This window comes from Massilia sp. Masssp94, assembly GCF_059491305.1.
In genome coordinates, this window is record NZ_CP168501.1 from 6,723,383 (window position 1) to 6,838,725 (window position 115,343).

Annotated in this window: 88 protein-coding genes, 1 tRNA gene and 3 pseudogenes (2 of these 92 running past the window's edge); 45 read left to right on the plus strand and 47 right to left on the minus strand. The window is 67.1% G+C overall.

Going from position 1 to position 115,343, the window contains the following annotated elements:
* Together sdhD and sdhC are read right to left on the minus strand one after the other, a co-directional pair.
* Nucleotides 1–181 carry the start of a succinate dehydrogenase, hydrophobic membrane anchor protein gene (gene sdhD, locus ACEN9G_RS29550; protein ID WP_036240800.1) on the minus strand. Its footprint begins 188 nt before the window's first position, so the window shows 181 of its 369 coding nt (coding positions 1–181); it begins with the start codon at nucleotides 179–181; its stop codon lies beyond the left edge, outside the window.
* 2 nt (nucleotides 182–183) lie between these two features.
* Nucleotides 184–606, minus strand: a complete 423-nt coding sequence (gene sdhC, locus ACEN9G_RS29555) for a succinate dehydrogenase, cytochrome b556 subunit (protein ID WP_413388514.1) — start codon at nucleotides 604–606, stop codon at nucleotides 184–186.
* A 162-nt stretch (nucleotides 607–768) separates the two neighbouring features.
* Between sdhC and ACEN9G_RS29560 the strand changes: the two genes are divergently transcribed.
* A complete protein-coding gene (locus ACEN9G_RS29560; protein WP_413342385.1) occupies nucleotides 769–1,665 on the plus strand; it encodes a LysR family transcriptional regulator in 897 nt (298 codons plus the stop codon).
* A 1-nt stretch (nucleotide 1,666) separates the two neighbouring features.
* Here the strand turns inward: ACEN9G_RS29560 and cphA are convergent, their stop codons facing one another.
* The 4 genes from cphA to ACEN9G_RS29580 form a co-directional block, all read right to left on the minus strand.
* A complete protein-coding gene (gene cphA, locus ACEN9G_RS29565; RefSeq protein ID WP_413342387.1) occupies nucleotides 1,667–4,312 on the minus strand; it encodes a cyanophycin synthetase in 2,646 nt (881 codons plus the stop codon).
* A 57-nt stretch (nucleotides 4,313–4,369) separates the two neighbouring features.
* Nucleotides 4,370–5,827 carry an iron-containing redox enzyme family protein gene (locus ACEN9G_RS29570; RefSeq protein WP_413342389.1) on the minus strand — a complete coding sequence of 486 codons (1,458 nt, stop codon included), beginning with the start codon at nucleotides 5,825–5,827 and terminating at the stop codon, nucleotides 4,370–4,372.
* A 163-nt stretch (nucleotides 5,828–5,990) separates the two neighbouring features.
* A complete protein-coding gene (bcaP, locus tag ACEN9G_RS29575) occupies nucleotides 5,991–7,394 on the minus strand; it encodes a branched-chain amino acid transporter BcaP (RefSeq protein WP_413342390.1) in 1,404 nt (467 codons plus the stop codon).
* 255 nt (nucleotides 7,395–7,649) lie between these two features.
* Nucleotides 7,650–8,495, minus strand: coding sequence for a metallophosphoesterase (locus ACEN9G_RS29580; RefSeq protein WP_483127414.1), 846 nt, complete (start codon nucleotides 8,493–8,495; stop codon nucleotides 7,650–7,652).
* A 66-nt stretch (nucleotides 8,496–8,561) separates the two neighbouring features.
* Here ACEN9G_RS29580 and ACEN9G_RS29585 point away from each other — a divergent pair, with 66 nt between their 5' ends.
* The 7 genes from ACEN9G_RS29585 (at nucleotide 8,562) to ACEN9G_RS29615 (ending at nucleotide 16,475) form a co-directional block, all read left to right on the plus strand.
* Complete coding sequence (locus ACEN9G_RS29585) at nucleotides 8,562–9,188, plus strand: LysE family translocator (protein ID WP_413346034.1); 627 nt, start codon at nucleotides 8,562–8,564, stop codon at nucleotides 9,186–9,188.
* 127 nt (nucleotides 9,189–9,315) lie between these two features.
* Entirely contained in the window at nucleotides 9,316–10,296 is a 981-nt protein-coding gene (locus ACEN9G_RS29590; RefSeq protein WP_483127415.1) for an acyl-CoA dehydrogenase family protein, read from the plus strand.
* A gap of 10 nt (nucleotides 10,297–10,306) precedes the next feature.
* Nucleotides 10,307–11,080, plus strand: a complete 774-nt coding sequence (locus ACEN9G_RS29595) for a methionine ABC transporter ATP-binding protein (protein ID WP_483127416.1) — start codon at nucleotides 10,307–10,309, stop codon at nucleotides 11,078–11,080.
* Nucleotides 11,073–11,759 (plus strand): methionine ABC transporter permease, encoded by a 687-nt coding sequence (locus ACEN9G_RS29600; RefSeq protein WP_413345484.1) that lies wholly within the window; start codon nucleotides 11,073–11,075, stop codon nucleotides 11,757–11,759. Before ACEN9G_RS29595 ends, ACEN9G_RS29600 begins: the two co-directional genes overlap by 8 nt.
* Nucleotides 11,760–11,878: 119 nt before the next feature.
* Complete coding sequence (locus ACEN9G_RS29605; protein ID WP_483127417.1) at nucleotides 11,879–13,747, plus strand: AI-2E family transporter; 1,869 nt, start codon at nucleotides 11,879–11,881, stop codon at nucleotides 13,745–13,747.
* A gap of 98 nt (nucleotides 13,748–13,845) precedes the next feature.
* Nucleotides 13,846–16,047 carry a protein kinase domain-containing protein gene (locus tag ACEN9G_RS29610; RefSeq protein ID WP_413344543.1) on the plus strand — a complete coding sequence of 734 codons (2,202 nt, stop codon included), beginning with the start codon at nucleotides 13,846–13,848 and terminating at the stop codon, nucleotides 16,045–16,047.
* 44 nt (nucleotides 16,048–16,091) lie between these two features.
* Nucleotides 16,092–16,475 carry a hypothetical protein gene (locus ACEN9G_RS29615; RefSeq protein WP_413344542.1) on the plus strand — a complete coding sequence of 128 codons (384 nt, stop codon included), beginning with the start codon at nucleotides 16,092–16,094 and terminating at the stop codon, nucleotides 16,473–16,475.
* Here the strand turns inward: ACEN9G_RS29615 and ACEN9G_RS29620 are convergent, their stop codons facing one another.
* A complete protein-coding gene (locus ACEN9G_RS29620; RefSeq protein ID WP_495605497.1) occupies nucleotides 16,476–17,999 on the minus strand; it encodes a sigma 54-interacting transcriptional regulator in 1,524 nt (507 codons plus the stop codon). It lies immediately after the preceding gene.
* 168 nt (nucleotides 18,000–18,167) lie between these two features.
* Here ACEN9G_RS29620 and ACEN9G_RS29625 point away from each other — a divergent pair, with 168 nt between their 5' ends.
* Nucleotides 18,168–19,178 carry an ATP-binding protein gene (locus ACEN9G_RS29625; RefSeq protein WP_483127419.1) on the plus strand — a complete coding sequence of 337 codons (1,011 nt, stop codon included), beginning with the start codon at nucleotides 18,168–18,170 and terminating at the stop codon, nucleotides 19,176–19,178.
* On the opposite strand, the gene ACEN9G_RS29630 is transcribed toward ACEN9G_RS29625, so the two are convergent.
* From ACEN9G_RS29630 to ACEN9G_RS29640, 3 genes and pseudogenes are all read right to left on the minus strand, one after another.
* Nucleotides 19,175–19,933, minus strand: coding sequence for a M15 family metallopeptidase (locus tag ACEN9G_RS29630; RefSeq protein WP_413345983.1), 759 nt, complete (start codon nucleotides 19,931–19,933; stop codon nucleotides 19,175–19,177). The genes ACEN9G_RS29625 and ACEN9G_RS29630 overlap by 4 nt on opposite strands.
* 10 nt (nucleotides 19,934–19,943) lie before the next feature.
* Nucleotides 19,944–20,072, minus strand: a pseudogene (locus tag ACEN9G_RS29635) (DUF427 domain-containing protein); the annotation flags it as partial.
* 97 nt (nucleotides 20,073–20,169) lie between these two features.
* Nucleotides 20,170–20,541, minus strand: a complete 372-nt coding sequence (locus ACEN9G_RS29640; protein WP_413345985.1) for a DUF2784 domain-containing protein — start codon at nucleotides 20,539–20,541, stop codon at nucleotides 20,170–20,172.
* Nucleotides 20,542–20,652: 111 nt separating this feature from the next.
* On the opposite strand from ACEN9G_RS29640, the gene ACEN9G_RS29645 reads away from it, so the two are divergent.
* The gene (locus ACEN9G_RS29645) at nucleotides 20,653–21,486 is read left to right on the plus strand and encodes a lipid-binding SYLF domain-containing protein (RefSeq protein WP_483127420.1); all 834 of its coding nucleotides are present in this window, start codon (nucleotides 20,653–20,655) and stop codon (nucleotides 21,484–21,486) included.
* A 74-nt stretch (nucleotides 21,487–21,560) separates the two neighbouring features.
* On the opposite strand, the gene ACEN9G_RS29650 is transcribed toward ACEN9G_RS29645, so the two are convergent.
* Both ACEN9G_RS29650 and ACEN9G_RS29655 read right to left on the minus strand, forming a co-directional pair.
* Nucleotides 21,561–22,151 (minus strand): NF038129 family PEP-CTERM protein, encoded by a 591-nt coding sequence (locus ACEN9G_RS29650; protein WP_483127421.1) that lies wholly within the window; start codon nucleotides 22,149–22,151, stop codon nucleotides 21,561–21,563.
* Nucleotides 22,152–22,161: 10 nt separating this feature from the next.
* Nucleotides 22,162–25,179, minus strand: coding sequence for a putative Ig domain-containing protein (locus tag ACEN9G_RS29655; RefSeq protein WP_483127422.1), 3,018 nt, complete (start codon nucleotides 25,177–25,179; stop codon nucleotides 22,162–22,164).
* Nucleotides 25,180–25,680: 501 nt separating this feature from the next.
* On the opposite strand from ACEN9G_RS29655, the gene kduI reads away from it, so the two are divergent.
* Genes kduI through ACEN9G_RS29695 form a run of 8 tightly spaced genes read left to right on the plus strand, consistent with a single transcriptional unit; the run spans nucleotide 25,681 to nucleotide 33,958 of the window.
* Nucleotides 25,681–26,529, plus strand: coding sequence for a 5-dehydro-4-deoxy-D-glucuronate isomerase (kduI, locus tag ACEN9G_RS29660; protein WP_483127423.1), 849 nt, complete (start codon nucleotides 25,681–25,683; stop codon nucleotides 26,527–26,529).
* 9 nt (nucleotides 26,530–26,538) lie between these two features.
* On the plus strand, nucleotides 26,539–27,294 hold the full coding sequence (gene kduD / locus ACEN9G_RS29665) for a 2-dehydro-3-deoxy-D-gluconate 5-dehydrogenase KduD (protein WP_483127424.1): 756 nt from the start codon (nucleotides 26,539–26,541) through the stop codon (nucleotides 27,292–27,294).
* Nucleotides 27,291–28,247: a sugar kinase gene (locus ACEN9G_RS29670; protein ID WP_483127425.1), complete on the plus strand. Its 957-nt coding sequence runs from the start codon at nucleotides 27,291–27,293 to the stop codon at nucleotides 28,245–28,247. Before kduD ends, ACEN9G_RS29670 begins: the two co-directional genes overlap by 4 nt.
* Entirely contained in the window at nucleotides 28,244–29,269 is a 1,026-nt protein-coding gene (locus ACEN9G_RS29675; RefSeq protein ID WP_483127426.1) for an aldose epimerase family protein, read from the plus strand. Before ACEN9G_RS29670 ends, ACEN9G_RS29675 begins: the two co-directional genes overlap by 4 nt.
* Before the next feature lie 11 nt (nucleotides 29,270–29,280).
* On the plus strand, nucleotides 29,281–30,495 hold the full coding sequence (locus ACEN9G_RS29680) for an AGE family epimerase/isomerase (RefSeq protein ID WP_413345303.1): 1,215 nt from the start codon (nucleotides 29,281–29,283) through the stop codon (nucleotides 30,493–30,495).
* A complete protein-coding gene (locus ACEN9G_RS29685; protein ID WP_483127427.1) occupies nucleotides 30,492–31,478 on the plus strand; it encodes a carbohydrate kinase family protein in 987 nt (328 codons plus the stop codon). Before ACEN9G_RS29680 ends, ACEN9G_RS29685 begins: the two co-directional genes overlap by 4 nt.
* A gap of 18 nt (nucleotides 31,479–31,496) precedes the next feature.
* The gene (locus ACEN9G_RS29690; protein WP_413344237.1) at nucleotides 31,497–32,738 is read left to right on the plus strand and encodes an oligosaccharide MFS transporter; all 1,242 of its coding nucleotides are present in this window, start codon (nucleotides 31,497–31,499) and stop codon (nucleotides 32,736–32,738) included.
* A gap of 17 nt (nucleotides 32,739–32,755) precedes the next feature.
* Nucleotides 32,756–33,958, plus strand: coding sequence for a glycoside hydrolase family 88 protein (locus ACEN9G_RS29695; protein ID WP_483127428.1), 1,203 nt, complete (start codon nucleotides 32,756–32,758; stop codon nucleotides 33,956–33,958).
* Here ACEN9G_RS29695 and ACEN9G_RS29700 read toward each other — a convergent pair whose 3' ends face one another.
* The gene (locus tag ACEN9G_RS29700; RefSeq protein ID WP_440963077.1) at nucleotides 33,959–35,008 is read right to left on the minus strand and encodes a LacI family DNA-binding transcriptional regulator; all 1,050 of its coding nucleotides are present in this window, start codon (nucleotides 35,006–35,008) and stop codon (nucleotides 33,959–33,961) included.
* A 232-nt stretch (nucleotides 35,009–35,240) separates the two neighbouring features.
* Between ACEN9G_RS29700 and ACEN9G_RS29705 the strand changes: the two genes are divergently transcribed.
* Nucleotides 35,241–36,914 (plus strand): glycoside hydrolase family 43 protein, encoded by a 1,674-nt coding sequence (locus tag ACEN9G_RS29705; protein ID WP_483127429.1) that lies wholly within the window; start codon nucleotides 35,241–35,243, stop codon nucleotides 36,912–36,914.
* Here ACEN9G_RS29705 and ACEN9G_RS29710 read toward each other — a convergent pair.
* The 4 genes from ACEN9G_RS29710 to ACEN9G_RS29725 form a co-directional block, all read right to left on the minus strand.
* Nucleotides 36,875–38,857 carry a beta-L-arabinofuranosidase domain-containing protein gene (locus ACEN9G_RS29710; protein WP_413342256.1) on the minus strand — a complete coding sequence of 661 codons (1,983 nt, stop codon included), beginning with the start codon at nucleotides 38,855–38,857 and terminating at the stop codon, nucleotides 36,875–36,877. The genes ACEN9G_RS29705 and ACEN9G_RS29710 overlap by 40 nt on opposite strands.
* 85 nt (nucleotides 38,858–38,942) lie before the next feature.
* Nucleotides 38,943–41,915: a TonB-dependent receptor gene (locus tag ACEN9G_RS29715; RefSeq protein WP_413342254.1), complete on the minus strand. Its 2,973-nt coding sequence runs from the start codon at nucleotides 41,913–41,915 to the stop codon at nucleotides 38,943–38,945.
* A 218-nt stretch (nucleotides 41,916–42,133) separates the two neighbouring features.
* On the minus strand, nucleotides 42,134–45,259 hold the full coding sequence (locus ACEN9G_RS29720) for a glycoside hydrolase family 2 TIM barrel-domain containing protein (RefSeq protein ID WP_483127430.1): 3,126 nt from the start codon (nucleotides 45,257–45,259) through the stop codon (nucleotides 42,134–42,136).
* A 35-nt stretch (nucleotides 45,260–45,294) separates the two neighbouring features.
* Nucleotides 45,295–46,770, minus strand: coding sequence for a glycoside hydrolase family protein (locus tag ACEN9G_RS29725; RefSeq protein WP_413344346.1), 1,476 nt, complete (start codon nucleotides 46,768–46,770; stop codon nucleotides 45,295–45,297).
* Between the two features lie 446 nt (nucleotides 46,771–47,216).
* Here ACEN9G_RS29725 and ACEN9G_RS29730 point away from each other — a divergent pair.
* Nucleotides 47,217–49,343 (plus strand): annotated as a pseudogene (locus ACEN9G_RS29730) (LamG-like jellyroll fold domain-containing protein).
* A 12-nt stretch (nucleotides 49,344–49,355) separates the two neighbouring features.
* Here ACEN9G_RS29730 and ACEN9G_RS29735 read toward each other — a convergent pair.
* From ACEN9G_RS29735 to ACEN9G_RS29795, 13 genes and pseudogenes are all read right to left on the minus strand, one after another.
* Nucleotides 49,356–49,958, minus strand: coding sequence for an NF038129 family PEP-CTERM protein (locus ACEN9G_RS29735; protein ID WP_413341130.1), 603 nt, complete (start codon nucleotides 49,956–49,958; stop codon nucleotides 49,356–49,358).
* Between the two features lie 8 nt (nucleotides 49,959–49,966).
* Nucleotides 49,967–54,697 carry a discoidin domain-containing protein gene (locus ACEN9G_RS29740; protein WP_413341128.1) on the minus strand — a complete coding sequence of 1,577 codons (4,731 nt, stop codon included), beginning with the start codon at nucleotides 54,695–54,697 and terminating at the stop codon, nucleotides 49,967–49,969.
* A gap of 140 nt (nucleotides 54,698–54,837) precedes the next feature.
* Nucleotides 54,838–55,230 carry a RidA family protein gene (locus tag ACEN9G_RS29745; protein ID WP_413341133.1) on the minus strand — a complete coding sequence of 131 codons (393 nt, stop codon included), beginning with the start codon at nucleotides 55,228–55,230 and terminating at the stop codon, nucleotides 54,838–54,840.
* Entirely contained in the window at nucleotides 55,230–56,387 is a 1,158-nt protein-coding gene (locus ACEN9G_RS29750; protein WP_413341126.1) for an acyl-CoA dehydrogenase family protein, read from the minus strand. Before ACEN9G_RS29750 ends, ACEN9G_RS29745 begins: the two co-directional genes overlap by 1 nt.
* A 1-nt stretch (nucleotide 56,388) precedes the next feature.
* Nucleotides 56,389–57,207: an enoyl-CoA hydratase family protein gene (locus ACEN9G_RS29755; protein ID WP_413341124.1), complete on the minus strand. Its 819-nt coding sequence runs from the start codon at nucleotides 57,205–57,207 to the stop codon at nucleotides 56,389–56,391.
* Between the two features lie 8 nt (nucleotides 57,208–57,215).
* Nucleotides 57,216–57,680, minus strand: a complete 465-nt coding sequence (locus tag ACEN9G_RS29760; RefSeq protein WP_413341131.1) for a MarR family winged helix-turn-helix transcriptional regulator — start codon at nucleotides 57,678–57,680, stop codon at nucleotides 57,216–57,218.
* Nucleotides 57,677–58,432 (minus strand): SDR family NAD(P)-dependent oxidoreductase, encoded by a 756-nt coding sequence (locus ACEN9G_RS29765; RefSeq protein WP_483127431.1) that lies wholly within the window; start codon nucleotides 58,430–58,432, stop codon nucleotides 57,677–57,679. The genes ACEN9G_RS29760 and ACEN9G_RS29765 overlap by 4 nt, the downstream gene beginning before the upstream one ends.
* Nucleotides 58,432–60,756, minus strand: a pseudogene (locus ACEN9G_RS29770) (bifunctional salicylyl-CoA 5-hydroxylase/oxidoreductase). Before ACEN9G_RS29770 ends, ACEN9G_RS29765 begins: the two are co-directional and overlap by 1 nt.
* Nucleotides 60,753–62,369 carry an AMP-binding protein gene (locus tag ACEN9G_RS29775; RefSeq protein ID WP_413341036.1) on the minus strand — a complete coding sequence of 539 codons (1,617 nt, stop codon included), beginning with the start codon at nucleotides 62,367–62,369 and terminating at the stop codon, nucleotides 60,753–60,755. Before ACEN9G_RS29775 ends, ACEN9G_RS29770 begins: the two are co-directional and overlap by 4 nt.
* Before the next feature lie 48 nt (nucleotides 62,370–62,417).
* Nucleotides 62,418–65,579 (minus strand): efflux RND transporter permease subunit, encoded by a 3,162-nt coding sequence (locus ACEN9G_RS29780; protein ID WP_413341038.1) that lies wholly within the window; start codon nucleotides 65,577–65,579, stop codon nucleotides 62,418–62,420.
* On the minus strand, nucleotides 65,576–67,066 hold the full coding sequence (locus ACEN9G_RS29785) for an efflux RND transporter periplasmic adaptor subunit (RefSeq protein WP_413341039.1): 1,491 nt from the start codon (nucleotides 67,064–67,066) through the stop codon (nucleotides 65,576–65,578). Before ACEN9G_RS29785 ends, ACEN9G_RS29780 begins: the two co-directional genes overlap by 4 nt.
* Complete coding sequence (locus ACEN9G_RS29790; protein WP_413341041.1) at nucleotides 67,063–68,358, minus strand: TolC family protein; 1,296 nt, start codon at nucleotides 68,356–68,358, stop codon at nucleotides 67,063–67,065. Before ACEN9G_RS29790 ends, ACEN9G_RS29785 begins: the two co-directional genes overlap by 4 nt.
* A gap of 75 nt (nucleotides 68,359–68,433) precedes the next feature.
* On the minus strand, nucleotides 68,434–68,826 hold the full coding sequence (locus tag ACEN9G_RS29795) for a hypothetical protein (protein ID WP_413341042.1): 393 nt from the start codon (nucleotides 68,824–68,826) through the stop codon (nucleotides 68,434–68,436).
* A 346-nt stretch (nucleotides 68,827–69,172) separates the two neighbouring features.
* Between ACEN9G_RS29795 and ACEN9G_RS29800 the strand changes: the two genes are divergently transcribed.
* Together ACEN9G_RS29800 and ACEN9G_RS29805 are read left to right on the plus strand one after the other, a co-directional pair.
* A complete protein-coding gene (locus ACEN9G_RS29800; protein ID WP_413346384.1) occupies nucleotides 69,173–69,640 on the plus strand; it encodes a helix-turn-helix domain-containing protein in 468 nt (155 codons plus the stop codon).
* Nucleotides 69,637–70,173 carry an IS630 family transposase gene (locus ACEN9G_RS29805; protein WP_483127432.1) on the plus strand — a complete coding sequence of 179 codons (537 nt, stop codon included), beginning with the start codon at nucleotides 69,637–69,639 and terminating at the stop codon, nucleotides 70,171–70,173. Before ACEN9G_RS29800 ends, ACEN9G_RS29805 begins: the two co-directional genes overlap by 4 nt.
* Nucleotides 70,174–70,835: 662 nt before the next feature.
* Here the strand turns inward: ACEN9G_RS29805 and ACEN9G_RS29810 are convergent.
* The 5 genes from ACEN9G_RS29810 to ACEN9G_RS29830 all read right to left on the minus strand — a co-directional run bounded on the left by ACEN9G_RS29810 (nucleotide 70,836) and on the right by ACEN9G_RS29830 (nucleotide 77,036).
* A complete protein-coding gene (locus ACEN9G_RS29810) occupies nucleotides 70,836–74,015 on the minus strand; it encodes a DUF4214 domain-containing protein (RefSeq protein ID WP_413340675.1) in 3,180 nt (1,059 codons plus the stop codon).
* Nucleotides 74,016–74,874: 859 nt separating this feature from the next.
* Nucleotides 74,875–74,949, minus strand: a tRNA-Val gene (locus ACEN9G_RS29815).
* A gap of 70 nt (nucleotides 74,950–75,019) precedes the next feature.
* The gene (gene dnaQ / locus ACEN9G_RS29820; protein ID WP_413340679.1) at nucleotides 75,020–75,727 is read right to left on the minus strand and encodes a DNA polymerase III subunit epsilon; all 708 of its coding nucleotides are present in this window, start codon (nucleotides 75,725–75,727) and stop codon (nucleotides 75,020–75,022) included.
* A gap of 61 nt (nucleotides 75,728–75,788) precedes the next feature.
* Entirely contained in the window at nucleotides 75,789–76,229 is a 441-nt protein-coding gene (gene rnhA, locus ACEN9G_RS29825; RefSeq protein ID WP_413340681.1) for a ribonuclease HI, read from the minus strand.
* 21 nt (nucleotides 76,230–76,250) lie between these two features.
* Nucleotides 76,251–77,036: a class I SAM-dependent methyltransferase gene (locus ACEN9G_RS29830; protein WP_413340684.1), complete on the minus strand. Its 786-nt coding sequence runs from the start codon at nucleotides 77,034–77,036 to the stop codon at nucleotides 76,251–76,253.
* Between the two features lie 23 nt (nucleotides 77,037–77,059).
* Here ACEN9G_RS29830 and gloB point away from each other — a divergent pair, with 23 nt between their 5' ends.
* Together gloB and ACEN9G_RS29840 are read left to right on the plus strand one after the other, a co-directional pair.
* Nucleotides 77,060–77,857, plus strand: a complete 798-nt coding sequence (gloB, locus tag ACEN9G_RS29835; RefSeq protein ID WP_413340686.1) for a hydroxyacylglutathione hydrolase — start codon at nucleotides 77,060–77,062, stop codon at nucleotides 77,855–77,857.
* Entirely contained in the window at nucleotides 77,839–78,501 is a 663-nt protein-coding gene (locus ACEN9G_RS29840) for a 2-hydroxychromene-2-carboxylate isomerase (protein WP_483127433.1), read from the plus strand. Before gloB ends, ACEN9G_RS29840 begins: the two co-directional genes overlap by 19 nt.
* Before the next feature lie 4 nt (nucleotides 78,502–78,505).
* Here the strand turns inward: ACEN9G_RS29840 and aceB are convergent, their stop codons facing one another.
* Nucleotides 78,506–80,095 carry a malate synthase A gene (gene aceB, locus ACEN9G_RS29845; RefSeq protein ID WP_483127434.1) on the minus strand — a complete coding sequence of 530 codons (1,590 nt, stop codon included), beginning with the start codon at nucleotides 80,093–80,095 and terminating at the stop codon, nucleotides 78,506–78,508.
* Nucleotides 80,096–80,268: 173 nt separating this feature from the next.
* Here aceB and ACEN9G_RS29850 point away from each other — a divergent pair, with 173 nt between their 5' ends.
* Nucleotides 80,269–81,177, plus strand: a complete 909-nt coding sequence (locus tag ACEN9G_RS29850) for a LysR family transcriptional regulator (RefSeq protein WP_413340690.1) — start codon at nucleotides 80,269–80,271, stop codon at nucleotides 81,175–81,177.
* A gap of 71 nt (nucleotides 81,178–81,248) precedes the next feature.
* Here the strand turns inward: ACEN9G_RS29850 and ACEN9G_RS29855 are convergent, their stop codons facing one another.
* The 4 genes from ACEN9G_RS29855 to ACEN9G_RS29870 all read right to left on the minus strand — a co-directional run bounded on the left by ACEN9G_RS29855 (nucleotide 81,249) and on the right by ACEN9G_RS29870 (nucleotide 84,574).
* Nucleotides 81,249–81,452, minus strand: a complete 204-nt coding sequence (locus ACEN9G_RS29855; RefSeq protein WP_036166698.1) for a cold-shock protein — start codon at nucleotides 81,450–81,452, stop codon at nucleotides 81,249–81,251.
* A 296-nt stretch (nucleotides 81,453–81,748) separates the two neighbouring features.
* The gene (locus tag ACEN9G_RS29860) at nucleotides 81,749–82,123 is read right to left on the minus strand and encodes an Hpt domain-containing protein (RefSeq protein WP_483127435.1); all 375 of its coding nucleotides are present in this window, start codon (nucleotides 82,121–82,123) and stop codon (nucleotides 81,749–81,751) included.
* Between the two features lie 10 nt (nucleotides 82,124–82,133).
* On the minus strand, nucleotides 82,134–82,784 hold the full coding sequence (gene upp / locus ACEN9G_RS29865) for a uracil phosphoribosyltransferase (protein WP_036231756.1): 651 nt from the start codon (nucleotides 82,782–82,784) through the stop codon (nucleotides 82,134–82,136).
* Between the two features lie 98 nt (nucleotides 82,785–82,882).
* Nucleotides 82,883–84,574: an isovaleryl-CoA dehydrogenase gene (locus ACEN9G_RS29870; RefSeq protein ID WP_483127436.1), complete on the minus strand. Its 1,692-nt coding sequence runs from the start codon at nucleotides 84,572–84,574 to the stop codon at nucleotides 82,883–82,885.
* 332 nt (nucleotides 84,575–84,906) lie between these two features.
* On the opposite strand from ACEN9G_RS29870, the gene ACEN9G_RS29875 reads away from it, so the two are divergent.
* Both ACEN9G_RS29875 and ACEN9G_RS29880 read left to right on the plus strand, forming a co-directional pair.
* Nucleotides 84,907–86,640 (plus strand): putative bifunctional diguanylate cyclase/phosphodiesterase, encoded by a 1,734-nt coding sequence (locus ACEN9G_RS29875; RefSeq protein ID WP_413342913.1) that lies wholly within the window; start codon nucleotides 84,907–84,909, stop codon nucleotides 86,638–86,640.
* On the plus strand, nucleotides 86,637–88,130 hold the full coding sequence (locus tag ACEN9G_RS29880) for an HDOD domain-containing protein (protein ID WP_413342911.1): 1,494 nt from the start codon (nucleotides 86,637–86,639) through the stop codon (nucleotides 88,128–88,130). Before ACEN9G_RS29875 ends, ACEN9G_RS29880 begins: the two co-directional genes overlap by 4 nt.
* Before the next feature lie 104 nt (nucleotides 88,131–88,234).
* Here ACEN9G_RS29880 and aroC read toward each other — a convergent pair whose 3' ends face one another.
* Nucleotides 88,235–89,329, minus strand: coding sequence for a chorismate synthase (aroC, locus tag ACEN9G_RS29885; protein WP_413342909.1), 1,095 nt, complete (start codon nucleotides 89,327–89,329; stop codon nucleotides 88,235–88,237).
* A gap of 176 nt (nucleotides 89,330–89,505) precedes the next feature.
* Between aroC and ACEN9G_RS29890 the strand changes: the two genes are divergently transcribed.
* A complete protein-coding gene (locus tag ACEN9G_RS29890; RefSeq protein ID WP_483127437.1) occupies nucleotides 89,506–91,749 on the plus strand; it encodes a GGDEF/EAL domain-containing response regulator in 2,244 nt (747 codons plus the stop codon).
* Nucleotides 91,750–91,763: 14 nt separating this feature from the next.
* Here ACEN9G_RS29890 and ACEN9G_RS29895 read toward each other — a convergent pair whose 3' ends face one another.
* Nucleotides 91,764–92,219 (minus strand): CBS domain-containing protein, encoded by a 456-nt coding sequence (locus ACEN9G_RS29895; protein ID WP_036231747.1) that lies wholly within the window; start codon nucleotides 92,217–92,219, stop codon nucleotides 91,764–91,766.
* 188 nt (nucleotides 92,220–92,407) lie between these two features.
* Between ACEN9G_RS29895 and ACEN9G_RS29900 the strand changes: the two genes are divergently transcribed.
* Genes ACEN9G_RS29900 through ACEN9G_RS29910 form a run of 3 tightly spaced genes read left to right on the plus strand, consistent with a single transcriptional unit; the run spans nucleotide 92,408 to nucleotide 94,675 of the window.
* On the plus strand, nucleotides 92,408–93,523 hold the full coding sequence (locus tag ACEN9G_RS29900; protein WP_483127438.1) for a PLP-dependent transferase: 1,116 nt from the start codon (nucleotides 92,408–92,410) through the stop codon (nucleotides 93,521–93,523).
* Nucleotide 93,524: 1 nt separating this feature from the next.
* Complete coding sequence (locus tag ACEN9G_RS29905; protein ID WP_483127439.1) at nucleotides 93,525–94,328, plus strand: alpha/beta fold hydrolase; 804 nt, start codon at nucleotides 93,525–93,527, stop codon at nucleotides 94,326–94,328.
* Nucleotides 94,329–94,366: 38 nt separating this feature from the next.
* The gene (locus ACEN9G_RS29910; RefSeq protein ID WP_413344785.1) at nucleotides 94,367–94,675 is read left to right on the plus strand and encodes an Mpo1-like protein; all 309 of its coding nucleotides are present in this window, start codon (nucleotides 94,367–94,369) and stop codon (nucleotides 94,673–94,675) included.
* On the opposite strand, the gene ACEN9G_RS29915 is transcribed toward ACEN9G_RS29910, so the two are convergent.
* Complete coding sequence (locus tag ACEN9G_RS29915) at nucleotides 94,665–96,041, minus strand: YihY family inner membrane protein (protein ID WP_413344783.1); 1,377 nt, start codon at nucleotides 96,039–96,041, stop codon at nucleotides 94,665–94,667. The two genes, ACEN9G_RS29910 and ACEN9G_RS29915, sit on opposite strands and share 11 nt — an antisense overlap.
* A gap of 56 nt (nucleotides 96,042–96,097) precedes the next feature.
* Here ACEN9G_RS29915 and wrbA point away from each other — a divergent pair, with 56 nt between their 5' ends.
* From wrbA to ACEN9G_RS29970, 11 genes are all read left to right on the plus strand, one after another.
* Entirely contained in the window at nucleotides 96,098–96,709 is a 612-nt protein-coding gene (gene wrbA / locus ACEN9G_RS29920) for an NAD(P)H:quinone oxidoreductase (protein WP_413344782.1), read from the plus strand.
* A gap of 3 nt (nucleotides 96,710–96,712) precedes the next feature.
* A complete protein-coding gene (locus ACEN9G_RS29925) occupies nucleotides 96,713–97,111 on the plus strand; it encodes a DUF2069 domain-containing protein (protein WP_413344780.1) in 399 nt (132 codons plus the stop codon).
* A complete protein-coding gene (locus tag ACEN9G_RS29930; protein ID WP_483127440.1) occupies nucleotides 97,111–98,526 on the plus strand; it encodes an FAD-binding oxidoreductase in 1,416 nt (471 codons plus the stop codon). Before ACEN9G_RS29925 ends, ACEN9G_RS29930 begins: the two co-directional genes overlap by 1 nt.
* Nucleotides 98,527–98,539: 13 nt before the next feature.
* Complete coding sequence (locus tag ACEN9G_RS29935) at nucleotides 98,540–98,974, plus strand: DUF4124 domain-containing protein (protein WP_413345575.1); 435 nt, start codon at nucleotides 98,540–98,542, stop codon at nucleotides 98,972–98,974.
* Entirely contained in the window at nucleotides 98,962–101,523 is a 2,562-nt protein-coding gene (locus ACEN9G_RS29940; RefSeq protein WP_483127441.1) for an FtsX-like permease family protein, read from the plus strand. The genes ACEN9G_RS29935 and ACEN9G_RS29940 overlap by 13 nt, the downstream gene beginning before the upstream one ends.
* A 2-nt stretch (nucleotides 101,524–101,525) precedes the next feature.
* A complete protein-coding gene (locus ACEN9G_RS29945) occupies nucleotides 101,526–102,614 on the plus strand; it encodes a lipocalin-like domain-containing protein (RefSeq protein WP_413340145.1) in 1,089 nt (362 codons plus the stop codon).
* A 57-nt stretch (nucleotides 102,615–102,671) separates the two neighbouring features.
* A complete protein-coding gene (locus ACEN9G_RS29950; protein WP_413340143.1) occupies nucleotides 102,672–104,495 on the plus strand; it encodes an ABC transporter transmembrane domain-containing protein in 1,824 nt (607 codons plus the stop codon).
* A 155-nt stretch (nucleotides 104,496–104,650) separates the two neighbouring features.
* The gene (locus ACEN9G_RS29955) at nucleotides 104,651–106,663 is read left to right on the plus strand and encodes a methyl-accepting chemotaxis protein (protein ID WP_413340141.1); all 2,013 of its coding nucleotides are present in this window, start codon (nucleotides 104,651–104,653) and stop codon (nucleotides 106,661–106,663) included.
* Nucleotides 106,664–106,859: 196 nt separating this feature from the next.
* Entirely contained in the window at nucleotides 106,860–107,954 is a 1,095-nt protein-coding gene (locus ACEN9G_RS29960) for a threonine aldolase family protein (RefSeq protein WP_413340140.1), read from the plus strand.
* 36 nt (nucleotides 107,955–107,990) lie between these two features.
* Nucleotides 107,991–108,785, plus strand: coding sequence for a thymidylate synthase (gene thyA, locus ACEN9G_RS29965; RefSeq protein WP_413340138.1), 795 nt, complete (start codon nucleotides 107,991–107,993; stop codon nucleotides 108,783–108,785).
* A 14-nt stretch (nucleotides 108,786–108,799) separates the two neighbouring features.
* Nucleotides 108,800–109,288 (plus strand): dihydrofolate reductase, encoded by a 489-nt coding sequence (locus tag ACEN9G_RS29970; protein ID WP_413340136.1) that lies wholly within the window; start codon nucleotides 108,800–108,802, stop codon nucleotides 109,286–109,288.
* A gap of 41 nt (nucleotides 109,289–109,329) precedes the next feature.
* On the opposite strand, the gene ACEN9G_RS29975 is transcribed toward ACEN9G_RS29970, so the two are convergent.
* The gene (locus ACEN9G_RS29975; protein ID WP_413340134.1) at nucleotides 109,330–109,827 is read right to left on the minus strand and encodes an Rv1443c family protein; all 498 of its coding nucleotides are present in this window, start codon (nucleotides 109,825–109,827) and stop codon (nucleotides 109,330–109,332) included.
* A gap of 263 nt (nucleotides 109,828–110,090) precedes the next feature.
* On the opposite strand from ACEN9G_RS29975, the gene ACEN9G_RS29980 reads away from it, so the two are divergent.
* Nucleotides 110,091–112,346 (plus strand): Orn/Lys/Arg family decarboxylase, encoded by a 2,256-nt coding sequence (locus ACEN9G_RS29980; protein ID WP_413340132.1) that lies wholly within the window; start codon nucleotides 110,091–110,093, stop codon nucleotides 112,344–112,346.
* 101 nt (nucleotides 112,347–112,447) lie between these two features.
* Here the strand turns inward: ACEN9G_RS29980 and dcd are convergent, their stop codons facing one another.
* From dcd to ACEN9G_RS29995, 3 genes are all read right to left on the minus strand, one after another.
* A complete protein-coding gene (dcd, locus tag ACEN9G_RS29985; RefSeq protein ID WP_056131857.1) occupies nucleotides 112,448–113,014 on the minus strand; it encodes a dCTP deaminase in 567 nt (188 codons plus the stop codon).
* A 44-nt stretch (nucleotides 113,015–113,058) separates the two neighbouring features.
* Nucleotides 113,059–113,895, minus strand: coding sequence for an alpha/beta fold hydrolase (locus ACEN9G_RS29990; RefSeq protein WP_483127442.1), 837 nt, complete (start codon nucleotides 113,893–113,895; stop codon nucleotides 113,059–113,061).
* Nucleotides 113,896–113,978: 83 nt separating this feature from the next.
* Nucleotides 113,979–114,458 (minus strand): Spy/CpxP family protein refolding chaperone, encoded by a 480-nt coding sequence (locus ACEN9G_RS29995; protein WP_483127443.1) that lies wholly within the window; start codon nucleotides 114,456–114,458, stop codon nucleotides 113,979–113,981.
* Nucleotides 114,459–114,593: 135 nt separating this feature from the next.
* Between ACEN9G_RS29995 and ACEN9G_RS30000 the strand changes: the two genes are divergently transcribed.
* On the plus strand, nucleotides 114,594–115,280 hold the full coding sequence (locus ACEN9G_RS30000) for a response regulator (RefSeq protein ID WP_413346126.1): 687 nt from the start codon (nucleotides 114,594–114,596) through the stop codon (nucleotides 115,278–115,280).
* Between the two features lie 2 nt (nucleotides 115,281–115,282).
* Nucleotides 115,283–115,343: the start of a sensor histidine kinase gene (locus ACEN9G_RS30005; protein WP_483127444.1), read on the plus strand. 1,406 nt of this gene lie beyond the right edge of the window; only the first 61 of its 1,467 coding nucleotides appear in the window; its start codon is at nucleotides 115,283–115,285; its stop codon lies beyond the right edge, outside the window.

Genomic DNA, 115,343 nt, shown 5'->3' on the forward strand with positions numbered 1-115,343 from the left:
GGGCGAACAGGCCGGCCCAGCCTTCGTACGTAAAATTCTGGCCGGTCAGGAACGAGACCAGCAGGATGACGGTGAAGATGACCATCACGATGGCGGTGACGCGCTGGGCGAGCCAGTCGCGCATGCCGTAGTGCGCGCCGACGACGAGGCGGCGCTGTCCGATATTCTTGGGGGTAGCCATGATTAAAACACTCCGAACAGTTTGAGGGCGACCAGCAGGGTCAGCGCCAGGGCGACGACGAGCACGTAACGCGCGGTGCGCTGCGCCGCGTCCTTGTCCAGGGCCATGTGGTTGTCCATGAACAGGTGGCGGATGCCGGCGCAGAAGTGGTGCAGGTAGCCCCAGGACAGGCCCAGGATGACGATCTTCGTGAACGGATGGCTGACGATCCCGGCGAAGTGCGCGAACGAGATCTCGGAACGGATGCTCTGCTCGAACAGGTAGAGCAGGAACGGCAGGAAGAGGAACAGCACGAAGCCGCTGATACGGTGCAGGATCGACACGATGGCCGACGGCGGCTGCTTGTAGTTCATCGTGATATCCGTAATGTTCACATTACGGATCGGCTGCCTTCGCTCCTGCACTTTTTTTATCGCTTCTGACATTCCAGCACTCTTCCAAAATTTAAAGTTATGGGCCCGCCGGAACGCGTCCATGCGGCTCTCGCCGCAAAAAACTTGTCCGTGGGATACCTGTATTATCGCGAAATCTCACTATGCTGTCCAATATATGGATAATCTAGGATCCATACTTTTCACAGATACCGCATGGAACTCAGACATTTACGCTATTTCGTTGCCGTCGCCGAGGAAGGCAATATCACCCGCGCGGCGGAACGGCTCGGCATCGGCCAACCGCCGCTGAGCCAGCAGATCCACGCGCTGGAACGGGAGCTCGACGTGAAGCTGTTCCACCGCACCGGCCACGGCGTGGTGCCGACCGACGCCGGCAAGGCGCTGCTCGTCGACGCCAAGCGCCTGCTGGGCGACGTGGAGCACGCCACCCTGAACGCGCAGCGGGCCGGACGCGGCGAGACAGGCCATTTGCACCTCGGCTTCACCGCCTCCGCCGCGTTCCACCCGATCGTGCGCGCGTTGGTGCGCGAATTCCGCAATGCGTATCCCGGCGTCGGCCTCACGCTCACCGAAGGCACGACGGCGCACCTGCTGGCGCAACTCGAGGAAGGCCGGATCGACCTGGCCTTCCTGCGCCCGGGCGTGCACTCGTTCGCCGGCGTCGTCCTGCAGGACATCGCGAGCGAGTCGATGAAGGCCGTGCTGCCGGTCACGCATCCGCTCGCGCAGCGCGCGCGGATCCCGCTGTCCGCGCTGGCGCAGGAACCGTTCGTGCTGATTCCCCGCGCGGCCAGCCCGATGCTGCACGACGAGATCGTGTCGGCCTGCCGCCACGCGGGCTTCGAGCCGATGCCGGGCCAGCAGGCGCCGCAGCTGTCCACCGTCGTCAGCCTCGTCGCGGCGGAATTCGGCGTGTCGATCGTGCCGGCGTCCGTCAGCCAGTTCCACGCCGAAGGGGTGACGTACGTGGACATCGCGGATGCAAAAGTCCGCTCGAAGCTGGCGCTCGCGTCGCTCGAAGGGAATTCGTCGACCAAGGTCGGCAACTTCCTGGATATCGCCCGCCAGGCGGCGGGCACGCGCAGGTAGGTCAGCCCACCTGCGCCGCGATCCGCGCCGCGCTTTCCGGGTCCGTCTGCCGGATCGCCTCGACGAACACGTCCAGCGACGACCCGCACGCGAACACGAGCACGTCCCCGCGGCGGCACAGCGACAGGCCCAGGCGGATCGCCTCGCCCACGTCCAGTTCGCGGTGCAGGGTATCCGTCTTGCCGACGACTTCCTCGGCGCCCTGCAGGATCAGGTCGACAGCGCCGCCGTACGGGCGCCCGCGGCTCGACGATTCGTACACGACCAGTTCGTCGAAGCGCCCGGCGCACACGCGGCCCACTTCCAGCAGGTCGGCGTCGCGCCGGTCGCCCGGTGCCGTCACGATGCCCACCAGCTGGCCGGGCAGCAGCGAGCGCGCCATCTCGGCCAGCGCGGCATACGCGGCCGGATTGTGCGCGTAATCGACGATGACCGTCACGCCGCGCACGTCGAACACGTTCGTGCGCAGCGGGTTCGTCTTGCCGTCGCTGACGAACGTCGACAGCCCCGTCGCGATCTGCAGGTTGCTGAAGCCGGCCGCCATCAGGCCCGCCGCCGCCGCGAGACCGTTGGCGATGTTGTAGCGCGCGCGGCCGCCCAGGGCGATCGGCATCGCTTCCACGCGCACTAGCTCCTGGTGGTAAGTGGCATCCGCCACGACGATCGAATTGTCCTGGAAGTAGACCGCGCGGCCGCCCTCTTCCAGGTGGCGCAGCAGCACGGGACTGTCCGCCTCCATCGCAAAGTACACGATCTCCACGTCCGGATGGACGCGGCGCGCCATCGCCACGCACAACGGGTCCTCGGCGTTCAGCACGACGGCGCGGCTGGCCGCCAGCGGCACCACGGCCTTCACCTGCGCGAGGTCTTCGATCGTGTCGACGCCGTCCAGGCCCAGGTGGTCGGGCGATACGTTCAGCACCATGCCGATGTCGCAGCGGTCGAAGGCGAGGCCGCGTTTCAGGATGCCGCCGCGCGCGGTCTCCAGCACGGCGAACTCCACGTCCGGAGACGCGAGCACCGTGCGCGCCGACCAGTAGCCCGTGCAATCGCCCTTCGTGACTTCCTTGCCGGCGATGTAGACGCCGTGCGTCGTCGTCACGCCCGTGACCTTGCCCGCGAGGCGCACCGTGTGCGCCATCAGCAAGGTGGTCGTCGTCTTGCCGTTCGTGCCCGTGCACGCGATGATCGGGATGCGCCCGTCCGACTCGCCCATCAGGCCCTGGACGATGGCGTCGCCCGCATCGCGCGGCGTGCCGCCGCTGGGATGCTGGTGCATGCGGATGCCGGGTGCCGCGTTGACTTCGATGACGGCGCCGCCCTGGTCCGCCAGCGGCTGGGCGATGTCGCGGCAGACGATGTCGATACCGGCCACGTCCAGGCCGATCTTCGCGGCCGCGCGTACGCACAGGCGGCGCGTGGATTCCGGCAGCAGGTCCGTCACGTCTTCGGCCGTGCCGCCCGTGGACAGGTTCGCGTTCCCGCGCAAATACACCGTCGTGCCGGCGGCAGGCACGGTGTCCGGGACGAGGTCCTGGCGCCGCAGCAGGTCTTCCGCATGGGCGTCCAGCGCAATCTGCGTGAGGATGTTCGTGTGGCCCGCGCCGCGCGCCGGATTGCGGTTCTCGAGATCGACGAGTTCGCGCACCGTGTGCGTGCCGTCGCCCACGACGTGCGCGGGCCGCCGCAGCGACGCCGCCGCCACCTTGCCGCCCGCGACGAGCACGCGGTAGTCCGCGCCTTCGATGAAGCGTTCGACGATGATGTGGCGGCCGAACTTGCGCGCGTACGCGTAGGCCTGCTCGACTTCTTCATCCGTGCGGCACGCGACCGTGACGCCCTTGCCCTGGTTCGCGTCCAGCGGTTTTACGGTCACCGGCGCGTTCAGCTTATTTGCCATGTGATGGGCGACGCGCAGCGCGTCTTCGACAGTCGTCACCGTCTCGCCCTGCGGCACCGGAACGCCCGCCTCGTGCAACAGCTGCTTGGTGAGCTGCTTGTCGCTGGCGATGCGCACGGCGATGGTGCCCGTGTCGCCCGTGATCGTCGCCTGGACGCGCTTCTGCTTCACGCCCCAGCCCAGCTGGAACAGGTTCGCGTCTTCCGTGATGCGCGTGACGGGAATGCCCCGCTCCTGCGCGGCGGCCAGCACGGCGGCCGTGCTCGTACCGATCGCGTAGTGCTCCGCGATCTCGCGCAACTCTTCCAGGCGCGGCGCCAGGTCGAATGCGTGGCCGTGCGCGAGCGTGTCGACGATGTCCACCGCCAGCGCGAACGCCGGCTGCGCGACCTTTTCGAGCTGGTAGGCGCAGACGATGCGGTACTGGCCCGGCTCGCCCGTCACGGGACGCGTGCGCCCGAACGCGACGGGCGCGCCCGCGAGGCATTGCAGGCCCAGGGTCACATGCTCGATCACGCGCGCGAGATACGTGCCCTCGCGCAGGCGCTGGGCGAAGCCGCCCGGCTGGCCCGTCGGAACGAGGTAGTCCGCGAGCGATGGCAACAGGGCCAGCAGCGCCTCGTTGAATTGCGGGAGGTCGCGGGTCGAGACGCCGTACAGATCGTCCAGGTCGAGCACGGACAGCAGGCAGGGGGTGGCGGCGTGGATGTTCGGTCCGCGCAAGAAGCGTTGTTCGAGTATGTGCACAGGAATCCCTTGTTTGTCGGTCGTCGCGGCGCGCACGGGCGCGCCGCTGCGTTCATTTCAAGCGTCCAGCAGCTGCGAATACATCCGCGTGGCCATCAGGCCGATCGCCGTGTGGTGCACGGACGGCGACATCAGCTGCGCCAGCATCGCCATCGCCTCAGGCTTGCCGGCGGCCGCCGCCACGCGCTGCTCCAGCTGGTGCAGTTCGGAGTCGCCGCCGCTGCCCGCGGGGCGGCGGCGGATCAGGCCCCGCTCCGGATAACCGCTGCGCTGCGCATGCTGCGTGAGGCTGTCGAGCGTGCGCTGGCGGGCGCGGTGGCTCAGCACGCGGGTCGTGCGCGCGGCGGCGCTGGCGTCGCGCGGCGTCGTGATCCAGTCGCGCAGCACCTGCTGCTCGTAGCTCGAGAACACACCGAACATCTCCGCCCGCTCGCCCTGGATCAGGCGCCAGAAGCGGCTCTGCTCCACCTCTTCGCCGCGTTGGATCCAGCCGGATTCCTCCAGCTTCGTGAGGAAGTCGGGGATCTGCTGCGGATCGCCGAGCCAGTCGTTGACGGAGCGGCCGGCCACGCGGCAGTAATCCGAGTGCATGTTCTTGCCGATGGCTGCCTTGGCGCCGAAGATCTCGACCAGTTCGGCTTCGAGGTCGAAGGCGCCGATGACGGAGGTCGTGCACGCGCCCAGGTCGTTCAGGCGGTAGCCGTCCAGCACGCGCTGGAAGAACGCGGCCGGGTCGCCCGACTGCGCCATCAGGTGGCGCAGCGCCTGCACGGCCTTGTGCGCGTGGCCGCTGCCGGCATTGTCCACGGTGACGTGCAGCGTGAAGTAATACGGGTCGATCCCGAGTTCGTTCAATTCGTAGGACGTGATCAGCAAATGCAGCGGCAGTTGTTCGTAGCCGAGGTTGTAGCCCACCACTTCCGGCACGAAGGCGTCGGCGTTGTACGCGAGCGCGAGCTGGATGGCGCCCTGCACGAAGTGGTCCGCCGGCAGCGTCTCCCAGTGTTCGCAGCCGTGCGCCGCGAGCAGGCGGCGGTACAGCGTGACGTGGTTCTTGTCCGGCACGCCGTCGCCCAGCTCCTCGAGATAGGTCTTGATCAGGGGATGGAAGTCCGGATTCTCCCAGCGCGACAGGGTGCCGTACAGCCAGGCGCCGTCGACGAGCTTCGTGGGCGCGACGCCCTTCAGGAAGTACAGCGCATGCGACTTGTTCGTGAAATAGCGGCGCGGCGCGCCATTCTTGCGCGCGGCGAGGTATTCGCGGTACGCGATGCCGACCGATTCGGCACGGCCCTGGATCCAGCCCTGCAGCTGCCACACCGCATCCGGCAGTTCGCACGGTTCGGCGCGCGCGACTTCGATCTGTGCCGCGAGGAACGCGCGGGACGCCTCGAGGGCCGCGGCCGGGTTGTCCATCAGCGCGAAGTACAAGTCCCTGGCGGACGATACCTGGACCGGGCGGGTGTCCCGGCCTGCCGCGCGGGCCGGGCTGTCGACGACAAAAGTGGAGGTCATAACAAATCTTTTGGTAAATGTTCTACCAAGATTATGCGGACCCGGCCAACTTGGCGTAATCGGTACGCTTCCCTCCAGGATGTCGGACAGGGATTACAAAAAATATATCGTTGCAGAATTAAAAAGCGGCGCCGCAGCGCCGCTTTATCGAAGTGCAGTCCGGTTACGGCTGCGTCACGCCACTCAGCAGGGAGCGCGAACGGGCATAACCGAAATACACCAGCAGGCCCAGCACCAGCCAGATGAGGAACGCCACCCACGTGATCGCGGACAGGAACGACATCAGCGCCAGGCAGAACACGACGGCGATGCCCGGCACGATGGGCACGCCCGGGCAGCGGAACGCCCGCTTCAGGTCCGGCCGCTTCTTGCGCAGGACGATGACGGCGACGGAGACGAGGCAGAACGCGGCCAGCGTGCCGATGTTGACGAGCTCTGCCAGCACGTTCAGCGGCACGAACGCGGCGATCAGGCCGAACAGGATGCCGACCACCCACGTCGCGAAGAACGGGGTGCCGAATTTCGGGTGCACGGTGGACAGCTTCGCCGGCAGCAGGCCGTCGCGCGACATCGCGTAGATGATGCGGGTCTGGCCATAGGCCATCACCAGGATCACGGTGGTCATGCCGAGGATCGCGCCCAGGTCGATCCAGCCGGCGAACCAGTTTTCGCCCGCGTGCTGCAGGGCCAGCGAGACCGGGTGGTCGATGCCCTTGAACATCTGGAACGGGACGATGCCGGTCATGATGGCGGCGACGATCACGTACAGGATCGTGCAGATGGCCAGCGAGCCGATGATGCCGATCGGGAGGTCGCGTTCCGGACGCTTGACTTCCTCGGCGGCCGACGTGACGGCGTCGAAGCCGATGAACGCGAAGAACACGACTGCTGCGGCGCTCATGATGCCCGTGCCGCCGAACGGCGCGAACGGATGCCAGTTGGCCGGCGTGACGTGCTTGAAGCCGACGGCGATGAACAGCAGCACGACGATCATCTTGATGACGACCATGACGTTGTTGACGCGGGCCGATTCGCGCACGCCGTACGACAGCATCGCGGTCAGCACGAGCATGATGACCAGCGCCGGCAGGTTCATCACGCTGTGCACGCCCGGCACCGCGCCCGGGGCGGCGGACAGGATCTCGGGAATGGTGATGCCGAAGCCGCCCATCAGCGACTGGAAATAGCCGGACCAGCCGACGGCCACCGCCGACGTCGCCAGCCCGTATTCGAGCAGGAGGTCCCAGCCGATCATCCAGGCGACGAGTTCGCCGAGGACGACATAGCTGTAGGTATAGATCGAACCGGCGATCGGCACGGTCGACGCGAACTCCGCGTAGCACATGGCCGCGAAGCCGCACGCGATGGCGGCGACGATGAACGACACCGTCAACGCCGGACCGGCCGTCAACGCGCCGGTACCGGTCAGCACGAAGATACCGGTGCCGACGATCGCCCCGATGCCCATGAGGATGAGGTCGGTTGGCCCCAGCACTTTCTTCAGCCCGCCCGGGGTACGGGAGGCTGCGACCATGTTGTCGAGATTCTTGGTTCTGAAAAGACTCACTGCTTTCTCCAATCGATAGTAGATAGATCCCGGTCCCTGATTGTTATGTGCGGCGGGCAGGCGATAACCTGCACATACATCCGCCGAAGGGGGTCTCCTCCTGGGCTCGGGCCGCCGGGACTGGCATGCAAGAACAATGCCGGTCGCCAGCCTGGCGGCGTCACATTATCGCCATTCTGTTATCCAGAATCAAAGGAAATACTCAATATTTCAAGGTGTAGAAGCTGGGAAACCGCAAAAAACGGCCAGGAACGCTTAGCGCAGCGTGCAAATGAGGAGTTCCGGATCGGCATTCAGCCGCAGCGGAATGCCGGAACAGCCGACGCCGCGGCTGACGATCAGCGGGCCGTTGCCGGGCACGTCGTAGCGGCCGTAGCAGAAATCGCGCGAACACGGTCCGCTGGGATGGAACAGCGGCGCACCATCCGGGAGCGCGATCTGGCCGCCGTGGGTGTGGCCGGCGAAGGCGACGTCGAAGCGCTGGCGCTCCAGGCGGTACAACCCGTCGGGGGAATGCGTGAGGTAGATCCGGACGGCGCCCGCGCCGGCGAACGTGGCGCCGGCCGACGGCGCCCCGGTCCACGGATCGTCGATGCCGCACACGCTGACGCCGCCGAATGGCGCCGGCAGCGCGACGTTGCGGTTCACGAGCACCTCGGCGCCGCCCGCGCGCAGCGCGTCCTCGATGATGCCGCGGCCGTTCCAGGTGTCGTGGTTGCCGATGACGGCATAGGTGCCCAGCGAGGCCCGCGCGCCCGCAATGAAGTCCGCCAGGACGGCCACGTTCTCCGCATCGAAACACACGTAGTCGCCGCCCAGCAGCATCACGTCCGGCGCTTCCGTGCGGATCGCGGCCAGCAGGTCGTCGAACACGGCGGGATGCGTCGTGGGGCCGGCGTGGAAATCGGACGCGAAACCGATACGCAGCGGCTGCGCCAGCCGGCGTTCCGGGCCCAGTTCCACCTCCTGGCGCGTCACCCGTACCTTGCCCAGGCCGCCGAGCCGGTAGCTCATCCCGGCCACGAAGCCCCTCAGCAGGGCGGCATTCAGGACGCGTTCGAACGCATTGCGCAGGGGTTGCTGGTGCTTGTGACTGGACATAGGACCCGCACTTTACACCAACCGCGCCCCCGGTGAGGTAACATTGCCTTTTTGCCCAGGGCTACCATGCTGACACCCGACCAGTTCTTCGCCTTCCTCGCCGCCGCCATCCTGCTGACCCTGTCGCCGGGGCCGGACAACATGATGGTATTGAGCGTGGGCGTCGCCAAGGGCCGGGTGCGGGGCATCGCGTTCGGGCTCGGGTGCGCGTTCGGGTGCCTGTCGCACACGCTGCTGGCCGTCGTGGGCGTGTCCGCCCTCATCGCCGCGTCGCCGCTCGCGTTCACGACGCTCAAGGTGTGCGGCGGCCTGTATCTCGCGTGGATGGGCTGGCACGCGATCCGCAGCCGCGGCGGCGCCCGCGTCGACACGGCGCATGCCGCCGCCGATCCGGCCCGCGCGCTGTTCTTCAAGGGCCTCGTCGCGAACGCCATCAATCCGAAGGTCGCCCTGTTCTTCCTGTCGTTCCTGCCCCAGTTCGTCGTCGCGCAGCGCGGCGATGCCAACCTGCAGACGGCGCTGCTGGGCCTCACGTTCACCTTGCAGGCCGTCGTCCTGTTCGGCCTGCTCGGCTTCTTTTCCGGCGCCATCGGCCAGTGGCTCGCGCGCCGTCCCAAGGCCGGGCAATGGCTCGACCGTCTCGCCGGCACGATCTTCATCGCCCTCGGCCTGCGGCTGATCGTGTCGCGCTGACGGCATCCCCCGGATACATAGTCGCTTTTCGTTTTAACGTTCGTCACATATCGAACGGCGAATATCTTCGTTCACGTGGAGTCCCCCGTTTGCCATACTGGGCCGACTCTGCTGAAGGATATCGACCATGCATCTGGCACTACACCCGGTTCCCGCATCGTCGGACGGCTACGCCCACCCGGCCCCGGCCCTCGACCCGTATGACCCCATTGCCGCCGCCCACGACCTGGCGGCGCGCGGGCGGCAGTGGATCCGCGCTTCCGGCCTGCTCGCCCTCCCGGTGCCGCGCGAATACGGCGGCCTCGGGGCGAGCTGGAAGACGATCGGCGACGTCGTGCGCATCGTCGCACGTACCGACGGCGCCCTCGCCCACCGGCTCGGCCTCCACCACCTCCAGATCGCCGGCATCCGCCTGACGGGCAACGCGCGGCAGCAGCGCCGCCTGCTGTTCGAGACCATCGAGCACGACGTGTTCTGGGGCGAGACCATGAACCCGCTGGACCAACGGCTCGTCGCCCGGCCGACCGCGGGCGGCTACGTGCTGGACGGCGCCAAGGCTTGTGCATCAAGTTCGGTCGGGTCGGACCGGCTCACCGTGTGCGCCTGGGACCCGCTCGCGCACGGCACGCTGGTCGCCGTGCTGCCCACGCAGCGGGATGGCGTCGCCGTCCACGCCGACTGGAACGCGTTCGGCCTGCGCCAGGCCGCCAGCGCAACCGTGACGTTCACCGGCGTGCAGCTGACGGAAGACGACGTGCTGCAGCCGGCCGCCCGCGCAGCCACGCCGCGGGCGACCTTGCGCGCGCAGGTGGCGCAGATGATCGTCGCGAACGTGTACGTCGGCCTCGCCGAGGGCGCGCTGGAGGCGGCGCGCGGCGAGGCGCAGCCGTGGTTCCAGGTGCTCATGCGGCCCGCGCAGGTGCTGGCCGAAGGCGCCGCCGCGGCGCTGGACGACGCGTTCGCGCGCGGCCACCATCTGACGGGACGCGAACGGCGCGAGGTCGCGCTGGCGGCCGCGGAAGCGAAGGTCGTCGCGCACAAGGCCGCGATCGGGATCGGCCGCCACACCCTCGGCGGCACGCTGCGCGCACCGGCCGCATACGCGTAACGGGGCCGCCATGAGCATCATCCGTCTCGACCGCGTGCGCAAATCCTTCGGTGCCGACCCCGTGCTGCGCGACGTATCGCTGCACGTGGCGCGCGGCGACATCTTCGGCATCGCCGGCCAGAGCGGCGCCGGCAAGTCGACCCTCCTCCGCACGATCAACCTGCTGGAGAGGCCGGACGGCGGCGCCGTCGTCGTCGCGGGCCGCGACCTGACGCGGCTGTCGAAACGCGACCTGCGCGCCGCGCGCCAGAACATCGGCATGATCTTCCAGCACGACAACCTGCTGCAGAACCTGACCGTGTTCGACAACGTCGCGTTCCCGCTGCGCCTGCACGGCATGCTGAATCCTCCGCGCCTGCGCCGGCGCGTGCAGGCGTGCCTGGAGCTCGTCGGCCTGGCGGCGCGGGCGGACGAGTATCCGGCACGCCTGTCCGGCAGCCAGAAACAGCGCGTGGCCATCGCCCGGGCGATCGCATGCCAGCCCGAGGTCCTGCTGTGCGACGAGCCGACGTCCGCCCTCGATGCGGAAGCGACGCGGGCCCTGCTCGCCACCCTGCGCACCGTGAGTGCGGATCTCGGCGTCACGATCGTCATCGTCAGCCACGAACTGCCCGCCCTGGCGGCGCTGTGCAACCGCGTGGCGGTGATCGAACACGGCGTCGTCGCGGAAACGTTCGCCCCCACCGACACGACGGCTCCGCGCATCACGGCCCTCGGCCGCGAACTCGCGTTCCACGCCACCGAAGCCGGTGCGCTGTTCCATCCAGGAGTCCTCCATGTTTGAGAGTCTCATCGACCTGTTGCCCGACCTGGCCGTCGCGCTGGGCCAGACCCTGGCCATGCTCGGTATCGGCGTGTGCGCCGCCGTGCTGTTCGGCGGCCCGCTCGGCGTCGTCCTGTTCGTCGTCGGCGAAGGCCAGTCGCTGCACAACCGTCCCCTCGCGCTGCTGCTCGGGTGGACCGTGAACACGATCCGCTCGTTCCCGTTCATCATCCTGCTCGTCGCGCTCGTGCCGCTCACCCGGCTGATCGCCGGCAGCTCGATCGGGCCGCTCGCGGCCTCCGTGCCGCTGTCGATCGCCGCCGTCCCGTATTTCGCGCGCCTCGTCGAACAGACCCTGCGCGACGTGCCGCGCGGCGTGATCGAGGCGGCGCAGGCAATGGGCGCGTCCGAGCTGCAGATCGTCACCCGCGTGCTGCTCGTCGAAGCCCGCTCCGGCCTCGTGCTGGCGCTGACTGCCCTCGCGATCGGTTTTCTCTCGTACGCCGCGGCGGCCGGCGTCGTGGGCGGCGGCGGCATCGGCGACCTCGCCATCCGCTACGGCTACTACCGCTTCGAGACGGACATCATGGTGTTCACCGTCGTCGTGCTGGTCGCGCTCGTGCAGGTCATCCAACTCACGGGCGACCGCTTCGCGCGGCGGCTGGACAAGCGCCAGCCGGGCTACGCGAGGACAGATTGACCCCACCTCTCACGATAAATGGAAATTTCTGCATAGAAATTTGATTGCCGGCCACGTTTTTTGCTACATTGGCGGTTTTATCTCTACGGGATGGCCGCCATCCCCGCTTGCGGCCGCGAATGCGCGAATCCACTCTGTTCAAGCACCTGACTTCCAGCTCGATCGTCACCGCCTGCTGCGTGCTCGGTCTGCTGTATTTCGGGCGCGACGTCCTCGAACCGCTCGCGCTGGCGGTCATCCTCAGTCTCGTGATCGCCCCGCTGATCCGCACGCTGCGGCGCATCGGCCTGGGCCAGGTACCGGCGACGATGCTGTCCGTGCTGATGGTGGGCACGTGCGTGGTCGGCCTGGGCATCGTCCTCGCGTTCCAGCTCGTCGCCGTGACGGGCGACCTGCCGAAATACCGTGCAGCGATCCGCACCAAGGTCGCGGCCGTGCGCGAGATGACGGAGCGGCCGTTCGCCCGCATCGAGGCCGAGATCAGCGCCGTGCAGCCGCAGGCACAGCAGAGCGGCACCGTCAGCAGCCGGCGCGGCATGAGCACCGTGACCGTCAGCCCGACGCAGCCGCTGCCCGTCGAGATCCGCCAGCCGCGCCTGACGACGCGCGATTCGCTCGCGCGCCTGTTCGCGATGGCGTGGGGACCGCTGGGCGAAGCGGGCCTCGTGCTCGTCCTGCTCGTCTTCATCTCGCTCGAACACGAATCGCTGCGCGACCGCCTGATCCGGCTCGCCGGCCAGACCGAAATCAACCGCACGATCCGTACCCTGGGCGACGCGGCCCAGGGCGTGTCGCGCTTCTTCCTGTCGCAATTCACCGTCAACCTGACATTCGGCACCCTCATCGGCGTGCTGCTGTGGCTGGCCGGCGTACCGCACGCGGGCCTGTGGGGCGCGCTGTCCGGCATGCTGCGCTTCGTGCCCTACCTGGGCGTGATGGCGGCGGGCGCCGTCATCGCCGTGTTCGTCGCCGCCATCGACCCCGGCTGGCAGCTCGCCCTGTCCTGCATCGCCCTGTTCGTCGCGCTGGAACTGTTCGTCGCGAACGTCGTCGAACCGAAGGTCTACGGCCACAGCTCGGGCCTGTCGCCGCTCGCCGTGATCGTCTCGGCCGTGTTCTGGGGCGCGATGTGGGGGCCGGTGGGCCTGCTGCTGTCGACGCCGCTGACCTTGTGCTTCGTCGTGGCCGGCCGCCACGTGCGCGGGCTGGAACCGGTGACGATCCTGCTGGGCGACGCCCCCAACGTCTCGGGCGCCCAGCGTTTGTACCAGCGCCTGCTGACGGCCGACAGCGACACGATCGTGCGCGACGCCCACGCCTACCTGCGCCGCGCCAGCTTCGCGCGTTATTGCGACAAGGTGCTGCTGCCGGGCCTCGCCCTGGCCGGCGCCGACATGCGCGCGGGCCGCATCGACGCGGGCCAGATGGAAACCATGCGCGCCGCGATGGGCCGCGTGGCGGCGACCCTGAACCCGGAAGGCCGCACGCCCGCGCGCACGCGCCGCCGCCGCGACGTCTCGCTGCTCGACGCCAACCTGGGCGCCTACCTGCGCCAGATGCGCGAAACCCGCCAGGGCCGCTGGCAGGGCTCGCTGGACGTGCCCGCGCACTCCGTCGTGCTGTGCGCCGCCCTCGCGGCGGAACGGGACGAACTGCTCGCCGAACTGCTCGTGTCGGCGCTGCGGGACGCGAACATCGATGCGCGCAGCAGCCTGCTCGGCACGGCCGACCGGCCCGGTCCGGAAAAGGCGGAGCTGGTCTCCACCGTGATCCTGCCCTACCCGGTGGAAGACCGGCTCGGGGACTGGCTGAACGCCGTCACGGAGTTGCGCGCCCATCTGCCGGATGCGCTGCTCGCCACCGTCAAGCTGCCGTTCGACCAGTCGCCCGTGCCGCAGCCGACGGTCGAGGAGCATGTCGACATCGTGTTGCGCTCGTTCGAGGAAGCGCTGGCGTTCGTGGCGCCGGAACGGGCGCCGCGGGGCTGAGTTGCATTCGCGTCACGTCTTATCTGGCTGGTCACGATTTCCCAGCCGTGTAGTTGCTTTATCGATATAATGTTGCCGTACATCACATATTTACGGTCATGGCGGCAACCACTCTTCCTGAAGCGAACAGGACATCCGACCAGGCGCCGCGGCGCGGTCAGTCCGGGCATTACGAACTGCGCGCCCGCCTCGGAGAAGGCGGCTTCGGCGAGGTCCACGAAGCCTGGGACACGCGCCTGCACCGCAGCGTCGCTATCAAGGCCATCCGCCATGGCGGCACGGCGGGCACGGACCTCGTGCGCGAAGCGCGCCTGGCCGCTTCGCTGCGTCATCCCGCGTTCGTCAAGGTTCATGCGGTCGAAGAGGATGCCGCAGGCCAGTTCATCGTCATGGAACTGGTGCATGGCCGCACGCTGAAAGAGATCCTGCAGTCGGAAACAGTCGCGCTGCCGCTCGCACTCGACTGGGTCGGCCAGGTGGCGGAAGCCATGCGCGATGCCCACGCATCCGGTCTCGTGCATGGCGACATCAAGCCGTCGAACCTGATGGTCGACGAGAACGGACGCGTGCGCATCCTCGACTTCGGCCTCGCGTTGCGCCAGGACGCGCTGGCCACCGAGACCGTCTCGCTGGGCGAGGTCGCAGCGACAGGCCAGACCGATCCGCAGGGTACGATCGCCTACATGGCGCCCGAGCGCCTGCAGGGCGCGACGCCGGACCCGGGCGCGGACGTGTACGCGCTCGGCGTGATCCTGTACGAACTCACGTGCGGCAAGCGACCGTTCTCCACATTGCACGGCCTCGCGCTGGCCGCCGCCCTCGTACAGACGTCGTCAGACGGGTGGGATTATCCGGACAGTCTCGACACGCGGGTCATCGCCCTCATACGAGCGATGACGGCGCGGCAGCCCGAACAGCGCATCGAGAGTATGGACGAAGTCGCGCGCCGCTTTGCCGAGCTGAGCGGTGACCAGCCGACTGGATCGACAAACACGGCCTCGCATGAGTGGCGTGCCATGTCGCGAAGGACGAAGTTGGTGTGCGCCGCATCGTTGACGGCCGCCGTACTTGGCACGGCATGGTGGCAAGGTGTGCCCTACCTGCGCACGCTTCGGCCATCGGTCCAGGAGGTCCTGGTTCCTTATTCCGAAGCCGCCAGCATGGAAAAAGGGTTGGCCGCGCTCAAATTGTTCGACAGGCCCGGTAGTCTCGAAGATGCGCAGCTGGATTTCGAGCGAATCCTCGCACGCACGCCCGAGAACGCGGCTGCCGTAGCCGGTATCTCGCTCGTCTATAACATGCGCTACGGAAACGACAGCCAGGACGAGACCTGGCTTCAAAAAGCGGTGGCCAGCGCGCAACAGGCGCTCAAACTCAACGACCAGTTAGCACTCAGCCATGTCGCAAACGGAGCAGCACAGGAAAGCCGGGGACGCTTCGACGATGCGCTGGCCGCTTTCGAGCGCGCGCTTCATCTCGACCCGACCAATTACTACGCCTGGTACTTCAAGGTCGAAACGTTGCGGCGTGCTCGGCGTTACCCGGAGGCGCGCGCGCTACTCGCCGAGGCAACCCGGCGCTTCCCAAGCGAGCGCGTATTCTTCGACGAGCTGGGCAGTGTGGAGTACGAACAAGCGAACTACTCGGCGGCCGAACAAGCTTTTCGTCACAGCATTGCACTTGAACCGGACGCAGTGCAGGCATACGCCAACTTGACCGCGACTTTGATGCGCCAGGACCGTGCGGACGAAGCGGCAAGGATCCTGCAGCGTGGCCTCCAGGTACGGCCAAGTGCAAAGCTGTACGGCAATCTCGGCAATATATTGTTCCTGCGAGGCGACTACGTTGGTGCCGTCGACGCGTTTGAAAACGCAGTCTCCCCTACACGCGGCGCGCCGGGTTCCTACATCAATTGGGCGAATCTGGGCGATACGTTGCTATGGATTCCGGGTCGTGAAGAAGAAGCGCGTCAGGCGTACGACAGGGCACGCCGCCTGCTTGCACCCAAGCTCGAACGGGCACCGAACGACGTCGTGGTTGTCTCGCGCATGGGCCTGTATTCAGCACGCGCAGGCGACAAGACTCAAGCGTTGGCATTGATGTCGCGCGCGGTCACGCTCGCTCCCGACAGCGCAGACGTCCAGTTCCGCGCGGGATTAGCCTACGAACTCCTGGGCCTGCGCGCCCTTGCCCTCGGCGCAATCGCCAATGCCGTACGGCTCGGCTATCCACTCAAGTACATCGAAGCGGAACCCGACTTGGTCTCACTTCGCCGCGACCCGGGGTATCACCCCGAATGATCCGCCCCGTTTAATCCCTCCGCCCGCAAACCGAAAGGAGCATCATGCCGCAAACTTATCAACTCACCATCAGCTACGTTCAAGATCAGCCCCTCGCCACCTGGAGCCTGAACGGCGTACAGCGTGAAGACGGGGACGTGTTCGAGGCGCAGCCGGGCGACAAAGTCGCGTTCCAGTTCGACGGTCCCGGCGACGTCGCGGAATGCGTCCTGATCAGCGGCCAGATGCAAAACGGCTGCCGCGGCTCCTCGCCGTTCTCAGAAGGCAATCGCATCAACCTCAAAGCGCATTCCACGCTGACAGTCGGTGCCAACATGGGCCTGTGGGGATTTTCGGTATCGTTCTCCGCGCACAACGGCAACGGCACGACCTCGTTCTATTACCTGCCGGATCCGGAGATGCAAGTCGGCTCGCGCGACTGCGAGTAATCAGGCACTCTCCCGCAACCGCCGCACTTCCCGTCGCAACGACTCCGTCGGCGTCCTGAGCAATTCCGCGCAGCGCCCGACGTCGCCCGCGCACGCGGCCAGTGCGCGTTCGATCTCATCGGCGGGAATCCGCTCCGCCCAGCGGATCTCGCGGTGGGCATCGAGCAGCTTGTACATCGTCGGCCGCGAGATGCCCAGGTCGCGCGCCGCGGCCTGGATGTTCCACTCGTTCGCCGCCATCGCCCGCAACACTTCGGCCTCCGTGATGTCCGACGGCTTGCGGCGCGGCGTCCCGGGCGCGGCGGCGGGCGCCGGTGGGGCTTCCGGCGCGGGCGCCGGGCGCGCCGCGCTGCCGGCCGGGGCCGGCGTCAGGCGCACCAGTTGTTCGAGCTGCGGCGTGCCGCCGTGCTGGACCAGCAGCGCGGCGCGGCGCAACGTGTGGCCCAGCTGGCGGATGTTGCCGGGCCAGTCGTAGCACGCGATCTCCACCACCAGCTCCAGCGGCAGCACCGGCTGCGCGCCATGCGCCTGCAGCAGGTGCACGATCAGCACGCCGATGTCCTCGCGCCGCGCGCGCAGCGGCGGCAGTTGCAGCGCGAATCCCTCCAGCCGGCGCAGCAGGGCCTGGTTGAACGCGGCCGCATCGAGGTCCTGGTCCGTCGCCGCGATCAGGCGCGCCGTCGTCTTGCGGTCCTGGCTCGCACCCAGCGGACGGTAATCGCCCCCTTCCAGCACGCGCAGCAACATCGGCTGGACGCTGGCCGGCGCATTGCCGATCTCGTCGAGGAACAGGGTGCCGCCGTCCGCTTCCGCGAACAGGCCACGGCGCTCCTGCGCGCCCGTGTACGCGCCGCGCGCCGCGCCGAACAGCTCGGCGGCCGCCAGCGATTCGTTCAGCGCCGCCATGTTGACGGCCACGAGCCGCGCCTGCGCGCGCTGGCCCAGCGCGTGGATCGCGCGCGCCGCGATTTCCTTGCCGGTGCCCGTCTCGCCCAGCAGCAGCACGGGGATGTCGGTCGGCGCCACCATGCGGATCTGGTCGCGCAGCGCGATCGCCGCGGCGCCCACGCCCACGAGCCCCGGCACCGGGTTGTGCTTGGGCAGGCAGTCCATCCAATGCAGGCACAGGACGACGGCGCGGCCAAGCGTCAGGACCTGGCCGCGCGCGACGTCGGCCGCGTCGAACCGGACCGGCCCCGTCGCAGCCCGCCCGTTCAGCTCGACCGGCATGCGGGTCGCCGGGAAATGCACGACGACGCCATCGCCATCGCCATCGCCGCCGCGCACGATCCGCACGGGGTCGCGCGAGATCGTGCCGTGGCCCAGCGGCAGTCCGGCCTGGCCCGGGCGATAGAACAGCGGCGCGTAGCGGTTCACTTCCAGCGTGCCGGGATCGCCGACGAACTGTTCGCCGATGCGCGCCGGGTCGGGATGCCAGACGATCGTCAGCGCCAGCAGCGGCCGTCCGGGCATGCCCTGCGCGGACAGCTGCAACGTCTGGGTATATTCGGTGGAGTCAAGCATGCGCGGAACGTCGACGTTATCGCTTTACATGTAAAAAACATGGCAATTTTACACGCAGAAACATCCGATGGGCCGAAATCGGGCCCGTCTCCCCGGATTTCGCCATGGCACGGCGTTTGCAATATGAGTAGCGCCGCCATCGGGGCGGCGCCTTTACCCGGACGTGCCATGACATTCAACCTCGCTTCCTCGCCCATCCAGCCCTTTGACGCCCGCGTCATGCTCGACGTGCACAGCCTGAAAGCCCTGCGCCAGCGCCGCAGCGGACGCGAGGCGTTGTCCGAACAATTCCAGGAACGGCGGCAATGTCTCACCCGCGCCGCCATCAAGCGCGCCGAATCCGGCAGGCCCGTACCCTACCGCACCGTGCGCCACCTGGCCGCGTTCTACGGCATCGGCGTCGAGACCCTGATCGACGCGGAGCCGACCCGCCAGGCGCCGCCCGCGCGCCCCGTGCCGGACGTGGCGGACATCTGGGACGTCGAGCGCCTGCAATGCCGTGCCGTCATCGACGCGGTCCATGTCGGCGGCCGCGGGCGGATCATCGACGTGCAGGGTGTCGCCGGCGCCGGCAAATCGCCGCTGCTGTCGTTCGGCGCCCGCGACGCCCGGGCGCGCGGCTACACCTGCGTCGTACTCGACGGCGGTCGCACCCGCATCCCCGCCGTCCACACGGCCGCCGACCTGATGCTCGGCCTGCTCGGCCTCCAGGCCGGCGCCGGCACGGACGGCGTCCCGCTGGCCGACCTCGTGCGTAGCCGCTGCGCCGCGCTGGGCGTGTCGCCGGTGCACGTCGATGCCTGCATCGGCCTCGTCGACGCCCCGCCGGAGTGGCCCGTGCCGGCCACCCAGCTGCTGCAGACCGCCGCGCTGTGCGCGCTGGTCCAGCATCGCGCGGCGAACCAGCCGTTGCTTATCTCCATCGACGACCTGCAGTGCGCCGACTGGCAACTCGCGATGATCCTGAACGTGGTCGTGCCGACGACCCTCGATTACCCCGTCCTGTGGATGTTCGCTACCCGCCTCGAACCCGGTCCGATGCGGCGTCCGCTCGGCGTGCGCATGGACGCGCTGGCCCGCACCACCCTGCACCTGACGCCGCCCGCCGTGCGCGCGGACCGCGCCGACGCGGGCGGCGTGCACCGCCTTGCCCGCACGGCCGGCCAGGACGCCGGCTAACCGCCGCCGATCCCCGGGTCCGGGCCGTCCACGTCCAGCACGTGGTCGCGGAAGATGTCCGGCAACATGTCCAGCACGAGCTCGCGGCCCAGCAGATCCGCACCGCGGACCGCGCGCGCGACCATGTCGATATCGATGGCCGCCAGCGCCGCCTGTGCCGACGGGGCATGGCTCAGGTGCCATGGTTCCGGGCACATCCCGCGGCGGCGGGTGCGGTACGGACGAAAGAAGCCGAAGCGCGCCGCGTGCATGTCGAGCCAGGCATGCAGGCGAGCGTACACGCCGTCCGGTCCCGCCTCGTCCGGCAGCAGCTTCGTCCGGTAGCCGGGCGGATGCGCGGCGCGGTCGAACACGTCGATGTCCGTGCCCCAGTGGCGCCGCGTCGCGCCCGGCAACCCTGTCCAGTCGAGGATCGCACGGACGATGTCCGGCGGCGCCAGCGCCCCGTGGTCACGCGCCCCGCCCTCGCAATCGTACAACGTCGCCTGCCCGGAAAACTTGCGGTTCCAGTTGCGGGCCTGGGCCTCGAACGGCCGCCACGACGCGATCGGCAGCATGTCGATACCGTCCTCCCCGGCCGCCGCGCGCATCGCGAGAAACGCCGCCGCGACCTCGGGCCGCGCCGCAAAACGGGGCTGTCCCGGCGTCTGCCCGTACTGCTGGACATGCGTGCGTGCGCGCCCCGTCAGCGTGAACTCGTCGAACGGCACGCCGCCGGCCCCCTCACCGCCGGGCTCAACGGGTCTCGATCGCATCGACGCGGTCCGGATAATCCGCTTCGCGCAGCGCGAGCGCGCGGTCGCTGCTGGCGAGCACGGTACCGCCGGCGCGCACCGTCACGCGGCCCGGCGCCGGCGTGATCGTGATCGGATGGTCGGGACCCGGTGTCTTCATGGCTGTCGGCATGTTTTCTCCTGTCGTGGCCCCCTACGATCTCATGCCGCCCGGTCCCGTGCAAGTGCGTCCCGTCCGCGCCAGCCGCGGATCCGGATCAATCGCGGTCGTCCCGCCCCCCACGCACGATGCGGATGTACAGCACGGCGTTCAGCGCCAGCACGGCCGCGGCCAGTCCCCATTGCATGCCGCTCGTGAGACCGGACGGATAGATGAGTCCGACAAGATAATGGTCGACGAAGCCGCCCGCATAGCCCGCCGTCCCGGCCAGCATGCGCAGGTGATTCTCCAGCCCGGTCAGGGGACACGCCGCGCCGGTGGCCTCGATCAGGATGCCCCAGGCGACGGCGGCCAGGTGCAGCGGCAGCAGCCGGCGCCAGCGCGCGACGAGTACCGCACCCGCGACGACGAACAGGATGAAGCCCAGGTGCAATAACAGCACCATGGCGGCGAACAATTGATAGACCATGGCCCATGATACCGACCGGCGCACGACTGATACATGTCAAGCCCGCACCCGGGGGTGCTCCTATTCTCCACCTTCATCGCCGATCCGTTCGGCCGAACCGAGGAGAACATCATGATGCACGTGATGCCACGCACGACGCCGCCGCCACGCGCGGGCCGGCGCCGGTCCGTCCTGCGACATGCCCTGCTGGGCGCCGCCGCCCTGCTCATGCTCGCCTTCGCATTGCCCGCCGCCACCGCGCAGGATGCCCACGCGTCCCGGTCCGCGACGGCGGCGGGCCAGGCGGCGCACGGCACCGACAACGACTCCGCCACGCGGCGCCAGCAGGCCGCCGTCAAGCACGTCAGCGACGCCGTGGGCGTCGTCCATACGATGAGCAACGAGACGGGCATGGCGGCCCTGCTGGGCCGCGCGCGCGGCGTCTTCATCGTGCCCACCTATGGCCGCGCCGCGCTCGGCGTCGGCGGTGCCGGCGGCGCGGGCGTGCTGATGGTCCGGCGCGCGGATGGCGCCTGGGGCAACCCGGTGTTCTTCGACACCGGCGGCCTCAGCATCGGACTCCAGGCCGGCGTTGAGGGCGGGCCGATCGCCCTAGTGCTGCTGAACCAGAAAGCCGTCGACAGTTTCCGCAACCGTAACAACTTCTCGCTCAATGCCGACGCCGGCCTCACGGTCGTCAACTTCGCGCGCATGGCCCAGGGTTCCACGGCGGGCGACGTCGTCGCGTGGTCGGGCAGCAAGGGCCTGTTCGGCAACGCTGCCACGGTGGGCATCAACGACGTCCGCTACAACCAGCGCCTGACCGAGGCCTACTACGGCAAGCCGATGACGGCGCTGCAGGCCATCGACAGCAAGGAGGCCAACGCCCAGGCCGACGCCCTGCGCAAGGTACTCGGCAGTCCGCCGACGCCGGCCGGAAGCAGCGGCAAGGCGGGCGGACGGTAGCGGCGCGTCGGGCCCGCGCGGGTTTCCAGGCCCGAACGCGGTGGCTGCGCCCAACGGCGCGCCACCGCGAACGGTCAGGCCGGCCGGCGCCGCACTGCCGCCAGCATGCAGCCGGTCAGCGCTACCAGCAGCAGCGTGGACGGCTCCGGAACGGCGCGCACGGCTGTGAACGCATTGTCCGGCGTGATGGTCAGGCGCCCGTCCGGCCCCGCGTCCGGATGGAGGGCGATGCTGCCCAAGTCGCCGTCGACGCCGAGGTAGTGCGTGTCGTCGAACAGCGACCAGCTGAACGTGCTGCCGTCGGTGCCGTCGCCGAACAGGAAGCTGACGTCGAAGCCGACGTGGCCGCCGAGCTGGATCGCCTGGAACCAGTCGCCGCCGCCCGCCTCGCTCGTGAACGTCAGCGCGCCCGGCGGTCCGCCTGCCACGGACCCGGTGCCGACGGGCACGTCCAGCAGGTCGGCCGCGAGATTGGTGACCGACGCGCTGGCCGGCGTCGCGCCGCCCACGCTGAGAAACGACATGCCCAGGTAGGCGGTACCCGTGCCCAGCGCCGACGTATCGATGTCGACGTGGTGGACCGGCACCGCCAGCGCCACGCCGGCGCACAGGTACATCCAGGTTGCGGCCAGCATCCGGGCCGCGCGGTGAGTGATGGACTGCATGGTGTGTCTCCTAGTATTGTGCCTTGAACAGTTGTGGGGCGTAGGCGATGGCGGCCTTCGCCGGGTTCGAGAACGTCGTGGTCACGGTCGCCGTCTGGCCCGGCGCAAGTTCCGCTTCGTTCAGGGTGACGTAGGGCACGCCGTCCTTCACGCCCGTCGCGTTGTCGAGCGTGACGCCGCTCGTCAGGCCGGCGAGGCGGAACTGCAGCGGTCCCTTGAGCGCCGTACCGCCCGTGTTCGTGAACGTCACCGTGCCGGCGTACTTCTGCGTGAAGCGGTTCATCGTCAGGCCGGACCGCGCGATCCGGACGTTGCCCGTCAGGTCCACGGGCGCCAGCAGGTCATAGCGGGTGCCGTAGAAGTGGAACTCGCCATACGATGAAATACCGGGATACGCCGGATCCGTCGGCGGGCCCGGGTGGTCGACGCGTGCCATGAAGTAGCGGTACTGTTGCGTCTCCAGGCCGGGCAGCACGGGGATGACTTCCATCTCGAAGTTACGGCCGCTCGTGTCCGTCGTCTCGCGGCTCGTGAGCAGGGTCCAGTTCACGTTGTCGTTCGACCCGTACACGTTGGCGCCCTGCGAACGGTTGCCGAACATGTAGCGGGCCTGGATGCCGAAGGCGCCGACCGCCACGCGGTAGTTCTCGCCGAAGTCGATGGTGATCGGCGCGCGTAGGTCGCCGGAATAACTGTTGTAGTTATTATCGACGAGCAGCGCCGGGCGGTCCGCGCCGAAGCCGATCGTCGTCACCATGTTCTTGCTCCAGTCGAGGCTGCCGTCGGAGGCGACCGTCGGATTGACCAGCTCCAGCTTGCGCACGGCCGCCTGCACGGCCTTCAGCAGGGCCGGGAAATCGGCATCGGACACGGTCGCCATCTGCTGCTGCAGCGGCGCCAGCTCCGTCTTGAACGTGGCCAGCGACGGCGTCGTGTAGGCGGCAGCGGGATCGTAGCCGTCGAGCGCGGCCTGGAATGCGGACGCGCGGTCCGGCTGCACGTCCAGGCGCGCCGTCATCGTGCTGACGGCGACGCCGTCGGTCGCGGCGACGACGATGTCGTGCATGCCCACCTGGTTTGGCGCCGGCGTCCAGTCGAACGCGCCGCTGGACGCGTTCACCGTCGCCCCGGCCGGCAGCCGGACGGACTCGTACGCGACGCTGTCCGCCGTGTCGGCGTCCGCCGCGGCATAGGTCGCGCGGTACGGCATGCCCTGCACGACGATTTCCGTGACGGGGAACACGGGCATGGCAAAGCGCGGCGGCGTCAGTTGCGTGGGCGCGGCCATGTTCACGTAGTCGACGTCCACCGTCGCGCCCTCGGGGCCGGAGAACTTGAAGAACATGATGTTGTCGCCGAGCGCGCGGCTGCCGATGGCGGCGGCCGACGTATCCGGCACGATGTAGCGCCATTCGCCGTGCGTGTCGGGGACCGTCATGACGGACCACGGACTGGCGTCGCGGCTGGCGCTCGCGGACAGCGTGACCGGCGCGTTGGTGCGCACCATGATGCCGACCGGCGCGTACTTCGAGCGGTCCGCGTATTGCACGTCGTGGAACACGATGGTGGCGCCGGCCGGCGTCACGCCCGCATGGCCGAAGGTGCGGTCGCCCTCGGTCCGCATCGCCCAGCCGCCGTCGAGGAAGATGGATTTGCGCTCCGTCTCCAGGATGCCCGCCGCTCCGGCCGGCAGCGGCACGCCGGTGAGCGCCTGCGGCAACGTGAAGATGGCGGTCGGACCCATGTCCTTGTTGTTGGGCGTCGCCGGCCCCCACGGGATGGCGGGGCCGTTCGCATGCGCCGCCGCCGTCGCCAGGTAAGGCGCTTCGGCGTCGACGTCCAGCCCTTCCACGTATTTGTACGTGTTGTAGATCTCCGCGATCGCGTCGACCTCGTACAGGCGGCCGCGGTAGGCGGGCGAGATGCCGGACGTGCCGCCCGTCGTGTCGGCCCACGGCGTGTCGTAGCCGAGCATGTACTCGGCGTAGGCGTTCGCGCCACGCAGCAGGCGGTCGTCGCCGAACCGGTAGACGCTCACGGCGTCGCCGCCGGACGAGGGCTTGCCGGTGAACGGATCGACCCTGGTGCCCTGCGCGGTCACGAGCCGCAGCAGGCCGCCGAGGATGTCGACGTTGTCGCCCGCGTGCGCGCCGTCGCGCGACATCTCCTGCACTTCGTAGAACGTCTTGCCCGTCTTGTTGAGCGGGTCGTCCGCGTCGATGCGGGCGATCGCCGACATGATCGCGCCGTTGATGTCCTGGCGCGTCGAGGTGGCGTTCACGGTGAGCCATTCGACCGACTCGTCGTAGCGCGCACGGTTGTCGGTGAAGATCGCGCCGGCGATCCGGCCGACGAGCGAATACTGTTGCTGGTTCCTGAACCGCTCGTTACTGGAGAAGAAGGTGCGCTCCATCGGATCGACCAGGTTGTCCTTGAGCTTCTGCGTGTCGGTGTCGGTCCACGCGAGCGGGTAATCCGTATAAGTCGGATCGGCCGGCGTATAGCGCATGATCTCCGCAGCCATCAGCATGCGTGACAGCGGCACCCCGTTGTGGATGTGCGCGTCCGGGAAATAGGCGTACCCGTTCGGGTTCATGTTGCTCCACGTGCGCAGGACGCGCATCGCGTTGCGCCGGTATTCGTTGCGGCCCGTGACGTAGTACAGGATCGCCTGCGTCAACGCGCCCTGCGAATCGTTGATCATGCGCGTCTGTGCCGTCGTACTGTTGTAGTTCGGCGTGTTCGGCGTATCGACCTTCGTGGCGTCGCGGTTCGTGGGCTGCAAGTTGATGTTCGCATAGTTGCAGCACACGGTCGCGAGGGTGTTGTAATACGATTTATAGGGCTCGACGTCGGCGCGGATCTGCTGGCGTACGTACTCCAGCTGCTCCGGCGTGAAGCCGAGTCCCGGATGGCGGAAGCCGGTACCGCTCACGACCGGCTGGACCATCGGCGTGGCGACGAAGGTCACGGCCCTGGCGCCGCTCCCCACGAGCACCAGCGCGGACGCCAGTGCCAATGCCAACATCTTTCCTTTTGCGTTGCCGCGCAACGCATTCCACCTCTGACGCGAATGGTTATACATGATTGTCCTTATATGTTTGCTAACCAGTTCAATGGATGCCACCGACGACGCTGCCTCCTCCTTCGACTGTTGTGTTATCGATAGCGCTGGCGATCGTAACACGAGCACAACGAAACGGATGAAAATTTGTTATCGTTACCTCCACGTGTTGCGTCCGCGACTAATGCCCCACCGCCGGGACGGAAATCGGGACGCAACAAAATCTGTTGATCTCGACGACAAGTTTTGTTATCGTTAACTTGCGCTGTACGCTCGGGCATAGCCGGTTCATGCCGGTATGGCGATCTCCTTGCGGGTACGTTCCAGTCCCGTATTCGGCCCGCCTCGACTTCGTCGGGGCGGGTCATTTTTTTTGCGCCGGCGCGCCTGCCGCGGGGTTTTACTTTTCGAAATACCCTGATATGATTGTTATCGATAACCGATATTCATCGCGAGGAGACCTCCGTGTTCGACAAGACGTATTACGCCACCCACCCCGACATGATGGCGGGCGCCAGCAACGAGCAGCTGCGCCAGCGCTACCTCATCGACCGGATGTTCGCGCCGGACGCCGTCACGCTGAACTATTGCCACGACGAGCGCTTCGTCATCGGCGGCGCGGCGCCCGTCGCCGGCCCGCTGGCCCTGCCCACCCACACGGAGCCGCCTTCCGCGGCCGGCCAGCCCTTCCTGGCGCGGCGCGAGCTGGGCATCATCAACGTGGCGGGCGGCGCGGGCCGTGTCACCGTCGACGGCCAGGCGTTCGAGCTGGCCCCGCGCGACGGCCTGTACGTCCCGATGGGCAGCGGTGAAGTCGTCTTCGAATCGCTGGACGCGGCCAACCCCGCCCGCTTCTACCTCGCGTCGACGCCCGCGCACGTCCGCTGCGAACTCGTCAAGATCACGCACGCCCAGGCGATCCCGCTGGAGCGCGGCAGCGCAGCGACGTCGAACGAACGCACGATCTACCAGTACGTCATCCCGGGCGTCTGCAAGTCCGCCCAGCTGCTGCTGGGCCTCACGATCCTCAAGACGGGCAGCGTGTGGAACACCATGCCGCCCCACGTGCACGAGCGCCGGTCCGAGGTGTATTTCTATTTCGACCTGCAGGACGACCAGCGCGTGTTCCACTTCATGGGCGAACCCGATTCGGCGCGCCACATCGTCGTGGCCAACGAGCAGGCCGTCGTGTCGCCGCCGTGGTCGATCCACATGGGCTCCGGCACGGCCAACTATGCGTTCATCTGGGCGATGGGCGGCGAGAACCTGGACTACACGGACATGCAGGTCCTCGACATCTGCCAGCTGAAATAAGGGGACCCCATGCTCGACCTGTTCAACCTCGCCGGCCGCACGGCGCTCGTCACGGGCGCCAACACGGGCCTCGGCCAGGGCATCGCCCTCGCGCTGGCCAAGGCCGGCGCCGACATCGTCGCGGCCGGTCGCAGTCCCGCCGACGACACGGCCACGCAAGTCCGCGCGCTGGGCCGCCGCTTCCTCGACGTGCACGCCGACCTGTCGTCCACGGCACCCGTGCGCGATGTCGTCGATGCCGCGGTCGCCCTTAACGGCCGGCTCGACATCGTCGTCAACAATGCCGGCATCATCCGCCGCGCCGACAGCCTCGACGTCGAGGAGGCAGACTGGGACGCCGTCATCGACACCAACCTGAAATCCGTCTTCTTCGTGTCTCAGGCCGCGGCGCGCCACATGGCGAAAAACGGCGGCGGCAAGATCGTCAACATCGCGTCGCTGCTGTCGTTCCAGGGCGGCATCCGCGTGCCGGCCTACACGGCGAGCAAGAGCGCCGTCGCGGGCCTCACGCGCGCGCTGGCCAACGAATGGGCCGCGCAAGGCATCAACGTCAACGCCATCGCGCCCGGCTACTTCGACACGAACAACACGGCGGCCCTGCGCGCGGACCCGGTGCGCGAGCCGGCCATCCTCGCGCGCATCCCGGCCGGCCGCTGGGGCCAGCCGGGCGACCTGGCCGGCGCCGCCGTGTTCCTGGCCAGCCCCGCCAGCGACTACGTCCACGGCATCGTCCTGCCGGTGGACGGCGGCTGGCTCGCCCGATGAGCGCCCGTCCCGACATGGCGGGCCGCATCGTCTGCTTCGGCGAGATCCTGCTGCGCCTCGCCGCCCCGCCGGGCCGCATGCTGCTGCAGACGCCGGCGCTGGACGCGTGCGCGGGCGGCGCCGAGGCGAACGTCGCCGTCGCGCTCGCCCTGCTCGGCCACCGCACCGCCATGGTCAGCGTCCTGCCCGACAACTCCCTCGGCCGCGCCGCGCTCGACAGCCTCCACGCGCACGGCGTGGACACGGCCGGCATCCGCCTGCGCCCCGGCCGCATGGGCCTGTACTTCATCACGCCGGACGCCGCCGCGCGCGCGTCCGAAATCATCTACGACCGCGCCGGCTCCGCATACGCGCTGGCCGATCCCGGCCTGTACGACTGGCCCGCGCTGCTGGACGGCGCCGGGTGGCTGCACGTGTCGGGCATCCCGCCGGCCGCCGGCGACGGCCCCGCCCAGGCCGTGCTCGCGGCGATGCGGGCGGCGCGCGCCGCGGGCGTGCGCGTCGCGTTCGACGGCACGGCGCAGCCGCCGCTGCCGGAGGCGATGCGCATGGCCGACGTGCTGTTCGCCGCTCCGCGCGACATCGCCCACGTGCTCGACCGCCCCGAACTGGCGGATCCCGCGCGCGAGCGGGATGCGGTGCAATGCGCGTTCGCCGCATTTCCCGACCTGGCCATGCTGGCCTGGACCCGGCGCGTGCCGCACCGGACGGACGAGCACGAGCTGTCGGCCGTGCTGCACACGCGCACGAAGTCCGTGACCGGCGGCAGCTACCGGCTGTCCGGCACCGTCGACCGTATCGGCACGGGCGACGCCTTCGCGGCCGGCGTCCTGCACGGACTCCAGTCCGGCATGGCGACGGCGGACGTGGCCGGGTTCGCGCTGGCCGCCGCTGCCATGAAACACGCGATCACAGGCGACTTCAACGCCGCACACACGGGAACGTCCGCATGACCGGCAGCTGGCGTCTTACCTGGGACCACGGCAGCGCGGACGTGCAGTCGCTGGGCGCGATGCTCGGCCCCCTGAGCCTGCGCATCGGCGACGAACGGGAACTGGAGATCATGCACGTGGCACCCTGGGCCGGCATGACGCGCGCCGGCACCCTGCCCGGCATCATGCGGCGCCTGCGCGGCGAGTGGCCCTGCCTGCCGTTCGGCTGCACGGAAGCGCCGCCCGGCCTGCCCGCCGGCTGGGGCACGCGCGCGCCCGAGGATGCGTGGGACCACGGCTTTGCGGCCAACCACCATTGGCGCTGCGTGTCGGCGAGCGACACCCGCATCCGCCTGGCCATCGACTATCCCGCCGGCTCGCCGATCGAACACATCGAACGCGAGATCGCGGCCGACCCGCACGCGCCGGCCGTCGATATCACGTTGCGCGTATGGGCCCGCCGCGCGGCGCGCGTGCCCGCCGGCCTGCATCCGACGTTCCGCCTGCCGCCGGCACCGGGGCGCGTGCGCATCGTGCTCGGGCCGCACGACGGCATCCACAGTTATCCCGCCCAGCCGGCCGGCGCGGTGTCGCGCCTGCTGACCGACACGCGCTCCGCATCGCTGGACAGCCTGGCCGGCGTCGACGGTCCCATCGACCTCGCGCACCTGCCGTTCGCCGCGCCGGCCGAGGAACTGCTGCAGGTGCGCGCAATCGGCGGCCAGGACGGCGCCGCGCCGATCGCGCTGCACTACCTCGATTACGACGCCTGCGTCGGCCTGTGGTGGGACACGGCGCAGCTGCCCGACCTGCTGCTCTGGGTGAGCAACGGCGGCCGCATCCACTTCCCCTGGATGAGCAGCCACCTGGCGCTGGGCGCCGAACCCGTGAACAGCCTGTTCGACCTGGGCCGCGTCGCGACGGCGCCCGCGAACCATCCGCTCGCGGACCGCCTCGGGATCGCCATCGGCCCCGACGCGCCGTGGGAAACCCGGTACCGCATCGCCGCCTGGCCCCAACCGTCCCTCCCAACCCAACGATAGAGTACCGCGCCATGGCACCCGACTTCCGTTCTCCCGGCTTCCTGCTCGACCACATCGCCCATACGATGCGGTTTTATCACCCGCGCTGCATCGACCCGAGCGGCGGTTTTTATCACTTCTTCCGCGACGACGGCACGGTGTACGACCGCACGACACGCCACCTCGTCAGCAGCACGCGCTTCGTCTTCAACTACGCGATGGCGTACCGCCGCTTCGGCGACCCGGAACACCTCGCGGCCGTGCGCCAAGGCGTGGCGTTCCTGCGCGACGTCCACCGCGACCCGCGCACGGGCGGCTACGCCTGGCAGCTCGCGTGGGACGCGGGCCGCAAGGAAGTCCTCGACGGCGACAACCACTGCTACGGCCTGGCCTTCGTCATGCTGGCGTATGCGCATGCGCTGCGGGCCGGTGTCGCGGAGGCGCGCGGCTACCTCGCCGAGACGTTCGACCTGATGGAGGCGCGCTTCTGGGAACCCGGGCACGGGCTGTACGCGGACCAGGCGAGCGCCGACTGGTCCGTGCTGGACGCGTACCGCGGCCAGAACGCCAACATGCATTCGTGCGAAGCGATGCTCGCGGCGTACGAGGCGACGGGCGAAGTGCGCTACCTGCACCGCGCCGAGACGCTGGCCCGCAACATCACGCTGCGCCAGGCCGCCCTCGCGGAGGGTTACGTGTGGGAGCACTATCGCGCCGACTGGTCGGTGGACTGGGACTACAACCGCGACGACAAGACGAACATCTTCCGGCCCTGGGGCTACCAGCCCGGCCACCTGACGGAATGGGCGAAGCTGCTGCTGCTGCTCGAACGCCACCGCGCCCACCTGGCGGGCGACGCCGAATGGCTCGCGCCGCGCGCCATCCAGCTGTTCGACGCCGCGCTGCTGCGCGCCTGGGACGCGGAGCACGGCGGCATCTGCTACGGCTATGCGCCGGACGGCAGCATCTGCGACGGCGACAAGTATTTCTGGGTGCAGGCCGAAAGCTTCGCGGCCGCCGCGCTGCTGGCCGTGCGCACCGGGAACCCGGCCTACTGGAACTGGTACGACCGTATCTGGGCGTACAGCTGGGCGCACTTCGTCGACCACGACCACGGCGCCTGGTACCGCATCCTCGGCCAGGACAACCGCAAGCTGACCAATGAGAAGAGCCCGGCCGGCAAGACGGACTATCACACGATGGGCGCCTGCTACGACGTGCTGCACGCGCTGGAGGCGAACCCATGACCGCGCTGCCCCGCTTCGTCGCGGCCGGCGAAGCGCTGACGGACCTGCTCGCGACAGGCCCCGGCACGTGGACGAGCCAGACCGGCGGCTCGACGTGGAACGTGGCGCGCGTCGTCGCCCGCCTCGGCATCCCGAGCGCGTTCGCGGGCGCCGTCAGCCGCGACGTGTTCGGCCTCGAACTCGCCGCCGCCAACGCGGCAGCGGGTCTCGACCAGCGCTTCCTGCAGCAGGTCGACCGCCCGCCATTGCTGGCCGTCGTGCACGAACGCCACCCGCCCCGCTACTTCTTCATCGGCACGGACAGCGCCGACCTGCACTTCGATCCGGACCATCTGCCGGCCGGGTGGCAGGACGGCGCCGCATGGGTCCACTTCGGCGGCATCAGCCTTGCGCGCGCGCCGCTCGCCGGCACACTCGTCGCGCTGGCCCGCGACCTGAAACTGCGCGGCACGAAGATCAGCTACGACCCCAACTTCCGCGCGCTGATGGACGCGCGCTATGACGAGACGTTGCGCACGATGGTGGGCCTGGCGGACGTGGTCAAGGTGTCCGACGAAGACGTGCGCGGCCTGTTCCGCATCGACGATGCCGACGCGGCGTTCGCAACGCTGCGCGCCATGAATCCGGCCGCGACGTACCTGTTCACGCGCGGCGCCGACGGCGCCCTCCTCGTGCGGCCCGACGGCACCTGGCGCGCCGCCGCGCCTGTCGTGGACGTCGTCGACACGGTGGGCGCGGGCGACGCCAGCATCGGCGGCCTGCTGTACAGCCTCATGACGTGGCCGGAGCGGGCCGGCGGCAGCCATTTGCGCGTCGCCGTCGCAGCGGGTACCGCGGCCTGCCAGGCGGCCGGTGCGCAGCCGCCGGCGCTCGACGCCGTGCTCGCGCTGGCGGGTACCATCGTGGTCCGCCGCGAGGAGGGAACGAATCTGGCCCTTGACTTCGCGGCGTCCGGCCAACAGTATTTCGGCAAGCAGTTATAACGATAACCAGGAGACACCATGGCAACGCGCACATCGCAATTCCGCTTCCTGTGCGGCTACGTCTACATCTACTTCTTCGCCCAGGCGATGAGCATCTCGCTGCTCGCCGTCTGGCTGGGGCAGACGCTCAAGCTGTCGGGGACCGAGGCGGGCATCGTCTTTGCCGCCAACGCCTTTGCCGCGATGTGTTCGCAGCCGATCTACGGCTTCGTGTCGGACCGCGTGGGCACCCGCCGCAACATCCTGTGGACGGTGGCCGCGCTCGTCGCCCTGTCCGGCCTGTTCTTCCCGTTCCTCTACGCGCCGCTGCTGAAGACGAACATCCTGCTGGGCGCCGTCGTGGGCGGGCTGTACCTCGGCATCACGTTCAATGCCGGCAGCTACGCGATCGAATCGTACGTGGACCGCATCGGCCGCCGCGACGGCTTCGAATACAGCCGCGTGAGGCTGTGGGGCTCGCTGGGCTTCGCCAGCGCCGCCGCGTTCAGTGGCCGCATCTACAACGTCGACCCGGGCATCAATTTCGCGCTCGCGTCGCTGGCGGGCGGCGTGATGCTCGCGCTGCTGGCCGTCACGCGTGGCGGCCCGGCCGAACCGGGCGTGCGCGGCAAGGACGGCGTCAAACTGGCCGACGCCTTCGCGCTGCTGCGCATGCCGGGCTTCTGGCGCTTCATGGTGTTCGTGCTGGGCGTGACGAACCTGTACCTCGTGTTCGACCAGCAGTTCTCGCGTTATTTCGCGTCGCTGTTCCCGGACCCGAAGACGGGCGTCGCGATGTTCGGCTACCTGAACTCCGCGCAGATCTTCCTGGAAGCGGGCGGCCTGTTCCTCGCGCCGCTGCTCGTGCGCCGCATCGGCGCGAAGAACGGCCTGCTGCTGGCCGGTTCCATCATGCTCGTGCGAATCGCCGGTTCCGGCCTCGCCGTCGGTCCCGTCTCGATCTCGGCGATGAAACTGCTGCACTCGGTGGAGCTGCCGATCCTCGCCGTCTCGCTGTTCCGCTACATCGCGCACCATTTCGACAACCGCCTCGCCTCGACCGTCTACATGGTCGGCGTGAGCTTCGGCCACTCGATCGGCATCTTCGCGCTGTCGTCGCTGGCCGGCATCGGCTACGACCGCATCGGTTTTTCCGCGACCTACCTGATCCTGGCGGGCCTCGGCCTCGTCTTCCTGATCCTGTCCGCCGTATTCCTGCTGCCGACGCCCGCGGAAACGTCCGGCGAGCAGGCCGCGCCGCTCGCCGAACCTGCCAAATGATCCAACAAGGAGCAAGCATGACCCCACCCCTGAACGCGGCGGCACTGGAGCCGCTGAACACCGGCGCGCTGCCGGCCCACTGGAACCGCGGCATCGACAAGGCCGCCATCGACCGCGCGATCGCGCGCGCGCTGGACGCCGTCGACCGCAACCTGGCGCACTTCGGCGACGCCTTCCCGATGCCGTCGTCGAAGGGCGGCGTCTATGAGGCGATGGACAACACGGAATGGACGAACGGCTTCTGGACCGGCATGCTCTGGCTCGCGTACGAGCTGACGGGCGCCGCCCGCTACCGCGACGCGGGCCTGCGCCACGTGGCGAGCTTCCACGCGCGCCAGCGCGACCGCATCAACGTCAACCACCATGACCTCGGCTTCCTGTACAGCCTCTCGTGCGTGTCCGGCTACCAGCTGACGGGCGAACCGCTCGCGGCCGAAGCGGCACTGGGCGCCGCGCGCATGCTGCTGGAACGCTACCTGCCGGGCGCCGGCATCATCCAGGCGTGGGGCGAATTGTCAGACCCGGCCCAGCGCGGCCGCATGATCATCGACTGCAACCTGAACCTGCCGCTGCTGTACTGGGCCAGCGATTTCACGGGCGACCCGGCGTTCCGCACGGCGGCCGACCGCCACATCGAGGCGGCCGCGCGCCACATCGTGCGTCCCGACGGCTCCACGTTCCACACGTTCTTCTTCGACCCGGGCAGCGGCGCGCCGCTGCACGGCAAGACGCACCAGGGCTACGCGGACGATTCGTGCTGGGCGCGGGGCCAGGCATGGGGCATCTCCGGCTTCCCGCTCGTGTACCGCCACAATGGCGACGGCCGCCTCGTCGACCTGGCGAAGGTGCTGGCCAACTACTACCTGAACCGCCTGCCGGCGGACGGCATCTGCTACTGGGATCTCGTGTTCACGTCCGGACCGGAGCCGCGCGACAGCTCGGGCGCCGCCATCGCCGCATGCGGCCTGCTGGAACTGGCGCGCAACCTGCCGCTGGCCGATCCGCTGCGTCCGGCCTACGAATGCGCCGCGGCCGGCACCGTACTGACGCTCGCGGGCGATTACGCCGACACGAGCGGCACGCCGGGCGCGGGCCTCCTGAAGCACGGCGTGTACCACAAGCCGAACGGCGTCGGCGTGGACGAGGCCTGCATCTGGGGCGATTACTTCTACCTCGAGGCCCTCGTGCGGTTGACCCGCACGTGGCGCCCCTATTGGTAATTACTCGTGGGCTTCCGTCGATTCGCGTTCGACCAGCGTAAACGGCATCAGCCGGTGCTGCGGCATGTACGACTGGCCGGCGCGGCGCGCGCGGATGTGTTCCACCAGCAGGGCGACGGCGCTGCGCGCCATTTCCGTGATCGGCTGGTGGACCGTCGTGAGCTCGGGCCACACGGTCGTCGCGACGGGCGTGTCGTCGAAGCCGCAGACGGCGATGTCGTCCGGCACCTGCATGTGCAGCCCGTGCGCCACCGCGATGACGGCGGCCGCCATGTCGTCGTTACTGGCGAAGATCGCGGTCGGCCGCGTCGGCTGCGCCAGCAGTTCGCGCGCGGCGAGCAGGCCGGAACGGTAGGTGAACATGCCCTGCGCCACCCGCTCGGCGGGGACGTGGTGGCCGGCGTCGCGCATCGCGTCGATGAACGCCTGGTAGCGCAGCTGGGCCGGCGTATGCTCGGGGTCGCCCTTGATGAAGCCGATGTCCGTGTGGCCCAGGGCCAGCAGGTGCCTGGTCATCGTCAGCGCGCCTTCGTAGTCGTCGATGCGCACGGCCGACATCTGCGGCGACGGCTTCGCGGTCGCGACCGCGACGGACGGAATGCCCATCTCGGCCAGCTGCTTGAGCGCGGCCTTGGAGTCGCACAGCGGCGGCGGCACGAGGATGCCGTCGGCGCCGTCCGCGATCAGGCGGTCGATCGCCTTGCGCTGGCTGCGCAGGTTGTCGCAGTTCTCGAGGATCAGGTGCGCGCCCGTCTGGCTGCACTCGCCGAGGGCCCCGACGAGGAAGGCGCTGAGGAACGCCGCGCTGGGATTGCTGTACAACAGGCCGACGCGCAGCGTACCGATGCGCGCCGCGCGCGCCGCCACGTTGACCTGGTAGTTCAGTTCCTGGATGGCGCGGTTGACCTTTTCGCGCGTCTTGTCGCTGACGCTGGCGTTGCCGTTGATGACGCGCGACACGGTCATCGCGGAAACGCCGGCTTTCTGCGCCACGTCCCAGACGGTCGCACCGGCGGCCGGGCGGTCGCCCTGCTTGGTTTCACTACCCATTGAATTATTGTCCTGTAGTCTGATGGCCTGGCTTTGTTATCGATTTCATTCCCGGCACACGATGTCACATGATACCGCCGCGCCAGGGGAAACGCCACTTCTGACAACGCGGCATGGCAGCCCGGTTTGCAGCTCATCATGCAGCAAGGATGCCTTGATTGCATCAATTCAACAATGCTACCATGAGATCGATAACAACCCCAAGCTTCACCGAATGAAGAAGGAGACTGTCTTGCCCGCCTCTCGCCTCACCATCGCCGTGCTGCTCGCCGCCGCGGCCGTCGCGGGTTGCCGTACCATGGCCGCGCCTGCCCAGCAGCAAGCGGCCACGGGCCTCGCCGCCGCGCCCTGGAGCGCGGACCTCGGCGACGGCCGCTACCGCAACCCCATCCTGCATGCGGATTATTCCGATCCGGACGCGATCCGCGTCGGCGACAAGTTCTACATGACGGCGTCCAGTTTCAACAATGCGCCCGGCCTGCCGCTGCTGGAGTCGCCGGACCTGGTGAACTGGACGCTCGTCGGCCACGCCCTGCCCCGGCTGGAACCGGCCAACGTGTTCGACCGTCCGCAATACGGCAAGGGCGTGTGGGCGCCGACGCTGCGCTGGCACGACGGCCGCTTCTGGATCTTCTACCCCGACCCGGACTACGGCGTCTACGTGACGACGGCCGAGCGTTTCGCGGGCCCGTGGACGCCGCCGCGGCTGCTCCTGGCCGGGCGCGGCATCATCGACCCCGCGCCGCTGTGGGACGACGACGGCAAGGCGTACCTGGTGCACGCGTGGGCGAAGAGCCGCGCCGGCATCAACAACGTGCTGACCTTGCGCCGCATGGATCCGCAGGCGACCCGCCTCCTGGACGACGGCGGCAAGATCATCATCGACGGCGGCCGCTACCCCGGCTACCACACGGTCGAAGGGCCGAAGCTGTACAAGGCGAACGGCTATTACTACGTGTTCGCCCCCGCCGGTGGCGTCGAGATGGGCTGGCAGGCCGTGTTCCGTTCGCGCTCGATCGACGGACCGTACGAGGCACGCCGCGTGATGGACCAGGGCGACACCCCGATCAACGGGCCGCACCAGGGCGCGTGGGTGGATGCCCCGGACGGCAAGGACTGGTTCGTGCACTTCCAGGACAAGGGGGCGTATGGCCGCGTCGTGCACCTGCAGCCGATGCGCTGGCAGGACGGCTGGCCGGTCATCGGCGCACCGGGCCGCACGCCGGGCGTCGGCGAACCCGTGAACACGTACGCGAAACCGGTGCAAGGCTTCGGCCCGGCGGCGCCGGCGACAAGCGATGCGTTCGATGGCCCTGCCCTCGGCCTGCAGTGGCAATGGGGCGCGAATCCGGCGCCCGGCTGGTACTCGCTGACGGACAACCCCGGCCACCTGCGCCTCGCCACCCAGGTGGTGCCGGAAGCCGACGGCTTTGTGCGCGCGGCGGGCGCGATCCTCACGCAGAAGGTGCCCGCGTCGCGCTTCGTCGTGGAGACCCGCGTGCGCCTCGAGGGTGCCGTCGACGGCGACCGGGCCGGTCTGATCATTAACGCCATGCAGTATGGCTGGGTGGGCCTGCGCCGCAGCGGCGGAAAGACGGAACTCGTGCGCACCGTGTGCGGCCCGTTCGGACCGCGCTGCCGCGAGGAGTCCACCGTCGTGCTGCCGGACGCGCCGGACGAGGTGGTCCTGCGCATGTCGATGTACGAAACGGCGTTCGTCGGCTTTTCGTACAGCGTGGACGGCCGCCCGTTCAAGCCGGCCGGCGCCCCGTTCCCGGTCACGCGCGGCACGTGGGTGGGCGCGCAGGTGGGCCTGTTCAGCGTCGGTGCGCGGGCGCGCACGCAGCCGTCGTACCTCGAAGCCGATTACTTCAACGTGACTGCGCCGGGGGCCGGGCCGTACTGACCGGCTGCGTTCAGGCGCCAATACACGGCATAGCGCTGATGGTGCAGGTCAAACAGCGGCCGGACGACGATGCCGCTGGCCGGACCTGCATCCTTGAACCTGAACGCGGACGGATCGCCGGGGATCGGCGCGAGCCAATCGGCGGGGTTGCCGGACTTGCCGACGATATCCGGAACCGGCACGGCGGCAATCTTCAGGTAAGCATCCTTGTCGCCCACGTCGCTGGCGGGCATGCTGCCCCTGCCGAGTTCTCCGGCCAGCAAGACCGGGCCATGGAACAGGGAGACCGTCGAGGCGTCGTCCATGGACCGCTCCAGCCGCAGCCCCGCCGGCAGCGTCAGGTCGATCACGTCACCGGCCTTCCATTGCCGCCGCAACGCGATATAGGTCGAGGGCTGTGCGTCCACACCTTGCGGCTTGCCGTTGATCCTGACCGTCACCGGTCCGGCGACCCATGCGGGAACGCGCAGATTCACCGTGACGGCGCGGGCTCCCGGCTTCACCACCGTCAGGCGCACCGGGTCGCCGCGCGTGATGTCCCCTTGCTGCCGCAATACGATCCCGGCTTGCCGCCAACTGAGCTCGGACGGAATATACAGGTTCACCCAGAGCGTATCGTCCTTGTGGAAGTAAATGCCTTCGTTGTAGCGTGCGGTGTTTTCGATACCGGAGCCGGTACAGCAAAAGCTGCCGTTGAGATAGGTGCGAAAGTCCCCGTGGAACGGCGTGAAATAGGTCATGGCGCCCGAGTCCGGCGCCACCGACGCCAGCACGTGGTTGTACAGCGCACGCTCGTAGTAGTCGGCAAGGTCCGCACGGCGGTTGCGCTCGAACAGCCTTGTCGTCAGCTTGAGCATGTTGTGGGTGTTGCACGTCTCGGCGGTCGTCGGCGGCAATACCTTCTGGTTGTCGATCGACGGGCCGGCCTCCACGCCGGGTTTGTCGAACCATTCGTTCACCGACGTACCGCCGTTGGCGAATGAATGCCTGTGCACGACCAGGCGCCAGAAGTTCTCGGACGCCTTCAGTTCCAGCGGGTCGCCATCGACGTTGGCGGCGTTGGCCAGGCCCACCACCTGCGCGATGTGCGTATTGGCGTGCACGCCGCCCAGCCGGTCCTCGCCGTCGGCAAGCGGGCCGACGAACCAGGCGCGGTGGAACATGCGGGCGGTGTCGAGGTGCCGGGGATTCTTGTCGATCTTGTAGAGTTCCGTCAGCACGTCGCTCATCGCACCGAATTCGTTTTGCGGATTGCGGCTGCCGTCCGTGCGGAATATCCGGTCGACCTGCCCGGCATCGAGCCGCGCGAGCCGTTTGCCGAAGTAGTCGGCCATCCGGGTGGCCACGTCGAGTGCCTGCCTGTTGCCGACGTAGGCATGGGCGTCGATGAGGCCCGACATGATCTTCTGGATCGTGTAATAAGGCACCCCGATGCCCCCGGCGTCGGCCCCGGGCTTGCCTTCGAGCTGGTCGAAGGCGGCCGTGGAAAACGCGGCCAGGTAGCCACCCTGATTCAGGCTCTTCTGACATGCCGCGAGCTCGGCCACGAGGTAGTCGACCCGGTCGCGAAACAACAGGCTTCCGGTCGCCGCCGCCATGCGCGACGCGGCGGACAGATAGTGCCCGGTCATGTGCCCACGAAGGAATTCACTGTCCCAGCCGTCGTAACCCTTCTCGATGCCTGCTTTCTGGGGAAGTTTCGCCAACGCGCGGTAGTGGTAAAGCAGTTTGTCGGGATCATAGGACGCGAGCACCCCTGTGCGATGCAGCTCCTGCCGTAAGTGGAACGGACTTCCCGGCAGCAGGCGCACCTGGTTGGCCAGGAACGCACGCGCCGCATCGACCGGCACGGGCGGCGAATGCTGGCCGAGGTCGCGGGCGAGACCATGCGCCGGGAACGCCGCGAGGGTGGCTTTGAGCATCGAACGGCGGGTGAAGGACATCGAAAACCCTTTCGTAAAAAAACCGCCGCCGGCAAACACCGGCGGCGGTCGAAAGCGGGCACGCGGCCCGCGACGAGAGAGAAGATTACAGGTTGCCGAACTTGTAGCGCAAGCTGAAACCGAAGAAGCGGCCGTTCTCGTAGTGCTGGCGTTCGATGCCGCTCTCGTTCCCGAGGCCGCCGACGTTACGATTGAGCGTCTTGTTCGTGATGTTCGACGCGATCAGCGACAGCGCCAGGTTGTCGGTCAGCTGGTAGTTGAACGAGCCGTCCAGGATACCGTAGGCATCGATGTAGCGGCCGTCGATCGGGTTCGGCGAGAAGCCGAACAGCACCGACGGAGAACGCCACGTGTAGACCAGGCGCGCGGACGCCTTGTTGTCCTCGTACAGGGCGCTCACGCTGTAGCTGTTCTTCGAGGCGAACGGTTGTGGCGTCGAGATGATGTTCGGCGCGGCCTTCGTACCCACGTTGAACGGGTTGTCCGTCTTCACATAGGTGTACGAACCGGCCACGCCGAAGTTCTTCAGGATGCCGGGGGCGCTGTCGAAGAAGTACTGGCCCGACAGCTCGACGCCGCGCGCATAGCCCTTCTCGGAATTCAGGGTCTTCGACACCAACAGCTGGCCGCTCGGGCAACCGTTCGAGACGGCGCCGCTATAGCCCGTCGCGAGCGAGACGTTCTCGCAATTCTGGACGTCGTTGAAGAAGCCGTTGATTTCCTTGTCGAACACACCGGCTGCCAGGTAGTTCGTCTTGCTGAAGTAGCGCTCCAGCGAGAAGTCGAAACTGTTCGCGGTCAGCGGACGCAGATCCGGGTTACCGATTTGCAGCGTACCCTGGGTCGAGTTGACGGTGAGGGATGGATTGAGCTGGTCGAGTCCCGGACGGGTCATGCCGCGTCCGTAGCCGAAGCGCGCCAGGAAGTCTTTCGCCAGGTCGTAGGTCAGGTTAAACGAAGGTAGTGCGTTCGTGTAGGACGTCGTGCGGCGGTACGGTCCGATGGCGCCGGTGATCGGGTCCGCCACCTGCGCCACGAATTCGCCATTGGTGCGGACGACGCGCACGCCGACGTTACCCTTGAGACGGTCATCCAGCAGTGCGAACTCACCCACGAGGTAGATCGCCTTGGTCTTCTCGTTCGTATAGCGGCGGGACAGGAGTTGTTCCGTCAGTCCGTTCTCCGGCAAGATCCCGGCTTTCGGGAAGGCGCCGCTCACCTGGTTGCCCAGCAGCTGGTCCGGGTTGTAGACGACGTAGCCGCCCGAATAGCCGGCCAGGCCGTCCATGAAGTTGGTGGGTGAGGATTGCGTATGGCCGCCGTTCGCCGCCGAGATGCCGTTGCTGCCGTCGGCAGCCAGCGCGAGGCCGTCGCTCGTCAGCGGACGGCCGCCGAATCCGAAGTTGTTGTAACTGCTCGACTGGCGCGCGGCGCGGGCGCCGAACTTGAGGCGGCTGAAGAACCAGCCGTCGTCCAGCGAGTACGTACCGTCCAGGGCCACCGCGCCGCCGGTGTCGTGGTAACTCTGGTGCGTGCCGTTGCTGTACGCCTGGTACATGAAGTTGGACGGATCGGACAGGTTCGGCCCGGTGAACGTCAACTGGTGCGGTGCGCCATCGCTGACCCGGTTGGCCGTCCAGTACAGGCCCGGATTGGACAGCAGGGTCACGGAGCGGTTGTCCTGGGTCTGGTCGGCCTTGATGAAGTTGATGTCCGCCTTCAGGAACAGGGCCGGCGTCGGGTGCCATTCGGCGCCGGTCGCGGCGATCCACGTCGTGTACGGACGGTGCTCGTCGCCGCCGGTCGTGGTCATCCTCGTGTTCAGGAAGTTCCCGCTGAGGAAGCGCTTGGTGGCGAGGACGTCGTTGCTGCCGCCGTTGAGGTTGCCGTTGGCGAACTGTTCAGTCAGGTTGAACGGCGCCGTCTGCAGGTTCTGAACGTTGTTGGCCTGGTTGTTGTTGTCCGACGAGTTCAGGCCGCGGTAGTTCTGGTGATACAGGTAGTAGGTGTAGTTGCCGTCGACGTAGAAGCGCAGCGTATTGTCGACGCGCCAGTCCGCAGCCAGATTCAGGCCGCGGCGGGTACGCATGATCGTTTCCTGGAACACGTTATTGGTGAGTGCGGGCGCCGCCATGACGTTGCCGATCTGCTCCTGGGTCAGACCGGCCAGGTTCGGCATGTAGGCGCCGGCAGTCGTCGACGTCGGCAGCGTGGGCACGCCCGCCAGGTAAGAGACGTCGGTGCGGCCGACGTACTGCGACATCGGCTTCGACGGATCGTTCGCCGTATTGGCGCCGGCCAGCGTCGCGTATTCGGCGCTGTCGGCGCGCACAGCGCGTTTGTAGTTGGCGCCGCCGTTGCCCGGGTTGTTGTCCGAACGACCCGTGCTCTGCTGGAACACGGCTGCCGCCATCACGCCGATGCGGCCGCCGCCCTGCAGGTTCCAGCGGTTGGCGATCATGCCGAACAGTTCCGGATTGCCCTTCTTCGCCAGGTCGTTGTAGCGGCCGCCGATGTTCAGTGCGCCCGTCAGGCCCTTGAAGTCGCTCGGATTGCGGGTGCGGATATTGACCAGGCCGCCGATGGCGCCCTCGATGTGTTCGGCCGACGGGTTTTTATACACGTCGATGCCGGCGACCATGCCCGGAATCGCGCCTTCCAGGTTGAATTCGCGGCTGCCTGCCGTGAAGTAGGCGCGGCCGTTCACTTCCGACGCCGTCTGGCCGGACAGGCCGCGGATCGTCACGCCGGAGCCGGTGCCCACGGGCGATGCGCCCTCGCCGCCGTAGCGGTAGCCCTGCACGCCGGGGATGCGCGTCATGGTCTCGGTGACGTTCGGGTCCGGCAGCTTGCCGATGTCGTCCGCGCTGATCGAGTCGACGACCTCCATCGAGTCGCGCTTGATCGCCAGCGACGACTGCGCGCTGGCGCGGATGCCCGTCACGACGACGGTGTTGGCGTCCGCCTGCTGCGCCCAGGCGTGGCCTGCGAAAGCCTGGGCGAGCGCCACGGCGACGACCGACATCTTCGGTCCGAAATTGCGGTGATTGTGCTTCATTTGGTTCTCCTCTGTAATCCGATTTGGCATGGTTTTCCCCGGCTCTGTACGGCCGGCGTTTTAGGTATCGATAACAAATCTAGGTTGAATTATAGGCCGCGTCCTTCCTCGTGGTAATACCTTTGCGAAATATCATTGTTGATGTGGTATTTACACGACGCCGCCGCTTGACCGGCCGCCGGCGTCGTGATCCGGGGCGCGAATGCCCCGGTTATCGATCACTGCTCCGCCACCCGCTGGGCACGCACGGGGGCGAGCACGAAGCGATAGCTGGCGGGGGCGAGCGGGATGCGGTACTTCACGTGCGGCCGCCCGTCCAGGCTCCAGCCGGTGTCGCCGCCCACGCCCGCCTGGGCCATGTCGACGAGCACCGAGCCGTCGCCATGCGGCGCGATCTCGGAACTCTTCCACGTGCCGCGCGGCCGCAGGTACAGGTCCTCGTACGGGAACGCGAGCGCATTGAACGCGCTCGGCGCATCAAAGTCCACGCGGATGCCGCTGCCGGCGCCGTCCTGCAGCTGGAACCAGCGCACGTCCGTCTTGTTGCCGCTTTCCTGCGGGCGGATGTAGCCGTGGTACTGGTCCGCCACCTTGCCCGCGTACAGGCCCAGTGCGGATCCCGTCTTGCGGTCCGCGTACGATTCGTACGGACCACGGCCGTACCATGACAGCGCATCGAGCGCCGGCAGGCTGTCGAAGCGCAGGCCCAGGCGCAGCGGATCCGGCAGGTCGTCGCGCAGCGGCGTGAAGCTGGCCTGCACGTCGACGCTGCCGTCGGCGCGCATGCGATAGATGTTTTCCCAGTGCGCCGCGCCGGCGCCGAAGCTGAACAGCACGCGCACGCCATCGGCCGTCGCGGTCACGTCGCGCACCTTGCGCTGGTCGGTGAACGTCCGCCACACCCCGTGGCTCTTGTCCACGCCGGAGCCTTCGTCATTGTCCGTCAGGCCGCGCCAGAAGTTCGGCGAACCGCCCTTCAGGACCGTGCGGCCGGCCACCGTGTAGGTCACGAGTCCCGTGTCCTTTGCTACGCGCAGTACGGCGTCGGCGGCGCGCAGCTCCACCGCGCCGTCCGTGCGGACGGGCGGTACGGTGGCGAGCTGTTTCTGCGGGGCGCGCGGCGACGCCAGCACGAACTGCGACCAGCCGACGACGGCGCCCTGCTCCACGCCCGGCAGCGCCGCACGGCTCTTCGCCCGCACGGTCAGTACACGCTCGCCGCCGGGTGCGACATCGGGCAATGCCAGCGCCAGTTTCTGGCGGGCGCCGGCCGGCGTGGCCGCATCGGCCAGTGTGCCGCGGGCGACGACGACGCCGTCGCGCGCCAGCTCCCAATCGAACGCGAGATGCGACAGGTCGCGGAAATCGTAGCGGTTCACGACCTCGATGCTGCCTGCTGCCGGGTCGCCTTCGAACACGACGGGCGAATAGACCTTCTGCAGTTCATAGTATTCCGGATCCGGTGTGCGGTCCGAGCGCACGACGCCGTCGCCGACGACGCTGTTGTCGCCCCGCTCCGGGTTCAGGTCGAAGCCGGACGCCCAGTACGTGCGGCCCTTGTCGTCCTTCGCGATGATGCTCTGGTCGACCCAGTCCCACACGAAGCCGCCCTGCAGCTTGCGGTGCGCGCGGATGACCTGCCAGTAGTCCTCCAGGTTGCCCAGCGAATTGCCCATCGCATGGGCGTATTCGCACTGGATCATCGGCTGGCGGAAGTTCGGGTCGAGCGCGTAGTCCGCCATCTTCTCGATGTCGTCGTACATGGGCGCGTAGATGTCGACGTAGGCGTTCGGCAGGTGTTCCTCGCCGATGGTGCCGTGGCCCAGGTAGCTGATCAAACGCGTCGGATCGTTCTTGCGGATCCACGCGGCCGCGTTCTCGAAGTTCGGCCCCGTGCCGGCCTCGTTCCCCAGCGACCAGAAGATGACCGACGGCGAATTCTTGTCGCGTTCCACCATGCGCGAGATGCGGTCCAGGTGCGCGATGCGCCAGTGCGGCTTGTAGCCCAGCTGGATCGCGGCGCGCTTCTGCGGGTCGCCCGCCTGGTCGCCCTTCTCCATGTAGCCGTGCGACTCGAGGTCCGCCTCGTCCATGATGTACAGGCCGTATTCGTCGGCCAGGTCGTACCAGCGCGGATCGTTCGGGTAATGCGACGCGCGCACGGCGTTCACATTGGCCCGCTTCATCAATTCGATGTCCTTGCGCATCGACGCCATCGACATCACGCGGTACGTATGGGGGTCGTGCTCGTGGCGGTTGACGCCCTTGATCATCACCCGCTTGCCGTTCACGCGCACTTCGCCGTCCGCGATCTCCACCGTGCGGAAGCCGATGCGGCGCGACGTCGCCGACACCAGCCGGCCCTGCGCATCCGTCACCTCCACGAGCAGCGTGTACAGGTTCGGCGTCTCGGCCGACCAGGGTTTCACGGCGGGGACCGCGCCGGCCAGGACGACCTTGCGGTCGCCACCCGGCGTGCCTTTCACGCGCAGCACTTCGCGCGTGCCGTCCAGCACCCGCGCCTCCACGTCCACCCTGGCCGGCGCACCCGCCATCTCGGCGACGAGTTCGAAGCGGCCGTCGCGGTAATTGGCCTTGTCCAGCCCCGCCGTCACGCGGTAGTCGCGCAGCCGCGTCTTCGGTTCGGCATACACGTACACGCTGCGTTCGATGCCGTTGACGCGCCAGAAGTCCTGGTCTTCCAGGTACGAGCCGTCCGCCCAGCGATACAGTTCGATGGCGATCGTGTTGCGGCCCGGGCGCACGTAGCGGGTCAGGTCGAATTCGGAAGGCAGCTTGGAATCCTCGGAATAGCCGACCTTCTGACCGTTGACCCACACGTAATAGGCCGCACCGGCCGCGCCGATCTGCAGGAACACGTCGCGGCCGTTCCACGCGGCGGGCACGTCGAACTCGCGGCGGTACGAGCCGACTTCGTTCAGGTCATGCGGGATGAACGGCTCGTTGGCGGGGAACGGATAGCGGATGTTCGTGAAGATCGGCTTGCCGTAGCCCTGCGTCTGCAGCATGCCGGGCACCTGGATCTGGCCCCACTTGCTCACGTCGTACGACAGCTTGTAGAAATCCTTCGGGCGCGTTTCCGGGGTCTTCGAGTACGCGAATTTCCAGGTGCCGTCCAGCGACAGGAAATACTGCGACGCGGCCTTGTCGCCGGCCAGCGCTTTCTCGCGCGATTCGAAATTGAAGAACGTCGCCTTCATCGGCTCGCGGTTGACCGCGACCACTTCCGGCTGCTCCCACTCGGCCGGTGTCGGCTGCGCGGCCAGCGCGGGCAAGGCCGCCGTCGCCAGCAGCACGGCCGCGATGATGTTCGTGGATTCCATGTCTCTCCTGTGTCGTTATTGTTATGGTTGTTGTGTCAGCGGAAGCGCAGTCCGTCGACGAAACCGTTCACCTCGAGCAGCCCCGCCTCGGGCGCGGTGAGGCGCCTGCCGCCCACGGTCACGTTCTCGATCGTCACGTTCTTGACCTTGCGCGTGGCATCGAGGCCCGTGATGGCGGATGCGCTCGGCGAACCCTTGCCCGTGTAATGGATGTTGCGCATGGTGACGTTCTCGATGCCCAGCCCCGGGCTCGTGTTGTACTTGGCCGTGTACGCGATCTTCAGGTTGAAGAGCTTGCCTTCCTCGATGCGGTCGACCCGGATGTCCTCGAACACGACGTCGCGCACCAGGTTGTCGTCGCCCGCCATGATGCCCAGGGCGCCCTCGTATTCCGGGTCGTCCTCGTCATGGTCGAGGATATCGATGTTCGAGAAGCGCAGGCGCTCCAGCACCTCGCTCTGCGGGTGCGCCGGCGTCGGCGTATTGCCGTGGATGCCGATCATGACGGCGTGCGCGATGTCGGCCCACAGGGTCGTGTCCCGGACCTGCACGTCGCGCGTATTGCCCCAGATGTCCCAGCGGTGGTTGTAGAACGTCAGGCAGTCGTCCGACGTGCGCACGAAGCTGTCCGCGATCGTCACGCGCTCGCATGCGAAGTGGCCGATGCCGTCCGACCACTGGCCGGCCCCGATCGTGCGGATATTCGTCTCGGCGAGGTCCTGCGACATGATGCAGCGCATCGTGCCGTGCGGCTGGTTGATGGCGATCGGACCGTCGATCGCGATGTTGCGCGAATTCCGGATGGTCGTCACGTCGGTGCCGTCGAACAGGCCGTCGCTGAACACTTGCACGTCCTCGACGCCCTCGATCACGAGCGGGCTTTTCAGGATTGCGGCGCCGTGGATGTATACCTTCGTGTGCGAGCGCAGGCGGAAGTCGCCCTTGTGGATGCCCGGTCCGAAGAACACGATGGGCTGCGTGAAGTCGGGCGCCGTGCCCGTTCCGATGTCGTTCGATGCCAGGTTCGCGGGCACGGCCGGCATGTCGGCCCGGATCGCGTGCGTGAACACGTGCAGGTTGTGCAGGCGGTCGTCGTCGAATTCCACGCTCAGGTTCTCCGGACGGCGCAGCGTGAAATACACGACACCGTCGCGCACAACCGGCTTGACGCCCTTCGCATCCGGCCGCACCGCCACTTTCGAAAACGTGCCGTTGTTCTTCTGGACCGCCACTTCCGCCGTGCCGTCGAAGTTGAAGTAGACCATCGAGGCATCCTGCGGCTTGTCCAGGTCGACCTTCACGTCGTACTCGTACAGGTCCTGCCACTGCCCGCCGGGCACGCGCACGCGCACCGTGTAGTCGTCGTTATGGTGGGTGTAGCGGATGGGATTCGGGAACGGGTGCACCTGCAGCCGGTTCTCGATGGCGTGGGCGGCATCGGCAGCGAGGCATCCCAGCAGGACGGCAAGCGGCGCGGCGCAGCGGCGCGCGAACGCACGTAACGTGAACAACGGATCGTCTCCTTTGCCCGTGGTGCGGCTCGTGCCGCCGCCGGGCTTGTCATTTGATTTGGTATCGATAACTTGGCCAGTTATATCACATCCGGGAACGATGTCAAGACCTCTCCGAGCTCCTGGCGCCCGACCTACGATACCGGCACATCATAACGGTGGCGGTGGCGCCGCAGGCATGCCTTTTTTATCGAAATGGATATGTTTTGGACATGGCAGCGTGGTTGATCCAGGTCGCGGTTAACGATAACAAAACAGATGCATACGTGCTAGCATCGGCGCGGCAGTACGGCAGCACCTTCGATCGCAGTTCAACATTCGCCTGCATGGCATGGAGACTACCAATGAAAAAAATGGAACCGAACGACTGCAACGCCCCCGCCCTGACCCCGGCCGAAGCCCCCGACGCGGTGTCGCGCTCCCTGTTGGGACGCCGCGACTTCCTGATGGGACTCGGCGCCCTCGCGCTCGCCGGCTGCGGCGCGGGCGGCGGCGCCGAGGCACCGGCCACACGCACGCTCGCCACCGGCACGATGAGCGGCACGGGTGCCGCCACCGCCTTCGTCCATCCGGGCCTGCTGCACACGCAGGCCGACTTCGACCGCATGAAGGCGAAGTACCAAACGTCGCCGTGGTCGGGCAGCTGGAACCTGCTGGTCAATAATTCGCACGCCAGCCTGTCGTACACGCCGCACCCGCAGGTCATCGTGTACCGCGGGAACGACGGCGTCCATTCGCAAAACTATTCGACGCTGTTCAATGACGTGGCCGCCGCGTACGCGTGCGCGGTGCGCTGGAAGATCTCGGGCGACACGGCCTATGCGGACAAGGCCGTGCAGATCATGAATGCATGGTCGTCTACCCTCACCTCGATCCAGGGCACGACGGACGCCGCCCTCGCCGCCGGCATCTACGGCTACGAATTCGCCAACGCGGGCGAGATCATGCGCACCTACACCGGTTGGGCCGCGGCGGATCTCGCCGCGTTCCAGGACATGATGAAGACCGTGTTCTATCCGATCAACCACGACTTCCTCATCCGCCACAACAACACCGACGTCACGCATTACTGGGCCAACTGGGACCTGTGCCAGATGGCGTCGATCCTCGCCATCGGCGTGCTGTGCGACGACCAGGGACTGTTCGACGAAGCCGTCACGTACTTCAAGTCAGGCGCGGGCAATGGCGCCGTGGCGCAGGCCGTGTACTACGTCCACCCGGGCTTCCTCGGCCAATGGTAGGAATCGGGACGCGACCAGGGCCACAACACGCTCGGCATCGCGCTGATGGGCGCGCTGTGCGAAATGGCCTGGAACCAGGGCGTGGATTTGTACGGCTACGACAACAACCGCTTCCTGATGGGCGCGGAATACGTGGCCAAGGCGAACCTGATCCAGTCCGGCACGACGTATTACACGGTGCCGTACGTCCCCTACAACAACGCCGACAACGTCAACCAGGGCGTCTTCTCGACGAACAGCCGGGGCAACGTGCGGCCCTGCTGGGCGCTGGTCTACAACCATTACGTGAACCGCAAGGGCCTCGCGGCGCCGTATTCGAAGATGTTCGCCCTGCAGATCCAGCCCGAAGGCGGCGGCGGCAACTACGGCTCGACGAGCGGCGGCTACGACCAGCTGGGCTACGGCACCCTCACCTGCACGCGCGACCCGATCTCCGCCGGCGTGCCGCCCAGCGGCCTGAAAGCGCGGACCCCGGCGGGCGGCGTGGAATTGTCGTGGTGGGGCAGCGCCTACGCGACGAGCTACAAGGTCAAGCGCGCCACGTCGACGAGCGGTCCCTGGACCACCATCGCGAGCGGCATCACCGACCTGCTGACGTACACCGACAATCCGGGCGCGGGCACGTGGTACTACGTCGTTTCCGCCATCACGCCGGCGGGCGAGACGGCCGATTCGAACCGCGCCACCGCCAAGGTCGGCAAGACGCTACACACGTACCTGGCGTGTAACGACGGCACCGGGACGACCGTGTCCGACGCCAGCGGCCAGGGTCACGCGGGCACGCTGACGGGCAGCGCCACGTGGGGCACCGGCAAATCGGGCAGCGCGCCGGCGCTGAACGGCAGCACGGATTACGTGAGCCTGCCCGCGAACCTGGTCACGGACCTCACCGATTTCACCGTGGCGTGCTGGGTATATTGGAACGCGTCACGGAATTGGGAACGCATCTTCGACTTCGGTTCGGGCACGGGCCGCTACATGTTCCTGACGCCGCGCTCGGGCAGCGGCGTCGTGCGCTTCGCCATCACCGTCGACGGCGGCAAGGGCGAACAGGCCGTGACGGGAACGGCCGCGCTGCCGACCGCGCAGTGGGTGCACGTGGCCGTCACCCTGTCTGGACAGCTGGCCACCCTGTACGTGAACGGCACCGCGGTCGGCACCAACAGCGCGGAATTCCTGCCGCCGTGGCAGCTGGGCGGCACGACCCGGAACTGGATCGGCCGCTCGCAGTATGCGGGCGACCCTTATTTCAACGGCCGCATCGACGAGTTCCGCATCTATCGCGGCGCGCTGGCGGCGGCCGACATCGCCGCGCTGATCGCCGCCAGCTGAGCGGCCAGTCCGTCACACCCGGCGCCGGCGCGCGAGCGCCAGTGCCGACAACCCGATCGCCGCCAGCCAGTATCCCGCCGGCTCGGGCACCGCCGTCACGGCGGGATCCGACAACGTGCCGGCGATCGTCCCCTGCCCTTGCGCGTCCAGTGCCGGCGTCCACGTGAAATCGGCCAGCGCGCCCGTGAACGGATCATAGTGGCCGAGCGGCGCGAACGCGTCGTCGAACGCCGCCACGACGAAATGCGACACATAGCTCGTCAGCGGATCCGGCGCGCCCGCGAAGGTCAGGTCGAACGACAGGGTCCTGCCGAAGTCCACGGCGTGGAACAGGTCGTTCGAGGTATCGTTGCGGAACAGGTAGCCGCCCGCGACGGGCGTCACGCCCCACGAATCGATGAACGCCGTGCTGTCGAAGCCCACCATGTTGCTGACCAGCGCGGTTGCCAGCGGCACGCCGCTGCTGGCGGACAGCTGCATGTCGACGTAGCCCGTGGCGGCGCCGAACGTCGACGTGTCGATCGCGACGTGGATCGTTTCGGCCGACGCGGTGCCGGCGCCCGCCGCCAGCATCAGCGCGAGGGCGGAAACAAGGGATTTGAATCGGATGATCATGGCTGTCCTCAGAAATGGGGTTGGTACAGCGCCGGCACGTAGCCGATCGCGACACGGTTCGGATTGGTGAACGTCAGCGGCACGGTGAGCGTCGCGCCCGGATTCAGCGGCCCCGCGACGGCGACGTACGGTACGCCCCCCGTCGTGCCGCCCGCGTTATCGAGCGTGACGCCGCTTGTCAGGCCGTTCAGCGCGAGCCACAACGGCCCCGCCAGCGGGGTCGTGCCGGTGTTCGTGACGGTCACACCGCCCACGTATTTGCCGGTCATGCGGTTCAGGGTCGCGCCCTGCTGGGTCATCCTGACGCTCGCGCCGACGTCCACCGGCGCGACGTTCACGGCCAGCGTGTGCTGCGCCTCGGTGTTGCCGGCCGCGTCGACGCTCCAGTAGGCGACCGTGTGGCTGCCGGTCGTGTTCAATGACACCGTCGTTCCAGTCTGCTGCACGCCGCCGTCCACCGTGTAATACGTCGCCTTCACGCTGCCGCCCGTATCCGTGGCGGACAGCGTGACCGTCACGTTCGTCGCAGGTGTCGTGCTCGTGCTCGCGGTCGTCACGGGCGGCGCCGTGTCGGCGCCATGCAGCGAACCATGCAGGCGCACTTCGGACAGGTTGCCGTACCAGGTGCCGCCGTTATAGATACGGATGTAGCGGTACGGCGCCGGGCTGGCGACGGGGAACGATTGCCACTCGAGCGTCGACACGGCCGGCGTGGTCAGCGTCGTCCACGTCGTGTTGTCGTTCGAGCCCTGGATCACGGTGCCCTTGATGCGCGCGTAATTGCTGTCCTGGCGCGGGGCCAGTTCCACGCCCGTCAGGTTCACCTGGTTGCCGGACTTGAAGTCGAAGGTCACGTACGCGCCCACCCCCGAATTATTGCTGCCGGTGCGGAAGTCCGAGATCGAGCCCAGGTTGGCGTCGAACAGGCTCGTGACGACGGCCTGCGTGGTGGCCGCGGACCGGTTGACCGTGGAATCGATCAGGGTGGCGACGGTCGGCACGTTACGGATCGTATCCGCCTCGTCCACCAGCGTCAGGCCCGTATTGTCGGTCGTGGCCGTGCTCGTGAAGCCGGGCTGGCCGTTGGCCTGCGTGTAGCCGATGGCGAAATTGACCGCACCCGCCGCCACGCCCTGGGGCAAGGTCGCCGTGGCCGTGAAGTTGATGTTGTCGGTCGTCGTCACCGTGGCGGGCACGCCCTGGATCGTGACGCCGACGCCGCTGATCGCCTCCTTCGCCGTGAACGCCAGCTTGACGGCATTCCCGGGCACGATGCGCGTGCGCAGCGCCTGCGCGGAACTCATCGACACGGTCGCGATCTTGTTCGACGATTCGGCGACGCCGTACAGGCGCAGTTCTTCCATGTTCCCGTACCAGTTATTACCGTTGATGACGCGGATGTAGCGGTAAGGCTGCGGGTTCGCCACGGTCAGGGTCTGCCAGTCGGCCGTGTTTCCGGCCGCGTTGGAGAGTGTCGTCCACGCCGCGTTGTCGTTCGAGCCCTGCACGACGGTGCCGTTGATGCGCGACGAGTACTGGTCCTGGCGGCCGATCACTTCCGCGCGCTGGATCGTGGCCTTGCCGCCTTCCTTGAAGTCGAACATCACCCAGCCGCCGTAGCCGCTGCCGTTGACACGGAAGTCCGTCCCGGTACCGAGATTGCCGTCGAACAGGGTGTTCACCGTCGCCAGCAGGTCGGTCGCGTTGCGGCCGCTGGAATCCCGCAGGCTCGTGATGGCCAGCAGGTTGCCCAGGTAGTTCGTCTGGTCCGCGATGAACAGCGACGAGCTGTCGGTCGTGAACAGCACGGGTTCCGCGTCGGCGCCGGCCCCGGTCTTGTAATTCAGGGTGAACTTGACGGTGCCCGGCTGCGCGTCGCCCGGCATGACGGCGCTGGCCGTGTAGTTCACGTTGTCGGCCGTCGTCACCTGGGCCGGGACGCCCTGGATCGTCGCGGCCACGGCGTTGATCGGGGCCGTCGCCTGGAAGTTCAGCTTGACCGTATTGCCCGGCACGATGCGCTTCCTGAGCGCCTGGTCGGACCCGATCGACACGGACGACAGCAGGTTGACCGTCTCGTGGCGCGTGCCGAAGATCCGGAATTCGCCCATCTCGAACATGGAGCTCGACGGCTGGATCATCTGCACCTTCAGGAAGCGGTACTGCTGGTCCTTGAGGTCGTCGCTGACGGCCAGGGTCTGCATGTCCTCCGTCACGACGGTCATGCCCGGCGTCAGGCGGACCCAGTTCTCGTTGTCGTTCGAACCGAAGGCGACGACGCCGCCGCCCCGCTCGGGGAACGACGTACGCGCCTGGATGCCGAAGGCGGTGGCGTTGACCTTGTAGCCCGGGCCGAAGTCGAAGTAATAGGTGAGGTTCTGGGCCAGGTAATAACCGACGAACGAATCGGGCGTGCCGTCCAGCGCATTCGGCACCTGCGTGCCGAAGGTGGACGAGACGAACATGTTCGCGTAGTTCATGCTGCCGTCGGCCAGCAGCGGCGTCAGCTCGGACAGCCCTTTCAATGCCGTCTGCAGCGCGCCCAGCTTCTGGTAGAACTGGTCGTCGGTCGCCGTCGACACCGCATTCGTCGCGTCGGCATACGCCGCGTTGTAGGCGGCCAGGCTCGGGGTCGTGTACAGCGTGTCGGGCTTGTACCCGGCCGTCACGGCGGCGATGGCGGACTGGCGGTCCGCGCCGACGACGACCTGCACGGCCTTCGACGTGACGACCGTGCCGTCGGTCGTCGTGACGATGAAGCTGAAGGTGCCGGCCTGCGTGGGCACCCACGCGAACGCGCCCGTCTTCGTGTCGAACTGGGCGCCGGGCGGCAGGTGGTCGATCGTGTACGTCAGGACGTCGGTGGCCGTGGCGTCCGTCGCCGCGAAGCTGTACGACACGGTCGCCGTGGAGCCGGCGTTCGTGTACAGGCTCAGGTCCGCGTCACCGCTCGTAAACACGGGCGGCGTGATCGAGGCGCCCGGGTTGACGTTGATGTGGTCGATGTCGACCGTCGTGCCGGCGCCCTTGACGGTGAGGGGCAGGTAGTCGCCCAGGCCCTGGTACTGGTCGAATGCATAGCTCACATAGCGCCACTGGCCCTGCGTGTCCGGCAGCAGGATGGTGTCGCCGAACGCGTCCACCGATGCTTCGCCATTGGTCCGCACGCGGAATGCCACGCTGCGCGTCCCGTTGCCGTAGCCGATGACGGCCAGCCTGCTGCCCGCTCCCGTGGCCGCGACGCGAATGAACGACGCGGTGTCGTCCTGCATGGCGGTCCCGAAGCCGTCGAGCGACGTGAAGCGGTCCTCCACTTCGCGCACCGGATCGACGATGGGCTTGACCAGGAATTGCGTGCCCTCGCTTTCCGCAGCGGGCGGCATGAAGAGCCAGAAGTCGCCGCCGCCGTCCACGCCGTCCCAGTTGTAGACCGTGCGGTCGGCGAACATGCGGGTATAGTTGGGTGCGCGCTGGTTCATGTCCAGCCCGCGCGTGTACTTGTAATAGTAGTACGGCTCCCACGTGTTCTGCGTGAGGCGGCCCCGGTAGCCGCCCTGCAGCGTCTTGTAGACGACGGTCGGCACGCCGTTGGCGTCCGTGTGCGCGGCCGTCGGCACCCAGGGCGTGTCGTAGCCCAGCATGAAGCCGGCGAAATACTCCGTGGCGTCGAGGATGCGGTCGTTCAGGAATTCGTACGGCCCCACGGCGTCCGGCGCCGCCGATGCCGTGCCGTTGACGGGGTCGATCTTCTGGTTCTGCGACATCAGCAGGCGCGCAAGGATACTCATGTTCGTGACGTCGCCGGCGCCGTGCGCCTGGTCGCGTCCCATTTCCACGTGCTCCACCATCGGCGTCACGGCTTCGCCGGTCAGGTCGTTCTTCGTCACGAGACGGAACAGCTGCTTGATGGCCCCGTTCTGGCCCTGGTCGACGGCCGTCCTGTTGATCGTGAACCACTCGACGCCCTCGTTCCAGCGGGCCCGGTTGCCCGTGAAGATATAGCCGGACATGGACCCCAGCAGCGCGTACAGGTGCTGGTTCATGAAGTGATCGGGGCTGTGGTTGAACGTTTCCGTGACGGGCACGATCAGGTTGTTCGTCAGGTTCACCGTGTCCTGGTCGGTCCAGGCCAGCGCCGCCGTCTGGCACGTCGTGGTGCGCATGATGTCGGCCGCCGCCATCATCCGGCTCATGGGAATGCCCGTGTGGATGTGCGCGTCCGTGTAATACACGTACTGGGTGGGATCCATCTGCGCCCAGATGCGGATCAGGCGCATCGCGTTGGCGCGGTAGGTCTCGTCGCCCGTCACGTAGTACAGGATGGACTGGGTGTACGCGGACAGCGCGTCCGCGATGAATTTCGATTCCACGCCCTGGCTGTTGAACGCCACCACCGCCGGCTTCGTCGGATCCGCGCCGCTCTGGTTTTTCGATGCCACCGTCTTCGATGCCGCGCCGGACAACAGCATCATGTTGAAATAGGTGTTCCAGGGCTCCTTCTGCGCCTGCACTTCCGTGCGCAGGTTCTCCAGCACTTCCTTCGTGAGGCCGACGCCGGGATGTTTGAAGCCGTTCGCGTCGGTGAACTCGTTGATGGCGGGCTGGTAGCTCGTGAGGATGGTCTGGATCGTGTCGGCCGCGACGGCGTCGTGCGCGGCGGGCAGCAGGCTCGCGACGGCGAGCGACACGGCCAGCGCCGCTGCCCGCAACATGGGCGTGCGGGTACGGGATTTACGCATTGTAGTCTCCTGTTCGGTATTGTTTTTTCGGGATCCCCGACAACATGGATGTTATCGATACCCCGCGAGGAGTCTAGCATGCGTAAACCGGTATAAAGCCTGTCATTCCGAAATATTTGTGATCGATACCAGATTCGGTATCAGTCCGGCACGACCGCTGTCGCCTCGATTTCCACGCGGGCGCGGTCCTCGACCAGCGCACTCACCTCGACGGCCGTCATGGCCGGATAATGGGCGCCGACGATCTCGCGATAGACAGCGCCGAGGGCACTGCCGGCGGCCAGGTATTCCCGCCGGTCGACCACGTACCACGTCATGCGCACGATGTGTTCCGGCCGCGCCCCCGCCTCGCGCAACACCTCGACGATGTTGCGCAGCGCCTGTCCGGCCTGCGCCGTGAAATCGGCGCTGGCGAACTGCCCGTCCGCGTTCCAGCCGATCATCCCGCTCACGAACACGAGCCGGCCGCGCGCCGCGATGCCGTTCGCGTACCCGCGCGGGCGCGGCCAACCGGGTGGTTGCAGTATCTCCATCATGGTTCTTCCTTTGCCTCGCGCAGCAGTTCGCGCGCGATGATCAGTTGCTGTACTTCGGTGGCGCCCTCGTAGATGCGCAACGCGCGGATCTCGCGATACAGCCGCTCGGCCGGATGGCCGCTCGTGACGCCGAGGCCGCCGAACATCTGCACCGCCGCGTCGATCACCCGCTGCGCCGACTCGGTCGCCGTCATCTTCGCCATCGCCGCTTCCTTCGTCACCTTGCCGCCGCGGTCGCGCTGCCACGCCGCCCGGTACGTCAGCAGCGCGCTCGCGTCGATGTGCGTCGCCATCTGCGCGAGCTTCGCCTGCGTCAGCTGGAAATCCGCGAGCGTCTGGCCGAACATCCGCCGCCGCGTCGCATGGGCCAGCGCGTCGTCGAATGCGCGGCGCGCGAACCCGAGGGCGGCCGCCGCGACGGATGTGCGGAACACGTCCAGCGTCGCCATCGCCACCTTGAATCCCTGCCCGGCCGCGCCGATGCGCTGCGCCGCCGGCACCCGGCAACCCTCGAACCGCAGCCGCGCCAGCGGGTGCGGTGCGATGACGGCGATCCGTTCCGCGATCGTGAAGCCGGGCGTGTCCGCGTCGACGACGAACGCGCTGATGCCGCGCGCGCCCGGCGCTTCGCCCGTGCGCGCGAACACGACGTAGAAGTCCGCGATGCCGCCATTCGAAATCCACGTCTTCTCGCCGTCGAGGACGTACGCGTCTTCCTCAAGCCGCGCTGAGCAGCGCAGCGCGGCGACATCGGAACCCGCGTCCGGCTCGGACAGCGCGAACGCAGCGATGGCCCCGCCGCGGGCCACGCGCGGCAGGTAGCGTTCGCGCTGGGCCTCCGTCCCGAACAGGCTGAGCGCGCCGGAACCGAGGCCCTGCATGGCGAAGGCGAAATCGGCGAGGCCGTTGTGGCGCGCCAGCGTCTCGCGGATCAGGCAGATGGCGCGTGTGTCGATGGGAGAACCGGCACCGCCGATCGCGTGCCGCAGCCACCCGCCTTCGCCCAGCATCCGCACGAGGCGCCGGCAATCGGCATCGACGTCCGTGCCGTGCAGGTCGCGCACGTGCGCGGCGGCCCATTCATCCAGCGCCGCTTCCAGGTCGACGTGCCGCCCGTCGAAGAACGGCCAGTCGAGATAGGACTTGTCCGCCATGTCAGTCTCCTTCGAAGCGGGGTGTGGTTTTCGCGACGAACGCGTCGTAGGCGCGCTTGAAGTCGCCGGTCGCCATGCAGATCGCCTGCGCCTGCGCCTCGGCCTCGAGCGCTTCAGGAATCCCCATCGTCCACTCCTGCCGCAGCATTGTCTTCGTCATCCCGTGCGCGAACGTCGGCCCTTCCGCGAGACTGCGCGCGAGGCGCTGCGCCTCGCCCCTCACCTCGTCGGGCGCGCACAGGCGGTTATAGAAACCCCAGCGCTCGCCCTCCTCGGCCGACATGGCGCGGCCCGTGTACAGCAGTTCCGCCGCCCGTCCCTGGCCGATGAGGCGCGGCAGGATGGAACATGCGCCCATGTCGCAGCCGGCCAGGCCGACCTTCGTGAACAGGAACGCCGTACGCGCGCGGCTGCTCGCGAGGCGCAGGTCGGACGCCATCGCGAGGATCGCGCCGGCGCCCGCGCACACGCCGTCGACGGCCGCCACGACGGGCTGCGGGCAGCCGAGCATCGCCTTCACGAGGTCGCCCGTCATGCGCGTGAACGCGAGCAGGCCCGGCATGTCCAGTTGCGTGAGCGGCCCGATGATCTCGTGGACGTCGCCGCCCGAGCAGAAATTCCCGCCCGCGCCCGTCAGCACGACGGCCTTCACGTCGTCCGCATACGCGAGCGCGCGGAACAGGTCGCGCAGCTCCGCGTAAGAGTCGAACGTCAGCGGGTTCTTGCGCTCGGGGCGGTTCAGCGTGATGGTGGCGACGCCGCCGTCGGCCTCGTAGAGGAAATGTTCGGCGCGGTAGCCGGCCAGCTGCGTGCGGTGCATGGGGTCTCCTAGTCCTTGTCGCTCGATTGCGTATTCAATTGCCGCTTCATCGTGTCGAGCAAGGCGATCATGGTGGCCTTGTCGTCCGGGGGGATGTCGCCGAACAGGTCGGCCACCCAGCCCTGGTGCACGGCCGCCATTTGCGCGAACGCGGTGCGCCCGCGCGGCGTCAGCCTCAGCATGAACGCCCGCCCGTCCTGCGGGTCGGGCACGCGCAGGATGAGCTCTTCGCGTTCCAGCTGGTCGGCGATGCCCGTCACGTTGCCGCCCGTGACCATCATCCGCTTCGACAATTCGCCCATCCGCAAGCCGTCCGGGTGACGTTCCAGCTGCGCCATCAGGTCGAAGCGCGGCAACGTGATGCCGAACGTGGTGCGCAGCCGGCTGCGGATCGTGTTCTCCACGCGCACCGTGCAGGACAACAGCCGCAGCCACAGCTTCAGGTCGAGCGGGGCATCGTCGGCCGGCGTCACATCACCTCCCCGCCCGCCACCGCGATGGCCTGGCCGTTCATCGCCGCCGCGCTGGGCATGCACAGCCACGCTACGGCATGCGCCACTTCGTCCGGCTGCACGAGCCGTTCCTGCGGATTGCCGGCTGCAAGTTCCGCGCGCGCCTCGTCGGCGGTGCGCCCCGTCTTGCGGACGATATTGGCGACGGCATCGGCCACGATGTCCGTGTCCGTGAAGCCCGGACACACGGCGTTGACGGTGACGCCGCGCGCCGCCACCTCCAGCGCGAGCGCGCGCGTGAGGCCGACGAGACCATGCTTCGCCGCGCAATACGCGGCCACGTACCGGTAGCCCGTGAGGCCGGCGGTCGACGCGACGTTGACGACCCGGCCCCAGCCCGCATCCAGCATGCCGGGCAGCGCGGCCTGCATGCAGTGATAGGCGCCGGTCAGGTTCACGTCCAGCATGCGCTGCCACAGCGCGGCATCCGTGCGCCCGAACGGCGCCGACGCGGCCTGGCCCGCGTTGTTGACGAGGATGTCCACGGTGCCCGCACGTGCGAACGCGGCCGCGACGCCCTCCGCATCCGTCACGTCCACCATCTGCCAGGCGGTTTCTCCGCTCAGTGCCGCGGCTGCGGCTTCCAGCGCGCGGGCATCGCGCGCCATCAGCGTGACGCGCGCGCCGTGCGCCCGCAGCGCGCGCGCGATCGCGAGGCCGATGCCGCGGCTGGCACCCGTCACGACCGCGTGCTTTCCCTGTAATGTCTCCATCAGCCCTCCGCCTGGCGTTCGCGTTTCATATTCCGTTCCAGCTGCGCCTTCCCGGCCAGATACTGCTTCGGCCACGCGACCGCCGTGACGCCGATCCGCGCCGCTTCCGCCAGCGTCCACGCGGGATTCGCCAGGTGCGGCCGGCCCACCGCGCACAAGTCCGCGCGCCCGGCCGCGATGATGCTGTTCGCGTGGTCCGCCTCGTAGATCGAGCCGACGGCGATCGTCGGAATCCCGGCCTCGTTGCGGATGCGGTCCGCGAACGGGGTCTGGTACATGCGGCCGAACACGGGCTTCTCTTCCTTGCTGACCTGGCCCGACGAGCAATCGATCATGTCCGCACCCGCGTCCTTGAACAGGCGCGCGATGTGCACGGCATCCGCGGGCGTGATGCCGCCGTCGACCCAGTCGTGCGCCGAGATGCGCACGCTCATCGGCTTCGCGGACGGCCACACGGCGCGCATCGCGCGGAACACGCGCAGCGGATAGCGGCAGCGGTTTTCGAGACTGCCGCCGTACTTGTCCTCGCGCCGGTTCGTCAGCGGCGAAATGAACGACGACAGCAGGTAGCCGTGCGCGCAATGCAGTTCGAGCCAGTCGAAACCGGCCGCTTCGGCCGCGAGCGTCGCGCGCACGAAGTCCGCTTCCACCCGCGCGAGATCCGCTTCCGTCGCGGCACGCGCGACCTGCGAGATGCCCGGCAGGTACTGTTGATCCGATGCCGCGATCAGCGGCCAGTTGCGGCCCGGGAGCGGCTGGTCGATGCCGTCCCACATCGGGCGCGTGGAACCTTTCGGGCCGGCATGGCCCAGCTGGATGCCGATGCGCGCATCCGTCCGGCCGTGCACGAAGGCCACGATGCGCTGCCACGCCGCCGTGTGTTCGGGCGCATACATGCCCGGGCAGGCCGGCGTGATGCGGGCATCGGCCGACACGCACGTCATCTCGGCCATCACGAGCGCCGCCCCGCCCATTGCCCGGGCGCCCAGGTGCACGAGGTGGTAGTCGCCGGGCACGCCGTCGACGGCCGAATACTGCGCCATCGGCGAGACGACGATGCGGTTCTTCAGGAACACGTCGCGCACGCGCAGCGGCGTGAACATGGGCGGGACGTGCGTGTTCTCGGGCAGCGCCACGCCTGCCTGCGCGCACGCACGGCGCGCGAACCAGTCTTCGAAATGCGCGACATAGCCAGGGTCGCGCAAACGCAGGTTCTCGTGCGAAATGCGCTGGCTGCGCGTGAGCATCGAGTACGCGAACTGCTCCGCGTCCAGCGCGCCGTAGCGCTCCACGTTCTCGAACCACTCCATCGAATTGCGCGCGGCCGACTGGATCTTCAGCACCTCGACCGAGCGGCTCGCCTGGTACTCCTCCAGCGCCGCGCGCACGTCGCTGCCGTGGTCGCGCATGCAGCGCGCCAGTTCGATCGCATCTTCCAGCGCCAGCTTGGTGCCGGACCCGATCGAGAAGTGCGCCGTGTGCGCCGCATCGCCCATCAGCACGACGGGCAAGCCGCCGTTCCAGTGCACCCACTGCTCGCAGACGATGCGGGGGAACGCGATCCAGATCGCGGCCCCGCGCAGGTGCGTGGCGTTCGACAGCAACGGATGCCCGTCCAGGTGCTCCGCGAACAGCCGCTCGCAAAAGGCGATGCCGGCTTCCTGCGGCATGTCGGCCAGGCCCGCGCGGCGCCACACGTCTTCCGGTGTCTCGACGATGAAGGTGGACGTGTCGTCGTCGAACTGGTAGATGTGGGCCTGGAACCAGCCGAACGCCGTCTCCTTGAACACGAACGTGAACGCATCGAATTTCTTTTTCGTGCCGAGCCACACGAAGCGGCAGCGGCGCGTCTCGACCGACGGCCGGAACGTGGCCGCATGGCGCGCCCGCGTGCGGCTGTTGATGCCGTCGGCCGCGACGACGAGGTCGGCCCCATAGCGCGCGGCGACGGCCTCGTCGTCCTGCACGTCGGTCTCGAACACGAGCTCCACGCCCAGCTCTTCGCAGCGCTACTGCAGGATGTTCAGCAGCCTTTTGCGCCCGATGCCGCAGAATCCATGGCCGCCGGACGTGATGCGCTCGCCCTTGAAGAAGACGTCGATGTCGTCCCAGTGATTGAACGCCTGCAGGATGCTGCGCGCCGTCGGCTCGTCGGCCGCGACGAGGTTGCCGAGCGTCTGGTCGGAGAACACGACGCCCCACCCGAACGTGTCGTACGGGCGGTTGCGCTCGACGACGACGATGCGGTGCGCCGGATCCTGCCGCTTCATCAGCAGGGCGAAATACAGGCCGGCGGGCCCGCCGCCGATGCAGACGATGTTCATGACAGTCGCAGTTTGTAGCGCTGCAGCTTGCCCGTCTCCGTGCGCGGCAGCCTGTCGGTGAAGCGCACGGCGCGCGGATATTTGTAGGGCGCGATCTGCGCCTTGACGAAGTCCTGCAGCATGCGCGCCGTGTCCGGTGTCGGGTCGAACTCCGGCTTGAGCACGACGTGCGCCTCCACAATCTGGCCGCGCTCCTCGTCGGCCCGGCCCACGACGCCGCACTCGGCGACGGCCGGATGGCGCAGCAGCACCTCTTCCACCTCCGCGCCGGCGATGTTGTAGCCGGCCGAGATGATCATGTCGTCCGTGCGCGAGCGATAGTAGAAATAGCCGCCGGCGTCCGCTTCGTAGCTGTCGCCCGTCAGGTTCCAGCCGTCCAGGACATAGTCGCGCTGGCGCTCGTCGGCCAGGTAGCGGCAGCCCGTCGGGCCCTTGACGGCCAGCCGTCCGACCACGCCGGGACCGACCGGCGCGCCGTCGTCGTCAAGAATGCACGCGCGGTAGCCGGGGACCGGCTTGCCGGTCGCCCCGGGCCGGATGTCGGCGCCGCTCGCCGAGATGAAGATGTGCAGCAGCTCCGTCGCGCCGATGCCGTCGATCATGGCGATGCCGGTCGCCGTCTTCCAGGCATTCCGCGTCGCCAGCGGCAGCGCCTCGCCGGCCGACACGCACTTCTGCAGGGAGCGCAGGTCGTAGCGCGGGACGAGGGGCGTCATCTGGCGGTAGAACGTGGGCGCCGTGAAGCAGACCGTGGCCTTGTACCGCTCGATCGCGGCCAGCAGGCCTTCCGGCACCGGCTTTTCAAGCAGCACGCCGGCCGCGCCCACGCGCAGGGGAAACAACAGCAGCCCGCCCAGGCCGAACGTGAAGGCCAGCGGCGGCGTGCCGATGAAGACGTCGTCCGCCTGCGCGCCCAGCGTGTGCGGCGGGAAGCAGTCGCAGATCGCCAGGATGTCGCGGTGGAAGTGCATCGTGCCCTTCGGGACGCCCGTCGTTCCGGACGTGAAGGCGATCAGGCAGACGTCGTCCGCGGCCGTGTCCACGGGTGCGAACGGGGCAGCGTGGCGGGCCATGCGCGCTTCCAGGCCGTCCGGATCCTGGAAATACATGACGCGCGGGTGCCCCGCCACCTGATCGAGTTCGTCCGCGAGCGGGCGCGCGCACAGCACGGCGTTCACCCGCGCCCTGTCGAGGATGATGCCCAGCTCGCGCGCCCGCAGCAGCGGCATCGTCGGCACGGCCACGAGGCCGGCCTTGAACACGGCGAGGATCGCGGCCGCCATCATCGGGCAGTTGGCGCCGCGCAGCAGCACGCGGTTGCCCGGCACGAGGTTCAAGTCCGTGCGCAGCACGTGGGCGATGCGGTCGACGCGCTGCATGAGATCGGCGTAGGTCCAGGTCACCGTATCGCCCACGATGGCGGTGCGCCCGCCCCGTCCGGCCGCGACATGGTGGTCCAGCAGTTCCGCCACGCAATTCAGCCGCGCGGGATACTGGAGCGCGGGCAGGTCGAACACGAGGTCCGGCCACAGGTCGACGGGCGGGAGATGATCCCGCGCGAACGTGTCGACATGGGCCGAAGGACTTGACTCTGCAGCGGACAAGCTCGTCATGAAGCGCCCCCGGAGAAAAGATCGTCGGTACCGGGAGATACTTTAAGCCTAAAGTATTTCGGGACGCAAGCCGGGTTGCATAGACAAGCGCATTCTCCGCCGGCGCAGCAGCAGATACACGGCCGGCACCACGAACATCGACAGCAGCGGCGCCGTGATCATTCCGCCGACCATCGGCGCCGCGATCCGTTGCATGATCTCCGAGCCGGTCCCGCCGCCGATCATCGCCGGCACGAGGCCGCCGACGATCACCGCGACCGTCATCGCCTTCGGCCGCACGCGCAGGACCGCCCCTTTGCGGATCGCCTCGACGAGCTCGGCCTCGCTGTCCCTGCCCGCGGCAAGCCGCGCGTCCCAGGCCTGCTTCAGGTACAGCAGCATGATCACGCCGAACTCCGCCGACACGCCCGCCAGCGCGATAAAGCCGACGCCGCTCGCCACCGACAGGTTGTGCCCCAGCAGCCAGAGCAGCCAGGCGCCGCCGGCCAGGGCGAACGGCAGGGTCGCCATGATCAGCGCGGCCTCGTCGAGCCGGCCGAACGTCAGGAACAGCAGCACGAAGATGATGGCCAGCGTCGCTGGCACGACGACCTTCATCTTCGCGAGCGCGCGTTCCAGATATTCGAACTGCCCGGACCAGGACACCGAATACCCTGCCGGCAGGCGCACCTCCTGCGCGACGACGTGCTGCATGGCGCGCACCGCTGACGTCAGGTCGCGTCCCCGGACGTCGACGTACACCCAGCCGGACAGGCGCGCGTTCTCGCTCTTGAGCATGGGCGGCCCATCGGTGAGGCGGATGACGGCCACGTCGCCGAGCCGGATCTGGGCGCCCGCCTCGGTGAGCAGCGGCAGCGCGCGCAGCTTTTCCAGCGAGTCGCGCACTTCGCGCGGGTAGCGCACGTTGATCGGAAAGCGCTGCAAGCCTTCCACCGTCTCGCCGATGTTCTCGCCGCCGACGGCAGCGGCGATCACGCCCTGCACGTCCGCCACGTTCATGCCGAAGCGCGCCGCAGCCGCGCGGTCGATCCGCACGTCCATGTAGCGCCCGCCGTTCAACCGCTCGGCGAGGGCCGACGCCACACCCGGCACCTTGCGCACTGCGGCCTCGATCGCGCCCGTGATGCGGTCGATCTCCTGCAGATTCGCGCCCGCCACCTTGATGCCGACCGGGCTTTTCACGCCGGTCGCCAGCATGTCGATCCGGTTGCGGATCGGCGGCACCCACACGTTGGACAAGCCCGGCACCTTGACGACGCGGTCGAGCTCCTCGACCAGCTTCGCCGGCGTCATCCCGGCGCGCCACTGCTCGCGCGGCTTGAACCGGATCGTCGTCTCGAACATCTCGAGCGGCGCGGGATCGGTCGCGGTCTCCGCCCGGCCCGCCTTGCCGAACACGATGTCGACCTCGGGCACGGTCTTGATCAGGCGATCCGTCTGCTGCAGGAGTTCGGCCGCCTTGCCGATGCCGATCCCCGGCAGCGCCGACGGCATGTACAGCAGGTCGCCCTCGTCCAGCGGCGGCATGAACTCGCCGCCCAGCCGGCTGACCGGCCACACCGTCGCGAGGACGATGCAGGCCGCAACGACCAGCGTGGTCTTCGGGCGGCGCAGCACGACGTCGAGCAGCGGCCGATACGCGCGGACCAGGAACCGGTTCAACGGGTTGACGTCTTCGCGCGGAATCCGGCCGCGGATGAGATACCCCATCAGCACGGGAACGAGCGTCACCGCGAGGCCCGCGCTGGCCGCCATCGCATAGGTCTTGGTAAACGCGAGCGGCGCGAACAGCTTCCCTTCCTGCGCTTCCAGCGCGAACACGGGGATGAAGGACAGCACGACGATCAGCAGGGAGAAGAACAGGGCCGGCCCGACCTCGACCGCCGCCGCTTCGATCGCCCGCCAGTGCGCGGCGCCGTCGAGCCGTTCGCCGGGATGCCGGTCGTGCCAGGCCTCCAGGTGCTTGTGCGCGTTCTCGATCATCACGACGGCCGCGTCGATCATCGCCCCGACCGCGATCGCGATGCCGCCCAGCGACATGATGTTCGCATTGACGCCCTGGTACAGCATGACGGTGTACGCGGCCAGGATCCCCAGCGGCAGGGAAACGATGGCGACCAGCGCCGAGCGCACGTGGAACAGGAACAGCGCACAGACCACGGCGACGACGATGAACTCTTCGAACAGCTTGTGCTCCAGGTTCGTCACCGCCCGTTGGATCAGGCCGGAACGATCGTACGTCGTCACGATCTCGACGCCCGCCGGCAGGCTGGCCTTGAGCCGGGCGAGCTTCGCCTTCACCGCATCGATGGTGGCGAGCGCGTTCTTCCCCGAGCGCATGACGATGATGCCGCCGGCGACCTCGCCCTCTCCGTTCAGCTCCGCGACGCCGCGCCGCGTCTCCGGCCCGACCTGCACGCGCGCCACGTCGCCCAGCTGCACCGGCACACCGCCGCTACCGGTCGCCAGCGGAATGTGCCGGAAGTCGTCGAGCGAAGCCAGATACCCGGATGCGCGCACCATGTATTCGGCCTCGCCCAGTTCGAGCACCGAACCGCCCGCCTCCTGGTTCGCCTTGCGGACCGCGTCGATCACGCGCGCATGCGTGATGCCGTAGGCGCGCAGCTTGTCCGGGTCGAGCTGGATCTGGTACTGGCGCACCATGCCGCCGATGCTTGCCACCTCCGCCACGTTCGGCACCGTCTTGAGTTCGTACTTCAGGAACCAGTCCTGCAAGGCCCGCAGTTGCGACAGGTCGTGGCGGCCGGTGCGGTCGACGAGCGCATATTCGTACACCCAGCCGATGCCCGTCGCGTCCGGCCCCAGCGACGCCCGGGCCTGAGGCGGCAGGCGCGATTGCGTCTGGTTCAGGTATTCCAGCACGCGCGAGCGCGCCCAGTAGGGATCGGTCCCGTCCTCGAACAGGATGTAGACGAAGGAATCGCCGAAGAACGAGTAGCCCCGCACGCTGCGCGCGCCCGGCACCGACAGCATCGTCGTCGTGAGCGGATAGGTGACCTGGTTCTCGACGATCTGCGGTGCCTGGCCCGGATACGTCGTGCGGACGATGACCTGCACGTCGGACAGGTCCGGCAGCGCATCGACCGGCGTGCGCTGCACCGCCCAGATGCCCCAGGCCGCGAGGCCGAACGTCGCGAGCAGCACGAGGATGCGGTTCGCGATCGACCAGCGGATCACGCGCGCGATCATTGGCCGCCTCCTGATGCGGTGCGCGCGATCGCGACGATCTCGAACCCGCCCTTGTCGCCCTTGCGGAATTCGAACTGCACGGTGTCGCCAGCCTTGACGTCATGCGGCAGTCCGCCCGCGGGCGCCGCGAAGCCCATCGTCATCGCTGGCCACTTGAGGCTGGGGACCGGCCCGTGCGAGATCGTCACCTCGCCGCCGGCGATGCGCTCCACCTTGCCGGTCGCGCGATGGATCGCCGCTTGCGCCGGCGCGGCGGGCGCCGCGGCACCGAGGCGTTGCAGGGTACCGCGCAGGCTCGCCTCGGAATCGATCAGGAACTGACCCGACGCCACGACCTTCTGTCCCTCCGCCAGGCCTTCGAGGACTTCCGTCTGGCCGTTTGCCTCGGCCCCCGTGACGATGTCCGCCGGTGCGAACCTGCCGTCGTCGGACACCGTGATGACGACCGTGCGTGCGCCCGTCTCGATCACGGCCTCCGCCGGCACCAGCAGCGCATCGCGTCCGCGTGCCGGTACCATGTGGATCGTCGCGAACATCCCCGGCACCAGTTTGCCGCCGGGGTTGGCCAGTTCGATGCGTGCCTTCAGCGTGCGCGTGGAGGTGCTGACCTCGGGCAGCAAGGCCTCGACCTTGCCGTCGAATGCCATGCCGGGGAAAGCGGGGCTCGTCGCCCGTACAGCCATACCGGGCCGGACCTGCGCCGCCGCACTCTCCGGCACTTCCGCATTCACCCAGACCGTGAGCAGGCCGTTGATGCGGAACAGCGGCGTCCCCGGCACCACTGTCATGCCCTCGCGAACCGACAGTTCGCTGACGACACCGTCGGTGGGCGCCGTGACGGCGATGCGCGGACTCACCTGCGACCGCGCGCTGACCTGCGCGACCTGCGCGTCCGTCATGCCCGCGAGTCGCATCCGCTGCCGGGCCGCGTCGAGCAGGCCCGCCGTGTCCGCGCCGTCCGGCATGCGCTTGACGGCCAGGTACTCTTCCTGCGCCGCGACCCAGTCGGGCGCGTACAGCTGGAGCAACGGCTGTCCCTTGCGGACGGGATCGAGCGGCGCGCGCACGAACAGCTTTTCCACGTAGCCGCTGCTGCGCGCCTGCAGCTGGACGAGATCGCGCTCGTTGAACGCGACATTGCCGACGACATCGAGCGTGCTCGCCAGCGTCCCCTTGCGGACCTCGGCGATCCGCATGCCGAGGTTCTGCCGGACGCCCGGGCTGACGACGACGCCGCCTTGCGCCTGGCCTTCATCGGCGTACACCGGCACCAGCTCCATGTCCATGAAGGGCGACTTGCCGGGCTTGTCGAACTTCTGGCCCGGTACCATCGGGTCGTGCCAATACAGGACTTTGCGTCCCGTCTTGTCGACTGCCGGCGCCGCGTCGTGCGCGCCGGCCCGCAGTCCCAGGCGATACGCGCCGAAGCCGGTCGCCGCGAGCACGGCCAGCGCGCCGAGGAGGGAAAAGACGATGCGACGGCTCATGGCTGTGCCTCCGGATGGTTGCTCGGCGTGAGAAAGTTCAGCTGGGCCCAGCGCCTGGCCGCCTCCGCGTCCAGCTGTAACGCCTGCAGCCGGACGTCGAGCTCATTGCGGCGGGCCGCCAGCACCTCGGCCAGCGCCGCCTTGCCGCCGCGGTAGGCGGCCAGGACGGCCGCGCTCTGATCAAGAGCGAGAGGCACGAGCTCGCGCCGGTAGCGGGCCAGGCGCGCGCGGATGCTGCGCCACTCGTCCAGCATCGCCCGCACTTCCGCCGTGTGGGCCCGCAGGCGCTCTTCGCGCTCGTCCCGGATGCGGTCGGCCTGCAGGATCTTTGCCGCGAGCTCGCGGTCCTGGCGGTGTTTCCTGTCCCACTGCAGCGGCAGCGACACGCCGACGGACACCATGTTCGAATACCCCTGCCCGCGCTGCTGCAGCGACACTTCCACGGTCCAGTCGGGATGCCGGTTGGCCTCGGCAAGCCGGGCTTCCGTGCGCGCAACGGCTTCCTCGCGATCGAGCACGGCGATGTCGGGATGGTGGGCAAGCTGGGTGTCGAGGGCATCGGGGTCGAGGCGGATGCGGTCGATGTCCGGCAGGCCTGCGGGTGCAACGTCGACGTCCGGACCGACCCAGCGCGCCAGGGCCAGCCGGGCCGTCCTGACGCGGGTGTCGGATTCGTCGACCTTGTCCTGCGCGGCGCCGATCCGACTGCGGGCCGCGAAGACATCGCCCTGGCTGCCTTTCCCGGCGCGATAAGCTGCTTCGGCGGCTTGCAGGTCGAGGTCGGCCTGGCCGACCTGCTGGCGGATCAGATTGTCCATCTGTCGGGCGAAATACAAATCGATCCAGGCCTGGGCGGTGTCGCGTTCGATGCGCACGACCTCCACGTCCTTTTCGGCGGCGGCCTTGTCGGCCGCACCTTCCATCCCGGCCGCGCGCAGTCTGCGCTTGTCGGACGCGGTGAGCTCCTGCATGACACCGATGCGGCGCATGGTCATGAAGTCGGTACCGATGTTGTAGCGGTCGGCGCCGCTGACCGGCAGATTGTCGATGCCGGCGCGCAGGACGGGATCGGGCTGACGGCCGGCCGCAACGGCCAGTTCGCGGGCGGCGGCGATGGCGGCATCCTGCGCCGGGATTGCGCGCGAGCGCGCCAGCGCACGCTGCTGCGCTTGTTCGAGCGTCAGCCCGGCGGCGGCCTGCGCTGGTTCATACGGTAAAGCGAGACTCAGCGCCAATGCGAGCGCGAGGACCGGGGCGATCGCGTCGCGCCCGGTGAGGTCGAAGAATTGCATGTGATAGCTCCGGAGTGCGAAGAACGGCACCGCCACGGGATTAACGTGGCGGAACGGGGACTTGGCAACGGGAGGCTATAGGCGGAAACAGCAGTGGCGTATCGCGATCGGTGGCGATGTGCCGGAGGCGTGCAGGAAAACGAACGGCGGATTGGATCTCTCCGCGCCATGGTCGGGCCACAAGAGCGGCAGCGCGATACCTGTCGCGACGAACGGCATGACCGAAGGCGCGTCGGGCTTGTCGAGCGACGGCGTTTGCTTGTGCGCGTGTTCGTGGCACAGGGTTGGGCTTTGCCGGTCGGCCTCGGGGCAATTCACCATCGGCTGGCCGGAACGGTCCAGCATCGGCGTGGTACGCGCCGGGATCAGGTTTGGACACGCGTAGGCGGCCACGGCCAGCTGCATGAACAGCAGGCTGATCAGAGCGATGATGGCGCTCAGGAGGCGGGTTTGGCGTGGGGGGCGCATGGGACGATGTCGGATTCCCTGCATTATAGGGCATGATTGGAAGAAAAAGGCCAGCATCGCGCGGGCCCTTTACTGCGATCCGCCATTTCAGTTCAACGTCGTGTCCATAGCTGCACTAGACCTACGCCGCGCGCTCGATTTTGGCCTCCGGAGGCGACTGAAAGCAGATAAGCAAGGAGGCTGACATTGTCCTCATTTGTCGGAATGGTGCTGCAGGAAGGGTCGATAATCCCTGCCGTCTCCTTCCGTTCAAAAGTCACCTCACAAATTAAGACCCCATATGCTCTAAGTAGTCGCCCAATTTTTGCTGTCAAAGCTAAATTGATCACGCAGCAGGGGTTGGGCGATGAAGCACTTGGAGTTGTCCGAAGACGAGCGGCGCACGCTGCGTGAGATGGGCGTGTTCCACCCGCATCCGCGGACACGGATGCGCGCACAGGGAATTTTGCGGTTGAGTCAGGGATTAACGCTGCAGAAAACGGCGGATGAGTTCGGGGTGCACCTGAACAGCGTCGAGCAGTGGAGGCAACGCTGGAACAAGCTTGGCCTGGCCGGATTGTACGAGGGGCGTCATACCGGTCGACCAAGGAAGTGGACGCCTCAGCAGCAGCAGGCTCTTGGCGAGTTGGCGCATTCCGAGGGCGGAAGCGTGGTTGCACTGCTGCGCCAGATCGAGCAATGCCGAGACCATGCGTCGATCAGCGAAAGCACAGCCAAACGGTATCTCAAGGAGATGAATTTCACGTACAAGCGCTATCGGTACGCTCTAAAAAAAAGCGAAATCAGGTGGCGTTCGAGCACGCCAGAAAAGTGATCAACGCACTGGCCAAGCTCGACCATGAACAACGCTGCGAGCTGCTGTACTTCGACGAATCAGGCTTCAGTCCAAATCCTCCCGTGCAGTACGGCTGGGGCAGGATCGGCGAGACCCGGGCCGTCGAACCGCTCGCGCACCGACAGCGCGTGAATGTGCTTGGAGCCTTGCGTCACGACGGCCAACTGACCTGGAGCACTCAGCAACGGCCGACGACACGCGACGATGTGATCGCATTCTTCGATCGGATTGCGCTCCAGCCTTACGCGGTTCCACGCATCGTCTTGATCGACAATGCCGGTATTCACAAGGGCGACCTGATGGAGAAGAAGCGACGCCAGTGGGCCAAACACGGGCTGTATCTGTACTACTTGCCTCCCTATAGCCCGGAGCTCAATCGGATCGAGATCTTGTGGAAGCATGCCAAGCATTTCTGGCGCCGCTTCGTTGCCAGGAACGGCGCAGATTTGCTCGACGAGATTCAATCCTTGATGAGTGGCTTCGGCAGCAAGTTCACGATAAATTTTGCATGACTACTTAGTCCATTTCGCTGGTCTTGCCGTAGGCACTGATTTGCGCGACTGACTGGCCACACTGGTACGTCTGGCCGGTGCGGTTGTCGAAGCGATCGTCCTATACAAACTAGCTACCGCGCCAATTTGAGAAATGAGCGCGTGGCGCGTTCGATAAAGACGAGCGGCTTCTGTCCAAAATTGCCGGCAGCAACTGAACGTTGCACAGCCGATTAATGTTATCAGGGCAAACTATCTGAAAGCATGTTAAGACGATCGCTTCATATTCGCCTCCCTTATTCTGCGCTCAAGGTATTTCTGAGATAAATAGAACCCGCAACAGCTGCATCGTTTAGCGAACGGATTGACGCCCTTGGTATATCGAATCTCGGATGAAAGCGATATCGCCTCACCGGCCGGGGTAGCTCCACAATTAGGGCACTTGCACGCCAGCAACGAAAAAACCGTCCCGACCATCGTAACAAAAATTATACATATAAGCACTTTATGATAAGCCGATACCGAATACTTCCCAATAATGATAAATAAAAGTACTGAAGCGAGTCCAAACAATACCCTAATTTTCCTATTCTGAAATTTAGCTGCATTATTTCTCTGCCGCTCTTGTTCAGCCAACGAGGATAAATCAATTTCACGGACCATTTCTACCTTCTTTCCCTAGGTTACCTTTTGTAACTCCAATTATATACGTTCCACTTCCCCATCACAGCGATGCCAGTCACAGGCACTAGTACTTTCGCTCCCCAGTTTGCCCCCATGAAAGTCGAGTTCACTCCACCGCCGATCTGGCTTTGTACGCCTACTTTGGCATCAGCTGTACCCTGGAATAATGGCACACTGACTTCGATACCCACCTTGGTAGAAATTGCAATGGTGTGATCTTTCTGTTTGTCACCTATTCCGTCTTCATACAGAGTGGTGGATAACGAACCTCCGCCGTCTGGATGGTTTGGGGTACCTTCGGGATGAATAGCACCACCGTGTAAACTACCGCCGGCTCCGATTCCAAGACCAACCTCTGCCTGACTCACACCAATTTCCCCCTTTGATATGTTGACCTGGATTGTGGCTTCCGCATCAAAACCAACCCCAGCATAGATCCCGCCGCCCACTGCGAATTCGTGGTCGGATTGAAGCCAGTCATTTACTGCATTGATTGCTTTGTCGTCCGGGCTGACATGAACGACACGGATGATCTGCTGAGTGCCGTTAGCCAAGGTCTGGACAGTCTGATAGTCGTAGCTTTTCTCTTTCGAAACAGCCACTGGCGTCGTACCTACCAAAATTTGCGCTGGCGCCCTATCGGTGCCGCTACTGGTCGAATAGATAGGTTGCGGAGTAGAAGGACCAGTTCCGATAGGCTGCGTAGTGAATGTACCAGTTCCGATAGGCTGCGGTGTGGAAGTACCAGGTCCGAATTGTCCATCAATCGCGGGTAAGCTGGTGAGCAAACCGGTATCGACATTCAGAGACCCGAAATCGCCAGCGGTCAGGACCGGCACAGACGGGTGATCTTGCGTCAGGCTTCCGGTGTACGCCACGGCACTGCTCGGCGCCGACGGCTGGTCTACCCCGCCGTAGCTATTCCGGATACTGGTATGGTAACTCTCGCCAAATTGCTCCTTCGACATGTCCCTTCCGTTGATGGGCGCAACATCCGGCGCCACCATATCGGCGGGATGGCCCGGGTGGCCCGTGTTAAGTGCGACTATTCTGCGGACGATGCTGTCGTAGTCCTTATTGACAAACTCACGCAGGTTCGCGCCACCCTGTATCATTTTATAGACGTCGTAGGCCTGTACATAGAATATCGTCGGTATCGACGGGTCTTCCTGGAACCATCCCACATGGTTCATGATCTCCAGCACAGTAGCCGTTCTGGCGTCGGGTGTACCGCCGCCCAGCGTTGTGTAGGTAGTTCCGCCCGCGCCGATGTCCGCGTGTGCACTCTGCATCTGCCCTACGCCCTGCGTCGGTTTTCCCGCCCCCGTCGACACGGTTTGCGTCTTGGTGCTGGACGTCAAGCCGTTCACCTTCGGAATCACAACCTCCTTGAGAGAAGCAAGCTGCGACCCGGCCGTGATCCCATTCGCCTGTGCGATCAAGTACGCGAGCGACGCATCGCCGTACGCCGCCAAAGCGAGGCCCTGTAACGTATCGCCGGGGCGATAGTTCACAATCAGATCGCCGTTCGGGGCGAAATTACCTGGGTCCGGACTGGTGACCTGACGATTCTCGTACTCGGGGCTTGCCTGCATCTGCGTTTCGACTTCGAAGATCGACATGCCATGCGCCATCGCGTTGGTCCAGTACGACAGCTCCTGCGAACTCGGCGCACGTCCGAGCAATGCCTGGTACGCCTGCGTGACGAGGTCGGCCGCCGTCGGTCCCGGATCCGGTGCAGGATCGCCGCCACCGGAGCCGTCCCCGCTATGCAGCTGCTTGTATTCGTCGCTGTCCTTGATGCCGTCATAGACACTCTGGAGCGAATAGCCCTCGTCGACGACCGTGTGCACCCACCAAGCCAGGCCTGCGGCATCCGGGGCGCGGTCCAGCAGTTCCCAGTACATCGCCGTGATCGCGTCGGTCGGATCCGGCACGTCGCCCGTCGGCGGATCCCATACCGCGTAGACCTGCCCATCCACCACGAGACGGTTCCACGCTTCGTTGCCGTCGATCGTCTGCAGGATGTTGCCGTCGAAGTCGTTGGTCTGTTTGATGGTGCTGACCGTCCCCATCGCCGACGTCGTGTCGGTGCGCACCAGCTCACCGTTGACGTCGTACGCGTAGTGCGTGCTGGCGCTGACGGACACGCCGCTCGGCGCGGTCTTCGTCGTCGTGATGCCGCTCCTGTCGTATCCCTCCCCCTTGATCTCCGTAACCGTCGTGCGCGAGACGTTGCCCGAACCGTCCGTGATGGTGTACGACAGGACGTTGCCGACCGCGTCGTAGCCGCCGGCATAGCTGGTGTCCTGGACGAGTACCCCGGCGCGATCCGTGATCCGTTCATGCTGAAGGCGTCCGTCGGCATCATACTCACGGACCGTGCGGTTCGTGTTGAATGCGGCTCCCGGGTTGTTCGCAGCGGTCTGGGCATAGCCCGCCGGCAGCTTGTCGCCGCCACCGCTCTGGATCAGGTGACCGGCCGCGTCGTAGTAGTTCTGCGAGACGACGGTCGCACGCGACGGGTCCAGCGCATTGCCCTGGGCATCGATCGCGCCGATTGCGGTTTCGGACAGGCGTCCGGCCGCGTCGTAGCGGTAGTGCACCGTGATGCGGCCCTGGTGGACCAAGTAGCGCGTCGCGCCGTCGTCGCCGACCTGCGCCACCAGCTGGCTGCCCTGGAACGTGTCGCTGGTGCGATTGCCATTCTTGTCATAGGTGACGAGGTGGCCCTGCGCCGTGGTGAGATTGTTGGTGTCGGCGGTGTTGCCGTTCGCGGCACCTTCGACCATGACCTGGCGATTCATGTCGTCATACGCATACCAGAGATCCTGGGTTTCGCCCGCGAGGGACGCCAGGTTGCGCGTCACGACCCGGCTCACGCCGTCGATCGTCACCTGTTGCAGCACCGTGCCCGCGCCGTGCGCCTGCTGGGTCACATGGCGACGCAGCAGATTGCCGTCGTTGTCGTACTCCAGCAGGGCCGACGCGGCGGCGTCGCGACCGCACCTGGTATCAATTCCGAGTTCGACAAGCGCATCGACCGCTACGTGATCGAAGCGCGCCGTGCTCCGAGGATGGTCCTGGCTTCCGATGCGATCGAAGCCGCATCCGACACTGCCCTGCGGCAGCCGTTGTCGGAAGTCGAATGGCGTTGCGAACGCGATCCGGCCGCGCATGTACGGTTCCAGGCCTTGCGTCACGCCGCCGACCTGCCGAAGAACTCCGGGCGCCGGCGCCTTCGGCGGTCATGGCAAAGCTCGAGCGCTGACCCATGCTGCTGCAGCACCTCGTCGGTGCCACGATCTCCACCTGTCTGACCGGCCCCGCGCTCCATGGCCAGCTTCGCGATGCACTTGTCACGGACTTGAAACTGTCGGACCCGACGTCACAGCAGCCCTTCCGGGACACGGAAGCGCTGCGCTCGATCGGGAAGAGCCGCGGCGCTTCCGTGTCCCGGACATCGACGAGGCGCTGAAAGTGCTGTCGCCAAGCACCGTGTTCATCAGGAGCGAAGACGGACTTCCCTTTTTTGATGCCCTGTCGACGCTGCTCTTCGAGGCGTCGTATCAGGTCGTCCATTTTCGCAAGGAAGCTCTCGGCGAATACACACGCCTGCCCGAAAAACTGGACGATCCTGGTCGAGATGAAGCATGTCGAAACCGGCATCTGGCACCGCCGGATCAAACATGTGCTCGCGTAAAGCATGGTGGAGCGCGACCTGGCGCGTGCGTGCGTATGGCTCTTGTTATTGTGTGTCCGCGCTTACCAGAACAAGGATTGCGGGCCGAATCGGCGGATCGCCATCTCTCTCTTCGTTGGCGTGATCTTGCGTGTAGGCAGGAACTATTTGAAGGTTCGCCCCACGCCCCACATGGCGGACGCATCGATGGATCCCCTGCGTATTCTAAGCAATCAGATTTTTGAGTCTTGCCATCCGCGATTCTGACGCCACAACGCAGAGACGGACGCACAAAACAAAAAAGCCAGCTGATCGCTGGCCTTCATTTGTTTCGATTCAATCGAATCGTCGAATCCTGGTGGGCGGTGCAAGTTTCGAACTTGCGACCCCAGCAGTGTGAATGCTGTGCTCTACCCCTGAGCTAACCGCCCTACTTTTTACTGCTTTGCTGCGATTGCGTCGCTGCAATGACGAGCATTATAGGGGGAGTTTTGCGTTTTGTCACCCCTGCGGAGAATATTTTCTCCAAACACATTCTCCCTTCACGCCTTTGTCGAGTGCGGCAAGAACATTCTCGTGCTCGGCGAGCTCGTCGGCAGCAGCCGGCAGCACGAGGATCTCGCCCAGCGGACCGGCTTCCAGCACGATGCCGCCGCCGCTCGCCTCGACCTCGACGTCCATCGACAGCGTATTCTGGCCGCGGGTCATCGCCAGGTAGACGTCGGCCAGCAGCTCCGAGTCCAGCAGTGCGCCGTGCAGCTTGCGGTGCGCGTTCGAGATGCCGTAGCGGTCGCACAGCGCGTCCAGCGAATTGCGCTTGCCGGGGTGAAGTTCCTTGGCATGGACGAGCGTATCGATCACGTTCGAGCAGTGTTCGACGAACGGCGGCAGGCCCATGCGCTCGAACTCATGGTTCAGGAACGCAAGGTCGAACGGCGCGTTATGGATGATGATCTCGGCGCCCTGCACGAATTCGCGCAGTTCGTGGGCGATCTCGTGGAACTTCGGCTTATCGCTGAGGAACTCGGTCGTCAGGCCGTGGACCGCCAGTGCCGCTTCGTCCGAGTCGCGCTCGGGGTTGATGTAGCGGTGGAAGTTATTGCCGGTCAGCTTGCGGTTGAAGATCTCGACGCAGCCGACTTCGATGATGCGGTCGCCGGTGCGCGGATTCAGGCCTGTGGTTTCGGTATCGAGGACGATTTGGCGCATGCGCGTGGAAACTCAAAAAAGCGTGGAAAGAACCGGTAAGTATAACAAAATCAGGGAAATATCAACGCTTTAGCGAAGCCGCACCCATGTTGGCGAGAGCGTCGGCGCGCTCGTTGCCGGGGTGGCCGTTGTGGCCGCGCACCCAGCGCCATTCGACGGCGTGCTGCTGCTGGGCGGCGTCCAGCGCCTTCCACAGGTCGTCGTTCTTGACGGGTTCCTTCGCCGACGTCTTCCAGCCCCGCGCCTTCCAGCCGTGGATCCATTCCGAGATCCCCTTTTGCACGTACTGGCTGTCCGTGTGCAGGACGACCTCGCACGGGCGGTTGAGGACGGTGAGCGCCTCGATCACGGCGCGCAGTTCCATGCGGTTGTTCGTCGTGTTCGGCTCACCGCCGAAGATTTCCTTTTCGTGGCCACCATCTGCCACGAGCAGCGCGCCCCACCCGCCGGTACCCGGATTTCCCTTGCAGGCGCCGTCGGTAAAAATCTCAACTTTGGTCATGCTGCGCTTCTTCCTTATCTCTTACTTGTAATGTTCGTTGCGGTTCGCCGCCGGCACCGCCTGCGGCGCCTTGCTCGTCTTTTTATTCCAGGCCGGACCGATGATGCGCATGCCCTTCACGCGCTTGATCGCGTGGACCATGTACACGGCCCCGAGATACGGCCACCAGCGCTGCCCCGCCCCCTCGACGAAGGCGAAGCGGTTGAGCCATTGCGCGGTCCGGAACGGCGGCGCGTAGCAGCCGAAATGGCCGCGCGTGACGCCCAGATTCAATAATTTTAACCAGTCTTTCAGGCGGGGCATAGAGATGAACTCCCCCGCGGCCGGCAGGTAGTCGCTGCTCGTGATGCGCCCCATCCCCTGGCGCACCCCCCACAGGCTGGCCGGGTTGAAGCCGCAGATGATCACCTGGCCTTCCGGGATCAGCACGCGCTCGACTTCGCGCAGCACCTGGTGCGGCTCGGCCGCGAATTCCAGCACGTGCGGCAGCACGACGAGGTCCAGGCTTTGCGACGCGAACGGCAGGTCGGCGAAGTCCAGCGCGACGGCGATCTGCTTGCCGGTGGCGGCATAGACCAGTTCGTTGGCCGTCGACGTGCGCGTCGCCGCCTGCCATTTGTTGGGCATGCGGTTGGCGGCCAGCGCGTCGATCTGCGGCACGCCGATCTGGACCGCGTTGAAGCCGAAAATATCGACCGTCAGCTCGTCCAGGCACGCCTGCTCCCAGGCGCGCACGTACGCGCCCGCCGGCGATTGCAGCCAGCGGTCGAGCGCTATAATGGATTTTTCGGATGCCGCGCTGTCCATGCCCAACCTTTATCGATACCCATATGATTCCCGTGCCCACTGAGCTGGCTGTCCTGACCGTGCCAGCGTTCAAGGATAACTATCTTTGGCTCATCCATGACGGCGTGCATGCGGCAGTGGTCGACCCCGGCGATGCCGAACCGATCCTCGCGGCCCTGCAGGCGAATGGCCTGACCCTGACCGCCATTCTACTCACCCATCACCATGCTGACCACATCGGCGGCGTGACGCGCTTGCTCGAACACAGCAACGTGCCCGTCTTCGGTCCGCGCAACGACGGCATCGCCGTCGTGAACCACCCGGTGGGCGCAGGCGACACGGTCGAGGTGCCGGGCCTCGCGCTCGGGCTCGCCGTGCTCGACGTCCCCGGCCACACGAAGGGCCACATCGCATACGTGCGCCAGGATGCGGGCGCGCACTGGCTGTTCTGCGGCGACACCTTGTTCGGCGGCGGCTGCGGCCGCCTGTTCGAAGGCACGCCGGCGCAGATGATGGCCTCGCTCGCGAAGCTGGCCGCCCTCCCCGACGATACGCTGGTCTATTGCGCCCACGAATATACGCTGTCGAACCTGCGTTTCGCCGAAGCGCTGGAACCGGGCAACCGCGCGCTGCAGCTGCGTATCGCCAACGACAGCCAGCTGCGCGGCACGCACCTGCCCACGATCCCGTCGACGATCGCGATCGAAAAGGCGACGAACCCCTTCCTGCGCACGCGCGAGCCCGCCATCATCGGCAGCCTGACGGCGGCCGGCCGTCTCGCGCCCGGCGCCGACCAGGTGACCGTATTCGCCGCGCTGCGCGAATGGAAGAACGTTTTTTGACGACGGTCCGCTGCTACGCGGATCCCATCAGCCCGTATGCGTGGCTGGCCCTCGCCGATCTCGCGCGGATCGAGGCCGCGGGCGCGCGCGTCGTGGTGGTACCCGTGCTGTTCGCGGGCCTGCTGGACGCCCACGGCACTGTCGGGCCGGCCGAAATCGATGCGAAGCGCCGCTACATGGCCCGCGACGTGATGCGCGAAGCGGCGCGCCGCGGCCTGCCCTTCGCCGGTCCGCCCGGCCACCCGTTCAATCCGCTGACCGCCCTGCGGATGTGCACGGCCATCGACGATGACGCGCGTCGGCGCACGTTGTTCGTCGCGTTGACGCGTGCGACGTGGGAACGGGGCGAGGACTTGATGGATGCGGCGACGCTGGTCCGGCTGGCGGACGAGGCCGGGCTGGATGGCGCCGGACTATTCGCGGCGGCGCAGGCGCCCGCCGTGAAGCAGGCGCTGGCCGATGCGACCGCGCAGGCCATCGGCGAGGGCGTGTTCGGCGTACCGACGTTCCAGGTCGATGGGGAACTGTTCTGGGGTGCGGACCGGATCGATGCCCTGCTCTGGCATGTGCAGGGCAGCGGCATCGATGAAGACGCGTTGCGCGCGTTTCTCGGCAGGGCGCCGCGCGCGCAACGTCAACGTTGACGACTCAGATTTCTTCGTACAGCGGCAGCGTCAGGAACTCGGCGAATTCTTCCGAGGTCGACATCTGTTCGAAGATCTGCGCGGCGCGGTCGTAGGTCGGGCTGTCGCCGTTCGGGGCGGCCGCCTTCGCGTTGGCCAACTCCTGCGGGATCATCGCGCGCACCATCTCGGCCGTGACCTTGCGGCCGTCTTCCAGCACACCCTTCGGCGAGCGGATCCATTGCCACACCTGCGAACGGCTGATCTCGGCCGTGGCCGCGTCTTCCATCAGGTTGTGGATCGGCACGCAGCCGTTGCCGGCCAGCCAGGCGCCCAGGTAGTGGATGCCCACATTGATGTTGTAGCGCAGGCCCGCTTCCGTGATCGGGGTCTCCGGACGGAAGTCCAGCAGGTCCTTGGCCGTCACCTCGACGTCCGGACGCTGCTTGTCGATCTGGTTCGGGCGGTCGCCCAGCACCTTCTTGAACTCGGTCATCGCCAGTTCGACGAGGCCCGGGTGCGCGACCCAGCCGCCGTCGTAGCCGTCGGTCGCGTCGCGTGCCTTGTCGTTGCGCACGCCGCCCATCGCAACTTCGTTCTTTTCCGGATCGTTCTTGATCGGGATCAGCGCCGACATGCCGCCGATCGCCGGGGCGTTCCGCTTGTGGCAGGTCTTCAGCAGCAGCAGCGCGTAGGCGCGCATGAACGGCGCCGTCATCGTGACCTTCGGACGGTCGGCCAGGCAGAAGTCCTTGTCCAGCTTGAACTTCTTGATGCACGAGAAGATGTAGTCCCAACGGCCCGCATTCAGGCCAGCGCTGTGCTCGCGCAGTTCGTACAGGATCTCGTCCATCTCGAAGGCGGCGACGATCGTCTCGATCAGCACGGTCGCCTTGATGGTGCCTTGCGGCAGGCCCAGTTCGTTTTGGGTCATGACGAAGATGTCGTTCCACAGGCGCGCTTCCAGGTGCGATTCCATCTTCGGCAGATAGAAGTACGGACCGGCGCCGCGGGCCAGTTGTTCCTTCGCGTTGTGCACCATGAACAGGGCGAAGTCGAAGATGCCGCCCGAGATGCGCTTGCCGTCGACGAGGACGTGCTTTTCGTCCAGGTGCCAGCCGCGCGGACGGACGACCAGCGTCGCGACCTTGTCGTTCAGCTTGTATTGCTTGCCGTTCTGCTCCAGCGAGATCGTCTTGCGCACCGCGTCGCGCATATTGATCTGGCCGGTGATCTGGTTGTCCCAGTTCGGGGTGTTGGAGTCTTCGAAGTCGGTCATGTAGCTGTCCGCGCCCGAGTTCAGCGCATTGATGACCATCTTGCGCTCGACCGGGCCCGTGATTTCCACGCGGCGGCATTCCAGCGCCTTCGGGATCGGCGCGATCTTCCAGTCGCCGTTGCGGATGTGCGCCGTCTCGGGCAGGAAGTCCGGGCGCTCGCCGGCGTCCAGGCGTTTCGCGCGCTCGACGCGGGCGGCCAGCAGCTGCTGGCGGCGCGGTTCGAATTCGCGGCTCAGTTTCGCTACCAGCGCGAGCGCTTCCGGCGTCAGGATCTGTTCATAGCCGGGCTTGATCTCGGCCCGGATTTCCATTCCGGCTGGGGTGGCGATGGTCATTGCGTTCTCCTGTTCTAGTATGAAATGTGGACAGTGCCGATGTTCCTGGCACAAGCCAGCTTGGCGTTTGATATTGCTTCCAGTATATTCACTATTAATCGCCTAAACGAGACAAAAAATATATTCATTTATGCTTTTTTGTCACAAGTGACGAACAGAATCGAGGCATTCCTTTGGACCATTTCCGTCAGATATCTACCTTTGTCGAAGTCATTGCCCGCGGCAGCCTGTCCGCGGCCGCGCGCGCGGAGGGCATCGCGCCGGCCATGATCGGCCGCCGCCTGGACGCACTCGAGGCGCGCCTGGGCGTGAAACTCTTACAGCGTACCACGCGCAAGCTGGCGCTGACGGACGAAGGGGCGGTGTTCCTTGAGGATTGCCAGCGCATCCTTGCCGAGCTCGAAGAAGCGGAAGCGGCCGTGTCGGAACGGAGCGCGCGCGCCACCGGGCATCTCGTCGTGTCCGCCCCCGCCGGCTTCGGGCGCCAGCACGTGGCCCCGCTGGTCCCCTCCTTCCTGGCCGAACACCGCGAAGTGAGCGTGAACCTGAACCTGTCCGACCGCGTCGTCGACGTCATCGGCGAAGGCGTCGACATCGCGATCCGCATCGCGAGCCTGACGGACTCGAACCTCGTCGGCGTGAAGCTCGCGGACAATCACCGCGTCGTCGTCGCGACGCCCGGCTATCTGAAGCGCCATGGGACGCCGCAGACGCTGGCCGACCTGTCGAAGCACAATTGCCTGGCAATCAGCAGCCAAGGCAGCCAGCGGGGCTGGACGTTCCGCGACCACGGCAAGATCGTCACAATGAAGGTAGGCGGCAATATGGTGTGCAACGACGGCGCCGTGTTGCACGACTGGGCGATGGCCGGGCGCGGGCTGGCCTGGCGGTCGATGTGGGAAGTGAGTTCGGAAATCGAAGCGGGCCTGCTGGTGCCCGTGCTGGAACAGTTCGCGGCGCCGGGCAACGATATCTATGCCGTATTCGCGCAACGCCGTCACTTGCCGCTACGCATCAGAGTATTCGTGGACTTTCTGCGCCATGCGTATTCTCAGCCGGATTACTGGCGCAAACCGGGCTGACCGGCATGAAACGATAGAGCAAAAAAAAATCCTCGGAAGCTCCGAGGATTTTTTGTCATCAATTCAGCAGATTACAGCGGCTGAATGTTCGATGCTTGTTTGCCTTTCGGACCGGAGGTCACGTCGAACGAGACGCGTTGGTTCTCCTGCAGGGACTTGAAGCCCTGGCTCTGAATCGCCGAGAAGTGCGCGAACAGATCTTCGCCGCCTTCGTCCGGGGTGATGAACCCGAAGCCTTTGGAGTCATTGAACCATTTAACGATGCCAGTTGCCATTACAATTTCCTATTTCAGTTGAAGTGGACCGAAGTCCGTTTACGATCGTTTGAAGAAGCAAGAAACAAATGACAGACTAACTGCACTGCTACCGCGAATCCAACGATCCCTAATTATACCGAATAAACCCGCATGTACACGGTTTTCGCAAAATAAAACCGGGATCCGTGACAATTCCTGAAGCCAACCTTTTTACGGATCCCATTTGCGTCGGCAGTACGCAAAATATAGGGCATGGATGCGGATAAAGTTTGTCCTAAATCAAACGATTTCGGGACAGGTGCTTTGTTGTGACGCTATACAGAAGACTCGTCGTTCGGGTATGCGGCCTTCGGATCGACGCTGCCCCACGCGATGAACACATCCAGTTCGGACAGCCACGCGTCCCACTCCTCCGGGGCGACAGCGTCGAATGTCGTCAGCACGCGCAGGCGCTGTTCCAGCATGCGCGCCTGCTGCCCGAGGATGCGGAAGCCGAATGTGGCGGACGAGCCGGCCAGCGTGTGCAGCACCGCGTGCATCTGCTCGATCAGCGCGGCGGGCGGCCGTTTCGGCTCGAAGGCGTTGCGCGCGGCCGACAGGCGGCCGAGCGTCTGCGGCAGGCTCGCCGCGAATTTATCGTTCAGCTCCGCGAGGCGCGCGAAGAATTCGGCATCCGCACTCGAACTCATTTCGTGCCACTCATTTCGTACCAAATATACGGTCGCCCGCATCGCCAAGGCCAGGCACGATGTAGGCGTGGTCGTTCAGGTTGCTGTCGAGCGAAGCCACGTACAGCTTCACGTCCGGATGGGCCTTGTGGAACACTTCCACGCCTTCCGGCGCCGCGACGAGGGCCAGGAAGATGATCTGGTCATCCGTCACGCCGCGCTTCTTGAGCACGTCGACGGCGTACACGGCCGAGTTGCCCGTCGCGACCATCGGATCGCACAGGATGAACGTGCGCTCGGTCGTGTCCGGCAGGCGCACGAGGTATTCGACGGGCAGGTGCGTGTCTGGGTCGCGGAACACGCCGATGTGGCCGACGCGGGCCGACGGCACCAGTTCCAGCAGGCCGTCGCTCATGCCGACGCCGGCACGCAGGATCGGCACGATGGCCAGCTTCTTGCCCGCGATGACGGGGGCGTCGATCGTCATCAGCGGCGTATCGATCTGGCGCGTCGTCAGCGGCAGGTCGCGCGTGATCTCGTAACCCATCAGCAACGTGATTTCCCGCAGCAGTTCGCGGAACGTGCGCGTGGACGTGCCGCGGTCGCGCATGTGCGACAGCTTATGCTGGATCAGGGGATGGTTCAGGATGAACAGGTTCGGGAAGCGCGGATCTTGTTTCATTTATGCATGGCCGGCGCTTGTGGCAGCGGCGTGGTTATCTGGTAAATGGCCAGCATTATCCCAGTTTGTGCTGTCATTTGTCGAAGTTTTATCGGGGCTTATTCCACCAGCGCACGGGCGAGGATCGCGTCGCAGTCGCCCCCTCCCGGCAGCCGGCCGAACGCGCCGCCGACGTCCACGGCGATGCGCGACGCCACGAACGCGTCGGCGACGCATGCCGGCGCATGGCGCAGCAGCAGCCCCGCCTGCACGGCCACGACCAGGTGTTCCGCGAGGCGGCGCGCGCCGAATTCGTCGGCCGCGAGCGTGGCGAGGCCGTCCAGCAGGCGCGCGCAATACGCGTCGAAGCGGCTGTCGCGGCCGGAGGCGAGCGCCAGTTCCGCCGCCAGCGCGTCGCGCGTCTCCGGGCCCTTGGAAAACGCCCGCAGCACGTCGAGGCACATCACGTTGCCGGAGCCTTCCCAGATCGAATTGACGGGGAATTCCCGGTACAGGCGCGCCAGCGGGCCGTCCTCGACATAGCCGTTGCCGCCCATGACTTCCATCGCCTCGGCGCCGAACGCGGGGCCGCGCTTGCACAGCCAGTATTTGCCGGCCGGCGTCAGGATGCGGCCCAGCAGCGCCTCGCGCGGGTCGGCGGCGCCATCCGGACCCGGGTCGAAGCAGCGCGCCAGCCGCAGCGCGAACGCGGTCGCCGCTTCCGATTCCAGCGCCAGGTCGGCCAGCACGTTCTGCATCAGCGGCTGGTCGGCGAGCTTGCGCCCGAACGCGCTGCGCGCACGCGCATGGTGCAGCGCGTGGCACAGCGCCGCGCGCATGATGCCGGCCGAGCCCAGCACGCAATCGAGGCGCGTGTGGCTGCCCATTTCGAGGATCGTCGGAATGCCCCTCCCCTCCTTGCCGATCAGCCAGCCGACGGCGTCGCAGAACTCGACTTCGGACGACGCGTTCGACTTGTTGCCGACCTTGTTCTTCAGACGCTGCACACGGATGGCGTTGCGCGTCCCGTCCGGCAGGAAGCGCGGTACGAAGAAACACGACAGACCCGCACTGCCGCCCTCGTCCGTCTGCGCCAGCACGAGATGGGCGTCCGATTGCGGGGCCGAGAAAAACCATTTGTGGCCGACGAGGCTCCACGCGTCGCGCCAATCGGCGCCGAAGCGGGTCTCAGCCACCGCCGGATTCATGCGTGTCGCCCGCGTCGTGTTGGCGCGCACGTCGGTGCCGCCCTGTTTTTCCGTCATGCCCATGCCGATCAGGGCGCCCCGCTTCTGCCCGATCGGCAGCGAGCGCGGGTCGTAGGTGCGCGACAGGATCTTCGGCAGCCAGTGCGCCGCGATGCCCGGGTGCTGGCGCAATGCCAGAACGGACGCGTACGTCATCGTCACGGGACATTGCGAGCCGTTCTCGACCTGGCCGAACAGCAGATAGGCGGCCGCACGCGCGACCTGGGCACCGGGCCGCGGGGCTTCCCACGGCAGCGAGTGGGCGCCGTTTTCGATCAGCAGGCGCATCAGCTCATGCCAGGCAGGGTGGAATTCGACCTCGTCCACGCGATGCCCGCCGCGGTCGAAATTGACGAGGCGCGGCGGGTTGTCGTTCGCCAGCCGGCCCAGGTCCAGCACGGCGGCTGCGCCGAGTTCCCGCCCCAGCCGCCCAAGTTCTCCCTCCGCCCAGCCGGCGCCTTCGCGCACCAGGCCTTCGCGCAGCGCGGGGTCGCAGGCGAACAAGTCGACGTCACCGAACGGCGGCGCCTGGTTGAAAACCTCGTGGGTGTCGAATCGGTTCATGGCGTCCCTCCCGGAATGGCCGAGTTGTTGCAGCTGAGCATCATGTGAACGGCGCGAAAGTTTCTACTTTGCACTGTATCGGCGACAATAACCCTTCAGGCCCACCGCCGGGTTATCGGTTAGGCAACAAGGCTAGCCCAAAGCCGCGTGCGGGGCAAGCGGCACCAATTCAGATGCCGGCACTGCGACGCGTCAAGCAGCGGCAGAAAGTGACACGGCATTGTGCATTTTAGTGCCGGCTGGAATCTTTCGGTGATACATTGCTTGTTGTTTTGGTACACTCCAGCATTAAAGGCAGTTCCTGCCTAGATTTGAAAGCAGATATTTCGACAATGCGCGCCAGTTCACCCGCAGTACCGAACGATCCGCGTCATGCGGCCCCGGCGGCGAGCCCGGACGGCTACATGGAGGCGGTGGGCGACGTCGCGTTCCGCCTCGACCCTTCCGGCCTGATCCGCCACGCAAGCCAGCGCGCCCAGCGTACGTTCGGTGCGCAGACGCTGGCCGGCGCGGTATTGACGACACTGGCCGTCGAAGTCGACCAGGCCGCCCTGCGCAACGCCCTCGTCGATGCCGGCACGGCCAGCGATCCGATACTCGTCGAAGTGCGCCTGCGCTGCGCCGGCAAGGACGCCTGGTTCGAATTGCGCATCGGCCAGCTCCCGGGCAGCCATGAATTGCTGGCCGTCGGCCGCGACATGTCGGCCCAGCGCGCGACCGAACAACGGCTGCGCCACATGGCCACGCACGACGCGCTGACGGAACTCCCGAACCGCCTGCTGCTGTCCGACCGCATCCGCATGGTGATCGCCAATGCGCGCCGCTCGGGCCAGGGCTTCTGCGTCGCCACGATCGGCCTGGACGGTTTTAAAAAAGTCAACGACGGCCTCGGCCACCCAGTCGGCGACGCCGTGCTGCGCCAGGCCGCGATCCGCCTGCGCAAGACCTTGCGCGACAGCGACACGCTGGCACGCGTCGGCGGCGACGAGTTCGTTGCCGTCCTGCCCGGCACGTTCACGCCGGACCAGATCAAGCTCGTGAGCGGCCGCCTGCTGGCCGCGCTGCAATCGCCGTTCGAGGTCGACGGGCATACCGTGTACCTGGGCGCCTCCGTCGGCGTGTCGATCTATCCCGACCACGCCGAGGACGAGATCCGCCTGATCGCCCTCGCCGACGCCGCCATGGGCCGCGCCAAGGAAACGGGCAAGGGCCGCGCAGTCGTCTACAGCGTGCGCGAGAACGGCATGCCGCAGCACGACATCTCGCTCGAAGCCGCGATGTTCCAGGCCGTGCGCGAAGGTGAATTCCTGCTGTACTACCAGCCGATCGTGTCCAGCCGCACGCGCCAGATCGAAGGCTTCGAGACCTTGATGCGCTGGAAGCATCCGACCCTCGGCATGGTGCCGCCCGTGCGCTTCATCCCCATCGCCGAGACCAATGGCCTCATCAACCTGCTCGGCGCCTGGGCGCTGAAGGCGGCACTGGTGCAGCTGCGCCAGTTCGAGGAAGTGGCCAAGCGCGACCTGTACATCTCGGTCAACATCAGCCCGCGCCAGTTCCGCAACGACCGCTTCCTGAACGTGCTGGACGACGCCCTCGGCTTTTCCGGCGCGTCCGGCGACAAGCTCGTGCTCGAGATCACGGAAGGCACGCTGATGGTCGACCCGGCGCACGCGGAGGCGATCCTGACCAGGATGGCCGAACGCAACGCCCGCATCGCGATCGACGACTTCGGCACCGGCTATTCGAGCCTCGCCTACCTGAAACGCTTCCCGATCTCGGTGCTGAAAATCGACCGCGCCTTCATCAAGGACCTGCCCGCCTCGACCAAGGACGCGGCGATCTGCAACGCCGTGCTCGACCTGGCCAAGCACCTCGACCTGTCGGTCGTGGCCGAAGGCGTCGAGACCGAAGAACAACTGACCTACGTCGAGTCGCGCGGATGCGACTACGTACAAGGCTACCTGACCGGGAAGCCGATGCCGGCCCACGTGGCCATGGCCGCGCTCAAGGAAAACCTGTACACGGAACTGCTGCCGGACGAATTACGGGCGGGCCTCACATGAACCAGACTGCTACCATCGAACGATCGCCGAAAGCCGACGCCACCCTCGCCCTGCTGTGGGAGCGGATCCGGCGGCGCGGCGACATGCCCGGCTTCACCAGGGCCATCAACGCCATCCTCGCGTCCATGCGCGGCGAGGACGAGCGCGACTTTTCCATGACCCAGACGGTGCTGTCCGACCCCGTGCTCACCCAGAAGGTGCTGCGCCTGGCGAACAGCGGCATGTACTCGGCCTTCGGCCAGCGCATCAACACCGTCTCCAAGGCCATCCTCGTGTTGGGCACGGAAGCCATCGGCCACCTGGCGCTGGGCCTGAAACTGATCGAGGAACTCAGTAAATCCACGCCGGATTCGCTGCAGGCCCACATCGAGATGGAAAAGGCCGTGCTGGCCGGGATGGTGGCGCACCAGGTCGCGGCCGAAGCGGCCATGCGCGATCCGGAAGAAGCCGTCGTGTGCTCGATCCTCCATTCGCTGGGCCGGATGATGGTCACGTTCTACCTGCCCGAGCACTGGACCCTGATGCAGCAGGCGGCAGGCGCCGGCGACATCGACCCGATCGCCATCGCGCAACTGGGCCTGTCGCTCGAACAGATCGGCCGCGCCACCGCCGAACACTGGGGCCTGCCGCGCAACCTGATCGCCGGCATGCGCCACGTGGAGCCGGGCTTGCGCGGTGCCGACTTTGGCCACGACGACTGGCTCGCCGCCCTCGGCACGATGGCGTCGCAATGCGCCGACAGCCTGTGGCACAACGACGAAGCGGGCGCCGAACAGGTGAAACTGCTGGCCGCCGGCTTCGCGCCGCTGATCGGCATCGAGCCCGACAACATCGTCGGCGCCATCGAGAAGGCGAAGGTCGAAGCGGCCGCGGACCTGTCGATCGCGCCGCTCGCGAATCCGCCCGAGAAGCGCGCCCGCACCGCCGCCGTCACGCGCATGCGCGAGGCCGGCAACAAGATCCTGCTCAGCGGCGTGGCCGACATGCGCGATGGCGCCGCGACCGCGACGCCGGGCCAGATGGTGTCGATGGCGATCGAGACGGCGTACCACGGCCTGTCGTTCACGCGCGCGTTCGGCTTCCTGCGCAACCGCCGCGACGGCCGCTACACGGCCAAGATCGGCCTGGGCGACAACGCCAAGACACTCGTGCCCAAGCTGTCGTTCGACGATACGTACGAACCGAACGTGTTCTTTGCCTCCCTCGGCAGCGACCGCGTGATCTTCATCGAGAACGCGCGCGATCCAAAATTCTCGAGCAAGCTGCCGGGCTGGTGGAAAGGCACGCTGTCCGAGGCCCGCTGCTTCGTCATCATCCCGCTGTGCACGCGCGGCGAGCCGGTCGGCTTCATCTACGGCGACTGGGACGACCGCTTCCCGTCCGTCTACCTGAGCCAGACGGAGTTTTCGCTGCTGAACGAATTGCGCGCGCTCGTCGTGACGAGCGTGGAGCGGCGGCAGCCGGTGGAAGCGGTGGCGAGCCGGGCCTGAACGTCGTCCCTGCGAAGGCAGGGACCCACCTTGCGAGCGTCGCCGCAGCGCGACGAACCTGGGTTCCCGCCTGCGCGGGAACGACGTATCAACTGCTTCGGTATTTAACGCAGGCGCGGCGTATCCACGTGCACGTCACCGCACTGGGCGCGGTTCATCAGGGCGTGATCGATCAGCACCAGCGCCAGCATCGCCTCCGCGATCGGCGTCGCGCGGATGCCCACGCACGGGTCGTGGCGGCCGAACGTCTCGACCGTCACCGGATTGCCCTGCTTGTCGATCGAGCGGCGCGGCGTGCGGATCGACGACGTCGGCTTGATGGCGATGGACACGGCGATGTCCTGGCCCGTCGAGATCCCGCCCAGCACACCGCCGGCATTGTTGCCCACGAAGCCTTCCGGGGTCAGTTCGTCGCCGTGTTCCGAACCCTTCTGCGCGACCGAGTGGAAACCGGCGCCGATCTCCACGCCCTTCACCGCATTGATGCCCATCATGGCGTAGGCGATGTCGGCGTCGAGCTTGTCGTAGATCGGCTGGCCGAGACCCACCGGGACGTTCTTCGCCACCACGTCGATGCGGGCGCCGATGGAATCGCCCGCGCGGCGCAGTTCATCCATTGCCGCTTCCATGCGCGCGATCAGGTCGGCGTCGGACGTCGCGGCGAAGAACGGGTTGGCGTGCACGTGCTTGAAATCCTCGAACGGCACGGGAATGTCGCCCAGCTGGCTCATGCAGCCCATGAACTCGGTGCCGTACTTCTCGCGCAGCCACTTCTTGGCGATGGCGCCGGCGCCGACGACGGGCGCGGTCAGGCGCGCGGACGAGCGGCCGCCGCCGCGCGGGTCGCGCACGCCGTACTTGTGCCAGTAGGTATAGTCCGCGTGGCCGGGACGGAACATCTCGACGATGTTGCCGTAGTCCTTGCTGCGCTGGTCCGTGTTCTCGATCAGCAGCGCGATCGGCGTGCCCGTCGTCACGCCTTCGTAGACCCCGGACAGGATCTTCACCTGGTCCGCTTCCTGCCGCTGCGTCACGTGGCGCGACGTGCCCGGCTTGCGACGGTCCAGCTCGGGCTGGATATCGGCTTCGGACAACGTCAGTCCCGGCGGACAGCCGTCGATCACGCAGCCGATTGCGGGACCGTGCGATTCGCCGAAAGTGGTTACGGAAAACAGCTTGCCAAATGTGTTGCCGGACATGGAATCTCGTTGGGTTGTGCGAATGGAATGGAAGATTCTACCAGCATGGACAAAGGACCGGTGAATTGGCTAGTTGCATCAATAAAAATGTTTCCACATGGAACTTTTTTGCCTGAATTGATAGCATTGCAGATATACTGGTTCGCAACTATCGAGCTTAACCTGGAGACGCAGCAATGCCCGCACCGAACACGCCTCCGGGCGCCGCACAGGACGATGACCTGGTGTTCGCAGACGAGACGCCGGCAGACCCACCTGTGAAGGACGGCGGCGCGTGGCGCGTGCTGATCGTCGACGACGATGCCGACGTCCATTCGACGACGACGTTCGCGCTCGGTGCGCTCGAGATGCACGGCCGGCCGCTGGCATTCCTGCATGCGTATTCCGCCGCCGAAGCGATGGACGTGCTGGCCCGCGAACACGACATCGCCGTGATCCTGCTCGACGTCGTGATGGAACACGCCGACGCGGGGCTGCACCTCGTGCGCCACGTGCGCGACACGCTCGGCCGCCACGACGTGCGCATCATCCTGCGCACGGGCCAGCCCGGCTATGCGCCCGAGATGGACGCCATCCGCGGCTACGACATCAACGATTACCGCACCAAGTCGGAACTCACCCGCACGAAGCTCTACACGAGCGTGGCCGCCGCGATCCGCGCCTACGAGCAGATCCGCGCGCTCGAAGACAGCCGCACGGGCCTTGCCGAAGTCGTGCGCGCCAATACGGAATTGATGGCCATGCACACCGTCGGCGCGATGACGCTCGGCATCCTGCGCGAAGTGGCCGCCCTCGCCGGCCAGCCGGCGGACGGCGTGCTGTGCGCCTGCCCGCCGGGCACGGGCAACGTCGGCTGGCAGGTGCTCGCCAGTTGCGGGCCCAGCACGGACCTCGCGCGCGACGGCATGCTGGCGCCGGGCGGCCAGGGCCCGGCCGCCGCCATCGCGCGTGCGCTGGCCGAACGGCGCAACCGGTACGAACCCGACCACCTCGCCCTTTACTTTTGCGGCAAGTCGCACCGCCATTTCGCCGCGTGGCTGAAGTTGGCGCATCCGCTGGACGCCCTGCGCCGCGGCCTCGTCGACGTCTTCACGAGCAGCATCGCCGTCGGCCTGGACAACGTCGCGCTGATGACCGCCCTGCACCGCGCGGCGTTCTACGACGGCCTCACGAGCCTGCCGAACCGGACACGCCTCGTCGAACTCATCGACGACAGCCTGCAGTCGCGCGCCGACGCCACCCTGTGCCTCGTCGACATCGACCAGTTCGCCGAAACCAACGACGCCCTCGGCCACCAGTTCGGCGACGCGCTGCTCGGCGCCGTGGCGCAGCGCCTGCGCACGCGCCTGGATGCGCGGGTGGCACTGGCCCGCATCGGCGGCGACATCTTCTGCCTGCTGGGAGATGCCGGCCTGATCGATCCGGCCGCCGTGCAAGACCAGTTCGCGGCGCCGTTCTCGATCGAAGGCCAGGACGTGCAGGTGTCCGCCACGCTGGGCCTCGTGCGCCTGCTGGAACACGACGGCACCGCGGCCGATGCGCTGAAGGATGCCGACATCGCGCTGAAGCGCGCGAAGACCCAGCGGCGCGGCGGCCACTTCTATTTTTCGCGCGGCATGGGCGTGGAGATCCGCGAACGGGTGCGCCTGATGCACGCGCTGCGCAGCGGCTTCGCGCGCGGCGAACTGTTCCTCGCCTATCAGCCCCAGGTCGAACTGGCCGCGCGGCGCGCGTTCGGCGCCGAGGCGCTGCTGCGCTGGCGCACGGAAGACGGCCGCTTCGTCCCGCCCGACCGCTTCATTCCGATCGCGGAATACTCGGGCCTGATCATCGACATCGGCGCGTGGGTGCTGCGCGAAGCCTGCGCGGAACTCGTGCGCGTGCGCGCGGCGGGCCACCTCGACTTCACGATGTCGATCAACGTCTCGCAAGTCCAGTTCCGCCATCCGCATTTCATCGACATGCTGCGCCAGGCGCTGCTCGATACGGGCGCGCCGCCGGAGCGTGTCGAGCTGGAGATCACGGAATCGATGGCGATGGAAGAACCCGATCTGCTGATCGAACGCCTCGCCGAAATCAAGCGCACCGGCGTGTCGATCGCCATCGACGATTTCGGCACGGGCTTCTCGTCCCTCTCCTACCTGCAGCGCCTGTGCGTGGACCGGCTCAAGATCGACCGCGCGTTCGTGACCGAGATCACGGACGCGGCAAGGGGCAGCAGCATCGCGGAGATGGTCATCGAGCTGGGCCGCAACCTGGGCCTGTCGATCATCGCCGAAGGTGTGGAGGACGAGGTGCAGGCGCAGATCCTGCAGGCGCTCGGTTGCCCGCTCGCGCAGGGCTATCTGTTCGCGCGCCCGCTCGCGCCCGCGGCACTCATCGAGTGGCTGGGCAGCGACGCGCTGACGCGCGCCGCGTAATCACCGACGACCGGTCAATCCTCGGCCATCTGCTCGGCAGGCCAGTCGCGTATATAGGCCTTGAGCATGCGGTTCTCGAAGCTCTGCGCCTCGAGCACGGCCTTCGCGACGTCGTAGAACGAGATCACGCCCAGCAGCGTGCGCGCGTTCATGACGGGCAGGTAGCGCGCGTGCTTTTCCAGCATGATGCGGCGCACTTCGTTGACTTCGGTGTCCGGGGTGACGGTGATCGGGCTGTCGTCCATGTGCTTGCGCACGGTGCCCGCGGGTTCGAGCGAACCGCCGTGCGCGTGCAAGGCCTTGATGACCTCGCGGAAGGTCAGCATGCCGACCAGGTCGCCATATTCCATCACGACGAGCGAGCCGATGTCGCGCTCGGCCATCGTGGCGGCGGCGTTGGCCAGGTCGGTGTCCGGCGACACGGTGTAGAGGATGTCGCCCTTGACCTGCAGGATTTCCGATACCTTCATTTGGACCCCCTTGATTGGAGATGCGTGCTGCGTTGTGTATTTCATAAATTTGACTCTAGCCTAAGCTCCCCAAAAAATCCACCTTTTTGCCTTGCAACCGTGCACTCCGCACCATCTTGATGATTAAATGTAACGGTTAGCGCTATCGGATGCTAGCATGCGCCGTCTTCGTTTTCAGGATGAACCCCATGAGCGGTCCCCGCTACCCCGGCTTCAGCACGCTGGCGCTGCACGTCGCCGCCGCCACGCCGTCACCCGACCCGGCCGTCGCCACGCTCGAGGAGCGCGCCGCCGCCCTCGAAGGCGGTGTCGCCGGCATCGCGACGGCCAGCGGCCAGGCCGCGCTGCATCTCGCGCTGGCCACGCTGGCAGGCAACGGCCACCACGTGGTCGCCGCGGACAACCTGCATGACGACGCGCGCGCCCTCCTCGCACATGGCCTGCGCCGCTTCGGCGTCACGACGACGTTCGTCGATCCGCGGGCTCCCGACGCGTGGCGCGCGGCCATCCGGCCCGAGACGCGGGTGCTCGTCGGCGCGGCCCTCGGGCTGGAGGGCACCGTTCTCGACATCCCGCGCGTGGCCGCCGTCGCGCATGACCACGACTTGCCGCTGCTCGTCGACGCGACGCTCGCCACGCCGTGGCTGCTGGCCGTGTTCGACCATGGCGCCGACCTCGTGGTCCATGGTGCCGCCTTCCTCGCGGGACAAGCGGACGCGCCTGGCGGCCTGCTCGTCGACGGCGGCACGTTCGACTGGCATGCCGCGCACACGCGCACGGGCCGCTACGCCGACCTGTGCGAACCGAACCCCGCCTGCGACGGCCGCGTGTTCGCCGAAGAGTCGACGGTCGGCGGCTTCGCCCTGTGCGCGCGCCACGTCGGCCTGCGCGATTTCGGCACCGCGCCGGGCGCGCACGATGCGGCCGCGATCCTGCGGGGACTCGAGACCCTGGGCATGCGCATGGACCGGCACGTGGCCGGCGCCCGCAAGGTCGCGGAGACGCTCGCGGGCCATCCGGCCGTCACCGGCGTCGCGTATGCGGAACATGCACTGCTGCCGCGCGGCGCCGGCGCCGTCGTCCCGTTCACGCTGCGGGGCGGCCCGGCCGCGGCCGGCCGCTTCCTCGATGCGCTGAAGGTCTTCGGCCGGGCGGATGCCATCGGCGGCCCCCGCTCGCACGCCACCGGCGCCGGCGCGGGCGCGGGCGCGGGCACCGTGCGCCTCTACGTCGGCCTGGAAGACCCGGACGACCTGGAGGGCGACCTCGCCCGCGCCCTGAAACTGGCGCAGAAAGGAGCCTGACATGCTGCTCGACGTGAACGGCAAGACCGCCTACGCCTACGCTGCCGGCAGCGCGCCTGGCCCGGAGGCCATCGTGTTCATCCACGGCGCCCAGAACGACCATTCCGTCTGGACGACCCAGGCCCGCACCCTCGCGCACCAGGGCCATCAGGTGCTGGCCGTCGACCTGCCCGGCCACGGCCGCAGCGCCGGCCCCGCGCTGGCGACGGTCGAGGAGATGGCCGCCTGGCTGCTCGACCTGCTCGATGCTGCCGGTGTCGGCAAGGCCGTGCTGGCCGGCCACAGCATGGGGTCGCTGATCGCCCTCGAAGCGGCGTCCCGGGCGCCCGCCCGCGTGCGCGCGCTGGCCCTCGTGGGCAGCACGTGGCCGATGAAGGTGTCGGACGCGCTGCTGGAGACGGCGCGCACGAACGAACCGGGCGCCATCGACATGGTCAACCTGTGGTCGCACGCGGCCATCGCGCCGGCCGCGCCCAGCCGGCCGCAAGGTGTCTGGCTGGCGGGCGCGTCGCGCCGGCTGATGCAGCGCCTGTCGCAGCTGAACCCGGATCAGCTGTTCCACACGGACTTCGTCGCGTGCAATACCTACGCGAACGGGGGCGCGGCCGCGCAGGCCATCGCGTGCCCGACCCTGTTCGTGCAGGGCCGGCGCGACGCGATGACGCCGCCCCGTTCGGCGCAAGGGCTCGTGGCCGCGATCCCGCATGCGCGCGTTGTCGCGCTCGGTTGCGGGCATGCGCTGATGACGGAACAGTCCGATGCGGTGAGCGCCGCGCTGGCGGACTTCGTGCGCGACCTGGATTGATCTACACTGGACGGCAGGGAGACAACCGGGAGAGCAGCATGGCCGCCGTCCGCTACGACAGTTTCGCGCAGTTCTATCCCTGGTACCTGACCCAGCACGAGAACCGGATGTGCCGGCGCGCCCACTTCCTCGGCACGTCGTCGGCCATCGCGGGCATCGCGCAATACATCGACAGCCTGAATCCGTGGTGGCTCGCCGTCGCCGTCGTGACGGGCTATGGCGGCGCCTGGATCGGGCACTTCTTTTTCGAAAAGAACCGTCCGGCCACGTTCGGCTACCCGTGGTATTCGTTCCGCGCGGACTGGGTGATGTATTGGGAGATGCTGACCGGCAAGCTCAGCTGGTGACCCGGATAAAATGGTCAGCCAGCGTCTCGTCCAGCCCCCGCTCGACGGACGCCTCGACCTCGCGGGCGAGCGCGGCCGTGTCCAGCGCCAGCGGCGACTGCGCGCCGTCGGCCGGCGCTCCGGTCTCGCTCTTGACGCCGCCGAACACGAACAGCCGGTAGACGTCCGCGAGCCTGACGAGGCGCGGATCGACGAGCAAGACCCAGCAATCGGTCCCGGCCCGCGCACCTCCGCCTTTTCCCATCCTCCACCGCAGTGGTACCTGCTCCTCGACGTGCACGCGCCCGACCCAGCCGGCCGCCACCATACGTTCCAGCAGCTCCGTCATCTCGTCGTAGCCGATGCGCGTGCATGCGCGGATCTGCGCACTCGACACCATCGCGGTCCCCGTCAGGCGCGCCCCGCCATGCAGCACCTTCAGCACGGCCATCGCATCGACGAAGGCGCCGCCCGGCACGGGTTCGTACCACCAGCGTTCGTACTTGACGATGGGCAGCGCGGCCGTCAGCAGCGCGCCGACCAGCGTGATCATCCACGATAGGTACATCCAGACGAGGAACAGCGGCAGCGCGGCCAACGCGCCATAGATAATGGCGTAGGTGGGGAATTGCCGGATGAAGATGGCGAACACGCGTTTCGCCACCTCGAACGCGATGGCGGCGACGAGGCCGCCCCACATGGCATCGCGCCAGTCGACGTCGCGGTTCGGCACCGTCATGTACAGCAGCACGTAGGCGCCCGTCGTCAGCGCGACCGACACGAGGGTGTAGAACACGGCGCCCAGGAACGGCACGAGGCTCATCAGCCCGTTGGTGGCGGAAAACAGTTGCGATGTCAACGTCAGCGACAGGCCGAACGCGAGCGGCCCCAGGGTGACGAGCGCCCAGTACACGAGCACCCGCTGCACGACGGGACGGGGGCGGCGCACCTTCCAGATCTGGTTGAACGCCCGCTCGATCGTGCCGATCAGCGCGACGGTCGTGAACACGAGGGCGATACCGCCGACGGCCGACAGCCCCGTCGCCTTGCTGGCGAACTGCGTGAGGTTCGACGTGATCGTGTTGGCGATCGCCTTCGGCATCAGCATCTGGACGAAGTAATTGTCCAGGGCGGTGCGCAGCTTGCCGAACATCGGAAACGTGGTGAAGATGGCCAGCACGATCGTCAGCAGCGGGACGATCGCGAGCGTGGTCGTGAACGTGAGGCTGCCCGCCACCTGCGGCAGCTTTTCCTCGGTCAGGCGGCGGCGCGCGAAGCGCACGAGGTCGCGCGCCTCGTTCCACGTCAGTCCGCGCACCCGGTCGACGCCCGTGTTGATCATCTCGGTCGTGCTGCGGGAAAGATTGGTGACGGTCTTGGAAAGCATCGAAAAAGCGCCGACGGCGAGCGTGTCATCTTGTAAAGCGCCCTATAATACCAACGATGAACCCAACCAATCGGATTATCCTCGTGTTGTATTACTCGCGTCATGGAAAGACGCGCCGGCTGGCCGAACTGATCGGCCAGGGCATCGACAGCGTGCCGGGCATGGAAGCCCGGTTGCGGACTGTTCCCGCGGTGTCGACGGTGGCCGAAGCGACGGAACCCGACATCCCGCGTGCCGGCGCGCCCTACGTGGAACTCGAGGATCTGGCGGAGTGTGCCGGACTGGCGCTGGGTTCGCCTACGCGGTTCGGCAATATGGCGGCGCCCATGAAATATTTTCTCGACGGTACTTCCGCGCAGTGGCTGTCCGGCACGCTGGCCGGCAAGCCGGCCGCGGTATTCACGTCGACGGGCAGCCTGCACGGCGGCCAGGAATCGACCCTGCTGTCGATGATGATCCCGCTGCTGCACCACGGCATGATGGTGATGGGCCTGCCCTACACCGAGCCGGAACTGATGACCACCGCGAGCGGCGGCAGTCCCTACGGCGCGACCCACTGGTCGGGCGTGGACGGCAACCGCCCGGTGACGGAAGACGAGAAGCGGCTCGCGATCGCGCTCGGCCGGCGCCTCGCGATCGCCAGCCGCAAACTGCAGGGGACGGAGTAAGCGATGCAAACGCAAAGGGTATTTCATACGGGCGCGGTGACGAGTCTCGTCATCCTGTTCGCCTGGCTGCTGGTCTGGGAGATCGTCGTCGCGCCCCTCCACCCGGGCGGCTCGCTGCTGGCGCTGAAGGCCCTGCCGCTGCTGCTGCCGCTGCGCGGCGTCCTCAAGCGCGACCTGTACACGCTGCAGTGGTCGTCGATGGTCATCCTGATCTACTTCGTCGAAGGCATCGTGCGCGCCTGGAGCGACAAGACGGAAATCTCGCGCATGATGGCGCTGGGCGAAGCGCTGCTCGTCGTCTCGTACTTCCTGTTCGCCCTGCTGTACCTCCGCCCGTACAAGAAGCAGGCGCAGAAGCTGGCCAAGGAATTGCTCGACAAGGTCAAAGTACCGCATGACTGATGCTCATCGCTGATCGCCTTATCGAGCGCTGCGCCGGCATCGTCGGCGCGGCCAACGTCCTCGTCGACGAGCACGACACCGCCCCGTACCTGACCGACTGGCGCGGCCGCTTCACGGGCCGTGCCCGCGCGGTCGTGCGCCCCGCCAGCACGGCGGAAGTGGCCGCCGTCGTGCGCCTGTGCGCTGAGCTGCGCGTCCCGATCGTGCCGCAGGGCGGCCGTACCGGCCTCGTGCTGGGCAGCGTGCCGGATGGCGCGGGCGACGCCATCGTGCTGTCGCTGCGGCGCCTGAACCGCATCCGCACCGTCGACACGTTCAACCGCACGATGACCGTGGAAGCCGGCTGCATCCTGCAGGACATCCAGCAGGCGGCCAGCGAACACGGCATGCTGTTCCCGCTGTCGCTGGCGGCCGAAGGCAGCTGCACCATCGGCGGCAATTTGTCGACCAATGCGGGCGGCACCGGCGTCCTGCGCTACGGGAACACGCGCGAACTGTGCCTGGGCCTGGAAGTCGTCACGGCGCAGGGCGAGGTGTGGGATGCCCTACGGGGCCTGCGCAAGGACAACACCGGCTACGACCTGCGCGACCTGTACGTGGGCGCGGAGGGCACGCTCGGCGTCATCACGGCGGCCGTACTGAAACTGTTCCCGCAGCCGAAGGCGGCGATCACGGCGCTCGTCGCGCTGGCCACGCCGCGCGACGCGCTGGCGCTGCTGAAGCTCGTCGAAGGCGAATGCGGGCCGACCTTGACGGGCTATGAATTGATGAGCGACGTCAGCCTGCGCCTCGTCGCCAGCCACTTCCCCGACCTGCCGAAGCCGTTCCCGGAACGCTATCCGCAATACGCGCTGCTGGAACTGTCGAGCCACGAGTCCGAGGCGCACGGCGTGGCGCTGCTGGAGCGCGCGATCGAACGGGCGCTGGAAGACGGGCTCGCGCAGGACGCCGTCGTCGCGACGTCGATCGCCCAATCGCGCGCGCTGTGGGCCATCCGCGAGCACATCCCGCTCGCGCAGGCGGCGGCCGGCAAGAACATCAAGCACGACATCTCCGTGCCGATCTCGCGCATCGCCGACTTCATCGAGACGACGGATGCGCAACTGGACGCGGACTATCCCGGTGTGCAGGTCGTCTGCTTCGGCCACCTGGGCGACGGCAACCTGCACTACAACGTCGCGCCGCCGGAAGACATCCGCCACGACGATTTCCTCGCCGAGCAGGGCCCCATCAACCGCATCGTGCACGACAGCGTGGCGGCGCATGGCGGGTCGATCTCGGCCGAGCACGGGATCGGCGCGTTGAAGCGCGACGAGCTGTCGCGCTACAAGTCGCCGGTCGAGCTGCAGCTGATGCGTGCGATCAAGGCTGCGCTCGACCCGCTGGGCATCATGAACCCCGGTAAAATCCTGTGACCCGGAGACCTTCATGATGCGTTTTCTTCCCCTGCTGGCGGCCTGCCTGTTGACCAACGCCCTCGCCGATCCCGTCTACAAGTGCACGCACGACGGCAAGACGGGTTACTCGGATCGCCCGTGCGCCCACGGCAAATCGGTCGAACTGCCGGCGCCGGCGGGCATCCGCCCGGACGGCGCGGAATCGGTGCCGACGCGCGACGCGCGCACGCTTCTCGCGCTGGAAAAGCTGCGCATCGCAAGGGAGAAAGAACAGGAACGCAGCGACAAGGCCGACGCGCGCCAGGCCAGAGCCGCCGCCACGCACCGCAAGCAGTGCGCGCGGCTGAACCTGCGCAAGCGCTGGGCCGAGGAAGACGTCGCCCGGCTGACCGGCCGCGCCAGGGTGGCCGCGCAGCGCCGGTCGAAACGGGCGACGGAAGCGCTGGCGGTGGAATGTCCGGCGTGATCTTCGGCGTCAACCCGTTGTCGCGCTGGCTGCTGTTCGGCGAGTGGCGCGCGCACCCGATGCGCGCGGTGCTGGCCGTCGTCGCCATCGCGGTCGGCGTCGCGATGGGCTTCGCCATCCACCTGATCAATGCGGCGGCATTCAATGAATTCAACGCGGCCGTGCACAGCCTGTCCGGCCAGGCCGACGTCCAGGTCACGGGACGCGAAGCCTTGTTCGACGAAGGCATCTATCCGCGCCTGGCCACCCACGAAGGGGTCGCCCTCGCCTCGCCCGTGCTGGAAGTCGACGCCGCCCGGGCCGATGGCCAGGGGTCGCTGAAGATCGTCGGCCTCGACGCGTTCCGCGCCGGCTATATCGCCCCCGACCTGATGGGCGTGCCGGATGCGTCCCACCCGTACGACGTCCTCGCGGACGACGCCGTGTTCCTGTCGCCGGCCGCGCAGGCGTGGCTGGGCAAGGCGCGCGGCGACAGCATCGTGGTCCGCGCCGGCACGCGGGACCTGGCGCTGCGCGTGGCGGGGCCGATCCTGCGCGCGCGCAGCGGCCAGCGCCTCGGCGTGATGGACATCGGCGCGCTGCAGTGGCGCTTTCAACTCACCGGCAAGCTGTCGCGCATCGACCTGAAACTGCGCGACGGCGTCGACCGCGCCACGTTCGGGCGCGCGCTGGCGGCGGAGCTGGAGCGCGATTATCCCGGCCGCTTCACGGTCGGCCGGCCGGGCGACGCCAACCAGGAAAGCCGCAGCAATAACCTCAGCCGCGCGTACCGGGTGAACCTGACGGTGCTGGCGCTGGTCGCCCTGTTCACCGGCGCATTCCTCGTGTTTTCCACGCAGGCGCTGTCCGTACTGCGCCGGCGCGGGCAGTTCGCGCTGCTGCGCGTGCTCGGCCTGGAACGGCGTGCGCTGCTGCGCCAGGTGCTGCTGGAAGGCGCGACCCTGGGCGTGCTCGGCGCCCTGCTCGGCATCGCGGCGGGCTATGGCCTCGCGGCGGCCGCGTTGTCCCTGTTCGGCGGCGACCTCGGTGCCGGCTACTTCCCCGGCGTGAAGCCGCGCGTGCAATTCGCGCCCGGCGCCGCCTTCGTCTACTTCGGCCTGGGCCTCGGCGTCGCGCTGCTCGGCTGCGCGGCACCCGCGCTGGAAGCGGCCCGTGCCCGTCCCGCCATCGCGCTCAAGTCCGGCAACGACGAGACGGCGCTGGAGCGCCTCAACCGCATCTGGCCCGCCCTGGTCTGCCTGCTGCTCGCCGGCGCCTGCGCGTTCGCGCCACCCGTATTCGGGTTGCCGCTGTTCGGCTATTGCGCCGTCGCCCTGCTGCTCATCGGCGGCATCGGCCTGATGCCGCGGCTGGCCGCCTCCGCGTTCCGGCAGCTGGACCGCGCGCTGCGCCGCCGCGAAGACCACTCGCCCGTGCTGGCACTCACAATGGCGCGCCTCGCCAACGCGCCGGGCCAGGCCTCGATCGCGCTGGGCGGCGTACTGGCAAGCTTCAGCCTGATGGTCGCGATGGGCATCATGGTCGCGAGCTTCCGCGTCTCCGTCGACGACTGGATCCTGCACATCCTGCCGGCCGACCTGTACGTGCGCAGCAGCGCCGGCGGCAACACGGGCGGCTTCGGCGCGCCGGAACAGGCGGCCATGGCCGGCGTGCCCGGTGTCGCGCGCGCCGCGTTCCTGCGCACGCGGCCGTTGTCGCTCGACCCGGCCCGCCCGAACATCGTGCTCGTCGCGCGCGATATCGATGCGAACGATCCGGGACGGATGCTGGCCCTCGTCGGCGACCCGGCCCCGGTGCCCGCGGGAGCCCGGCCCGTGTGGGTGTCGGAAGCGATGACGGACCTGTACCGCGTGAAGGCCGGCCAGACGCTGGACCTGCCGCTGGGCGGCCGGCCGCAGCCCTTCTTCATCGCCGGCGTCTGGCGCGACTATGCCAACCAGACCGGCTCCGTCGTCGTGCTCCTGGATGACTATCGCGCGCTGACGGGCGACACGACGGTCACCGATGCCGCACTGTGGGCCGCGCCCGGCGCCGACGTCGCGCACGTCGAGGCCGCGCTGCGCAAGCTGCCGTTCGGCGCCGCGCTCCAGATGGCACGGCCCGGCGACATCCGCGCCATGAGTTTGCGAATCTTCGACCGCAGCTTCGCCGTGACCTATTTGCTGGAAGCGATCGCGATCGCCATCGGCCTCTCGGGCGTGGCCGCGACATTTTCCGCGCAGACGCTGGCGCGCGCGAAGGAATTCGGCATGCTGCGCCACGTGGGCGTCACGCGCCGGCAGGTGCTGGGCATCCTCGCCGTCGAGGGCGGCGCGTTGACGGCGCTCGGCGTCGTCACGGGCTTCGTGCTCGGCCTCGTCATCAGCCTGATCCTCGTCTACGTGGTGAATCCGCAGTCGTTCCACTGGACGATGCAGTTGCACCTGCCGTGGCCCCTGCTGGGCAGTGTCGCGGGCGTGCTGGTGGCGGCGTCCGTCGCGACGGCGCTCGTGTCGGGCCGCTACGCATTGTCCGGCGGGCCGGTGCGCGCCGTGCGGGAGGATTGGTGACGATGTTGCTGCGTTTTATATTGCGTATCGTGCTGCCGTGGCTCGTCGCGACGTGCGTCCACGCGGCACCGCCCGCGCCTGCACCCATTTTTGCGCCCGTCACGCCGGGACGTACGCTGACGTTCCCGGCCGACTACGGCGCCCATCCGGACTACCGGACGGAATGGTGGTACGCGACCGGCTGGCTCAAGACGCCCGACGGCAAGCCGCTCGGTTTCCAGGTCACGTTCTTCCGCAGCCGCACGGAGACGGATCCGGCCAACCCGAGCGCGTTCGCACCGAAGCAGCTGATCATCGGCCACGCCGCGCTGTCCGATCCGGCGCTCGGCCACCTCGTGCACGACCAGAGAAGCGCGCGCGCCGGCTTCGGGCTCGCCTACGCCGACACGGGCACGACGGACGTAAAACTCGACGACTGGAGCATGCGGCGCGAACCGGACGGCCGCTACCGCGTCGTCGTGCGTTCCGGCGAGCTGTCGTTCACGTTGCGGCTCACGCCCACGCAACCGGTACTGCCGCAGGGCGAGGCCGGCTTTTCGCAAAAGGGGCCAAAGGCGGGCCACGCCAGCTATTACTATAGCGAGCCGCATCTGCAGGTCGACGGCGACGTCGTTCACGCGGGCCGCAGGCAGGCCGTGACGGGCACCGCATGGCTCGACCACGAATGGTCCAGCCAGGTGCTGGACCCCAACGCCGCGGGCTGGGACTGGATCGGCGTCAACCTCGACGACGGCGGCGCGCTGATGGCCTTCCGGATCCGTGCCAGGGATGGTAGTACACTGTGGGCCCACGCAACCTGGCGCGACGGCGCCGGCAAGGTGACGCAATACGGTCCGGACCAGGTCCGCTTCATGCCGCAACGGAGCTGGACCTCGCCCCGCACGAACGCCGCCTACCCGGTGGCGACGCTCCTCGCCACAGGGACGACGCAATGGCAGATCGAGCCGCTGCAGCCGGACCAGGAACTGGATTCGCGCCGGTCGACCGGCGCCGTGTACTGGGAGGGTGCCGTCACCGTGCAGCGCGACGGCCGGGCCGCCGGAAGGGGCTACCTCGAACTGACCGGCTATGTATCGGCGATGAAGCTATAAGCGGCCATGAAGCTGTAAGCACCCAGAAGAATACGAACGACGAACAACGAAGACGACATGACCAACGGTTCCACCAGCGCCACCCCAACCAACGACACCACCTCGCGCAAGGGCGCCCTCGCCGCATTGAAAGGCCTGCTGCCCTTCCTGCGGCCGTACCGCCGCCAGTTCCTGTTCGCCGGCATCGCCCTGCTCGTCGCGGCCAGCGCCACGCTGGCGATTCCCGCAGCCTTCAAGCAGATGATCGACCACGGCTTCGGCGCGAAGGGGGGTGCGTCGAATGCCGCCAGCGTCAACGCCACGTTCCTCGCGCTGTTCGGCGTGGCCGCCGTGCTCGCGGTCGCGACGGCCGCGCGCTACTACACGGTGTCGTGGCTCGGCGAGCGCGTGACGGCGGACATCCGCAGCGCCGTCTACCGCCACGTCGTCGAACAGAGTCCCGAATTCTTCGAGACGACGCGCACGGGCGAGGTGCTGTCGCGCCTGACGACCGACACCACGCTGATCCAGACCGTCGTCGGCACGAGCATCTCGCTCGCGCTGCGCAACACGTTACTGTTCATCGGCGGCCTCGCGATGCTGTTCGTGACGAGCGCGAAGCTCACGTCCATCATCCTCGGCCTGCTGGTGCTGGTCGTCGTGCCGATCGTGCTGTTCGGCCGGCGCGTGCGCAAGCTGTCGCGCGATTCGCAGGACCGCATCGCCGACGCGTCGGCCATCGCCGGCGAGATCCTCAACGCCATGCCCACCGTGCAGGCCTTCACCCACGAGAAGATCGAAGCCCGGCGGTTCGGCGCGTCCGTCGAAGGCGCGTTCGCGACGGCGATGCGGCGCATCCGCGCCCGCGCCGTCCTGACGATGCTCGCGATCGCGCTGGTCTTCGGCGCCATCGTGTTCGTGCTGTGGCTGGGCGCGCACGCCGTCCTGGAAGGCGCCATGACGGGCGGCGACCTGGGGCAGTTCATCCTGTACGCGTCGATCGTGTCCGGCGCCATCGGCGCGCTGTCCGAAGTGATGGGCGAGGCCCAGCGTGCGGCCGGCGCCACCGAGCGCCTGCTGGAACTTCTGGCCGTCCGCTCCGACATCCGCAACCCCGCGCACCCGACGCCGCTGCCGAACCGCACGGCCGGCGGTGCCGCCCTGAATCTCGCGAACGTCCAGTTCTCTTACCCGTCGCGGCCCGAGACGGCGGCGCTGGACCACGTGAGCCTCGATGTAAAACCCGGCGAGACGGTGGCCGTCGTCGGCCCGTCCGGCGCCGGCAAGACCACCCTGTTCCAGCTGCTGCTGCGCTTCTACGACCCGCAGGCGGGCTCGATCCGCCTCGATGGCGTGGACATCCGCGACCTCGACCTGCACGTGCTGCGCGGCGCCATCGGCATCGTCCCGCAGGATACCGTGATCTTCTCCGCGAACGCGCTGGAAAACATCCGCTACGGCCGCGCCGACGCGACGGACGAAGAAGTGATCGCCGCCGCGAAGCTGGCCGCGGCCCACGAATTCATCGAACGCCTGCCGCAGGGCTACCAGTCGTACCTGGGCGAGCGCGGCGTGCGCCTGTCGGGCGGCCAGCGCCAGCGCATCGCCATCGCGCGGGCGCTGCTCAAGAATCCCCCGCTGCTGCTGCTGGACGAAGCGACGAGCGCCCTCGACGCGGAGTCGGAACGCCTCGTGCAGCGCGCACTGGAAGCGGCGATGGTCGGCCGCACGACGCTCATCATCGCGCACCGCCTGGCCACCGTGCAGCGGGCCGACCGCATCATCGTGATGGAGGACGGGCGCATCGTCGAGACGGGCACGCATGCATCGCTGGTCGCGCTCGGCGGCATCTACGCGAACCTGGCGGCTTTACAGTTCCATAACGTGCAAGTCGAACATTGAGTTAGCGGGGCGACAACGCCGAGGGTGTTTACGTAACGATTCATGCCGTCCCGGCACGATTTTGTTGCATGAACACGTCGAAAAGACGACACAATTTTGTTTCCCAGGGGATACCTGACGTACCATAGCGCAACGTCAGCTTATCCCCTATCTTCATGAACAAGAAATCGTTCAGCGTCGCGAACCTGACGGTCGGATCAAAGATCACGGCCTTCTCGTTCGCCCTCGTCTCCGTCATCCTCGCCGGCCTCGTCTTCACCATCACCTGGACGACGTCGTCGATGCTGCATGCCCGCGCGATCGCCAACGTCAACTCCGAGCTGCAGAGCGTCGTCAACGCCGTCGAGATGTTCGACAACGTGATGAAAAGCCAGGCCACGAGCTTCGGCCGCATCTTCGCCACGGATTTCGAAGGCGAGTTCGCGCTGGACCCTGACGCGGTCGTTGCCGTCGGCGACAAGCAGGTGCCGACGCTGACATCGAACGGAAAGCCCCTGAACCTCGACTTCACGTTCCCCGACCGCTTCACGCACCAGACCGGCGGCAACGCGACGATCTTCGTGGCGAGCGGCGACGACTTCGTGCGCATCAGCACGTCGGTCAAGAAGGAAAACGGCGACCGCGCCGTCGGCACGATCCTCGCCCACGAGAGCCCCGCGTATGCCGCGATCCGCGCCGGCAAACCCTACGTCGGCCTGGTGAAGCTGTTCGGCAAGCAGTTCATGACGGACTACGAACCGGTGCGCGACGCGTCCGGCAAGGTGATCGGCATCCTGTACGTCGGCCTCGACGTCGACGCCAACATCGCCGCGCTGCGCGACCGCATCAAGAAGATGAAGGTGGGCGACACGGGCTATTACTACGTGCTCGACGCAACGCCCGGCAAGACCTACGGCGACCTGATCGTCCACCCCGTCAAGGAAGGCAAGAACATCCTCGCCAGCAAGGATGCGAGCGGCCGCGAATTCATCAGGGAGATGCTGGAAACGAAGCACGGCCTGATCCAGTACCCGTGGCAGAACGCGGAAGCGGGCGAGACGAGCCCGCGCACGAAAGTCGCCGCCTACACGCTGTTCAAGGACTGGAACTGGATGATCGCCGGCGGCACGTACGAGGACGAGATCACGAAGGAAGCGGCGAGCCTGCGCAACCGCTACATCGTCATCGGCCTCGTGGCGCTGGCGATCTTCGCGGCGATCCTGCACACCGTGATGAAGCGCACCGTCACCCGGCCGCTCGTACGGGCCCGCGACGCCGCCGTCCGCATCGCCGAGGGCGACCTCACCGTGCGCATCCCTGTCGACCGCAGCGACGAGATCGGCCTGCTGGCCGAAGCCATGAACAACATCAGCGGCAGCCTGTCGACCGTCGTCGGCCAGGTGCGCAGCGGCGCCGAGCAGATCGCCAACGCCTCCGGCGAAATCTCGAGCGGCAACCTGGACCTGTGCTCGCGCACCGAGCAGCAGGCCGCCAACCTGGCGTCCACCGTGAACTCGATGCAGGACCTGACGGAGACCGTGCGCCGCAACGCCGGCGATGCCCACGAAGCGAACCAGCTCGCGGTGAACACGTCGATGGTGGCGCAGGAAGGCGGCCGCATGGTGCGCGAAGTGATCGACACGATGGACACGATCAAGGCGTCGTCCGGCAAGATCGGCGACATCATCGGCGTCATCGACGGCATCGCGTTCCAGACCAATATCCTCGCCCTCAACGCGGCCGTGGAAGCCGCGCGCGCCGGCGAACAGGGCCGCGGCTTCGCCGTCGTGGCCACCGAGGTGCGCAATCTCGCCCAGCGCAGTGCCGCCGCGGCGAAGGAGATCAAGGGCCTGATCGTCGCGTCGACGACGGAAGTGGATACGGGCAGCCGCATCGTGCAGGAAGCGGGCGTCACGATGAACGAAGTGCTGGCCAGCGCCGAGAAGGTCACCGCCATCATGGCCCGCATCAGCACGGCCAATGCGGCGCAGAGCACCGGCATCGAGCACATCAACCGCTCGATCGGCGAGATGGACCAGGTCACCCAGCAGAACGCTGCCCTCGTCGAGGAAGCCAGCGCGGCCGCCCAGGCCATGCAGGAACAGGCCGACCAGCTGGCGCGCTCGGTAAGGTTGTTCAAGCTGGACCAGCAGCAGGACACGAAGCGCCTCGCGCTCGCGCAGTACTAACTCAAACCACCGTCGTCCCCGCGAAGGCGGGGACCCAATCACCGTCGTCCCCGCGAAGGCGGGGACCCAATTTCTCGGGCTACGGCTGCAGAACTTGGATCCCCGCCTGCGCGGGGATGACGATTTAGCGACGACCGTCGCCCTTTCACCTCTATCCTCTTCGGTGTAGAGTAGCGCCACCTTCCAGGAGCGCACCTTGACCGACACCGAACTGCTCGCCCGCTGCACCACCGTCTTCCCCGGCCACCGCGCCCGCACCCCGGCGGAGATGTTCGCCGCGATGGCCGCCTGGTGCGACGCCAACGGCATCGCCCACGACACGTACGGCGACGGCGCCCTGATCCAGGGCTTCGAGGCCCGCGTGGCCGAAGTCCTCGGCTTCGAGGCCGCCGTGTTCTGCATCAGCGGCACGCTCACGCAGGTAACGGCCTTGCGCCTCGCCGCCGACGCGCGCGGACGCGCACCCGTGGCGCTGCATCCGACCGCCCACATCTTCGTCCACGAGCGATCCAATTACCAGTTGCTGGGCCATTTCGACGCGCTGCGCACGGGCGACCCGTATCGTCCATGGACGGCCGCCGACATCACGGGCATTCCCGACCGCGTGTCCGCCGTCGCGCTCGAGATCCCGATGCGCGAGATCGGCGGCCAGTTGTCGGCGTGGGACGACCTGCAGGCCATCAAGGCGCACTGCCGCGCGCGCGGCATCCACCTGCACATGGACGGCGCGCGCCTGTGGGAAGCGGCGGCCGGCTATGGCCGCCCGGTGGCCGAGATCGCGGCCGGTTTCGACACCGTCTACACGTCGCTGTACAAGGGCATCGGCGGGCTCGGCGGCGCCATGCTGGCCGGGAACCGCGAATTCGTCGCGCAGGCGGCCGAATGGTTCAAGCGCCAGGGCGGCAACGTGATCCACCGTTCGCCGTACGTGGTTGCCGCCGCGATGCAGTTCGAGCAGCGACTGGCCGCGATGCCCGCTTACTTCGAACGCACGCGCTTCCTGTTCGACGTACTGCGCGACCACCCGGTGCTGCGCGCGAATCCCGCCCGGCCGCAGGCCAACATGCTGCACGTCCACCTGCCCGTGAGCCGCGAACGCGCGCTGGAGATCCGCCGCGAACTGGCGCGCGACCACGGCATCTGGCCGTTCAACCGCGTCAATCACGGCATACTGCCGGACACCTCGTTCTTCGAGCTGTACGTGGGCGACAATCTGCTCGACACGCCCGACGGCCGCGTGCGCGAAGCCGTGGCGCTGCTGGCAGCGGCGGTGGAGCGCGGCATCGGTTAAAATGCGCGGGTTTTCAACCTTTCCTCGAGCCCACCGATGCGCCAATACCACGACCTGATGCGCCATGTGCTGGACCATGGCACGGTCAAGACCGACCGCACCGGCACCGGCACCCGTTCCGTGTTCGGCCACCAGATGCGCTTCGACCTGCAGGAGGGCTTCCCGCTCGTCACCACCAAGAAGCTGCACCTGCGGTCGATCATCCATGAACTGATCTGGTTCCTCGCCGGCTCCACCAACATCGCGTACCTGAAGGAAAACGGCGTCTCGATCTGGGACGAGTGGGCGGACGCCAACGGCGACCTCGGTCCCATCTACGGTTACCAGTGGCGCAGCTGGCCGACGCCCGCGGGCGAGCACATCGACCAGATCACGCAGGTCATGGACCAGATCAGGAATAATCCGGACTCGCGCCGCATGATCGTGTCGGCCTGGAACGTGGCCGACGTGCCGAAGATGAAGCTGCCGCCGTGCCACGCGCTGTTCCAGTTTTATGTCGCGGACGGCAAGCTGTCGTGCCAGTTGTACCAGCGCAGTGCCGACATCTTCCTCGGCGTCCCGTTCAACATCGCGTCGTACGCGCTGCTCACGCACATGATGGCGCAGCAGGCCGGCCTGGATGTCGGCGACTTCGTGTGGACGGGCGGCGACTGCCACCTGTACTCGAACCACATGGAACAGGTCGAGCTGCAGCTGTCGCGCGAGGAGCGTCCGCTGCCCAGGCTGGTCATCCACCGCAAGCCCGACTCGCTGTTCGACTACAAATTCGAAGACTTCGAGATCGTCGGCTACGACCCGCATCCGGCCATCAAGGCGCCGGTCGCCGTGTAAGCAAGGAGGTTCGCATGGCTCATCATCTGTCCCTCGTCGTCGCGATGGATGCCAACCGCGGCATCGGCGTCGACAACCAGCTGCCCTGGCACCTGCCCGAGGACCTCGCGCACTTCAAGCGCGTGACCCTCGGCCACCCGATCATCATGGGCCGCAAGACGTTCGAATCGATCGGCCGCCCGCTGCCGGGCCGCCGCAACATCGTCGTCACGCGCAACGCCGGCTGGGGCCACGACGGCGTGGACGTCGTGCATTCGCTGGCCGATGCAGTCGCCCTCGTCGGCAACGATTCGGCCAGCATCATCGGCGGCGCGCAGATCTTCGCGGAGGCGATGCACATCGCGGACCGCCTGGTCGTCACGCACATCGACAAGGCCTACCGCTGCGACACGTTCTTCCCGGAGATCGACAGCGCGCAGTGGGCCGCCGTGTCGAGCGAACCCCTGCACTCGCCGACGGCCGGCGTCGACTACGCCATCGTCACCTACGACAAAGTCAAGTAACACATGTCCGGACACGGTTGTCACGTACACGGACCGCACGATCACGCGGTCGAACACGCCGCCCGGCCTCTGGCCACTGAGCGGCGCTCGCGATAGTGCTTCTTCAGCACCGCGTGGCGGTGGCGGAAGAAGCGCTCGATGATCCAGCCGACGATGGGGCCGGCGAAGCGCGGCGTGAATTCCAGGCGGTCGACGACTTTCGAACCGTCCGGGGACGGCGTGATGATCCGTTCGTGCCGCCAGCTCTTCATCGACAGCAGCGGCGACTGCTCGACGAAGCGGCGGCCCGGCTCCATCTCGGTAAAGGTCAGCCGCGACAGATCGACCGGCACGACGCCGAACAGCAGGAACCGGTAATCGCCCAGCGGCCGCCCGAGGTTGCTGCCGTCGCGCGGGATGTGCGTCATCCCCTCGGGGAAATCGAGCTTCAGGACCGGTCCCATCTCGGTCACGACGCCCTCGACCGACGTACTCCAGTCCCACAGCTCGGCGGGCGAACGGGGGACGTTGCTTTCCAACTGGACGCGGACGGTGGACATGATGGCCTCGGCTACAAAAAGAGTCTCCACTGTATGCCCGCCGGGTGCCCGCTTCCGTTAATCCCTTAACGCAGCGGCAGCTCCGTCATCCCGTTTACACAAGAGTGCGCCACAATCTGCCCCGTGTAGCTAACCTATTAAAAATTTTTGCACGGGACCCCGCGATTTCTGCGAAAATCCGCTTCTTCATTTTTCCGGTGCCGTGCCCGGCCGCCTTCCCTCCCGGATAGCGGCGCGCACGGCGCTTCGCTTTGGAGCTGTCCATGAAATTTCGTTTCCCAATCGTCATCATTGACGAGGATTTCCGTTCCGAGAACACCTCCGGTCTCGGCATTCGCGCGCTTGCGGCCGCGATGGAAAAAGAAGGCATGGAAGTGCTCGGCCTGACCAGCTATGGCGACCTGTCGCAGTTCGCCCAGCAGCAGTCGCGCGCTTCCGCCTTCGTACTGTCGATCGACGACGAGGAATTCGGCGGCGGCACCATCGAGGAGACCAATTTCGCATTGAGCGGCCTGCGCGCGTTCGTGCAGGAGATCCGCCACAAGAACTCGGACATCCCGATCTACATCTACGGCGAGACCCGCACGAGCCGCCACATCCCGAACGACATCCTGAAGGAGCTGCACGGCTTCATCCACATGTTCGAGGACACGCCGGAATTCGTCGCGCGCCACATCATCCGCGAAGCGAAAGCCTACCTGGACAGCCTGGCGCCGCCGTTCTTCCGCGCGCTCGTCAACTACGCCAACGACGGTTCGTACTCCTGGCACTGCCCCGGCCACTCGGGCGGCGTCGCGTTCCTGAAATCGCCGATCGGCCAGATGTTCCACCAGTTCTTCGGCGAGAACATGCTGCGCGCCGACGTCTGCAACGCCGTCGAGGAACTGGGCCAGCTGCTGGACCACACCGGCCCCGTCGCGAAGTCGGAGCGCAACGCCGCGCGCATCTACAACGCCGACCACTGCTACTTCGTCACGAACGGCACCTCGACGTCGAACAAGATGGTGTGGCATTCGACCGTGGCGCCGGGCGACATCGTCGTCGTCGACCGCAACTGCCATAAATCGATCCTGCACTCGATCATCATGTGCGGCGCGATCCCCGTGTTCCTGATGCCGACCCGGAACAACCTCGGCATCATCGGCCCGATCCCGCTGGAAGAATTCTCGCCGGAGTCGATCCGCCGGAAGATCGAAGCGAACCCGTTCGCCCGCGAGGCGAAGAACAAGAAGCCGCGCATCCTGACGATCACGCAATCGACGTACGACGGCGTCGTCTACAACGTCGAGACCTTGCGCGAACTGCTGGACGGCGAGATCGACACCTTGCACTTCGACGAAGCCTGGCTGCCGCACGCGACGTTCCACGACTTCTACCGCAACATGCACGCGATCGGCCGCGACCGCCCGCGCGCAAAGCAGTCGATGATCTTCTCGACGCAGTCCACGCACAAGCTGCTGGCGGGCCTGTCGCAGGCGTCGCAGGTGCTCGTGCGCGAATCCGAGACCGTCGCGCTGGACCAGGACGCGTTCAACGAGGCGTACCTGATGCACACGTCGACGTCGCCGCAGTACTCGATCATCGCGTCGTGCGACGTTGCGGCCGCGATGATGGAAGCGCCGGGCGGCACCGCGCTCGTCGAGGAATCGATCTACGAAGCGCTGGACTTCCGCCGCGCGATGCAGAAGGTCGACGAGGACTACGGCGACGACTGGTGGTTCAAGGTGTGGGGCCCGCAGGTCACGAGCGAGGAAGGCATCGGCACGCAGGCCGACTGGATGATCCACGCGGACGACGACTGGCACGGCTTCGGCAGGCTGGCCGAAGGCTTCAACATGCTCGACCCGATCAAGGCGACGGTCGTCACCCCGGGCCTGTCGCTGGACGGCTCGTTCGGCACCTCCGGCATCCCGGCGTCGATCGTCACCAAGTACCTCGCCGAGCACGGCGTGATCATCGAGAAGTGCGGCCTCTACTCGTTCTTCATCATGTTCACGATCGGCATCACGAAAGGCCGCTGGAACACGCTCGTCACCGCCCTGCAGCAGTTCAAGGACGACTACGACCGCAACCAGCCGATGTGGCGCATCATGCCGGAGTTCACGGCCGCGAACCCGCGCTACGAATCGTGGGGCCTGCGCGACCTGTGCCAGCAGATCCACGACTTCTACAAATCGCGCGACGTCGCCCGCCTGACGACCGAGATGTATTTGTCGGACATGATCCCGGCGATGAAGCCGTCGGACGCCTTCGCGAAGATGGCGCACCGCGAGATCGAACGCGTGGCGATCGAGGAACTGGAAGGCCGCATCACCGCGATCCTGCTGACGCCCTACCCGCCGGGCATCCCGCTCCTGATCCCGGGCGAGCGCTTCAACAAGACCATCGTCGACTACCTGCGCTTCGCGCGCGACTTCAACGAGCGGTTCCCGGGCTTCGAGACGGACGTGCATGGTCTCGTCAAGCGCGAGGTCGACGGGAAGCTGGGATACTTCGTCGACTGCGTGAAGCAGGACTGATCGCTGGCGCTCGGTGGGCACCCCGTGCCCACGATGCGGCCGCGTGCCACGAACGCAAAAAGGAGGCCTCGGCCTCCTTGTTTTTTTACGTCTTCAACCTATCAGGCCTTCGGCAGCGTCACGCCGTGCTGGCCCTGGTACTTGCCGCCGCGGTCCTTGTACGACGTCTCGCAGACCTCGTCGCTCTCGAAGAACAGCACCTGCGCGCAGCCTTCGCCGGCATAGATCTTCGCCGGCAGCGGCGTCGTGTTCGAAAACTCCAGGGTCACATAGCCTTCCCACTCCGGCTCGAACGGCGTCACGTTGACGATGATGCCGCAGCGCGCATAGGTCGACTTGCCCAGGCAGACGGTCAGCACGTTGCGCGGGATCTTGAAGTACTCGATCGTGCGGGCCAGCGCGAAGGAGTTCGGCGGGATGATGCACACGTCGCTCTTCACGTCGACGAACGAGTTCGAATCGAAGTTCTTCGGGTCGACGATGGTGCTGTTGATGTTCGTGAACACCTTGAATTCGTCGGCGCAGCGGATGTCGTAGCCGTACGAGGACGTGCCCCACGAAATGATCTTGCGGCCGTCCGTCTCGCGCACCTGTTTCGGCGAGAACGGTTCGATCATGCCGTGTTCTTCCGCCATTCGGCGGATCCATTTGTCGCTCTTGATACTCATCGCTGGGGGTCTTCTCTAAAAAGGGGAATAACAATCCCGCAATTTTACGCGAAAAGCGCGGCCGGACGACCGGCCTTTTTTTCCTCGGCCTGCGCCAGCAGCCGCGCGATCATCTCGCGCGTCAGCTGCGCCGTCAGCGCCGGCTTCTCCATCGGATACAGGTGCGTGCCTTCGATCGTGACGAGATTGTCGCCGACCAGCCGGCGCGTCCCGTCCAGGCCAGCCTGGCGCAGCTCCGTGGAATCCGTCCCCGCGATGAAGCCGACGGGCACGGGGAAAGGTGCGCGCAGCACCCGGTCCATGTCGTGCGGCAGCGTGCTGTAGATCGCCGCTTCGACGTCGCGGTCGAACCGGAGTTGCACGCCCTCGGCATGCGGTGTCAGGCCGTGCTCCAGGTAATCGTCGAGGGCACCCGGCGCCCACGCCTGGAACACGGGTTTTGCCATGAAATGTTCGAAGGCCGCCGCACGCGACGGCCACACGTTGCGCCGGCGCCGGGCCACGTTCCCCGGCGACAGCCGCATGCGCAGTCCGAGCATCTTCGCGAACCGCCACACCCACGCCCGCCAGCCCGCGACGACGGGCGAATCCAGCATCACCACGCAGCGCACCAGGTCCGGCCGCCGGTGCGCCGCCAGCATGCCGACGGCGCCGCCCAGCGAATGGCCGACGAGGATCGCCGGCCGGCCGTACCCCTCGAGCTGCGCGATCAGCTCGTCGATCAGCGTGTGCCAGTTGTCGCGCACGGGAAAGCGCGGATCGTGGCCCAGCATGTCCGTCGTCCGCACGTCGAAATCGCGGCGCAACTCGTCCAGCAGGCGGCCGTACGAACCGGACGGGTAGCTGTTCCCGTGGGTGAAATGGAGTAAAGGCTTGGACATCGGGAATGGGATGACGCGGCACCGCGTAGTAAAGACAACACCCATTGTAATGTCATTATCTCCAAGTATTTAGAGGGAAACGCCTACGGCCGCTCGCCCTCATCGTGTCCGCGCATGCGGTGCTGGCTCAGCTGCTCGCGCTGCTCCGGCGTCAGCACGGCCTGGATCTGCGCGTCGGTGCGTGCCCGCAGCAGCGCCTGGGCCGCCACCGCCTGGCCGAGGTCGCGCGACAGCGCGCCGGCCCTGGCCTCGTCGAACCTGTCGGCGCGGCCCAGTTCGCGCAACCCTTCGTGCGCCTTGCGGATCGCCTTGTCGTAGTCGCGGCGCTGCGGCTCCTGGGCGTGCATGATGGCGAACACCTTGTCCTGCTGGGCTTCCGTCAGCTTCAGGCGGTGCAGCGGAACGTGGCCGAAGGGCATGCCCGGGCCCCGCTCGTGGTCGCCGCCGGGACCGCGCTGGCCGGCGGACGGCGGCGCATCCGGTTCGCCGGCCGCGAAGGCCGGGGTGGCGGCAAGGCAGGCGGCGAGCAGCGCGGCTGCCGCGGAAAGGCTTGTGAATTTCATGTCTGTCATCCTTTTTTGTTCGGAGACGCCATTTTCGATTGTCTCGATGTTAAGGCGTGTTGTCGGCGTGTAAAAGCGCGTAAAGAGCCGGCGGCGGTCGTGGCCGGCACAGTCGCGCTGCGCTAAGATGCGAGCATGAACCAAGTCCTGCTTATCGACGACGACACCGAACTGGTCGGCATGTTTTCCGAATACCTGGAACAGGAAGGCTTTCGCGTCGCCTGCGCCCACGACGGCGAGACGGGCGCGCGCGAAGCGCTGACCGGCGAGTACGCGATCGCCGTCCTCGACGTGATGATGCCCCGCATGAACGGCATCGAGACGCTGCGCCGCATCCGCGCCGCCAGCCGCATGCCGATCCTGATGCTGACGGGGCGCGGCGACGACGCCGACCGCATCCTCGGCCTCGAACTGGGCGCCGACGACTACGTCACGAAACCCTGCACGCCGCGCGAACTGACGGCGCGCGTGCGCGCCATCCTGCGCCGCACGCAAAGCTCGCCCAACGACGGTCCCGGCATCACGCTCACCGTCGGCAAGCTGACGATGCTGCCGGAGCAGCGCCGCGCCACGTGGGACGGCCAGCCGCTGGACCTGACCAGCACCGAATTCAACCTGCTCGAAGTCCTGGCGCGCAACGCCGGCCGCCCGGTCAGCAAGAACGACCTCTCGGAGCAGGGCCTGGGCCGCCCGCTGGCCCGCTTCGACCGCAACATCGACGTCCACCTGTCGAGCCTGCGCCATAAACTGGGCACGCTGTCCGACGGGCGTTCCTGCCTGCAGACCGTCTACCGTCTCGGCTACCAGCTGATCCGCGAGTAGCGATGGGCCGGCTGTTCTGGAAGTTCTTCCTGTCCATCCTGCTGGCCCAGGTGGCCGCCACGA

Coding starts and splice junctions, on each gene's coding strand:
- sdhC (WP_413388514.1), bottom strand. CDS start 606: ATGTCAGAAGCGATAAAAAAAGTGCAGGAGCGAAGGCAGCCGATCCGT.
- ACEN9G_RS29560 (WP_413342385.1), top strand. CDS start 769: ATGGAACTCAGACATTTACGCTATTTCGTTGCCGTCGCCGAGGAAGGC.
- ACEN9G_RS29570 (WP_413342389.1), bottom strand. CDS start 5,827: ATGACCTCCACTTTTGTCGTCGACAGCCCGGCCCGCGCGGCAGGCCGG.
- ACEN9G_RS29580 (WP_483127414.1), bottom strand. CDS start 8,495: ATGTCCAGTCACAAGCACCAGCAACCCCTGCGCAATGCGTTCGAACGC.
- ACEN9G_RS29585 (WP_413346034.1), top strand. CDS start 8,562: ATGCTGACACCCGACCAGTTCTTCGCCTTCCTCGCCGCCGCCATCCTG.
- ACEN9G_RS29590 (WP_483127415.1), top strand. CDS start 9,316: ATGCATCTGGCACTACACCCGGTTCCCGCATCGTCGGACGGCTACGCC.
- ACEN9G_RS29595 (WP_483127416.1), top strand. CDS start 10,307: ATGAGCATCATCCGTCTCGACCGCGTGCGCAAATCCTTCGGTGCCGAC.
- ACEN9G_RS29600 (WP_413345484.1), top strand. CDS start 11,073: ATGTTTGAGAGTCTCATCGACCTGTTGCCCGACCTGGCCGTCGCGCTG.
- ACEN9G_RS29605 (WP_483127417.1), top strand. CDS start 11,879: ATGCGCGAATCCACTCTGTTCAAGCACCTGACTTCCAGCTCGATCGTC.
- ACEN9G_RS29610 (WP_413344543.1), top strand. CDS start 13,846: ATGGCGGCAACCACTCTTCCTGAAGCGAACAGGACATCCGACCAGGCG.
- ACEN9G_RS29615 (WP_413344542.1), top strand. CDS start 16,092: ATGCCGCAAACTTATCAACTCACCATCAGCTACGTTCAAGATCAGCCC.
- ACEN9G_RS29620 (WP_495605497.1), bottom strand. CDS start 17,999: ATGCTTGACTCCACCGAATATACCCAGACGTTGCAGCTGTCCGCGCAG.
- ACEN9G_RS29625 (WP_483127419.1), top strand. CDS start 18,168: ATGACATTCAACCTCGCTTCCTCGCCCATCCAGCCCTTTGACGCCCGC.
- ACEN9G_RS29630 (WP_413345983.1), bottom strand. CDS start 19,933: ATGCGATCGAGACCCGTTGAGCCCGGCGGTGAGGGGGCCGGCGGCGTG.
- ACEN9G_RS29640 (WP_413345985.1), bottom strand. CDS start 20,541: ATGGTCTATCAATTGTTCGCCGCCATGGTGCTGTTATTGCACCTGGGC.
- ACEN9G_RS29645 (WP_483127420.1), top strand. CDS start 20,653: ATGATGCACGTGATGCCACGCACGACGCCGCCGCCACGCGCGGGCCGG.
- ACEN9G_RS29650 (WP_483127421.1), bottom strand. CDS start 22,151: ATGCAGTCCATCACTCACCGCGCGGCCCGGATGCTGGCCGCAACCTGG.
- ACEN9G_RS29655 (WP_483127422.1), bottom strand. CDS start 25,179: ATGTTGGCATTGGCACTGGCGTCCGCGCTGGTGCTCGTGGGGAGCGGC.
- kduD (WP_483127424.1), top strand. CDS start 26,539: ATGCTCGACCTGTTCAACCTCGCCGGCCGCACGGCGCTCGTCACGGGC.
- ACEN9G_RS29670 (WP_483127425.1), top strand. CDS start 27,291: ATGAGCGCCCGTCCCGACATGGCGGGCCGCATCGTCTGCTTCGGCGAG.
- ACEN9G_RS29675 (WP_483127426.1), top strand. CDS start 28,244: ATGACCGGCAGCTGGCGTCTTACCTGGGACCACGGCAGCGCGGACGTG.
- ACEN9G_RS29680 (WP_413345303.1), top strand. CDS start 29,281: ATGGCACCCGACTTCCGTTCTCCCGGCTTCCTGCTCGACCACATCGCC.
- ACEN9G_RS29685 (WP_483127427.1), top strand. CDS start 30,492: ATGACCGCGCTGCCCCGCTTCGTCGCGGCCGGCGAAGCGCTGACGGAC.
- ACEN9G_RS29690 (WP_413344237.1), top strand. CDS start 31,497: ATGGCAACGCGCACATCGCAATTCCGCTTCCTGTGCGGCTACGTCTAC.
- ACEN9G_RS29695 (WP_483127428.1), top strand. CDS start 32,756: ATGACCCCACCCCTGAACGCGGCGGCACTGGAGCCGCTGAACACCGGC.
- ACEN9G_RS29700 (WP_440963077.1), bottom strand. CDS start 35,008: ATGGGTAGTGAAACCAAGCAGGGCGACCGCCCGGCCGCCGGTGCGACC.
- ACEN9G_RS29710 (WP_413342256.1), bottom strand. CDS start 38,857: ATGTCCTTCACCCGCCGTTCGATGCTCAAAGCCACCCTCGCGGCGTTC.
- ACEN9G_RS29715 (WP_413342254.1), bottom strand. CDS start 41,915: ATGAAGCACAATCACCGCAATTTCGGACCGAAGATGTCGGTCGTCGCC.
- ACEN9G_RS29720 (WP_483127430.1), bottom strand. CDS start 45,259: ATGGAATCCACGAACATCATCGCGGCCGTGCTGCTGGCGACGGCGGCC.
- ACEN9G_RS29735 (WP_413341130.1), bottom strand. CDS start 49,958: ATGATCATCCGATTCAAATCCCTTGTTTCCGCCCTCGCGCTGATGCTG.
- ACEN9G_RS29740 (WP_413341128.1), bottom strand. CDS start 54,697: ATGCGTAAATCCCGTACCCGCACGCCCATGTTGCGGGCAGCGGCGCTG.
- ACEN9G_RS29745 (WP_413341133.1), bottom strand. CDS start 55,230: ATGGAGATACTGCAACCACCCGGTTGGCCGCGCCCGCGCGGGTACGCG.
- ACEN9G_RS29750 (WP_413341126.1), bottom strand. CDS start 56,387: ATGGCGGACAAGTCCTATCTCGACTGGCCGTTCTTCGACGGGCGGCAC.
- ACEN9G_RS29755 (WP_413341124.1), bottom strand. CDS start 57,207: ATGCACCGCACGCAGCTGGCCGGCTACCGCGCCGAACATTTCCTCTAC.
- ACEN9G_RS29765 (WP_483127431.1), bottom strand. CDS start 58,432: ATGGAGACATTACAGGGAAAGCACGCGGTCGTGACGGGTGCCAGCCGC.
- ACEN9G_RS29775 (WP_413341036.1), bottom strand. CDS start 62,369: ATGACGAGCTTGTCCGCTGCAGAGTCAAGTCCTTCGGCCCATGTCGAC.
- ACEN9G_RS29780 (WP_413341038.1), bottom strand. CDS start 65,579: ATGATCGCGCGCGTGATCCGCTGGTCGATCGCGAACCGCATCCTCGTG.
- ACEN9G_RS29785 (WP_413341039.1), bottom strand. CDS start 67,066: ATGAGCCGTCGCATCGTCTTTTCCCTCCTCGGCGCGCTGGCCGTGCTC.
- ACEN9G_RS29790 (WP_413341041.1), bottom strand. CDS start 68,358: ATGCAATTCTTCGACCTCACCGGGCGCGACGCGATCGCCCCGGTCCTC.
- ACEN9G_RS29795 (WP_413341042.1), bottom strand. CDS start 68,826: ATGCGCCCCCCACGCCAAACCCGCCTCCTGAGCGCCATCATCGCTCTG.
- ACEN9G_RS29800 (WP_413346384.1), top strand. CDS start 69,173: ATGAAGCACTTGGAGTTGTCCGAAGACGAGCGGCGCACGCTGCGTGAG.
- ACEN9G_RS29810 (WP_413340675.1), bottom strand. CDS start 74,015: ATGCGCGGCCGGATCGCGTTCGCAACGCCATTCGACTTCCGACAACGG.
- dnaQ (WP_413340679.1), bottom strand. CDS start 75,727: ATGCGCCAAATCGTCCTCGATACCGAAACCACAGGCCTGAATCCGCGC.
- rnhA (WP_413340681.1), bottom strand. CDS start 76,229: ATGACCAAAGTTGAGATTTTTACCGACGGCGCCTGCAAGGGAAATCCG.
- ACEN9G_RS29830 (WP_413340684.1), bottom strand. CDS start 77,036: ATGGACAGCGCGGCATCCGAAAAATCCATTATAGCGCTCGACCGCTGG.
- gloB (WP_413340686.1), top strand. CDS start 77,060: ATGATTCCCGTGCCCACTGAGCTGGCTGTCCTGACCGTGCCAGCGTTC.
- ACEN9G_RS29840 (WP_483127433.1), top strand. CDS start 77,839: ATGGAAGAACGTTTTTTGACGACGGTCCGCTGCTACGCGGATCCCATC.
- aceB (WP_483127434.1), bottom strand. CDS start 80,095: ATGACCATCGCCACCCCAGCCGGAATGGAAATCCGGGCCGAGATCAAG.
- ACEN9G_RS29855 (WP_036166698.1), bottom strand. CDS start 81,452: ATGGCAACTGGCATCGTTAAATGGTTCAATGACTCCAAAGGCTTCGGG.
- ACEN9G_RS29860 (WP_483127435.1), bottom strand. CDS start 82,123: ATGAGTTCGAGTGCGGATGCCGAATTCTTCGCGCGCCTCGCGGAGCTG.
- upp (WP_036231756.1), bottom strand. CDS start 82,784: ATGAAACAAGATCCGCGCTTCCCGAACCTGTTCATCCTGAACCATCCC.
- ACEN9G_RS29870 (WP_483127436.1), bottom strand. CDS start 84,574: ATGAACCGATTCGACACCCACGAGGTTTTCAACCAGGCGCCGCCGTTC.
- ACEN9G_RS29875 (WP_413342913.1), top strand. CDS start 84,907: ATGCGCGCCAGTTCACCCGCAGTACCGAACGATCCGCGTCATGCGGCC.
- ACEN9G_RS29880 (WP_413342911.1), top strand. CDS start 86,637: ATGAACCAGACTGCTACCATCGAACGATCGCCGAAAGCCGACGCCACC.
- aroC (WP_413342909.1), bottom strand. CDS start 89,329: ATGTCCGGCAACACATTTGGCAAGCTGTTTTCCGTAACCACTTTCGGC.
- ACEN9G_RS29890 (WP_483127437.1), top strand. CDS start 89,506: ATGCCCGCACCGAACACGCCTCCGGGCGCCGCACAGGACGATGACCTG.
- ACEN9G_RS29895 (WP_036231747.1), bottom strand. CDS start 92,219: ATGAAGGTATCGGAAATCCTGCAGGTCAAGGGCGACATCCTCTACACC.
- ACEN9G_RS29900 (WP_483127438.1), top strand. CDS start 92,408: ATGAGCGGTCCCCGCTACCCCGGCTTCAGCACGCTGGCGCTGCACGTC.
- ACEN9G_RS29905 (WP_483127439.1), top strand. CDS start 93,525: ATGCTGCTCGACGTGAACGGCAAGACCGCCTACGCCTACGCTGCCGGC.
- ACEN9G_RS29910 (WP_413344785.1), top strand. CDS start 94,367: ATGGCCGCCGTCCGCTACGACAGTTTCGCGCAGTTCTATCCCTGGTAC.
- ACEN9G_RS29915 (WP_413344783.1), bottom strand. CDS start 96,041: ATGCTTTCCAAGACCGTCACCAATCTTTCCCGCAGCACGACCGAGATG.
- wrbA (WP_413344782.1), top strand. CDS start 96,098: ATGAACCCAACCAATCGGATTATCCTCGTGTTGTATTACTCGCGTCAT.
- ACEN9G_RS29925 (WP_413344780.1), top strand. CDS start 96,713: ATGCAAACGCAAAGGGTATTTCATACGGGCGCGGTGACGAGTCTCGTC.
- ACEN9G_RS29930 (WP_483127440.1), top strand. CDS start 97,111: ATGCTCATCGCTGATCGCCTTATCGAGCGCTGCGCCGGCATCGTCGGC.
- ACEN9G_RS29935 (WP_413345575.1), top strand. CDS start 98,540: ATGATGCGTTTTCTTCCCCTGCTGGCGGCCTGCCTGTTGACCAACGCC.
- ACEN9G_RS29940 (WP_483127441.1), top strand. CDS start 98,962: ATGTCCGGCGTGATCTTCGGCGTCAACCCGTTGTCGCGCTGGCTGCTG.
- ACEN9G_RS29945 (WP_413340145.1), top strand. CDS start 101,526: ATGTTGCTGCGTTTTATATTGCGTATCGTGCTGCCGTGGCTCGTCGCG.
- ACEN9G_RS29950 (WP_413340143.1), top strand. CDS start 102,672: ATGACCAACGGTTCCACCAGCGCCACCCCAACCAACGACACCACCTCG.
- ACEN9G_RS29955 (WP_413340141.1), top strand. CDS start 104,651: ATGAACAAGAAATCGTTCAGCGTCGCGAACCTGACGGTCGGATCAAAG.
- thyA (WP_413340138.1), top strand. CDS start 107,991: ATGCGCCAATACCACGACCTGATGCGCCATGTGCTGGACCATGGCACG.
- ACEN9G_RS29970 (WP_413340136.1), top strand. CDS start 108,800: ATGGCTCATCATCTGTCCCTCGTCGTCGCGATGGATGCCAACCGCGGC.
- ACEN9G_RS29975 (WP_413340134.1), bottom strand. CDS start 109,827: ATGTCCACCGTCCGCGTCCAGTTGGAAAGCAACGTCCCCCGTTCGCCC.
- ACEN9G_RS29980 (WP_413340132.1), top strand. CDS start 110,091: ATGAAATTTCGTTTCCCAATCGTCATCATTGACGAGGATTTCCGTTCC.
- dcd (WP_056131857.1), bottom strand. CDS start 113,014: ATGAGTATCAAGAGCGACAAATGGATCCGCCGAATGGCGGAAGAACAC.
- ACEN9G_RS29990 (WP_483127442.1), bottom strand. CDS start 113,895: ATGTCCAAGCCTTTACTCCATTTCACCCACGGGAACAGCTACCCGTCC.
- ACEN9G_RS29995 (WP_483127443.1), bottom strand. CDS start 114,458: ATGAAATTCACAAGCCTTTCCGCGGCAGCCGCGCTGCTCGCCGCCTGC.
- ACEN9G_RS30000 (WP_413346126.1), top strand. CDS start 114,594: ATGAACCAAGTCCTGCTTATCGACGACGACACCGAACTGGTCGGCATG.